The sequence below is a fragment of the Streptomyces enissocaesilis genome (assembly GCF_039533765.1).
Classification (GTDB): Bacteria; Actinomycetota; Actinomycetes; order Streptomycetales; family Streptomycetaceae; genus Streptomyces; species Streptomyces enissocaesilis.
Window position 1 is genome coordinate 1 of record NZ_BAAAUD010000035.1, and the last position, 115,343, is coordinate 115,343.

The 115,343-nt window shown below is 69.7% G+C and carries 101 protein-coding genes, 2 tRNA genes and 3 pseudogenes (1 of these 106 running past the window's edge); 45 read left to right on the forward strand and 61 right to left on the reverse strand.

Going from position 1 to position 115,343, the window contains the following annotated elements; all coding sequences use genetic code 11:
* Positions 1-302 precede the first annotated feature (302 nt).
* Complete coding sequence (locus ABD374_RS16535) at positions 303-1,469, forward strand: restriction endonuclease (protein ID WP_344495893.1); 1,167 nt, start codon at positions 303-305, stop codon at positions 1,467-1,469.
* Here the strand turns inward: ABD374_RS16535 and ABD374_RS16540 are convergent.
* The 5 genes from ABD374_RS16540 to ABD374_RS16560 form a co-directional block, all read right to left on the reverse strand.
* Positions 1,376-2,116, reverse strand: a complete 741-nt coding sequence (locus ABD374_RS16540; RefSeq protein ID WP_344495894.1) for a class E sortase — start codon at positions 2,114-2,116, stop codon at positions 1,376-1,378. The two genes, ABD374_RS16535 and ABD374_RS16540, sit on opposite strands and share 94 nt — an antisense overlap.
* Before the next feature lie 48 nt (positions 2,117-2,164).
* On the reverse strand, positions 2,165-3,571 hold the full coding sequence (locus tag ABD374_RS16545; protein WP_344495895.1) for a class E sortase: 1,407 nt from the start codon (positions 3,569-3,571) through the stop codon (positions 2,165-2,167).
* On the reverse strand, positions 3,568-4,206 hold the full coding sequence (locus ABD374_RS16550) for an aminodeoxychorismate/anthranilate synthase component II (protein ID WP_344495897.1): 639 nt from the start codon (positions 4,204-4,206) through the stop codon (positions 3,568-3,570). Before ABD374_RS16550 ends, ABD374_RS16545 begins: the two co-directional genes overlap by 4 nt.
* Positions 4,203-4,373, reverse strand: coding sequence for a hypothetical protein (locus ABD374_RS16555; protein WP_344495899.1), 171 nt, complete (start codon positions 4,371-4,373; stop codon positions 4,203-4,205). The genes ABD374_RS16550 and ABD374_RS16555 overlap by 4 nt, the downstream gene beginning before the upstream one ends.
* 101 nt (positions 4,374-4,474) lie before the next feature.
* Complete coding sequence (locus ABD374_RS16560) at positions 4,475-5,242, reverse strand: DUF881 domain-containing protein (protein WP_344495901.1); 768 nt, start codon at positions 5,240-5,242, stop codon at positions 4,475-4,477.
* Positions 5,243-5,383: 141 nt separating this feature from the next.
* Here ABD374_RS16560 and crgA point away from each other — a divergent pair, with 141 nt between their 5' ends.
* The gene (gene crgA / locus ABD374_RS16565) at positions 5,384-5,644 is read left to right on the forward strand and encodes a cell division protein CrgA (protein WP_344495903.1); all 261 of its coding nucleotides are present in this window, start codon (positions 5,384-5,386) and stop codon (positions 5,642-5,644) included.
* Positions 5,645-5,907: 263 nt separating this feature from the next.
* Here the strand turns inward: crgA and ABD374_RS16570 are convergent, their stop codons facing one another.
* A complete protein-coding gene (locus ABD374_RS16570; protein WP_344495905.1) occupies positions 5,908-6,753 on the reverse strand; it encodes a rhomboid family intramembrane serine protease in 846 nt (281 codons plus the stop codon).
* Positions 6,754-6,958: 205 nt separating this feature from the next.
* Complete coding sequence (locus tag ABD374_RS16575; protein ID WP_344496132.1) at positions 6,959-7,486, reverse strand: peptidylprolyl isomerase; 528 nt, start codon at positions 7,484-7,486, stop codon at positions 6,959-6,961.
* A 269-nt stretch (positions 7,487-7,755) separates the two neighbouring features.
* On the opposite strand from ABD374_RS16575, the gene ABD374_RS16580 reads away from it, so the two are divergent.
* Positions 7,756-8,466, forward strand: coding sequence for a DUF5324 family protein (locus ABD374_RS16580; RefSeq protein ID WP_344495907.1), 711 nt, complete (start codon positions 7,756-7,758; stop codon positions 8,464-8,466).
* Positions 8,467-8,630: 164 nt separating this feature from the next.
* On the opposite strand, the gene ABD374_RS16585 is transcribed toward ABD374_RS16580, so the two are convergent.
* Positions 8,631-8,703: transfer RNA gene (locus ABD374_RS16585), tRNA-Ala, on the reverse strand.
* A 161-nt stretch (positions 8,704-8,864) separates the two neighbouring features.
* Between ABD374_RS16585 and ABD374_RS16590 the strand changes: the two genes are divergently transcribed.
* Positions 8,865-9,413 carry a helix-turn-helix domain-containing protein gene (locus ABD374_RS16590; RefSeq protein WP_093800034.1) on the forward strand — a complete coding sequence of 183 codons (549 nt, stop codon included), beginning with the start codon at positions 8,865-8,867 and terminating at the stop codon, positions 9,411-9,413.
* 31 nt (positions 9,414-9,444) lie between these two features.
* The gene (locus ABD374_RS16595) at positions 9,445-10,848 is read left to right on the forward strand and encodes a serine/threonine-protein kinase (protein WP_344495910.1); all 1,404 of its coding nucleotides are present in this window, start codon (positions 9,445-9,447) and stop codon (positions 10,846-10,848) included.
* A gap of 5 nt (positions 10,849-10,853) precedes the next feature.
* Here ABD374_RS16595 and ABD374_RS16600 read toward each other — a convergent pair whose 3' ends face one another.
* From ABD374_RS16600 to dnaA, 11 genes are all read right to left on the reverse strand, one after another.
* Complete coding sequence (locus ABD374_RS16600) at positions 10,854-12,260, reverse strand: hypothetical protein (RefSeq protein WP_344495912.1); 1,407 nt, start codon at positions 12,258-12,260, stop codon at positions 10,854-10,856.
* 288 nt (positions 12,261-12,548) lie between these two features.
* Positions 12,549-12,683 (reverse strand): DLW-39 family protein, encoded by a 135-nt coding sequence (locus ABD374_RS16605; protein WP_003958712.1) that lies wholly within the window; start codon positions 12,681-12,683, stop codon positions 12,549-12,551.
* Between the two features lie 231 nt (positions 12,684-12,914).
* A tRNA-Ile gene (locus ABD374_RS16610) sits at positions 12,915-12,988 on the reverse strand.
* A gap of 61 nt (positions 12,989-13,049) precedes the next feature.
* Positions 13,050-13,634, reverse strand: a complete 585-nt coding sequence (locus tag ABD374_RS16615) for a DUF3566 domain-containing protein (RefSeq protein ID WP_344495914.1) — start codon at positions 13,632-13,634, stop codon at positions 13,050-13,052.
* Positions 13,635-13,727: 93 nt separating this feature from the next.
* Positions 13,728-16,397 carry a DNA gyrase subunit A gene (gene gyrA, locus ABD374_RS16620; protein WP_344495916.1) on the reverse strand — a complete coding sequence of 890 codons (2,670 nt, stop codon included), beginning with the start codon at positions 16,395-16,397 and terminating at the stop codon, positions 13,728-13,730.
* Positions 16,398-16,446: 49 nt separating this feature from the next.
* A complete protein-coding gene (gyrB, locus tag ABD374_RS16625; RefSeq protein WP_344495918.1) occupies positions 16,447-18,513 on the reverse strand; it encodes a DNA topoisomerase (ATP-hydrolyzing) subunit B in 2,067 nt (688 codons plus the stop codon).
* A 270-nt stretch (positions 18,514-18,783) separates the two neighbouring features.
* Positions 18,784-19,329, reverse strand: coding sequence for a DciA family protein (locus tag ABD374_RS16630; protein WP_344495920.1), 546 nt, complete (start codon positions 19,327-19,329; stop codon positions 18,784-18,786).
* On the reverse strand, positions 19,326-20,456 hold the full coding sequence (gene recF / locus ABD374_RS16635; protein WP_344495922.1) for a DNA replication/repair protein RecF: 1,131 nt from the start codon (positions 20,454-20,456) through the stop codon (positions 19,326-19,328). The genes ABD374_RS16630 and recF overlap by 4 nt, the downstream gene beginning before the upstream one ends.
* Positions 20,457-20,486: 30 nt before the next feature.
* Positions 20,487-21,365, reverse strand: coding sequence for a phosphogluconate dehydrogenase (NAD(+)-dependent, decarboxylating) (gene gnd / locus ABD374_RS16640; protein ID WP_344495924.1), 879 nt, complete (start codon positions 21,363-21,365; stop codon positions 20,487-20,489).
* Between the two features lie 67 nt (positions 21,366-21,432).
* Entirely contained in the window at positions 21,433-22,563 is a 1,131-nt protein-coding gene (gene dnaN, locus ABD374_RS16645; protein ID WP_344495925.1) for a DNA polymerase III subunit beta, read from the reverse strand.
* A gap of 829 nt (positions 22,564-23,392) precedes the next feature.
* Positions 23,393-25,156, reverse strand: coding sequence for a chromosomal replication initiator protein DnaA (dnaA, locus tag ABD374_RS16650; protein ID WP_344495926.1), 1,764 nt, complete (start codon positions 25,154-25,156; stop codon positions 23,393-23,395).
* A 356-nt stretch (positions 25,157-25,512) separates the two neighbouring features.
* Here dnaA and rpmH point away from each other — a divergent pair, with 356 nt between their 5' ends.
* The 9 genes from rpmH to ABD374_RS16695 all read left to right on the forward strand — a co-directional run bounded on the left by rpmH (position 25,513) and on the right by ABD374_RS16695 (position 32,337).
* Complete coding sequence (gene rpmH, locus ABD374_RS16655) at positions 25,513-25,650, forward strand: 50S ribosomal protein L34 (RefSeq protein WP_019707372.1); 138 nt, start codon at positions 25,513-25,515, stop codon at positions 25,648-25,650.
* Positions 25,651-25,668: 18 nt separating this feature from the next.
* Complete coding sequence (gene rnpA, locus ABD374_RS16660) at positions 25,669-26,043, forward strand: ribonuclease P protein component (protein WP_344495927.1); 375 nt, start codon at positions 25,669-25,671, stop codon at positions 26,041-26,043.
* Positions 26,040-26,381 (forward strand): membrane protein insertion efficiency factor YidD, encoded by a 342-nt coding sequence (gene yidD / locus ABD374_RS16665; protein ID WP_344495928.1) that lies wholly within the window; start codon positions 26,040-26,042, stop codon positions 26,379-26,381. The genes rnpA and yidD overlap by 4 nt, the downstream gene beginning before the upstream one ends.
* 3 nt (positions 26,382-26,384) lie before the next feature.
* Positions 26,385-27,626 carry a membrane protein insertase YidC gene (gene yidC / locus ABD374_RS16670; protein ID WP_344495929.1) on the forward strand — a complete coding sequence of 414 codons (1,242 nt, stop codon included), beginning with the start codon at positions 26,385-26,387 and terminating at the stop codon, positions 27,624-27,626.
* A gap of 19 nt (positions 27,627-27,645) precedes the next feature.
* Entirely contained in the window at positions 27,646-28,158 is a 513-nt protein-coding gene (locus ABD374_RS16675) for a Jag family protein (protein ID WP_344495930.1), read from the forward strand.
* A 113-nt stretch (positions 28,159-28,271) separates the two neighbouring features.
* Complete coding sequence (gene rsmG, locus ABD374_RS16680; RefSeq protein WP_344495931.1) at positions 28,272-28,988, forward strand: 16S rRNA (guanine(527)-N(7))-methyltransferase RsmG; 717 nt, start codon at positions 28,272-28,274, stop codon at positions 28,986-28,988.
* 253 nt (positions 28,989-29,241) lie between these two features.
* Positions 29,242-30,318, forward strand: a complete 1,077-nt coding sequence (locus tag ABD374_RS16685) for a ParA family protein (protein WP_344496134.1) — start codon at positions 29,242-29,244, stop codon at positions 30,316-30,318.
* Positions 30,315-31,412, forward strand: a complete 1,098-nt coding sequence (locus ABD374_RS16690) for a ParB/RepB/Spo0J family partition protein (RefSeq protein ID WP_344495932.1) — start codon at positions 30,315-30,317, stop codon at positions 31,410-31,412. Before ABD374_RS16685 ends, ABD374_RS16690 begins: the two co-directional genes overlap by 4 nt.
* A 307-nt stretch (positions 31,413-31,719) precedes the next feature.
* The gene (locus ABD374_RS16695; RefSeq protein WP_344495933.1) at positions 31,720-32,337 is read left to right on the forward strand and encodes a GNAT family N-acetyltransferase; all 618 of its coding nucleotides are present in this window, start codon (positions 31,720-31,722) and stop codon (positions 32,335-32,337) included.
* Between the two features lie 76 nt (positions 32,338-32,413).
* Here ABD374_RS16695 and trxA read toward each other — a convergent pair whose 3' ends face one another.
* The 7 genes from trxA to ABD374_RS16730 all read right to left on the reverse strand — a co-directional run bounded on the left by trxA (position 32,414) and on the right by ABD374_RS16730 (position 42,045).
* Positions 32,414-32,761: a thioredoxin gene (trxA, locus tag ABD374_RS16700; RefSeq protein ID WP_344495934.1), complete on the reverse strand. Its 348-nt coding sequence runs from the start codon at positions 32,759-32,761 to the stop codon at positions 32,414-32,416.
* 46 nt (positions 32,762-32,807) lie between these two features.
* The gene (gene trxB, locus ABD374_RS16705) at positions 32,808-33,782 is read right to left on the reverse strand and encodes a thioredoxin-disulfide reductase (RefSeq protein WP_344495935.1); all 975 of its coding nucleotides are present in this window, start codon (positions 33,780-33,782) and stop codon (positions 32,808-32,810) included.
* A 123-nt stretch (positions 33,783-33,905) separates the two neighbouring features.
* Positions 33,906-34,805 carry an anti-sigma factor gene (locus ABD374_RS16710; RefSeq protein ID WP_344495936.1) on the reverse strand — a complete coding sequence of 300 codons (900 nt, stop codon included), beginning with the start codon at positions 34,803-34,805 and terminating at the stop codon, positions 33,906-33,908.
* Entirely contained in the window at positions 34,802-35,506 is a 705-nt protein-coding gene (gene sigM / locus ABD374_RS16715) for an RNA polymerase sigma factor SigM (RefSeq protein WP_344495937.1), read from the reverse strand. The genes ABD374_RS16710 and sigM overlap by 4 nt, the downstream gene beginning before the upstream one ends.
* A 28-nt stretch (positions 35,507-35,534) precedes the next feature.
* Positions 35,535-37,253 carry a protein kinase family protein gene (locus ABD374_RS16720; protein WP_344495939.1) on the reverse strand — a complete coding sequence of 573 codons (1,719 nt, stop codon included), beginning with the start codon at positions 37,251-37,253 and terminating at the stop codon, positions 35,535-35,537.
* A gap of 120 nt (positions 37,254-37,373) precedes the next feature.
* Positions 37,374-39,584, reverse strand: a complete 2,211-nt coding sequence (gene murJ / locus ABD374_RS16725; protein ID WP_344495941.1) for a murein biosynthesis integral membrane protein MurJ — start codon at positions 39,582-39,584, stop codon at positions 37,374-37,376.
* A 157-nt stretch (positions 39,585-39,741) separates the two neighbouring features.
* A complete protein-coding gene (locus ABD374_RS16730) occupies positions 39,742-42,045 on the reverse strand; it encodes a DUF6049 family protein (RefSeq protein WP_344495943.1) in 2,304 nt (767 codons plus the stop codon).
* Between the two features lie 182 nt (positions 42,046-42,227).
* Between ABD374_RS16730 and ABD374_RS16735 the strand changes: the two genes are divergently transcribed.
* Complete coding sequence (locus tag ABD374_RS16735) at positions 42,228-43,670, forward strand: CCA tRNA nucleotidyltransferase (RefSeq protein ID WP_344495945.1); 1,443 nt, start codon at positions 42,228-42,230, stop codon at positions 43,668-43,670.
* A gap of 92 nt (positions 43,671-43,762) precedes the next feature.
* Here ABD374_RS16735 and ABD374_RS16740 read toward each other — a convergent pair whose 3' ends face one another.
* The 3 genes from ABD374_RS16740 to ABD374_RS16750 form a co-directional block, all read right to left on the reverse strand.
* Complete coding sequence (locus ABD374_RS16740) at positions 43,763-45,040, reverse strand: MFS transporter (RefSeq protein ID WP_344495946.1); 1,278 nt, start codon at positions 45,038-45,040, stop codon at positions 43,763-43,765.
* A 100-nt stretch (positions 45,041-45,140) separates the two neighbouring features.
* On the reverse strand, positions 45,141-46,223 hold the full coding sequence (locus tag ABD374_RS16745; RefSeq protein ID WP_344495948.1) for an inositol-3-phosphate synthase: 1,083 nt from the start codon (positions 46,221-46,223) through the stop codon (positions 45,141-45,143).
* A 50-nt stretch (positions 46,224-46,273) separates the two neighbouring features.
* Positions 46,274-46,957, reverse strand: coding sequence for a PadR family transcriptional regulator (locus ABD374_RS16750; RefSeq protein ID WP_344495949.1), 684 nt, complete (start codon positions 46,955-46,957; stop codon positions 46,274-46,276).
* A gap of 366 nt (positions 46,958-47,323) precedes the next feature.
* On the opposite strand from ABD374_RS16750, the gene ABD374_RS16755 reads away from it, so the two are divergent.
* Together ABD374_RS16755 and ABD374_RS16760 are read left to right on the forward strand one after the other, a co-directional pair.
* Positions 47,324-50,017 carry a transglycosylase domain-containing protein gene (locus ABD374_RS16755; RefSeq protein ID WP_344495951.1) on the forward strand — a complete coding sequence of 898 codons (2,694 nt, stop codon included), beginning with the start codon at positions 47,324-47,326 and terminating at the stop codon, positions 50,015-50,017.
* Between the two features lie 64 nt (positions 50,018-50,081).
* Positions 50,082-51,590 (forward strand): glycosyltransferase family 87 protein, encoded by a 1,509-nt coding sequence (locus ABD374_RS16760; RefSeq protein WP_425577257.1) that lies wholly within the window; start codon positions 50,082-50,084, stop codon positions 51,588-51,590.
* 12 nt (positions 51,591-51,602) lie between these two features.
* Here the strand turns inward: ABD374_RS16760 and ABD374_RS16765 are convergent, their stop codons facing one another.
* From ABD374_RS16765 to ABD374_RS16775, 3 genes are all read right to left on the reverse strand, one after another.
* Positions 51,603-52,634 carry an alanine racemase gene (locus ABD374_RS16765; RefSeq protein ID WP_344495955.1) on the reverse strand — a complete coding sequence of 344 codons (1,032 nt, stop codon included), beginning with the start codon at positions 52,632-52,634 and terminating at the stop codon, positions 51,603-51,605.
* Positions 52,635-52,704: 70 nt separating this feature from the next.
* Entirely contained in the window at positions 52,705-53,823 is a 1,119-nt protein-coding gene (locus ABD374_RS16770; RefSeq protein WP_344495957.1) for a lipid II:glycine glycyltransferase FemX, read from the reverse strand.
* A gap of 111 nt (positions 53,824-53,934) precedes the next feature.
* Positions 53,935-54,249, reverse strand: coding sequence for a hypothetical protein (locus ABD374_RS16775; RefSeq protein ID WP_344495959.1), 315 nt, complete (start codon positions 54,247-54,249; stop codon positions 53,935-53,937).
* Positions 54,250-54,517: 268 nt separating this feature from the next.
* Between ABD374_RS16775 and rpsF the strand changes: the two genes are divergently transcribed.
* From rpsF to rplI, 4 genes are all read left to right on the forward strand, one after another.
* Positions 54,518-54,808 (forward strand): 30S ribosomal protein S6, encoded by a 291-nt coding sequence (gene rpsF, locus ABD374_RS16780; RefSeq protein WP_006604399.1) that lies wholly within the window; start codon positions 54,518-54,520, stop codon positions 54,806-54,808.
* Positions 54,809-54,883: 75 nt separating this feature from the next.
* The gene (locus ABD374_RS16785) at positions 54,884-55,471 is read left to right on the forward strand and encodes a single-stranded DNA-binding protein (RefSeq protein WP_344495960.1); all 588 of its coding nucleotides are present in this window, start codon (positions 54,884-54,886) and stop codon (positions 55,469-55,471) included.
* Between the two features lie 43 nt (positions 55,472-55,514).
* Entirely contained in the window at positions 55,515-55,751 is a 237-nt protein-coding gene (rpsR, locus tag ABD374_RS16790) for a 30S ribosomal protein S18 (RefSeq protein WP_003949403.1), read from the forward strand.
* 18 nt (positions 55,752-55,769) lie between these two features.
* Positions 55,770-56,216, forward strand: coding sequence for a 50S ribosomal protein L9 (gene rplI / locus ABD374_RS16795; protein WP_344495961.1), 447 nt, complete (start codon positions 55,770-55,772; stop codon positions 56,214-56,216).
* A 113-nt stretch (positions 56,217-56,329) separates the two neighbouring features.
* Here rplI and ABD374_RS16800 read toward each other — a convergent pair whose 3' ends face one another.
* Positions 56,330-57,667 (reverse strand): MATE family efflux transporter, encoded by a 1,338-nt coding sequence (locus ABD374_RS16800; protein WP_344495963.1) that lies wholly within the window; start codon positions 57,665-57,667, stop codon positions 56,330-56,332.
* A gap of 476 nt (positions 57,668-58,143) precedes the next feature.
* On the opposite strand from ABD374_RS16800, the gene dnaB reads away from it, so the two are divergent.
* Positions 58,144-59,601 carry a replicative DNA helicase gene (gene dnaB, locus ABD374_RS16805; RefSeq protein ID WP_344496136.1) on the forward strand — a complete coding sequence of 486 codons (1,458 nt, stop codon included), beginning with the start codon at positions 58,144-58,146 and terminating at the stop codon, positions 59,599-59,601.
* A 408-nt stretch (positions 59,602-60,009) separates the two neighbouring features.
* On the opposite strand, the pseudogene ABD374_RS16810 reads toward dnaB, so the two are convergent.
* Positions 60,010-60,096, reverse strand: a pseudogene (locus ABD374_RS16810) (RidA family protein); the annotation flags it as partial.
* A 212-nt stretch (positions 60,097-60,308) separates the two neighbouring features.
* On the opposite strand from ABD374_RS16810, the gene ABD374_RS16815 reads away from it, so the two are divergent.
* Positions 60,309-61,685 (forward strand): serine hydrolase domain-containing protein, encoded by a 1,377-nt coding sequence (locus tag ABD374_RS16815; protein ID WP_344495965.1) that lies wholly within the window; start codon positions 60,309-60,311, stop codon positions 61,683-61,685.
* A 118-nt stretch (positions 61,686-61,803) separates the two neighbouring features.
* Here the strand turns inward: ABD374_RS16815 and ABD374_RS16820 are convergent, their stop codons facing one another.
* Genes ABD374_RS16820 through ABD374_RS16835 form a run of 4 tightly spaced genes read right to left on the reverse strand, consistent with a single transcriptional unit; the run spans position 61,804 to position 63,892 of the window.
* Positions 61,804-62,304 (reverse strand): restriction endonuclease, encoded by a 501-nt coding sequence (locus tag ABD374_RS16820; RefSeq protein ID WP_344495966.1) that lies wholly within the window; start codon positions 62,302-62,304, stop codon positions 61,804-61,806.
* The gene (locus ABD374_RS16825; RefSeq protein WP_344495968.1) at positions 62,267-62,908 is read right to left on the reverse strand and encodes a restriction endonuclease; all 642 of its coding nucleotides are present in this window, start codon (positions 62,906-62,908) and stop codon (positions 62,267-62,269) included. The genes ABD374_RS16820 and ABD374_RS16825 overlap by 38 nt, the downstream gene beginning before the upstream one ends.
* 53 nt (positions 62,909-62,961) lie before the next feature.
* Entirely contained in the window at positions 62,962-63,414 is a 453-nt protein-coding gene (locus tag ABD374_RS16830) for a GNAT family N-acetyltransferase (protein WP_344495970.1), read from the reverse strand.
* A gap of 10 nt (positions 63,415-63,424) precedes the next feature.
* Positions 63,425-63,892, reverse strand: a complete 468-nt coding sequence (locus ABD374_RS16835; protein WP_344495971.1) for a MarR family winged helix-turn-helix transcriptional regulator — start codon at positions 63,890-63,892, stop codon at positions 63,425-63,427.
* Between the two features lie 144 nt (positions 63,893-64,036).
* On the opposite strand from ABD374_RS16835, the gene ABD374_RS16840 reads away from it, so the two are divergent.
* Positions 64,037-65,263: an MFS transporter gene (locus ABD374_RS16840; RefSeq protein WP_344495973.1), complete on the forward strand. Its 1,227-nt coding sequence runs from the start codon at positions 64,037-64,039 to the stop codon at positions 65,261-65,263.
* Between the two features lie 60 nt (positions 65,264-65,323).
* Complete coding sequence (locus ABD374_RS16845) at positions 65,324-65,791, forward strand: GlcG/HbpS family heme-binding protein (protein WP_344495974.1); 468 nt, start codon at positions 65,324-65,326, stop codon at positions 65,789-65,791.
* A gap of 49 nt (positions 65,792-65,840) precedes the next feature.
* Here the strand turns inward: ABD374_RS16845 and ABD374_RS16850 are convergent, their stop codons facing one another.
* A complete protein-coding gene (locus tag ABD374_RS16850; protein ID WP_344495975.1) occupies positions 65,841-66,695 on the reverse strand; it encodes a GNAT family N-acetyltransferase in 855 nt (284 codons plus the stop codon).
* Positions 66,696-66,902: 207 nt separating this feature from the next.
* Between ABD374_RS16850 and ABD374_RS16855 the strand changes: the two genes are divergently transcribed.
* Both ABD374_RS16855 and ABD374_RS16860 read left to right on the forward strand, forming a co-directional pair.
* Positions 66,903-67,553, forward strand: coding sequence for an HAD family hydrolase (locus ABD374_RS16855; RefSeq protein ID WP_344495976.1), 651 nt, complete (start codon positions 66,903-66,905; stop codon positions 67,551-67,553).
* Between the two features lie 399 nt (positions 67,554-67,952).
* Positions 67,953-69,443: a globin domain-containing protein gene (locus tag ABD374_RS16860; protein ID WP_344495977.1), complete on the forward strand. Its 1,491-nt coding sequence runs from the start codon at positions 67,953-67,955 to the stop codon at positions 69,441-69,443.
* Between the two features lie 100 nt (positions 69,444-69,543).
* Here ABD374_RS16860 and ABD374_RS16865 read toward each other — a convergent pair whose 3' ends face one another.
* From ABD374_RS16865 to ABD374_RS16880, 4 genes are all read right to left on the reverse strand, one after another.
* A complete protein-coding gene (locus tag ABD374_RS16865; RefSeq protein ID WP_344495979.1) occupies positions 69,544-70,059 on the reverse strand; it encodes an NUDIX domain-containing protein in 516 nt (171 codons plus the stop codon).
* A 70-nt stretch (positions 70,060-70,129) separates the two neighbouring features.
* Positions 70,130-71,026 carry a LysR family transcriptional regulator gene (locus ABD374_RS16870; RefSeq protein WP_344496138.1) on the reverse strand — a complete coding sequence of 299 codons (897 nt, stop codon included), beginning with the start codon at positions 71,024-71,026 and terminating at the stop codon, positions 70,130-70,132.
* A gap of 235 nt (positions 71,027-71,261) precedes the next feature.
* Positions 71,262-72,407, reverse strand: a complete 1,146-nt coding sequence (locus tag ABD374_RS16875) for a cystathionine gamma-lyase (RefSeq protein WP_344495981.1) — start codon at positions 72,405-72,407, stop codon at positions 71,262-71,264.
* A 3-nt stretch (positions 72,408-72,410) separates the two neighbouring features.
* Positions 72,411-72,788 (reverse strand): phage holin family protein, encoded by a 378-nt coding sequence (locus tag ABD374_RS16880; RefSeq protein ID WP_344495983.1) that lies wholly within the window; start codon positions 72,786-72,788, stop codon positions 72,411-72,413.
* 69 nt (positions 72,789-72,857) lie between these two features.
* Here ABD374_RS16880 and ABD374_RS16885 point away from each other — a divergent pair, with 69 nt between their 5' ends.
* The 4 genes from ABD374_RS16885 to ABD374_RS16900 all read left to right on the forward strand — a co-directional run bounded on the left by ABD374_RS16885 (position 72,858) and on the right by ABD374_RS16900 (position 75,141).
* Positions 72,858-73,175 (forward strand): cupin domain-containing protein, encoded by a 318-nt coding sequence (locus ABD374_RS16885; RefSeq protein WP_344495985.1) that lies wholly within the window; start codon positions 72,858-72,860, stop codon positions 73,173-73,175.
* A 133-nt stretch (positions 73,176-73,308) separates the two neighbouring features.
* The gene (locus ABD374_RS16890; RefSeq protein ID WP_344495987.1) at positions 73,309-73,506 is read left to right on the forward strand and encodes a DUF5326 family protein; all 198 of its coding nucleotides are present in this window, start codon (positions 73,309-73,311) and stop codon (positions 73,504-73,506) included.
* A 327-nt stretch (positions 73,507-73,833) separates the two neighbouring features.
* On the forward strand, positions 73,834-74,604 hold the full coding sequence (locus ABD374_RS16895) for an IclR family transcriptional regulator (RefSeq protein WP_344495989.1): 771 nt from the start codon (positions 73,834-73,836) through the stop codon (positions 74,602-74,604).
* 99 nt (positions 74,605-74,703) lie between these two features.
* On the forward strand, positions 74,704-75,141 hold the full coding sequence (locus ABD374_RS16900; protein ID WP_344495991.1) for an SsgA family sporulation/cell division regulator: 438 nt from the start codon (positions 74,704-74,706) through the stop codon (positions 75,139-75,141).
* A 57-nt stretch (positions 75,142-75,198) separates the two neighbouring features.
* Here ABD374_RS16900 and ABD374_RS16905 read toward each other — a convergent pair whose 3' ends face one another.
* A complete protein-coding gene (locus tag ABD374_RS16905) occupies positions 75,199-76,536 on the reverse strand; it encodes a YibE/F family protein (protein ID WP_344495993.1) in 1,338 nt (445 codons plus the stop codon).
* A gap of 201 nt (positions 76,537-76,737) precedes the next feature.
* On the opposite strand from ABD374_RS16905, the gene thiC reads away from it, so the two are divergent.
* The gene (thiC, locus tag ABD374_RS16910) at positions 76,738-78,513 is read left to right on the forward strand and encodes a phosphomethylpyrimidine synthase ThiC (RefSeq protein ID WP_344495995.1); all 1,776 of its coding nucleotides are present in this window, start codon (positions 76,738-76,740) and stop codon (positions 78,511-78,513) included.
* Between the two features lie 316 nt (positions 78,514-78,829).
* On the opposite strand, the gene ABD374_RS16915 is transcribed toward thiC, so the two are convergent.
* The 3 genes from ABD374_RS16915 to ABD374_RS16925 form a co-directional block, all read right to left on the reverse strand.
* Positions 78,830-79,669 carry a hypothetical protein gene (locus ABD374_RS16915; protein ID WP_344495997.1) on the reverse strand — a complete coding sequence of 280 codons (840 nt, stop codon included), beginning with the start codon at positions 79,667-79,669 and terminating at the stop codon, positions 78,830-78,832.
* 183 nt (positions 79,670-79,852) lie between these two features.
* Positions 79,853-80,944, reverse strand: a complete 1,092-nt coding sequence (locus tag ABD374_RS16920) for a metallophosphoesterase (RefSeq protein WP_344495999.1) — start codon at positions 80,942-80,944, stop codon at positions 79,853-79,855.
* A 176-nt stretch (positions 80,945-81,120) separates the two neighbouring features.
* Positions 81,121-82,233 (reverse strand): LacI family DNA-binding transcriptional regulator, encoded by a 1,113-nt coding sequence (locus ABD374_RS16925; protein WP_344496001.1) that lies wholly within the window; start codon positions 82,231-82,233, stop codon positions 81,121-81,123.
* Positions 82,234-82,583: 350 nt separating this feature from the next.
* On the opposite strand from ABD374_RS16925, the gene hisC reads away from it, so the two are divergent.
* The 6 genes from hisC (at position 82,584) to ABD374_RS16955 (ending at position 93,111) form a co-directional block, all read left to right on the forward strand.
* Positions 82,584-83,663, forward strand: a complete 1,080-nt coding sequence (hisC, locus tag ABD374_RS16930) for a histidinol-phosphate transaminase (protein WP_344496003.1) — start codon at positions 82,584-82,586, stop codon at positions 83,661-83,663.
* Positions 83,664-83,891: 228 nt separating this feature from the next.
* Positions 83,892-85,397, forward strand: a complete 1,506-nt coding sequence (locus tag ABD374_RS16935; protein WP_344496005.1) for a cytochrome ubiquinol oxidase subunit I — start codon at positions 83,892-83,894, stop codon at positions 85,395-85,397.
* A gap of 20 nt (positions 85,398-85,417) precedes the next feature.
* Positions 85,418-86,419: a cytochrome d ubiquinol oxidase subunit II gene (gene cydB, locus ABD374_RS16940; protein WP_344496007.1), complete on the forward strand. Its 1,002-nt coding sequence runs from the start codon at positions 85,418-85,420 to the stop codon at positions 86,417-86,419.
* Positions 86,420-86,434: 15 nt separating this feature from the next.
* Positions 86,435-90,058 carry a thiol reductant ABC exporter subunit CydD gene (gene cydD / locus ABD374_RS16945; RefSeq protein WP_344496009.1) on the forward strand — a complete coding sequence of 1,208 codons (3,624 nt, stop codon included), beginning with the start codon at positions 86,435-86,437 and terminating at the stop codon, positions 90,056-90,058.
* A gap of 91 nt (positions 90,059-90,149) precedes the next feature.
* A complete protein-coding gene (locus ABD374_RS16950) occupies positions 90,150-91,964 on the forward strand; it encodes a sensor histidine kinase (RefSeq protein WP_344496011.1) in 1,815 nt (604 codons plus the stop codon).
* 49 nt (positions 91,965-92,013) lie between these two features.
* Positions 92,014-93,111, forward strand: a complete 1,098-nt coding sequence (locus ABD374_RS16955) for a M23 family metallopeptidase (RefSeq protein WP_344496013.1) — start codon at positions 92,014-92,016, stop codon at positions 93,109-93,111.
* Positions 93,112-93,136: 25 nt separating this feature from the next.
* Here ABD374_RS16955 and ABD374_RS16960 read toward each other — a convergent pair whose 3' ends face one another.
* Positions 93,137-94,003 (reverse strand): HAD family hydrolase, encoded by an 867-nt coding sequence (locus tag ABD374_RS16960; RefSeq protein ID WP_344496015.1) that lies wholly within the window; start codon positions 94,001-94,003, stop codon positions 93,137-93,139.
* A 283-nt stretch (positions 94,004-94,286) separates the two neighbouring features.
* Between ABD374_RS16960 and ABD374_RS16965 the strand changes: the two genes are divergently transcribed.
* Positions 94,287-95,186 (forward strand): LLM class flavin-dependent oxidoreductase, encoded by a 900-nt coding sequence (locus ABD374_RS16965; RefSeq protein WP_344496017.1) that lies wholly within the window; start codon positions 94,287-94,289, stop codon positions 95,184-95,186.
* 141 nt (positions 95,187-95,327) lie between these two features.
* Entirely contained in the window at positions 95,328-96,026 is a 699-nt protein-coding gene (locus ABD374_RS16970; protein WP_344496019.1) for a maleylpyruvate isomerase N-terminal domain-containing protein, read from the forward strand.
* Between the two features lie 20 nt (positions 96,027-96,046).
* Here the strand turns inward: ABD374_RS16970 and ABD374_RS16975 are convergent, their stop codons facing one another.
* The 3 genes from ABD374_RS16975 to ABD374_RS16985 form a co-directional block, all read right to left on the reverse strand.
* A complete protein-coding gene (locus tag ABD374_RS16975) occupies positions 96,047-96,589 on the reverse strand; it encodes an RNA 2'-phosphotransferase (protein WP_344496021.1) in 543 nt (180 codons plus the stop codon).
* A 123-nt stretch (positions 96,590-96,712) separates the two neighbouring features.
* Entirely contained in the window at positions 96,713-97,807 is a 1,095-nt protein-coding gene (locus ABD374_RS16980; protein WP_344496023.1) for a MerR family transcriptional regulator, read from the reverse strand.
* The gene (locus ABD374_RS16985; RefSeq protein ID WP_344496025.1) at positions 97,804-99,588 is read right to left on the reverse strand and encodes an SDR family oxidoreductase; all 1,785 of its coding nucleotides are present in this window, start codon (positions 99,586-99,588) and stop codon (positions 97,804-97,806) included. The genes ABD374_RS16980 and ABD374_RS16985 overlap by 4 nt, the downstream gene beginning before the upstream one ends.
* A 273-nt stretch (positions 99,589-99,861) precedes the next feature.
* On the opposite strand from ABD374_RS16985, the gene ABD374_RS16990 reads away from it, so the two are divergent.
* From ABD374_RS16990 to ABD374_RS17010, 5 genes and pseudogenes are all read left to right on the forward strand, one after another.
* Positions 99,862-100,953, forward strand: a complete 1,092-nt coding sequence (locus ABD374_RS16990; protein WP_344496027.1) for an ABC transporter ATP-binding protein — start codon at positions 99,862-99,864, stop codon at positions 100,951-100,953.
* A pseudogene (locus tag ABD374_RS16995) lies at positions 100,847-101,851 on the forward strand (ABC transporter permease); the annotation flags it as partial. The gene ABD374_RS16990 and the pseudogene ABD374_RS16995, both read left to right, overlap by 107 nt.
* A complete protein-coding gene (locus ABD374_RS17000; RefSeq protein WP_344496029.1) occupies positions 101,848-102,759 on the forward strand; it encodes an ABC transporter ATP-binding protein in 912 nt (303 codons plus the stop codon). The pseudogene ABD374_RS16995 and the gene ABD374_RS17000, both read left to right, overlap by 4 nt.
* Before the next feature lie 18 nt (positions 102,760-102,777).
* A complete protein-coding gene (locus tag ABD374_RS17005) occupies positions 102,778-103,497 on the forward strand; it encodes an ABC transporter permease (protein ID WP_344496140.1) in 720 nt (239 codons plus the stop codon).
* A 267-nt stretch (positions 103,498-103,764) separates the two neighbouring features.
* Positions 103,765-104,488: pseudogene (locus tag ABD374_RS17010) on the forward strand (hypothetical protein).
* A gap of 210 nt (positions 104,489-104,698) precedes the next feature.
* Here ABD374_RS17010 and ABD374_RS17015 read toward each other — a convergent pair.
* The 10 genes from ABD374_RS17015 to ABD374_RS17060 all read right to left on the reverse strand — a co-directional run.
* Positions 104,699-105,970 carry a CynX/NimT family MFS transporter gene (locus tag ABD374_RS17015; RefSeq protein ID WP_344496031.1) on the reverse strand — a complete coding sequence of 424 codons (1,272 nt, stop codon included), beginning with the start codon at positions 105,968-105,970 and terminating at the stop codon, positions 104,699-104,701.
* A gap of 74 nt (positions 105,971-106,044) precedes the next feature.
* Positions 106,045-106,719: a FadR/GntR family transcriptional regulator gene (locus tag ABD374_RS17020; protein ID WP_344496142.1), complete on the reverse strand. Its 675-nt coding sequence runs from the start codon at positions 106,717-106,719 to the stop codon at positions 106,045-106,047.
* Positions 106,720-106,916: 197 nt separating this feature from the next.
* The gene (locus tag ABD374_RS17025) at positions 106,917-107,735 is read right to left on the reverse strand and encodes an HAD family hydrolase (protein WP_344496033.1); all 819 of its coding nucleotides are present in this window, start codon (positions 107,733-107,735) and stop codon (positions 106,917-106,919) included.
* Entirely contained in the window at positions 107,732-109,009 is a 1,278-nt protein-coding gene (gene serS / locus ABD374_RS17030; protein WP_344496035.1) for a serine--tRNA ligase, read from the reverse strand. The genes ABD374_RS17025 and serS overlap by 4 nt, the downstream gene beginning before the upstream one ends.
* Before the next feature lie 568 nt (positions 109,010-109,577).
* Positions 109,578-110,513 (reverse strand): prephenate dehydratase, encoded by a 936-nt coding sequence (gene pheA / locus ABD374_RS17035; RefSeq protein WP_344496037.1) that lies wholly within the window; start codon positions 110,511-110,513, stop codon positions 109,578-109,580.
* A gap of 41 nt (positions 110,514-110,554) precedes the next feature.
* Positions 110,555-111,823 carry an iron uptake transporter deferrochelatase/peroxidase subunit gene (gene efeB / locus ABD374_RS17040; protein ID WP_344496039.1) on the reverse strand — a complete coding sequence of 423 codons (1,269 nt, stop codon included), beginning with the start codon at positions 111,821-111,823 and terminating at the stop codon, positions 110,555-110,557.
* 5 nt (positions 111,824-111,828) lie between these two features.
* The gene (locus ABD374_RS17045; protein ID WP_344496041.1) at positions 111,829-113,778 is read right to left on the reverse strand and encodes a copper resistance CopC/CopD family protein; all 1,950 of its coding nucleotides are present in this window, start codon (positions 113,776-113,778) and stop codon (positions 111,829-111,831) included.
* A 14-nt stretch (positions 113,779-113,792) separates the two neighbouring features.
* Positions 113,793-114,251 carry a copper chaperone PCu(A)C gene (locus ABD374_RS17050; protein WP_344496043.1) on the reverse strand — a complete coding sequence of 153 codons (459 nt, stop codon included), beginning with the start codon at positions 114,249-114,251 and terminating at the stop codon, positions 113,793-113,795.
* Positions 114,248-114,907, reverse strand: a complete 660-nt coding sequence (locus tag ABD374_RS17055) for an SCO family protein (RefSeq protein ID WP_344496045.1) — start codon at positions 114,905-114,907, stop codon at positions 114,248-114,250. Before ABD374_RS17055 ends, ABD374_RS17050 begins: the two co-directional genes overlap by 4 nt.
* 50 nt (positions 114,908-114,957) lie before the next feature.
* Positions 114,958-115,343: the 3' portion of a YcnI family copper-binding membrane protein gene (locus tag ABD374_RS17060; protein ID WP_344496047.1), read on the reverse strand. The gene runs 376 nt beyond the window's last position; 386 of the gene's 762 nt are visible here — the last part of the coding sequence; its start codon lies beyond the right edge, outside the window; the stop codon is at positions 114,958-114,960.

Genomic DNA, 115,343 nt, shown 5'->3' on the forward strand with positions numbered 1-115,343 from the left:
CCCATTGAGCATTCGTCAGTTCATGCCGACGCACCATGACGGACTCCTGCCCGGAACGGCAACAGATCCACCGCCCCGGACAAGAGCCATCAGACACTGCCTAGCCCCGGGCACAGCACGCAAGAAGGGCCGTGGACCTCGAGAAAGGTCCACGGCCCTTCTTGCGTGCCCGGAGGGCGAACAGCAACGCACATAGCTGCGAAACCCGATCGTGTCTTCATATGTACAGATTCGTTGGACAGCTCACCACCGAGGCCCTCCGGGGACCTCAGTCAGAACGCGTCGGGCAGAGGAGCAAGAACGTGTTCAACGAGACCGCCCTGCTGGAGTCGAAGTCACTGCGCGCCAGCGTGGCCTCCCGGACGGAAGTGCTCGACAAAGTCAAAGCACTCTCCCTGCTGCCGGACGGCATGCACGTCACCACAGCGATGGTGGCCAGTTACTTCCAAGTTGGTATCAAGGCCATCGAATCCCTGGTATTGGACAACAGGGAGGAACTGGAGGCCAACGGTTACCGAGTTTTGTCAGGTACAAAACTGACCTCCTTCAAGGAGGTCAGTGGGATCCAGTCACGGTCACGAGCCCTCGCCCTTTACCCCCGGCGCACCGTCCTCAACATCGCCATGCTGCTCCGCGACAGCGAAGTCGCACGTCAGGTGCGTACGTACCTCCTCGACGCCGAGCACATCGCCCGTACCCACCCTGTGGACAACTCCGTCCCCACAGCCCCTGAGCCCCTCGACGACCGCATCGACCGACGTATCACCCACATCCTCGGCACCTCGGTCGTCCCGATGTTCAACGCCCTCATCGAGACCTCGGGCGAGCAGCGGAAGGAGCTCATCTCCCTCCGGGAGGACGTGCAGCGGGTCGAACGGAAACTCGTCCAGCACGACGTACGGCTCCTGCGCCTGGAACGGGCGCAGGAACGGCAGCCGCCGGCCGGGGTCATGGCCGCCATGGACGCCATGAACTGGCGCGAGTTCGAGCAGCACGTGGCGGGGCTGCTCCGCCGGGACGGATGCACCGATGTCGTCGTCCACGGCGGGCACGGCGACCGGGGCGCCGACATCACCGCGTACACCTCCGACGGGCGCAGTGTCGTCGTGCAGTGCAAGAACTTCGCGCCCTACCGCTCCGTGTGGAGCGGTGAGATGCAGAAGTTCCTCGGAGCCGCCAAGGTCCAGCACCGGGCCGAGGTCGCCCTCTACGTAGCCACCTGCCCGTTCTCGCGTGAAGCCCACGCCCTCGCGGTGGAGTACGGCGTCACAGCCGTGCACCGCGGACTGCTGGAGGCATGGAGCGCCGGCGCGGTGCTGCAAGTGCTGCGCCGACGCTCCGGGAGTGACGAAGTGCCGATCCGCCGGGAAGCCGGTCAGCGCAGTTCGGCCGGCGGCGTCCGCCTCGCGTCGACCTTCTCCGTACGCTCCAGCTCGCCCCACACGATGTACCGGTGCTCCGACGTGTAGACCGGCGTGCACGTCGTCAGCGTGATGTAGCGGCCCGGCTTCTTCCTGCCCGACTCCTTCGGGACCGGCTTCAGTACGTCCACGTTGTACTTCGAGGTCTCGGGCAGCTTCGCGTACACCTTGTAGACGTACCAGGTGTCCTTCGTCTCGAAGACGATCGTGTCGCCGTCCTTGAGCCTGTCGATGTTGTGGAACTTCGCGCCGTGTCCGTCACGGTGCGCCGCCAGCGAGAAGTTGCCCTGCCGGTCCGACGGCAGCGCCGACTCGATCGGGTCCGTGTAGTAGCCGGCCACGCCGCGGTTGAGGCTCTTGGAGTCGGTGCCCTTCTTGACCAGCACCTCGCCGTTCTTCATCGCGGGTACGTGCAGGAAGCCGATGCCGTCCTTGGTGTCGAGGGCGCCGGGGCCGCTCGCCCAGTGGTCGCGCACCTGGCTGCCCTGCTTGTCCGCGTCGCGGTCGGCGAGCACGTTCGTCCACCACAGCGAGTAGACGACGAAGAGGCCGAGGACCAGGCCCGCCGTGATCAGCAGCTCACCGAAGACACTGACCGCTCCCGCGACGCGTCCGCGCCCGCGCCGCGCCGGCGCGGGTGCCTGCGCGGGCACGGGCGTGCCGGTCTGCTCGTCCTGCTCGGTCCTGGCTGCCACCGCACTCGTCCCCGTCCCTCAGTACTCTTACGTCCGGCCGGCCCCGTCTCAGCCGACGAGTGCGTCGGGCTGCCCCTCACCGCGCGGCCGTTCGTCGACCATCTTGCCCCACACGATCATTCGGTACGTACTCGTGAATTCCGGTGTGCAGGTCGTCAGGGTGATGTACCGGCCGGGCTCGGTGAAGCCCGACCCCGGCGGCACCGGCCCGATCACGCCCACGTTCGAGGGCGGGGTCTGCGGCAGGATGCTCGCCATCTCGTACGTGTAGTACGTGTCCTGCGTCTCGACGACGATCGGATCGCCCGGCTTCAGCCGGTTGATGTACCGGAACGGCTCGCCGTGGGTGTTGCGGTGCCCCGCGACCGCGAAGTTTCCCTGCTCGTCCGACGGCATCGCCGTCTTGAGCTTGCCCTCCGCGTAGTGGCCGACCATGCCGTTGTCGAGGACCTTCTCCTTGTCGATGCCCTCGGCGATCGGTACGACGACGTCCAGCTTGGGGATGTGCATGATGGCGAAGCCCTGGCCCGGCTCGAACGCCCCGGCGGGCTTGCGGCCCTTCGCCCAGCCGTCCTGGATCTTGTCCGTCTCGTTGCCGGCGAACAGATCGGCCCGGACGTTCGTCCACCACAGTTGGTACGTGACGAACAGCAGCATCAGCACGCCGAGCGAGATGAAGACCTCGCCGAAGAAACGGCTGGCGACGACGCCGGGGCTGTCCTTGGCGGCGCGGGCGGCGCGCCTGGCCTCGACGCGGGAGCGCGGCGCCCCGCCGCTTCCCGCCGGAGTGTCCTTCGCCGGGGCGCCCCCCGCCGGGGCCCGGCCGCGGCTTCCCTGCCCCTTGGCGGCCCTGCGGCGCTCCGCGCGGCCACCGGTGGCCGCGGCCGGCGGGGCGGGCCGTGCGACGGGGTCCGGTTCGGCCCCGGTCCCGTCCCCGGCTATTCGCCGGGTGTCGTCCGTCCGCAGGGCCACGGTCTCGTCGTCGTACACGGGCGCGGCGACGGCGGTGGGGACCGGCGCGGGCTCGGGGGCCGGTACGGGCCGCTGACCGCCGTACCAGCCCTGTGGGTGCTCCGCTCGGGCGTACCACTCCTGAGGCTGCTGGAGGGCCTGCTGAGGCTGTTGCACGGGCTGCTGGTACGGCTCGTACTGCTGCTGGGGGTACTGCGCCTGCTCGTACTGCGGATGCGGAGCCTGGGCCTGGGGCTGGGGCTGGGGCTGCTCCACCATCGCCGACCGGAACCACGGCGAGGTCGGTCCCGGGGCCGGACCCGGGATCTGGGCCGGACCCGGACCCGGTCCCGGGGCCTGCGGCTTCGGCTGCCCCGGCAGCGGATCGTTCAGCGGATCCGCGAGCTGCTCCACCGCCGCCTCGAACGCGCCTGCCGCCTCGTACGCACCTTGCTCGTACGAGGCTCCCTGCTCGGCGTCGTGTCCGGGGCGGAGCGTTGTCACGCGGCGGCCTTGCCCACCACCGGCGCGAGCCCGGCCGACCGCTCCACCGCTCCCGGATCGCCGCACCGGGCGAGCCAGTTGGCCAGCATCAGGTGCCCGTGCTCGGTCAGCACCGACTCGGGATGGAACTGCACGCCCTCGACCGGCAGGTCCCGGTGGCGCAGCCCCATGATGATCCCGTCGGCCGTCCGCGCGGTGACCTCCAGCTCGGCGGGCAGCGCCGTCGGCTCGGCGGACAGCGAGTGGTAGCGCGTCGCCGTGAAGGGCGAGGGCAGGCCGGCGAAGACGCCGGAGCCCTCGTGCGTCACCAAGGACGTCTTGCCGTGCAGCAGCTCGGGGGCCCGGCCCACCACACCGCCGTACGCCACCGCCATCGACTGCATGCCCAGGCAGACACCGAAGACTGGCACGCCCGTCGCGGCGCAGTGACGCACCATGTCGACGCACACGCCCGCCTGTTCGGGGGCTCCCGGGCCCGGCGAGAGCAGCACGCCGTCGAAGCCGTCCTGGGCGTGGCTCAGCTCGACCTCGTCGTTGCGCAGCACCTCGCACTCGGCCCCGAGCTGGTACAGGTACTGGACCAGGTTGAAGACGAAGCTGTCGTAGTTGTCGACGACCAGAATCCGCGCGCTCACCGGCCCGTCCCTCCGTCGACCGTCACGTCGTTGAACGGGAGCAGTGGCTCCGCCCACGGGAAGACGTACTGGAACAGTGCGTAGACGACCGCCAGGCTCAGTACGAGCGAGATCGTGGCCCGTACCCATGCGTTGCCCGGCAGATGCCGCCAGATCCAGCCGTACATGCTGTCCCTTCCGTTCGGTCGAAACCCAGAGTAAAGGGCGACGGCGGGGACGTGTGGGTCAGCTGCGCAATGCGCGCGGCTACTCGCCGGCCACTCGGCGGCTATCCGACCGGCTTGGCGTAGTGGAGATCCACCGTGCCCGAGTAACCGGGGAGAGTCGCGGCCTCGTGCTCGTCGACCTTCCAGCCGAGGCCGTACGCCTTCACGTAGAGCTGGTAGTTCTGGAGCGCCGTGGAGGCCGTGAGCGCGCGCTGGAGCTTGTCCCGGTCGCCGATCGCCGTGACCTTGTACGGCGGCGAGTAGACGCGCCCCTGGAGGATCAGGGTGTTGCCGACGCAGCGCACCGCGCTGGTGGAGATCAGCCGCTGGTCCATGACCCTGATGCCCTTGGCGCCTCCCTGCCAGAGGGCGTTGACGACCGCCTGGAGGTCCTGCTGGTGGATGACCAGGTCGTTGGGCTGGGGCTCGGGGTAGCCGGGGTTGGCCGTGGCGTTCGGCGGGGCGTCGTCGAGGGTGACGGTGAGGCCGGCGCCGGTGAGCTTCTTGGTGCCCGCGGACCGCTCCAGCGCGTCGAGCTTCGCGTCCTCGGCCCGCGTACTGCTGTCGCCGCGCTGCGCGAGGGCGTCGACCTGGGCGCGTACGGACGCTGTCGACTCGTCCAGTTCCTTGTTCTTGTGGCTGCGCTGGTCAATGAGGTCGGAGAGCTTCAACAACGAGGCATCCGTACGGATATTGGTGCCTTTGGCAGTATTGAAGCTGGTGACGAAAATGAGCCCGGCGAGCGCGAAGACGCCGGCCGTCAGCAGCCTGACCGGCCGCAGGGCGGGACGCCGGGCGGGCTCGGTGGAGGAGTCGGCAGAATTGCTCAACGTACCCTTATCTCCTTCGACGCCTCGGAAGCACTACGCTAACGGACGCCCGGGGGAGGCAGCGTTGCCCGTCGCTCCCGCCCCAAGCGCCAGCCACAGTCCCCTGCGCGGTAACGCAGCGCATCGACAGGAGAGTCCCTCGTGCCGAAGTCACGTATCCGCAAGAAGTCCGACTTCACGCCGCCCCCGCCCGCCGCGAAGCAGGCGACGAGCATCAAGCTGACGAACCGCAGCTGGGTGGCTCCGGTGATGTTGGCGCTCTTCCTCATCGGACTCGCCTGGATCGTGGTCTTCTACGTGACCGAGGGCGGCCTGCCGGTCGAGAGCCTCGAGAACTGGAACATCGTGGTCGGGTTCGGCTTCATCGCCGCCGGCTTCGGGGTCTCGACCCAGTGGAAGTAGGACCGCGCAAGCCTTGACCAGAGGTTATCCACAGCGTTGTCCACACGGTGGGGAAAGGTCAGACGATCTGTGGATAACTCACGGAGTCGCTGATGACGGCGTGACCGCCCGAGCCTTCCGACGGCATGCCGCCTACCTCCTGTCGCCCCTTGTCCTGCCTGGAAAAACCCAGTTCAGCGACGAGGGGCACAGTTGTTCCCAAGATCTTCCGCACGAGTGCACAAGCTTCATCACCCACTGTGGACAACCGACACCACTGACGCTCAGGTGAGCATCGCCGTTCTCGCCACCACCAGGCCGACGGTCACGAGCAGGACCAGCCCGCAGGCGCCGTACTGCACCAGCGCCCGGCGCTCGCGCGGAGCGTGCACCAGGGCGATCGCGATGAGGGTGCCGGCGACGAGGCCGCCGAGGTGCGCCTGCCAGGCGATGTCCGGCCAGGTGAAGGTGAAGAACAGGTTCAGCGCGAGGAGCACGAGAACCGGCTTCATGTCGTAGTTCATGCGGCGCATGAGGACGGCGGTCGCGCCGAGCAGTCCGAAGATGGCGCCTGAGGCGCCGAGGGAGCCTTCCCAGGGGTCGGCGATCAGGTACGTGAGCGCACTGCCCGCCAGACCGGAGATCAGGTAGAGCGCCAGGTAGCGGACGCGGCCGAGCGCCGCCTCCAGCGGGCCGCCGAGCCACCACAGGCCCAACATGTTGAACCCGATGTGCCAGACCTCTTGGTGCGCGAACATCGACGTGAGGAGCCGGTAGTACTCACCGCTCGCAACGCCTTCGAAGGGGATGTACGTCTCGGGCGGCCACGCACCGAGCAGCGCGAGGTCGGCGGCGAGCCCCTCGCGCAAACTCACGGCGACGAACAGCACCACGTTGATGGCCAGCAGGACCTTGGTGACCAGCCGCGGATCGGCGGCGACGGTGCCCCCCGCCAGCGTGCGCGGCCGGCTCGCGTCCGGGGCGTGGCCCGTACCCGATCCTTCGCGGACACAGTCGGGGCACTGGAAACCGACCGACGCGCTGATCATGCACTCCGGGCAGACCGGTCGCTCGCAGCGCGTGCAGCGGATGCCCGTCTCACGGTCCGGGTGCCGGTAGCAGTGGTCCATCGGTCCGTCCCCAGTTCCCTAGGCGTGGCTCTTGGCAGTGCGGCTCCGCCCAGCGCGCCACCCCGCCTATCCAGTACGGACGGGCGGGGCGGTTTGGTTCCCGGCCACCGGGTCTCAGCCGTCTCTGAGGTCTCTGTGGCCACAGCAGCCTCTGAGGTCTCTGTGGCCACAGCAGCCTCTGCGGCCACAGCGGCCTCTGGCGGCCTCAGCGGGTCTCGACGACGACCGACTCGATGACGACATCCCTGACCGGGCGGTGGGTGCGCGCGTTGGTCTCCGTGGTCGCGATGTCGTCCACGACCTTCCGGCTCGCGGGGTCGGTGACCTCGCCGAAGATGGTGTGCTTGCGCGTCAGCCACATCGTCGGCGACACGGTGATGAAGAACTGCGAGCCGTTGGTGCCCGGCCCCGCGTTGGCCATCGCCAGCAGGTAGGGCCGGTCGAAGGCGAGATCGGGGTGGAACTCGTCCGCGAACTCGTAACCGGGACCGCCCGTGCCGTTGCCCAGCGGGTCGCCGCCCTGGATCATGAAGTCACTGATCACTCGGTGGAAGACGGTGCCGTCGTACAGCCGGTCCGTGGTCTTGCGGCCGGTCTCCGGGTTGGTCCACTCCCGCTCGCCCCGGGCGAGTCCGACGAAGTTCTTGACCGTCTTCGGCGCGTGGTTCGGCAGAAGCCGGATCTGAATGTCGCCCCGGTTGGTCTTCAGGGTGGCGTAGAGCTGCTCGGCCACGTTCTGCCTTCCATAAGTCTTCACTGACGGCTCCCGATCCTCCCACGGACCGGTTTGCGACGAGTAACCGCCGAACCGGCACGCAGGACGCCGAAGCGTGGCATTGTCGTGCGAAGGTTCCCCTTGCACAGCATTGCCCTGGGATCGCCCCGAGTCGTCACCCATGACCCGGATGCCCGCCCGTACGTGCCGTGATGACCCTCCAGAGGCATGATTTCGGCATGTGTGGATAGGCGATATAGCGAAACGCCACCAAGGAGGAGGATCCAGTGACCCGCATCGACAGCGTGCGCGCCGCATCCGAATCGGCGAAGGAAAGCGTGCTGCACGCCGCGGAAGTGGTGGCGCCCTACGCCGGTACGGCCAAGGAACAGGCCACGCAATACGCACACGACGCCCGCGTACGGCTGGCGCCCAAGGTGTCCCAGGCGGCCCGCCAGGCCCGGACCCAGTACGGCGTGCATGTGGCGCCGCGCGTGGAACAGGCCCGTGCCCACGTCCCGCCGAAGGTCGACGTGGCCGCGCACCGGGCCGCCGTACGCACCCGCCAGGCGGCCCGGCAGGCCGCCGACTACACCGTGCCGCGCGTGGAGCACGCGATGGCGGCGGCGCAGCCCGTCCGCGAGCAGGCGGCCGCGCGCAGTGCGGCCGCCGTGGCCGCACTGCGCGGACAGATCACGCAGAAGGAACTCCGCAAGCTCGTCAAGAAGCATGAGCGGCGGGCCCGGGCCGGCCGGATGGTCAAGGGCCTCGCGGTCCTCGGCATGGTGGCGGGCGGCGCTTTCGCGGCCTGGAAGTGGTGGGACAAGCAGGCCAACCCGGACTGGCTGGTCGAGCCCCCTGCCGCCACCGAGGTCTCGGACCGCGCGCCGCTGACGTCGGTCGACGGCAGTGGCGAGGCGGCGCTGGACCCGGAGGTCGAGGCCAAGCAGGCCGAGGCCGAAGCCGGGACGGCGGAGCGCGACAAGAAGGACAACTGACGTCCGGCCCCACGGGCCGGACGTACACACGCAGCGCACGGGTGCCGGGCGGTCTTCGGAGCGCCCGGCACCCGTGCGCTGCGACCGGCTCCGGCCGAAGATGGTTCACGTAACAAAAATGCCCCTCTGACCTGCGGAAACAGGCCAGAGGGGCATCTGCGGTGTGGAGCCTAGGAGATTCGAACTCCTGACATCTGCCTTGCAAAGGCAGCGCTCTACCAACTGAGCTAAGGCCCCGGGACGGGTGGACGTGACCGGTCGAACCGCACCGTGGCCACCGCCGCAGAACAGAGTACCGGGTCTCCCCCCGGATCCTGCAAAAAAATATGGGACTCCCCGTCCGCGACCACGCTCCGTAAGATGCTCGGCGAGGTTCGCAGCAGCGAAGGGGAGACGCAATGGATACAGCGCAGCAAGAGGCGACGGCCAGAGCCAGAGAGCTTCAACGCAGTTGGTACGGGGAGCCGTTGGGGGCGCTCTTCCGTCGGCTGATCGACGACCTGGGCCTGAATCAGGCCAGGCTCGCCGCGGTGCTCGGGCTGTCCGCGCCCATGCTGTCCCAGCTGATGAGCGGCCAGCGCGCCAAGATCGGAAATCCGGCCGTGGTGCAGCGTGTCCAGGCTCTGCAGGACCTGGCCGGCCAGGTCGCCGACGGCAGCGTCAGCGCCGCCGAGGCCACCGGCCGGATGGAAGAGATCAAGAAGTCCCAGGGCGGCTCCGTGCTCAACAACACCAGCCAGACCACAGCGAGTTCCGGAGCGCCGACCGTGCGCCGCGTGGTACGCGAGATCCAGTCGCTGCTGCGCTCGGTGGCAGCGGCCGGCGACATCATAGATGCGGCGGACACCCTCGCGCCGACCCACCCGGAGCTGGCAGAGTTCCTCCGGGTGTACGGCGCCGGACGCACCGCTGACGCGGTCGCCCACTACGAGGCGCACCAGAGCTGATCCGAGCGGAACGGGGAGCGGGCGCGACACAATGGGTGAGGTCTTCGCCGGTCGGTACGAGCTGATCGACCCGATCGGACGCGGTGGGGCAGGAGCCGTCTGGCGGTCGTGGGACCACAGGCGCCGCCGGTACGTGGCGGCCAAGGTACTTCAGCAGAGCGACGCGCACGCCCTGTTGCGCTTCGTGCGCGAGCAGGCACTGCGGATCGACCACCCCCATGTCCTCGCCCCGGCCAGCTGGGCCGCGGACGACGACAAGGTGCTGTTCACCATGGATCTGGTGAGCGGCGGCTCGCTGGCCCATGTGATCGGGGACTACGGCCCGCTGCCGCCCCACTTCGTCTGCACCCTTCTCGATCAGCTCCTCTCCGGTCTCGCCGCGGTGCACGCGGAAGGCGTCGTGCACCGTGACATCAAGCCGGCCAACATCCTGCTGGAGGCCACCGGCACCGGGCGGCCGCACCTGCGGCTGTCCGACTTCGGCATCTCGATGCGCAAGGGCGAGCCCCGCCTCACCGAGACCGACTATGTGGTGGGAACGCCCGGCTACTTCGCGCCCGAGCAGATGACGGGCGCGGAGCCGGACTTCCCGGCCGACCTGTTCGCGGTCGGCCTGGTCGCCCTCTACCTGGTGCAGGGCCGGAAACCCGACTCCCGGGCCCTGGTGGAGCACTTCGCCACGCACGGCACACCGGGCGCCCCGCAGGGCGTCCCGGAGTCGCTGTGGCAGGTCGTCGCCGGGATGCTGCAGCCCGACCCGCAGGCCAGGTTCCGTACGGCGACGGGTGCGCGCAAGGCGCTGGCCGCCGCCGTCGAGATGCTCCCCGAACCGGCCCCCGATCAGGAGCCGGTGGAGGTCTTCGACCAGATCGGACCGCTCCCGCCCGGCTTCGGCCCGCAAGGGCCTTCGGCGCCCGCTCCCGGCCCCCAGGATTCCGTACAGGACGGCCGCCGCCAGGACCGCCGGCAAGACCACCAGCAGGCGCAGCCCGTACAGCGGCAGCCGTCCTCCCTGTCGGAGACGGGCAGCTTCCACCTCGCGCCTCCGCCGCAGCGGCAGCCCGCACTGCCGTCCCCGGCGGCGCAGCCGTCGGCTCCCCCCGCGCCGGCCCCCCTGCCGGCACCCGCGGCGGCGCCCCCGTCCGCCCTCGCGTCCGCGCATGCGGCCTCCTCCCTCCCCGGCGCGGCGCAGGACCCCTCCCAGGCCCCCATGGGCGCGGCGCGGTACGGACAAGCCCTTACTCGTCCATACACCGCTCACGGCCCGGAGGTTCCCCCTCCGGTTCCCCGTGCCTCGCCGGCCCCGCAAGACGTCCGCACCCCCGGCCAGGCCCCGCGCAGGCGGCCGGGACCGCCCCCGCAGGTGACGGTCCCGGTGCTGCTGCTGGCGCTGGTCTGTTTCGCGGTGGGCATCTGGGCCCTGACACAGAGCTGACCGGCTCAGGGCCGGGTCGCCTGTCGGGCGGCGGGCGGCCCGTACCGCGCAGGCGCCTCGCTGTCGTGGGCCGGGTCGGCACCCGGCCCGCCGCCCGGCCCCGCGCCGAGGCCCCCACCGGGCCCCGCAGGCCGCGGCCCTGCCGCCGCGCGCCGCCTGGCGACGAGTGTCCACACCCCGAGCCCGAGCACCAGCACGGTGCCCGCCCCGATCCCGGACGCCCCGACGAGCCGCATCGTGGCGCTCCTCGCCGCCGCGGAGGTGCTCTGCCCGCTCTCCGCCGCGCTCAGGTCCTCGTCTGTGACCTGGAATTCACCGGCAGGCCCCACATAGGCGGGGGCGCCCTTCCCCTTGCCGTCCTCGATGTTCAGCCGCAGGGAGAGCCCGAGGGCTCGCGGCCCGAACTCCTTCTCGACCTGCGGGCTCAGACTGACCCTCAGGTAGTACCAGCCCGGGAACCGCATCCCGTTGACGGAATCCGACGAGTCGAAGCGGTTCTCGTACGCCACGGGCGGCAGCGGATCCAGTACGGACGACTTCTGCCTGCCGTCGTACGACACGTCGGTCGCACTGTCGACGAGTCCCCGCGCCGGGTTGTACAGCGCCATGGTGAGCGCGTTGGACACATACCCCTCGCCGGCCGCGCTGCCGAGGTCCGCACTGGCGAAGAGCTGCTGTCCCCAGTCGACCGGCACCTTGTAGAACAGCGTCTCGCCGGGCTTGATCCTGTCCTGCCACTCGCCCTGCCCGAGCCCGGGCGCGCTGAAGAAACTCGTCCCGCCCCTGCGCTCCCGGGGCCCGCCACCGGGCGGCGCGGGTGAGCTGCTGGGCCAGTTCTCGGGCGCCGCCGTCGCCCCGCCCGCCTTCACCCGGGGCTCCGTCAGGTGACGGATCTCCAGCTCCCACGGCTCGCTCGACGAGGTGTCCGCGCCGGTCCGCTCGACGAGGACGAAGTACGTGTCGGCCGCCTGGCAGGAGGCGTCCTCCTCGACGGTCCGGTGGGCGTACGTCCCGATCGGCCGCGCGAACTCCGCGGAGCCGAACCGCGCGGTGTTGTAGTTGCACGAGTTGCCGTCGCGGTCCTGCAGCGTCACCTTGAGCTCGTCGGCGTACGCGACCTTCGTGCCCGGCACCGGCACGGCCGTCGCCGACACATAGGCGTTGGACTTCGCGTCGAGTTCCAGCCGGTAGAAGAGCTTGTCACCCGGCTCGATCGAGTCCCGGTACGTCCCGCCCGACTCCAGCCGCTCGGCGTCGGTACTGATCACCGCTCCCTCGACCGGCTTCGCCGTCGGTTCGTAGGCGTACGGGCCGGGCTCACCCGCCGCCCGGGCCTGCGCCGGCAGCGCCACCACCGCACACAGCGCCGCCACCGCGCCGAGCGCCACCCTGCCCATGCTGCGCCGCCTCATCACGCGCCACCCCTCGTCGTCCGCAGTGCCCGACCATCCTGCCCCGCCGGCCCCGGTGCTGTCTGCGTGAGCCACCGGTCGCACCGCGTACGCCCCACCCCGGACTTTTCACTTCCGCAACCAATGGATTCACTGAGGCGAATCCAGGGGGCCCAAGGGGAGTCGGGGTCCCGGGGGCAGATGCGTGACAGCTCCGCGACGACTCAGCGCGACCCGTTCAGCCGTCTCCCGGACAGCACAGGGCCCCGGCCGCTCAGCGACCGGGGCCCGTGTTGGGACTGCTGGGTCTCACACACCCGAACCTGCGGGCACGGAGTCAGTCGCCTCCGTCCACAGATCCTGCTCGGCGCGATCCGCCTGGATCTGGCGGTACACGAGGAGCCCGCCGATGGCGGCCAGTGCGACCAGGAGAAGCTTCTTCACCGCGCGACCTCGTCTTTCCTTGACGTAGGGGACTTCTGGCGCCCGACTATACACACCGACCGATATCGATCGGTGACCTAGTTCCCACCCCACTGAGGCGTGGCACACAGCAGTCCATCCACCCCCGCACCACCCCGACGCGTACACGTCATTACGACTCGGTCGGGTGGAACGCAGAAGGCCCGGCGGATCTCTCGATCCGCCGGGCCTTCGACCTTTTCAGGTCCGCGGTGGGGCTAACAGGATTTGAACCTGTGGCCTCATCCTTATCAGGGATGCGCTCTAACCAACTGAGCTATAGCCCCGCGCTGCCCCTGAAGATTAGCGCACCTCGGGGGCAGTACCAAAATCGGTTCCGCCGCCCGCCTACTCGTCCTCGGCGAGCGTCAGCTCGACGCCGCCGACGAAGCCCGCCGACAGGTTGTAGATGAACGCACCCAGCGTCGCGAGCGCCGTGGCGAGCACCACGTCGATCATCGCGATGACCGACGTGAAGATCAGCACGCGCGGCAGCGAAAGGAAGGACTGCAGGTCGAAGCCGTTGCTCTCGTTGGAGCCCGTCGCCTCGCTGATCGTCCCGCCCACCGTGGAGAAGACGCCCATCGCGTCCATGACCATCCACAGCACCGCGGCGGCCACCACCGTGCAGATGCCCAACGCGATGGACAGCAGGAAGCTCACCTTCATCACCGACCACGGGTCGGCCTTGGCCACTCGCAGCCTCGCCTTGCGCGTACGCGGCGTCGTACGCGCCCCGGTCCGCGGCAGACGCACCGCGGCGACACCCGGCTGCTGCCCGGCGCGCTGCGCGGCGCCGCCCTCGGGCGACGGATACGCCTGCGGCGGGTGATACGGCTGCGCCGCCCGGCCCTGCGGCTCACGCTCACCGGGCAACGGCCCGCTCGCGCGCCCGTCGTACCCCTGAGGCTGAGGCCCCCGCGTATCAGTCACAGTCCCCCCCTCGGAGTCCGTGGCAGAGCCACGGTCACCGGGTGCCCCAGATTCGGAAGCGGCCGCTCCGGCGCCCGTGGCTCCACTCACGCTTTACTCCTCGTGCTGCCCGGCCGAAGGCGCAGCGCCCTCGGCGGATGAGGGCACAGCGCCCTCGACGGATTCGGCAACCCCGGCCGCGACGCCTTCGGCCCCGTCGACATCGGCCGCATCGACATCGGCCCCTTCGGGACCCTCGACCTCTTCAGCCTCACGACCGGCCTCGGCGTTGCGCGCGATACCGACGACGGCATCGCGCTTGCCCAGGTTGATCAGTTGGACGCCCATGGTGTCACGGCCCGTCTCCCTGACTTCGTTGACTCGCGTACGAATCACACCACCGCCGAGCGTGATGGCGAGGATCTCGTCCGTCTCCTCGACCACCAGCGCGCCGACCAGCGAGCCCCGGTCCTCCACGATCTTGGCGGCCTTGATACCCAGGCCGCCACGACCCTGAACTCGGTACTCGTCGACGGGGGTCCGCTTCGCGTACCCGCCATCGGTGGCAGTGAAGACGAACGTACCGGCCCGCACCACATTCATCGAGAGCAGTTCGTCCCCTTCGCGGAAACTCATGCCCTTCACCCCGGAAGTCGCACGCCCCATCGGCCGCAACGCCTCGTCGGTCGCCGTGAACCGGATCGACTGCGCCTTCTTGCTGACCAGCAGGAGATCGTCCTCGGCCGACACCAGCTCCGCGCCGATCAGCTCGTCGTCACCGCCGTCCGCGGTCTCCCGCAGATTGATCGCGATGACACCGCCCGAACGCGGCGAGTCGTAGTCCTTCAGCGGCGTCTTCTTCACCAGGCCGCCCTTGGTGGCCAGGATCAGATACGGCGCCGCGTCGTAGTCACGGATCGCCAGGATCTGCGCGATCTGCTCGTCCGGCTGGAAAGCGAGCAGGTTCGCGACATGCTGACCGCGCGCGTCCCGGCCGGCGTCGGGCAGCTCGTACGCCTTCGCCCGGTACACCCGGCCCTTGTTCGTGAAGAACAGCAGCCAGTGGTGCGTCGTCGACACGAAGAAGTGGTCGACGATGTCGTCCTCCTTCAGCTTCGCACCGCGCACGCCCTTGCCGCCGCGCTTCTGCGACCGGTAGTCGTCCGTCTTCGTACGCTTCACATAGCCGCCACGCGTGATCGTGACGACGATGTCCTCCTCGGCGATCAGGTCCTCGATGGACATGTCACCGTCGAAGGGCACCAGCTTGGAACGCCGGTCGTCACCGAACTTGTCGACGATCGCCGCCAGTTCCTCACTGATGATCTGCCGCTGACGCTCCGGCGAGGAGAGGATCGCGTTGTACTCGTTGATCTTCGCCTGGAGCTCGTCGTGCTCCGCGACGATCTTCTGACGCTCCAGCGCCGCCAGCCGGCGCAGCTGCATCTCCAGGATCGCGTTCGCCTGGATCTCGTCGATCGACAGCAGGCCCATCAGGCCCTCGCGCGCCACATCCACGGTCTGGCTGCGCCGGATCAGCGCGATGACCTCGTCGATCGAGTCCAGCGCCTTGAGCAGACCGCGCAGGATGTGCGCCCGCTCCTCCGCCTTGCGCAGACGGAAGCGCGTACGCCGGACGATGACCTCGATCTGGTGCGTCACCCAGTGCCGGATGAACGCGTCCAGCGACAGCGTGCGCGGCACGCCGTCGACGAGCGCCAGCATGTTCGCGCCGAAGTTCGTCTGGAGGTCGGTGTGCTTGTACAGGTTGTTCAGGACGACCTTCGCGACCGCGTCCCGCTTCAGCACGATGACCAGGCGCTGACCCGTACGCGACGAGGTCTCGTCACGGACGTCCGCGATGCCGCCGACCTTGCCGTCCTTCACCAGGTCGGCGATCTTCTGCGCCAGGTTGTCCGGGTTGGTCTGGTACGGAAGCTCCGTCACCACCAGGCACTGGCGGTTCTGGATCTCCTCGACCGCCACCACCGCGCGCATCGTGATCGAGCCGCGGCCCGTCCGGTACGCCTCCTCGATGCCCTTGCGGCCCACCACCAGCGCACCGGTCGGGAAGTCGGGGCCCTTGATGCGCTCCATCAGCGCGTCCAGGAGCTCCTCGTGGCCCGCCTCCGGGTTCTCCAGGAACCACTGCGCACCGGCCGCCACCTCCCGCAGGTTGTGCGGCGGGATGTTGGTGGCCATACCGACCGCGATACCCGCCGAACCGTTGATCAGCAGGTTCGGGAAGCGCGCCGGCAGGACCGTCGGCTCCTGGTTGCGGCCGTCGTAGTTGTCCTGGAAGTCGACGGTCTCCTCGTCGATGTCGCGGACCATCTCCATGGCCAGCGGCATCATCTTGCACTCGGTGTACCGCATCGCCGCGGCCGGGTCGTTGCCCGGAGAACCGAAGTTGCCGTTGGAGTCCACCAGCGGCATGCGCATCGACCAGTGCTGCGCCAGGCGCACCAGGGCGTCGTAGATCGAGGAGTCGCCGTGCGGGTGGTACGTACCCATGACGTCACCGACGACACGGGCGCATTTGTAGAAGCCCTTCTCGGGCCGGTAACCGCCGTCGTACATCGCGTACAGCACACGGCGGTGCACGGGCTTGAGACCGTCCCGCACGTCGGGCAGCGCACGCGACACGATGACGGACATCGCGTAGTCGAGGTACGAACGCTGCATCTCCGTCTCGAGCCCCACGGGCTCGACACGCATGCCCACGCCCTCGACGGGCGGCACCTCTTCGGGCGTCACGGGGGCGGGGGTGTTCTCGTCGGCCATTGCTGGTCAAAGTCCTTTCGAGCTGCGGCTGGTGGCTTGCACGGCCGACTCAGATGTCGAGGAAGCGGACGTCCTTGGCGTTGCGCTGGATGAACGAGCGCCGCGCCTCGACGTCCTCACCCATCAGCACCGAGAACAGGTCGTCGGCCTGCGCCGCGTCGTCCAGGGTCACCTGGCCGAGAACCCGGTGGTCCACGTCCATCGTGGTGATGCGCAGCTCCTCGGCGTTCATCTCGCCGAGACCCTTGAAGCGCTGGATCGAGTCGTCCCGCACCCGCTTGCCGTTCTGCTTGCCGAGCTCGACGAGCGCGTCGCGCTCACGGTCCGAGTACGCGTACTCGAAGTCGTCCCGACCCCACTTGATCTTGAACAGCGGCGGGCGCGACAGGTACACGTGCCCCGCCTCGACCAGCGGCCGCATGAAGCGGAACAGGAACGTCAGCAGCAGCGTGTTGATGTGCTGACCGTCGACGTCGGCGTCCGCCATCAGAATGATCTTGTGATAGCGGAGCTTCTCGATGTCGAAGTCCTCGTGCACACCCGTGCCGAACGCCGAGATCAGCGCCTGCACCTCGGTGTTCTGAAGAATCTTGTCGATCCGCGCCTTCTCGACGTTCAGGATCTTGCCGCGGATCGGCAGGATGGCCTGGTACATCGGGTTACGGCCCGACTTCGCCGAACCACCGGCCGAGTCACCCTCGACGATGAAGATCTCGCACTTCGTCGGGTCGTTCGACTGGCAGTCACTGAGCTTGCCCGGCAGCGACGCCGACTCCAGCAGGCCCTTGCGACGCGTCAGATCGCGCGCCTTGCGGGCCGCGACCCGCGCCGTGGCCGCCTGGATCGCCTTGCGGATGATGTCCGCGGCCTCGTTCGGGTTGCGGTCGAACCAGTCGTTGAGGTGCTCGTGCACGACCTTCTGCACGAAGGTCTTCGCCTCCGTGTTGCCCAGCTTGGTCTTCGTCTGCCCCTCGAACTGCGGCTCGCCCAGCTTCACCGAGATGATCGCCGTCAGACCCTCGCGGATGTCCTCACCGGCGAGGTTGTCGTCCTTCTCGCGCAGGAACTTCTTCTCGCGCGCGTAACGGTTCACCAGACCCGTCATCGCCGCACGGAAGCCCTCCTCGTGCGTACCGCCCTCATGGGTGTGGATCGTGTTCGCGAAGGAGTACACACCCTCCGTGTACTGCGAGTTCCACTGCATCGCGATCTCGACCGAGAGCATGCGCTCCTTGTCCTCGGCCTCGACGTCGATGACGGTCGGGTGGATCAGCTCACCCTTGCGCGAATTCAGGTACTTCACGAAGTCGACGATGCCGTCCTCGTAGTGGTACATGACCGAAAGCGCCTGGTCGTCGTCCGTACCGTCGGCCGTGTCCGCCCCGGACACCGCCTTCGCGGACTCCCGCTCGTCGGTGAGCTTCAGCGTCAGGCCCTTGTTGAGGAACGCCATCTCCTGGAAGCGCCGCGACAGCGTCTCGAAGGAGTAGTCCGTCGTCTCAAAAATGTCCGGATCGGCCCAGAAAGTGACTGTAGTGCCGGTCTCCTCCGTGGCCTCGTTCCGGGCCAGCGGCGCCGTCGGCACACCGAGCTTGTAGTCCTGCGTCCAGCGGTAGCCGTCACGCCTGACCTCGACGGCCACCCTCGTCGACAGCGCGTTCACGACAGAAACGCCGACACCGTGCAGACCGCCGGAGACGGCATAGCCGCCACCGCCGAACTTGCCGCCCGCGTGCAGGACGGTCAGCACGACCTCGACGGCCGGCTTGTTCTCGGACGGCACGATGTCCACCGGGATACCACGGCCGTTGTCGATCACACGCACCCCGCCGTCCGGCAGGATCGTGACGTCGATCATGTCCGCATGCCCGGCCAGAGCCTCGTCGACCGAGTTGTCGACGACCTCCTGCACAAGGTGATGAAGACCACGCTCACCGGTCGAGCCGATGTACATACCGGGCCGCTTGCGGACCGCGTCCAGGCCCTCGAGCACGGTAATCGCGCTGGCGTCGTAGGCCGCCGAGACGGCATCCTCGCCGCCCGCGACAGCAGTGGACGGAATGTTCTCGTTGGGGTCGCCGGAATCGGCCACGAAGCGCCCTTTCTGGCACAGCACGAGCCGAAACCGCGACAAACGGGACCGGCTGCGTCGTTCTGTATAAGTCGACGTGTCCCGCACGCGGGCGGGATTCTTTACCAGTCTACCGGTAGCGCAGACACTCATGGGGGTTTGCCGGTACCTGAGTCCCCATGTGCCGACCTGAACCGGCGCCGTCCGACTCCCCATATCCGGGAAGGGGCTCCAAGAGGCTCACACGGGCATTCAGCGCTTCCAGCTGTCAAGCACCTCCCACCGTGAGCGACACCTCACGCGTACACCCACTTCTCAGCCGTACGTGTCCCCCGGACCCGTACTCCCCGGAGCCCGCAGAGCACCGAAACGACGCGGCGGACCACCCGGCCCCCAGATCTTGATCATCCGCACCGTGTCCCGGCCCAGATCCTTGTTCAGCCGCGTCAGCAACTCCCGCTGCATGAGCCGCAACTGCGTCGCCCACGCCGTCGAATCGCACTGCACCGTGAGAACCCGCTCGTCCTCGTCATAACGCTGCGGCACACAGTGATTCGCCAGATCCCCGCCCACGATCTCCGGCCACCGCCCCATCACCCCGCCGACCGCCATCGGCATCTCCCAGCCGCGCTCCGTCTTCAACCGGTCCAGCGCCGCACCCAACGCCAACGGATCACGGCCGTCCGCCCCCGACCCCGACCGCAACCCACCACCACGCCTGGCCTGCGTCCTCTGCTGCGCCGCCGCACCCCGGGCCCGCGCCTGCTCCTTCGCCGCCCGCAACGCCACCCGCGCCAGATCCACCCCGGACGGCTCGGGCACCTTCGGCTGCCGCGGAAACTCCCCACCCGCACCCGTCATACCCGCACCACCTCGCCACCGGCCACCACACACCGCGCGCCCGCCAGCACCCCCGGCACATCGTCGTCCACCGCGGCCGTCACCAGCACCTGCTCACCCGGCGCAACCAGCTCCGCCAGCCGCTCCCGGCGCCGCGCGTCCAGCTCCGCGAAAACATCGTCGAGCACCAGCACCGGCTCATTGCCCTCGGACCGCAACAAGTCGTACGAAGCGAGCCGCAACGACAACGCGTACGACCACGACTCGCCATGACTCGCATAACCCTTCGCCGGCAGCTGCCCCAGCTTCAGCACCAGATCGTCCCGATGCGGACCCACCAACGTCACACCCCGCTCGATCTCCTGCTTCCGCGCACCCGCCAGCGCCTCGATCAGCTGCCCGTACAGCTCCTCACGCGACCGCGCCGCCCCGACACCCTCACCGACCGAACTCCGGTACTCCAACAGCACCGGCCCCCCGCCCGGCGCCAGCTGCTCGTACGCCTTGTCCGCCAGCGGCTGCAGCGTCGCGATCAGATCCAGCCGCTGCGCCAGCAGCTCCGCACCGACCTGACCCAGATGCTGGTCCCACACATCCAGCGTCGACATGTCCATCGAACGCCCGCCGTGCCTGCGCGCCATCGCCGCCGACTTCAAGAGCGTGTTCCGCTGCTTCAGCACCCGCTCGTAGTCCGACCGCACCCCCGCCATCCGCGGCGAACGCGCAGTGATCAGCTCGTCGAGGAACCGCCGACGCTCACCCGGATCCCCCTTCACCAGGGCCAGATCCTCCGGCGCGAACAGCACCGTCCGTACGATCCCCAGCACATCACGCGGCCTGACCTGCGAAGACCTGTTGACACGCGCACGATTCGCCCGGCCCGGATTCAGCTCCAGCTCCACCAGCTGCTGCCGCTCGCCCTGCGTCACCGCGGCCCGGATGACAGCCCGCTCCGCACCCGTCCGCACCAGCGGCGCGTCCGAGGACACCCGGTGACTGCCGAGCGTCGCGAGATAACCGACCGCCTCGACCAGGTTCGTCTTGCCCTGCCCGTTCGCCCCCACAAAAACAGTGACGCCCGGATCGAGAGGAACTTCGACCCGGGCGTACGAGCGGAAGTCGGCCAGCGACAGATGCGTGACATGCATGGTGTACGCCGACCTTCTCCCCGCTCTGAACTACTTCTTCGACTCGACCGCGTGACCACCGAACTGGTTGCGCAGGGCAGCGATCATCTTCATCTGCGGAGAGTCGTCCTGACGCGACGCGAACCGCGCGAACAGCGACGCGGTGATCGCCGGCAGCGGCACGGCGTTGTCGATCGCGGCCTCGACCGTCCAGCGGCCCTCACCCGAGTCCGCGGCGAACCCGCGGAGCTTCTCCAGGTGCTCGTCGTCGTCCAGCGCGTTGACCGCCAGGTCCAGCAGCCAGGAACGGATGACCGTGCCCTCCTGCCAGGACCGGAAGACCTCGCGCACGTCCGTGACGGAGTCGACCTTCTCCAGCAGCTCCCAGCCCTCGGCGTACGCCTGCATCATGGCGTACTCGATGCCGTTGTGAACCATCTTCGCGAAGTGGCCGGCGCCGACCTTGCCCGCGTGCACCGAACCGAAGTCGCCCTCCGGCTTCAGCGCGTCGAAGATCGGCTGCACCTTCGCCACGTTCTCGGCGTCGCCGCCGTACATCAGCGCGTAGCCGTTCTCCAGACCCCAGACACCACCGGAGACGCCGCAGTCGACGAACCCGATGCCCTTGAGACCCAGCTCCGCCGCGTGCTTCTCGTCGTCCGTCCAGCGCGAGTTCCCGCCGTCCACGACCACGTCGCCGGGCTCCAGCAGCTCGGCCAGCTCGTCCACGGTGGACTGGGTCGCGGCACCGGCCGGAACCATCACCCACACGACCCGCGGACCCTTGAGCTTGGCCACAAGCTCCTCGAGGCTGTGCACATCGGCGACGTCCGGATTGCGGTCGTAACCGATGACGGTGTGGCCTGCGCGGCGGATGCGCTCCCGCATGTTGCCGCCCATTTTGCCGAGGCCGACGAGACCGAGCTCCATCAGAGATTCCTTAAGCGTCGTGGCGATACTTACCCGGGAACGAGCCTACGCCCGGCCCGTGAAGACCTCAGCCCGAGAGCCGCACCGGCATGATCAGGTACTTGTACGCCTCGTTCGCCTCGGCATCCACCGCGGGCCGGCCACTGAGCAGCGCCGGCTTGGTGGACGTCGTGAAGGAGAGCTGGGCGACCGGCGAATCGATCGCGCTCAGGCCGTCCAGCAGGAAGGTCGGGTTGAAGGCGATCGAGATGTCGTCGCCGTCGAGGTTCGCGTCGACCCTCTCCACAGCCTGTGCGTCGTCGCTCGATCCCGCTTCGAGGATCAGCACGCCCTGCTCGAAGCTGAGCCGGACCGGGGTGTTGCGCTCGGCGACCAGCGCCACACGCTTGACGGCCTCGACGAACGGGGCGGTCTCGATGACGGCGATCGAGTTGAACTCGGTCGGGAAGAGCGTCCGGTACTTCGGCAGGTCGCCTTCGAGCAGCCGCGTCGTCGTCCGACGGCCCGCACCCTCGAAGCCGATCAGGCCCTCACCGGCACCCGAGCTGGAGAGCGCGATGGTCACCGTGTCACCACTGGTCAGCGACTTGGCGGTGTCCAGCAGGGTCTTGGCGGGCACCAGGGCGACGGCGGACGCCTCCGGGTCCTCGGGCTTCCACAGGAACTCGCGGACCGCGAAGCGGTAGCGGTCGGTGGAGGCCAGGGTGACCGTGTCGCCCTCGATCTCGATGCGCACGCCGGTGAGGACGGGCAGCGTGTCGTCACGGCCGGCGGCGATGGCCACCTGGGCTGCGGCGGAGGCGAAGACCTCACCGGGAACGGTGCCGGTCGCGGTCGGCATCTGCGGCAGCGCCGGGTACTCCTCCACAGGCAGTGTGTGCAGTGTGAACCGCGAGGAGCCGCAGACCACCGTCGCCCGTACACCGTCTGTGGAAATCTCCACCGGCCGGTTCGGCAGGGCGCGGCAGATGTCGGCGAGGAGCCGGCCGGAGACGAGAACGGTGCCGTCCTCCTCCACGTCCGCCTCGACCGAGACCCGCGCCGAGACCTCGTAGTCGAAGCCGGAGAGGCTCAGCGCGCCTTCCTCCGCCTTCAGAAGAAGGCCCGCGAGAACGGGCACCGGCGGACGGGCCGGGAGGCTGCGAGCCGTCCAGGCCACCGCCTCCGCGAGTACATCGCGCTCAACCCGGATCTTCACCGGAACCGCCTCCTGCTTGTTGCTGGCTCGCCCTGCTGGCCGTCGTGGTCTGGGGTCGTCTGGCTGTGTTGCCGGGAACCAGTCTGACGCACGGCACCGACAGTCGGTGCGGCTCGGGGTCAAGTCGTGGCGAGAGGCGTCGCCGGCTCCGAGCCCGAGTTGTGCACAGGCCCTTCTTCCAAGCGATTTCCGAGCTAACTCTAAGTGGGAGTAGTAGTAGGGCCTGTGGAAACGGTGGATAACCCTGTTTCCACAGGTCAGGCCCACTTTTTTGTCCACCGGCCCTGTGGGCGGGCCCCGTGGAAAACCAAGGGGTTCTGTGGACACGCGAAAGTTCTGCACACCCCATGCACAGGCGGGGGTCACTTCTCCCCAGTGCTGTCCCCAGCTTTACCCGCGTTCCCCACAGCCCAACCCAGCCCCTTGGTGTGACCGCTTTCACTCGACACGGTGAGAGCGTGTGTTTCGTTGCCGAACAGTGGACAGCGGTGTGGATTAGCTGTGCACAACATGGTCCTGCCTGTGGGTTGCCGGTGGACAACCAAGAGTGGTCCCTGTGGACAGTTTCTCTGTCCACAGCCTGTGGATGAAGGTTGGCCACAAATCCACAACCACCTGACCTGGAGTGATGAACCTCCAGGGATCGCGCCTGTGGACCCGATCTGGACAACTCGGAAGTCCCCAGGGTGTGGACAGCGCATCCTGCTCTCTTCTGTGGAGAACCGAGCCGGGTGGCTACGCGTTCGAACACCGTGGAGTCGCGGAACCCCGAAGGGCGCCCCGGGAGTACGTCCCGGGGCGCCCTTCGGGCGGTGTTTCCGGTGCCGGGTCAGCCGTTCTTGATGCGGTTCGTGAGCTCGGTGACCTGGTTGTAGATGGAGCGTCGCTCCGCCATCAGCGCGCGGATCTTGCGGTCGGCGTGCATCACGGTCGTGTGGTCGCGGCCGCCGAACTGTGCGCCGATCTTGGGCAGTGAGAGGTCTGTCAGCTCCCGGCACAGGTACATCGCGATCTGCCGGGCCGTCACCAGCACGCGACTGCGGGACGACCCGCAGAGGTCCTCCACGGTCAGCCCGAAGTAGTCCGCGGTGGACGCCATGATGGCGCCCGCCGTGATCTCGGGAGACGCGTCCTCGCCGCCGGGGATCAGGTCCTTGAGCACGATCTCGGTGAGGCCGAGGTCCACGGGCTGCCGGTTGAGCGACGCGAAGGCCGTCACACGGATCAGCGCGCCCTCCAGCTCGCGGATGTTGCGCGAGATGCGGGACGCGATGAACTCAAGCACCTCGGGCGGTGCGTTGAGCTGCTCCTGCACCGCCTTCTTGCGGAGGATCGCGATGCGCGTCTCCAGCTCGGGCGGCTGTACGTCGGTGGTCAGGCCCCATTCGAAGCGGTTGCGCAGCCGGTCCTCCAGGGTCACCAGCTGCTTGGGCGGCCGGTCCGAGGACAGCACGATCTGCTTGTTGGCGTTGTGGAGCGTGTTGAAGGTGTGGAAGAACTCCTCCTGTGTCGACTCCTTGCTCGCGAGGAACTGGATGTCGTCGACGAGCAGGATGTCCACGTCGCGGTAGCGCTTGCGGAAGGCGTCGCCCTTGCCGTCGCGGATGGAGTTGATGAACTCGTTGGTGAACTCCTCGGAGCTCACGTAGCGCACGCGCGTGCCGGGGTAGAGGCTCCGTGCGTAGTGCCCGATCGCGTGCAGCAGGTGCGTCTTGCCGAGTCCTGACTCTCCGTAGATGAAGAGCGGGTTGTACGCCTTCGCCGGCGCCTCGGCGACGGCCACGGCGGCCGCGTGCGCGAAGCGGTTGGACGAGCCGATGACGAAGGTGTCGAAGAGGTACTTCGGGTTGAGGCGGGCGTGCGGTTCGCCGGGGCCCGGCGTCGAGGGCTGCGCGGCCAGGGGGCCGGGGGCGCCGCTGCCGGCGGACATCATCGAGGAGCCGGGGCCGCCGCGGTGCGGGGCGGGCTGGTCCTGGTGGTCGCGGCGTTCGGGGCGCTCTGCACGCTCGTGGCGCTCGTGGCGCTCGTGACGCGGGGACTGGTCGTAGTGCGGCTGCTCGTACTGCTGGTGCTCGGGCGGCTGCTGCCGGTAGTCGTGCTGCGGGGGGCGCGAGGCGTACGGGTCGCGTTCCTGGAATCCGCCGAGCCGGGGCTGCTGCCAGCCGTGGTCCTCCTGCGGGCGGGGCCAGGCGCCCTGCTCGTGGCGGGGCTGCCGGTAGTCGGGATAGGCGGGCCTGGCGGTCGGCAGGTCGTCGGCCTGGGGCCGGTGTCCGTAGTTGTCGTACGACTCGTGCGGGGGCTGCTGCGGGGCGGGCTCTCCCGCGGAGTCGTCGACGGTGATCGCGATCCGGATCGGACGGCCGCACTCGCGGCTCAGGGTCTCGCTGATGAGGGGGGCGAGCCGGCCTTCGAGGACGCGCTTGCCCCATTCATTGGGGACGGCGAGCAGTGCGGTGTCGGCGACCAGCGCGAGCGGCTGGCAGCGTTCGATCCACTGTTTGTCCTTGGGTTCGATGCCCTGCTGGCCCTCTTTGAGGAGGTGCTCCAGCACTCGCGGCCACACTGCGGCAAGATCGGCAGGTACGTCAGCCACAGGGCACGCTCTCTCACAGGTCCCACGAATGTGTGGTTCTAGGGACGGGATGGAAGGACAGGCAGGAAAGGAATCCAAGTTCAGTCACGGTAGTCGTGGCGCATCGCACGGTTCAAGTTGTTGTCCACAGGCTGTGCACAGTCGCCCGGCAACAAGGTGTCGGTTTGACCGGATGGCGTAGCCGCGCGTACCGTGACCAGGTCGAGTTGTCGATGGCTGCTGCCGCCTGCCTCCGATGGGCAAAGATCACGGTCTGTGATCGTGAAGCGGTGCACACGGGCGTTGCGAGCTTCCTCGTGGGCGCACGGTGACAGCCAGGCGATGCCCCGCCACCACACCACTTCTGGAGCCCCCGAGTGAGCAAGCGCACCTTCCAGCCGAACAACCGTCGTCGCGCCAAGACCCACGGTTTCCGTCTTCGCATGCGGACGCGTGCCGGTCGCGCCATCCTGGCGACTCGCCGTGCCAAGGGCCGCACGCGCCTTTCCGCCTGATCACCTACAGGTCATGACGTGCTGCCTACCGAGAATCGGCTGAGGCGGCGCGAGGACTTCGCGACCGCGGTACGCCGAGGACGCCGGGCCGGACGCCCGCTCCTCGTCGTCCACCTACGCAGTAGCGGTGCAACGGACCCGCACGCGCCTGGGGAGAGCGTTCCCCAGCCGCGTGCGGGTTTCGTCGTCAGCAAAGCCGTTGGCAATGCTGTGGTGCGCAACGTGGTGAAGCGGAGGCTTCGCCACCTTGTCCGGGACCGTCTGTCGGAGCTGCCCCCCGGTAGCCTGGTTGTCGTACGGGCATTGCCCGGAGCAGGCGATGCCGACCATGCACAGCTGGCCCGAGACCTGGATGCCGCGCTTCAGCGGCTGCTGGGAGGGGGCACGCGATGAAGTACCCGCTGCTGGCTCTGATCAAGCTGTACCAGTGGACGATCAGTCCGTTGCTCGGACCTGTCTGCCGGTACTACCCGTCGTGCTCCCACTACGGGTTTACGGCCATCGACCGGCACGGCGCGGTCAAGGGCACGGCCCTGACCGCCTGGCGCATCCTGCGGTGCAACCCGTGGTCGCCGGGCGGTGTGGACCATGTCCCGCCGCGCAGACGACCGCGTTGGCACGAAGCGCTGCGCAATGCGTGGAGCGGCAACCGCGGCAGCAAGGGCGGGCAGCACTCCGCCGCTGAGATCAACCCGGCCGCAGAGACCTCGCCCAATGCTCAAGGAGCCTGATTAGTGGACACGATTGCCAGTCTCTTCAGTTTTATCACCACCCCGGTTTCCTGGGTCATCGTCCAGTTCCACACGATGTACGGGGCGCTTTTCGGGCCTGACACGGGCTGGGCCTGGGGTCTGTCCATCGTGTCCCTGGTGGTGCTGATCCGGATCTGTCTGATCCCGCTGTTCGTCAAGCAGATCAAGTCGACGCGTGGCATGCAGGCGCTCCAGCCTGAGATGAAGAAGATCCAGGAGCGCTACAAGAACGACAAGCAGCGTCAGTCCGAAGAGATGATGAAGCTGTACAAGGAGACGGGTACCAACCCGTTGTCCTCGTGCCTTCCCATCCTGGCGCAGTCGCCGTTCTTCTTCGCCCTGTACCACGTGCTCTCCAGCATCGCCTCGGGCAAGACCGTCGGCGTTATCAACGACTCGCTGCTGGCGAGCGCGCGTGAGGCGCACATCTTCGGTGCTCCGCTGGCTGCGAAGTTCACGGACAGCGCGGCGGACATGGTGAAGTTCGACGCCTCTCTGCTCGATGTCCGCATCATCACCGCGATCATGATCGTCCTGATGTCGGCGTCGCAGTTCTACACGCAGCGCCAGCTGATGACGAAGAACGTCGACCTGACGGTGAAGACGCCGTTCATGCAGCAGCAGAAGATGCTGATGTACATCTTCCCGGTCATGTTCGCCGTCATGGGCATCAACTTCCCCGTCGGTGTCCTCGTCTACTGGCTGACCACCAACGTGTGGACCATGGGCCAGCAGATGTACGTGATCCACGGCAACCCGACTCCGGGCAGCAAGGCGCAGGCCCAGCTGCTGGAGCGGATGCAGAAGTCGATCGTCAAGCACGGCAAGGTGCGCAGCCGGCGCGAGCGCAACGTGGTCAAGCAGATCGCCGCCAAGGGCCGTGAGCGCAATGAGGCCGAGCGTAAGTTCGTCAGGGGTCTCGGCATGGCGCGTCTGACCGTGCAGCCTGACGGCACCGTGGCGAAGGGCGAACCCGAGGTCGAGGCCGAGGGCGGCGCTACGGCCGACTCCGGCCCGAAGCGGCAGCAGCCCAAGCGTCTGACCAAGGCGCAGCGTCAGTCCGGCATCGAGCCTGTGGCGACGAAGACCTCGCTGCAGAAGGAAGAGCCCGAGCAGGCCGACAAGCCCAAGACGGCCGGCAAGCCTGCTTCCGGTTCCGCACGCCAAGCCAAGTCCGGGCAGCGCAAGGGCCAGCAGCGGCCCAAGCACCCGTCCAAGAAGTAATTAATAAGGAGTCCATCCCGTGACGGAAGGCACCACCTCCGTGGCCGCTGAGGGTGTCGACACCCTGACCCGCCTCGAGCAGGAAGGGGAGATCGCGGCCGACTACCTTGAGGGTCTGCTCGACATCACCGACCTCGACGGTGACATCGACATGGATGTCGAGGCCGATCGGGCTTCGGTCTCGATCATCAGTGACGCGGGTAGCCGTGATCTTCAGAAGCTCGTGGGTCGCGACGGTGAGGTGCTGGAGGCGCTTCAGGAGCTGACGCGTCTCGCCGTGCACCGTGAGACCGGGGACCGCAGCCGGTTGATGCTGGACATCGCGGGCTTCCGGGCCAAGAAGCGCGAAGAGCTCGCAGAGCTCGGCGCCAAGGCCGCGAATGATGTGAAGAGCACGGGCGAGCCGGTGAAGCTGGACCCGATGACGCCCTTCGAGCGCAAGGTCGTGCACGACGCGATCGCAGCGGCGGGTCTGCGCAGTGAGTCCGAGGGCGAGGAGCCGCAGCGCTTCGTCGTTGTGCTCCCGGCCTGACCGGTCCCTCGCCTGTCGGCCCCGTCTGTTCGCAGGCGGGGCCGATCTTTGTCAGCCTGATAGTCAGCCACCAGTGCGGTAGCGCGGTAGCGCGGTACGGAAGGACGGTCCCCGTGACGGAGGAAGCAGCGCTTCCCCAGGCGCCTGAAGAGGCGCGGGCGGTATTCGGTGAGTGCTTTCCAGAGGCCGTCCGGTACGCGGAACTGCTCGCGGACGCCGGAGTCGAGCGAGGTCTGATCGGCCCGCGTGAGGTGCCGCGGTTGTGGGAGCGGCACTTGCTGAACTGTGCGGTGCTCTCCGAGGTCGTTCCCGAAGGGGTCACGGTCTGCGATGTGGGGTCGGGCGCCGGGCTTCCGGGCATCCCGCTGGCGCTGGTGCGCCCGGACCTGAAGATCACCCTGTTGGAGCCTCTTCTGCGGCGCACGAACTTCCTTCAGGAAGTGGTCGAGCTGCTGGGCCTGGAGCATGTGACGGTGGTGCGTGGCCGTGCGGAGGAAGTCCTCGGGAAGCTGCCGCCGGTTCATGTGGTGACGGCGCGGGCTGTGGCACCGCTGGACCGGCTGGCCGGCTGGGGGGTTCCCCTGCTGCGTCCGTACGGGGAGATGCTGGCGCTCAAGGGTGACACCGCCGAGGAGGAGCTCAAGAGCACCCGTTCCGCGCTGAGTAAGCTCGGTGTGGTGGAGACGGAGGTGCTGCACGTCGGTGAGGGCGTGGTGGATCCGTTGTCCACGGTGGTGCGTGTGAAGGTCGGGGAGAGCCCCGGCGGGGTGCGGTTCGCGGCCAAGCGGGCCAAGGCTGCGCGAACGGGGCGTACACGTCGGCGCCGGTAATCTGCGCTGTCTGTCCATGATGCTGCACACGATCTGCCATATGTACGTATTTCGGAGTGTCGTGAAGGCGTAGCTGTGGAGCCGGTGCATCGTGTTTCACGTGAAACACCGCTCTCTGCTGCATGGAATCATCAGCCGCACTCGTGAGGCTGCCGCGCCGCGCGACCGCAGGCCCGTGAGGGCTACGGAGTTGTTCACAGAGGTGGATTCCTCCACAGAAGAACGGACCTCGCTGGTTCATGACCCCGAAAGCATGGCAGGCTCTGTGCATTGCGAGCCTGAAGTCGAGGAGAGTGAATCCTTGCGGTCCGACGCCAACATCGCGGGACCGATGACCGACCCGGTCCCCGGTCCCCGAACCGAATCGGAGGGGGAGGATGTTTCACGTGAAACGCCGCCCCCGATGGACGACACCCCCATTGGTCGTGCTGCTCAACTGGCGGTAGAGGCTTTTGGCCGCGCCGGTGAGGGCATGCCCCGGCCTGAGCAGACCCGCATCATGGTGGTGGCCAACCAAAAGGGCGGCGTCGGGAAGACCACGTCGACGGTCAACCTTGCCGCTTCGCTCGCGCTGCACGGCGCACGCGTCCTGGTGATCGACCTCGACCCGCAGGGCAATGCTTCCACGGCGCTGGGGATCGACCATCACGCCGAAGTCCCTTCGATCTATGACGTCCTGGTCGACAGCAGGCCGCTCTCCGAAGTGGTTCAGCCGGTCCCGGACGTCGAAGGCCTCTTCTGCGCCCCGGCCACTATTGATCTCGCCGGTGCAGAGATCGAACTGGTCTCGCTGGTGGCGAGGGAGAGCCGCTTGCAGCGGGCCATCCAGGCGTACGAGCAGCCGCTGGATTACATCCTCATCGACTGCCCGCCTTCGCTGGGCCTGCTGACGGTCAATGCGATGGTCGCCGGGGCGGAGGTGCTGATCCCCATCCAGTGCGAGTACTACGCGCTCGAAGGCCTGGGGCAGCTCCTTCGGAACGTCGATCTGGTGCGGGGGCATCTCAACCCCGACCTGCATGTGTCAACGATTCTGCTGACCATGTATGACGGAAGGACGCGGCTGGCCTCTCAGGTTGCTGACGAAGTGCGTACCCACTTCGGCAAGGAGGTGCTCAGGACGAGCATCCCGCGGTCCGTGCGTATCTCCGAAGCACCGAGTTATGGGCAGACCGTGCTCACCTATGACCCGGGGTCCAGTGGGTCACTGTCGTACCTCGAAGCGGCCCGTGAGATCGCGCTGCGGGGTGTCGGGGTGCATTACGACCCGCAGCATGCCCACTCGGGCAGCCAGAACAGTCAGCAGAGCATGCCGGAGGGGATCCAGTGAGTGACCGACGTAGAGGATTGGGGCGCGGGCTCGCCGCGTTGATCCCGCCCGCTTCATCGGAGAATCCGGGCGTGCCCGTAGGGCTGGCTTCGACGTCTCCCGGAGCGGTGCCGGTGCTGACCACGGAGCGCGGAGTGGCCGCCGCGAAGGTGACTTCGCTTCCTGCGGCTTCTGTTTCACGTGAAACAGAAGCTCCCGTGCGGGAGTGGGAGTCGGCAGAGCTCGATGAAGTCGCCGGAGTTCACTTCGCTGAGCTGCTGCTGGACTCCATCAAGCCGAATTCGAAGCAGCCCCGTAAGGAGTTCGACGAGGAAGCCCTCGCGGAACTGGTCACCTCCATCAAGGAGGTGGGTCTCCTCCAGCCTGTCGTCGTACGGCAGCTGGGACATGAGCGCTACGAGCTCATCATGGGTGAGCGCCGCTGGCGGGCCTGCAAGAAAGCAGGGCTGGAGAGGATCCCCGCGATCGTCCGGGCCACGGAGGACGAGAAGCTGCTCCTCGACGCACTGCTGGAGAACTTGCACAGGGCTCAGCTCAACCCGCTGGAAGAGGCAGCGGCGTACGACCAGCTGCTCAAGGACTTCAATTGCACCCACGACCAGTTGGCCGACCGGATCGGGCGCTCGCGCCCGCAGGTCTCCAACACGCTGCGTCTGCTGAAGCTGTCGCCTTCGGTGCAGAGCAAGGTCGCGGCGGGTGTGATCTCCGCCGGTCATGCGCGGGCCCTGCTCGGCGTGGAGGATTCGGAGGAACAGGACCGTCTGGCGCACCGCATCGTGGCCGAGGGACTGTCAGTGCGTTCGGTCGAGGAAATCGTCACTCTGATGGACTCACGTCCACAGAGCTCTCCCAAGGCGAAGAGCCCGCGGGCGGGTGCCCGGGTGTCGCCTGCCCTGACTGGTCTCGCTTCCCGGCTTTCGGACCGGTTCGAGACCCGGGTGAAGGTCGACCTGGGACAGAAGAAGGGAAAGATCGTCGTCGAGTTTGCCTCGATGGACGATCTGGAGCGGATTCTCGGGACGCTTGCCCCCGGCGAGGGGCGGGTCCTGCAGAAGGGACTCACCGAAGAGAACGCGGAGGACGGCGAGAGCTGAACTCTCGGTCGAGCCGTCGCAGGGCGGGTCGTGTTCCGGAGTGAACCGGAACACGACCCGCCCTTTGTTTTCCCACGGTGTCCGTCCGATCGCATGGTGGATACGATGCCTTCTGGTATGGCACATCCACCTTGGTTCACTTGAGAGGGAGGTTGGGGGTCATGCGATCGGTGAGCCGCAGCCGGCTGGTGACAGCAGGGCTGAGTGTCGGGGCAGTCGGCGGGTTCGTCGGCAGTCTGCTCCGGGAACGGGGCGTTCTGGCAGCCGCCCGCGATGCGGCAGGCGAAGGAAGCGAGGAACATCCTTCATGGGGCGTCGGCTCGTACCGCTCACGCTGGACAATCTTCCGGACCTTCCCGAGCGCTGCCGGTCCTGCGTCTTCTGGGAGCTTGATCCGGTCAGTGGAGAAGCAGCCTTAAAGGCGGGCACTCCCGAGCTGGAGAAAGAAGCCTGGATCTCAGCTGTTCTGCTGGAGTGGGGGTCCTGCGGGCGGGTGGTCTACGTCGACGAGGTCCCGGTGGGCTTCGTTCTGTACGCGCCACCGGCGTATGTACCGCGGTCGACGGCGTTCCCCACCAGTCCGGTGTCCCCGGACGCTGTGCAGCTGATGACGGCCTGGATCATGCCCAGCTATCAGGGGCAGGGGCTGGGGCGGGTGATGGTGCAGACCGTTGCCAAGGACGTGCTGCGACGGGGATTCAAGGCCATCGAGGCGTTCGGCAACGCCCGCTGGACGGAGCCCGCGTGTCTGTTGCCCGCCGAGCACCTGCTGTCCGTCGGCTTCAAGACCGTACGTCCGCATCCGTTGCATCCCCGGTTGCGGCTGGAGCTGCGGACGACCCTGTCCTGGAAGGAAGACGTCGAGCTTGCTCTCGACAGGCTGCTGGGGGCGGTCCAGAAGGAACCGGTGCTGCGTCCGCTGTGAGAGTGGGAAAACGTGTGTGGGCTCATCCCTTCCAGGGATGAGCCCACACACGTTTCACGTGAAACAGGAGAGGCTGTCAGGCCGTGGTGACCTCGTCGCCGATGAAGTCACCGAGGTCGCGGACGATCGCGGCCTTCGGCTTGGCGCCGACGATGGTCTTGACGACCTCGCCGTTCTGATACACGTTCAGCGTCGGGATGGACATCACGCCGTACTTGGCGGCGGTGTCCGGGTTCTCGTCGATGTTGAGCTTGACGACCTCGATCTGGTCGCCGTGCTCGGCCGCGATGGCCTCGAGCGACGGGGCGATCTGACGGCACGGACCGCACCACGCGGCCCAGAAGTCGACCAGTACGGGCTTGTCGCTCTTGAGGACGTCCTGTTCGAAGGATGCGTCAGTCACGTTCTTCAAGGTGCCGGCCACGGCAGCCTCCTTAACTTCGGGTGGGGTGTGAGGTGGGGAGGGAAGATCAGACGGTGGCGGTCTTTTCGGGCTCGGCCACCTTCTCGGTGTCGGCGAGAGAGGCCAGGAAGCGCTCGGCGTCGAGTGCGGCCGAGCAGCCGGTGCCCGCAGCCGTGATGGCCTGCCGGTAGGTGTGGTCGACGACGTCACCGGCGGCGAAGACACCGGTGAGGTTCGTGCGCGTCGACGGCGCGTCGACCTTCACGTAACCCTCGTCGTCCAACTCCAGCTGACCCTTGAACAGCTCGGTGCGCGGGTCGTGGCCCACGGCGATGAACAGTCCGGTGACGGGCAGCGGCGTGGTCTCACCGGTCTTGGTGTCCCGCAGCGTCACACCCGCGAGCTTCTGGTCGCCCTGGAGTTCGGCAACCGCGCTGTCCCAGGCGAACTTGATCTTCGAGTCGGCGAAGGCGCGGTCCTGCATCGCCTTGGAGGCGCGCAGGGTGTCCCGGCGGTGGACGATGGTGACGGACTTCGCGAAGCGGGAGAGGAAGGTCGCCTCCTCCATCGCGGTGTCGCCACCGCCGACCACGGCGATGTCCTGGTCCTTGAAGAAGAATCCGTCGCAGGTGGCGCACCAGGAGACACCGCGTCCGGAGAGCGCGTCCTCCTTGGGCAGGCCGAGCTTGCGGTGCTGGGAACCCGTCGAGACGATGACCGCCTTGGCGCGGTGGACCGTGCCGGCGGTGTCGGTGACGGTCTTGATGTCACCGGTGAGGTCGACGGACACGACGTCGTCCGGGACCAGCTCGGCGCCGAAGCGCTCGGCCTGGGCACGCATGTTGTCCATCAGGTCGGGGCCCATGATGCCGTCGCGGAACCCGGGGAAGTTCTCCACGTCGGTGGTGTTCATCAGAGCACCGCCTGCGGTCACCGCACCTTCGAACACCAGCGGCTTCAACGACGCACGCGCTGTGTACAGCGCGGCGGTGTAGCCGGCGGGCCCGGAGCCGATGATGATCACGTTTCGGACGTCGCTCACGGGTTTTTTCCTCGTCTCTGCGGACTGCCTGCTGCCTACTGGGGCCTGTCTGGACTCTCACCCCACCCAACGGATCCTACGGGGCATGCATTCCCGAGGTGTCCGGTCCATTCCGCCGTGATGTCAGCGGCGGGAGTAGGCGTGTGTCAGCAGAATCTCACCCTTGGCAGGGGGAGCCGCCTCGACACAGGCGGCATCGACGACATAGGCCTGTACCCGGCTGGTGTCGGTGGTGTGCGGCAGTACGACGAGGAAGGCGCTCTTGCCGTTGTACGTCCCCTTCTCCGCGGCGAGCGGCACGGTGTTGCGTCCGGTGCCGTCCTGGACGCACTGGGGCACGATCGTGTCGGTCCCCCGCTTGGGAGAGTGGGACTCGACGCCCAGGGAAGAGCCGTCCTCGGCCGTCTTGCTCCGGGACATCGGCTGCTTGGCGATCAGGTCCCGCACCCGGTCCTCGAGAGCGGTGTCGGAGAACTTGTCCTCCGATTTCTTCGTGGCGGAGACGCCGCCGTCGGCGGAGGCGTCCTTGTTGGTCTGAGAAGTCGGTGACTGGAACGGCTGCAGCAGGAGTACGCCCACGCCGAGTGCGGCCGTGCCGAGTACCGCGCCGATGACGGCATTGCGCCGACGGCGCTTTGCCCGGCGGTCCCGTCCGGGACCGGTTGTCGCGTGGGGACGGCCGGCGGGGCGGTCCGCGACGGTGGTCTCGGTGACACGCGGTGCGGGCGCTGTTTCACGTGAAACATGCGCGCTCTCTTCGGGCGCCGTGGAGTCCAGAAGCGCTTCGGCTGCCAGAGCGGCGTCGATGCGGCCTGCGATATCGGCAGGCATGCGCAGCGGGCCGGGCAGGGTGCCGAGCTGCCCGCGGATCTCGTCCAGGGAAGCCTGTACGTCGGCGCACAGCGCGCACGCGTCCAGATGGCGGCGTACCTCTTCCGTGCGGGAAGGGGGCAGGAGGCCCTCGGTGAGATCGGAGATCTCCGAGACGTCCGGGTGCTGAGTCGTGCCGGCCGTCGATGTCATGCGCGCTCACCTCCGCCCTTCACAGCAGCAGGATCACTTGGCCCTGCGTCCTTTGGCCCCGATGCCGGTGGGACGGATGCCCCGGGCGTCCGGTTCCTTCCCCCACCGAGGTGATTGCTGTCCCCGCTGCCGGTGCGCAGATGGGTGAGCAGCGGCAACAGCCGGGCGCGGCCGCGCGCACAGCGGCTCTTCACCGTCCCTGTCGGTACCCCGAGGACGTCGGCGGCCTCCGCCACCGGGTAGCCCTGCATGTCCACGAGTACCAGGGCGGCCCGCTGCTCGGGGGGCAGGGTGGCCAGTGCCGCAATGAGTTCTCGGTGGAGGTCCTGGCGCTCCGCAGGGGCCTCGGCGGATTCGTGGGGCTCCAGCAGCTGGTCGAGGCGGTCGGCGTCGTCGACCGGCGCGGTCTTGCGGGAGGCCGCCTTGCGGGCCCGGTCGAGGCAGGCATTGACGGTGATGCGGTGCAGCCAAGTGGTGACGGCCGACTGGCCACGGAAGGTGTGGGCGGCGCGGTAGGCGGACACCAGGGCGTCCTGGACCGCGTCGGCGGCCTCCTCGCGGTCGCCCAGCGTGCGCAGGGCCACGGCCCACAGCCGGTCGCGGTGACGTCGTACGAGCTCACCGAAGGCGTTCGGGTCGCCTTTGACATGGGCGGCCAGGAGGTCCTGGTCGCTTGTGGCGCTGAGCGTGACGTCGTCCAACGGTGAGCCCCCTCCCCTGGTGTGCAGGTCAGCCGTTGATCCTGATCTCCGAGATTCCGCCGCGGAAGGCGCTGGGTGATCCGTCGGTCGGCAGTTCTGTGATGTGGATCAGGATGTACCGGGTGCGGACCGGCTTGTCGAGCGTGGTTTCCAGCTTGTCTGTCACCGGCTCGAGTGCGGTCATCTCCTGTGAGAAATCGGAGACGGCGGACGGGGCCGAGGCGTCTTCTTCTGCGGCGAGCACTTCGACGGTCTGGCCGCTGCGGTACATGTCGATGTCGATGCCGGACACGTCCTTGACGCTGCCGAGATCGACGATGATCCCGCTGCCGTCCTTGCGTTGCGGGAGGTTGCCGAAGTTGGCGAAACCCCGGTACTGCCCGGTGATCCAGGCGGTGCCGGTCTCACCGTCGATGGCGTTCGGTACATCCTCCGGTTCTATGCCGGAGCCGTTCGGGGCGAACACCGTGGCGTCGGAGATCTGGAGCGGCTTCGGGTCCAGCTTCTTCTTGGGGGCCTCGTCGCCGTTCGGCTGCGAGGTCCTGGAGCCACCGGAGTCCTTGGTGCGGTCCAGGAGCGTGTCGGCGAGCTGCCAGCTGCCGAGGCCGAGCGCGGTGATGAGCAGCGCGGCCACGCTCCACTTGAGGGCTTTGCCGGTGCGGCTCTGGAGCGGTCGGGGCGGGACGGCGGCGATGGGCTGGGTGACGGGCGTGCCCGGGTGCGGGCCCGGCCTGCCGTAGGTTCCCTGCTGGTAGGTGGTGCGCTGGTACTCGGGGGGCGCCGTGAAGGCGGGCTCCGGCGGGCGGATGCGGGGCATCGCGGCGACGGCCTTGGCCAGCTCGTCGGGGGTCGTGCAGGGCGGTTCCTGGCGTGAGGCGGTGGCGCCGTCGTTGACCAGGGCCCGCATGGCGAGCTCCGAAAGGCCCCGGTGGATGCCGGCCCGTACCTGGTCGGGGGGGATCAGTCCGACGCCCTTGGGCAGCCCGGAGAGGCCGTAGGCGTCCTTCTCGTACGGCCAGCGCTGTGTCAGGGCGGCGTACAGCAGCGCACCGATCGCCTCGGTGTCGGTGCGCTGCGGGCGGTCGGAGGTGATGCCGCGCAGAGCGGCGTTCACCGCGAGTCCGCGGATGCGGTACTGGCCCGAGGAGGTCCGCAGGATGGCGCCCGGGGTGAGCCTGAGGTGGGCGAGGCCCTCGCGGTGGGCGGCGGCCATGGCCTGGGAGATCTGGCTGACGAGCTGGTACGCCTCGTGGGCCTCCAGCGGACCCGCTGCGAGGAGCGCCGTCAGTTCGGTGGCGTCGGGCAGCCATTCGTGGACGACATAGACGAGATCGTTCTCCTCCACGGCGTCCAGGACCTGCACGAACCGGGGATCGCCGAGCAGTGCCGAGGAGCGGGCCGCGGCGAGCACGGATCTGGCTCGCGGGTGGTCCGCGGGCAGCAGGTGCACGCCCACGGCCCGGCGCAGCTTCTCGTCGACTGCGCGCCAACTGCTGAAACCGTCCAGGCGGGTGACGCATTCTTCGAGCCGGTAGCGTCTGGCGAGCTTGTGCCCGCTGTGCAGCTCAGGCGTGGCGATGGGGGGTTCGGCGCCTTGGCGCTCGCCGTCCGCGCCGCTCTTGCTCTCGTCCGCTGGCTCCTGGGCTTTTGCCACCCCGTCGGCCGTGGCCTTGTCCGCCTTGGCGGCCAGCGGTTCATCGCCGCTGTTGTCGGCCACGTCGACGGCAGCCGTGCTACGTTCCGCCACCGTCGTTCCTGCCTCCCCATCCGTTGCGCGCTGTTGAACAGCCATGCCAATTGTGCCCACAGTCCGGTGCTATGCACGACACGCGGCGGCCGACGAAGGTTGTGCGGGGCCGCCCGGCCGTCAGCGCCCGAGCCGTCCGCGCACCATGCCGACCATGGCGTTGAGTTCCACGATCCGCATCCTCTTCGCGGCGAGGAAGAAGACGCCGAGGAGCACGATGCCGCCCACGACCAGCGCCGCGAGCGACCCGAGGGCGTCGCTGCCCAGGACCCGCATGATGCCGAAGGCCGCCGCGCCGCCGAGGATCGCCGCCGGTACTGAGGCACCGGCGAGCCTGGCGTACGTACGCAGGACGTGTGTGCCGTCCAGGTCGCCCCCCAGCCGGTTGCGCAGGCGCCGCCAGGCCACACCGACACCGATGGCGTAGGCCAGCCCGTAGGAGGCGGCCATGCCGACCACGGCCCACTGGGGGGGCAGGACGAAGTAGCAGACGGCGGAGGCCGCGGCGTTGACCGCGGCGACGATGACGGTGTTGTAGAAGGGGGTGCGGGTGTCCTCGTACGCGTAGAAGCCGCGCAGGACGACGTACTGCACGGAGTACGGGATGAGGCCGAGTCCGAAGGCCATCAGAGTGAAGCCCATGGCTTGGGCGCCCTCGTGGCCGGTGGAGGCGAACAGCAGGGTGCACATGGGGACGCCGAGCGCCAGGAACGCGAAGGCGACCGGGACGATCGCGACGGCCGAGTTGCGCAGTCCCTGGGAGATGTCGTCGCGGACGGCGCCCGGATCGTTGTCATGTGCGGCGCGGGAGATGCGGGGCAGCAGGGCGGCCATGACGGAGACCGTGATGATGGCCTGCGGCATGCCCCAGATCAGCTGGGCGTTGGAGTAGGCGAGGATGCCCGCGCCGTCCTTGCCGGAAGCCTTGCCCGCGGCGGTCGCGAGCTGCGTGACGACGAGGACGCCGGCCTGGTTGGCGAGGACGAACAGGACGGTCCACTTGGCGAGCTTGACGGTCTTGCCGAGACCGTGGCCCTTCCAGTCGAAGCGGGGGCGGTAGCGGAACCCGGTCTCGCGCAGGTACGGGATCATCGCCAGGGCCTGGACGGCGAGGCCGAGCAGGGTGCCGATGCCCAGGAGCTGGACGCCTTCGTCGGGGATGGTCGTCACGCCCATCCGGGATTCGGCGGAGGTGCCGTACACCCAGATGAACAGGCCGAACGTGGCGATCATGACGATGTTGTTGAGGACCGGGGTCCACATCATCGCGCCGAACTTCCCGCGGGCGTTGAGGATCTGCCCCATGACGACGTGCACGCCCATGAAGAAGATCGTGGGCAGGCAGTAGCGGGCGAAGGTGACGGCGACGCTGTTGGCCGCCTCGTTTTCGGCGATCGACAGGGACATCAGGCGGATCAGCAGTGGCGCCGCGAAGACCGCGAGGGCCACGATGATGCCGAGCGCGACCATGACGAGGGTCAGGAGGCGGTTGGCGAAGGCCTCGCCGCCGTCCTCGTCGTTCTTCATCGCGCGCACCAGCTGGGGCACGAAGACCGAGTTGAGACCGCCGCCGACCGTGAGGATGTAGATCATCGTCGGCAGGGTGTACGCCACGGTGAAGGTGTCGCCGAGCAGTGCCGCGCCCAGAGCCGCGGTGATCACCAGGGAACGTACGAAACCGGTGAGGCGGGAGACCAGCGTGCCCGCGGCCATCAACGCGCTCGACTTCAGCACGCTCGCCGCGCGGCCGGCGGGCTTCTTCGGCGGGGCGGGGGCCGCCTCGGGGGCGGCCGCGGGGGCGGGCTGCCCCGGTGCCTGCTGGTCGCGGTAGAGATGGGCGAACGCGTCCTGCTCGGCGGGTTCCTCGCCCGCCTTGGTGATCAGGTCGTCCACGCCCACGAACTCGGTGGTCGCGGCATCGTCCCCGTACGGCAGGCGGCGCGAGAAGCCTTCCGGTTCGGGCGGCGGGGTCTGCGCCCACACGTGCGGATCCGGTGTGTACTGCGGCGCGGACGGCTGCTGGTACAGCGGCTGCGGCTCCTGATAGGTGCCGGGCGGCGGCGGAGGGTGCGAGGCGCGGTCGTAGAGCGCCTCCGTCACCGGGTCCTGCGCGGTGAGGTCCTGGGAGCGGTACGGGTCGTAGCTGTAGGCGTCCTGGACGTACGGGTCCGGGACGGCATAGGGCTCCTGGTCGGACTCGGGATGCCGGTCGGACCCGGGATGCTGCGGCGACGGCACATGGCCTGCTGCCGAGGGCTCCGGGGGCGCCCCCCGGAAGGGCACGGTGCCGCCCGCGCCCTGTCCACGGTCACCGTCGTACGGCGCGTTCACTGGTGCTCCCCTCGAGCTTCCTGTTCCGGCGAGCTGTGCCCCGCTGGCCGACCATGCTGATCGTGTGGACCGGCCGGAGATCCGGGGACTCTCTCCCGGGAAGACGCTGCATTGCAACCCCACCTCATCGTCCCCGGCCGCCCGGTCACGGTGTTGCTCAACGGTCCACTTTCTCACCCGTGCCCGAAGGGTTGCTGCTTTCGGGACCGGTGTCCGGTGTCGGGTCACTCGGCTGCTCGGAGTCGCCGCCCTCGCCGTCGGCCCCGTCGGCGGCCTCATGGGCGGCCGCGCGCTTGCGCTGGGCGTACATCCTGACGCCGGCGAGAACCAGCAGCAGCACACCGCCGGCGATGACAAGCATCACGGTCGGAGTGAACTCGTTGACGTCGACCGTGAACACCATCCGGCGGCCGTACGGTGTGCCGTCCTCGGTGTAGAGCTGGGCGATCACCGGGACCGGGCCGTTGGCGTTGGCGGTGGCGGTGAACTTCACCGACTGGCTGTGACCGCCCGCGACCTTCACCCGCTGCTCGGCGACGGTCTGTCCGCCGCCCATGTTGAGCCGGGTGGGCTTGGTCGACTCGAGTCGCAGCACCAGGTGCTCGACCCCCTGCACCAGCTTGTTCTGAACGGTCACCGGCACCGTCGCGCTGCGCCCCGACAGGGTGGCGTCGGACTTCTGGATGAGCTGCACCTCGTCGGTGAGGCTCATCAGGTAGCTCTGCACCCCGTTGCGGTACGTCTGGGCCTTCGGCCCGTTCCCGCGCCAGGACGTCGACATCGCGCGGTTGATCGCGTTGCCGAAGGGGGTGACCACCCGGTCGGGTGCGGTGAGGATCACCTTGAAGTTGTCGAGCTTGGCCTGCGTGGTCTTGATGTCCTGGAACGCCTTGGCCGCGAGCTCCTGCCTGCTCAGCGACCGGGGGTACGAGGACGGCCCCGGCACGTCGGTCGTGGCACGGGCGTCGGGCTTGGCCTTCGCCGCAGCCACCAGGTCCAGCGGCTCGGACCAGCGCTGGGCGTCGAGGCTGTGCAGGGCGCGCGCCATCGACTGGGCCTGGCTCGCGGACGGCAGCCGCTGCGGGGCGACCACGATGCTGCGTTGCTTCTCCTCGTCCTGGAGCGTCACCGCCAGGGTCTGGGCGAGGAACTTCTGTATGGCGAGGGTGGAGTCGCCGGCCTTCGACATGTCGCCCTCGAAGGCGGTGGAGAGCCGGGCGTCGGCGACCACCGCGGTGGTGCCGCCGCCGATCGGACGGGCCGCGGTGGGCGTGTACGGCAGGCCCCTCGTCTCCTGGAGACTGTCGCTGCGGGCGATCACGTTGTGTGCGCCGGCCGAAGTGGCGACATCGACGACCGACGGGTCGACGGCGCCGTTCACCGGCCAGGAGAAGTCGGTGGAAGGTTCCGTGTGGAGGATCGACTTCACGGTGGTGGCGGCGACATCGGTCGCCCGCCGCAGATGGCTGAGAGAGCCGGGCACGTCCTTGCCACGGTGCGCCAGCGAGGCCAGATCGGGGTCGGCGAACGGCAGGGCGACGACCTTTTTGCCTTCCACTGCCTTCTGGAGATCGCTCAGCCACCGGTTGGCGACGGCCTGGTTCTTGCCGGCGACGGTTGTTTCACCGTCCTCGGACTTGACGTCGTAGCTCTCGGTCATCGCGTTGACCGTGGCGAGCAGGTCCGGGTCGACGACCCAGGTCACCGGCAGTTCCTTGCCGAGCGAGACGAGCTGTTCCAGCCGTCCGCCCGGGGCGAGCTCCGCGCCGAGGTCGTCGTTCTCGAAGACCGGGGTCTGCTGCTCGTCCGAACCCGTCTCGGCGGTGAGATGCGTCGAGGAGATCAGCGGCCACAGGTAGGTGAGCCGGGTCTTCTTCTCGGTGGCTTCGGGCTGCCAGGGCAGGAAGGTCCGCTGGACGCCCAGAGTCTGCTCGTACGGCCGGCTCGGGGTCTGCCCCGACAGGGACACGCCGAGCCGGTAGACACCCTGGTCGTCGAGGTCCAGTTTGTCGACCGGCACCGTGATGCTGAAGTTCTCGCTGATGCCGGCGGGGAGGGTCGCGAATCTCTTGGTGAACTTCCCGCCGAGCTCCGCGCGGTCACGGACGTTCGCGTCCCGGCTGTGCCGGGCCGTTGCATCGATCGCCGTTCTGCCGGACAGGCGCGGCCCCACGCTCAGTCCGACATGCGCGTCGGTGACGGCTTCCTTGCCCCTGTTGGTGACCGTGCCGGAAATGGTGATCTCGTCACCCTCCACCGGAGCGCCGGGAGACAGTGCGTCGAGGGACACATCGACCGTGTGCGAGCCGGGGGCCTTGTCGGCTGCCCGCGCGGGCGCGGCGGCCGGGAGGTACAGAAGGCCCGCGACCAGCGGGGCGCCGGCGAGCAGTCCTGCCGTGCGCCGCAGCCACCGGCGGGCAGGTGAGGGAGTCATCCCCTGAAAGTCTGCCGCCTCGGCCACGCTCTCGCCCGTCCCTCGTCATCGTCTGCTGCCGGTGTTGGTTGTCGGTTCCTGCGTCCACGCATGGTAACGAGGTGTGCTGTGGCAAAGTGCTGCCGAGTGCTCCACGTGATCGGAAGGCTCCTCGGGGCGGCGGTAAACGGGGACGCCCCGGCGGACCGGGGCACGTACTCTTTTCTGTTGTGCCGAATGCCAACGAAGACAATCCCAGTGCCCTGAGTCAGGTGCAGCGCCGCGCGGTCAGCGAACTGCTGCGGGTCTCTCCTGTCGCCGACGATCTCGCGCGCCGTTTCCAGGAGGCGGGCTTCGCTCTCGCGCTCGTCGGCGGATCGGTCAGGGACGCGCTGCTCGGCCGCCTCGGCAATGATCTGGACTTCACGACCGATGCCCGCCCCGAGGACGTACTGAAGATCGTCCGCCCCTGGGCGGACTCGGTGTGGGAGGTCGGGATCGCCTTCGGCACGGTGGGGTGCCAGAAGGCGGGCTACCAGATCGAAGTCACGACGTACCGCTCCGAGGCGTACGACAGGACCTCCCGCAAGCCGGAGGTGTCCTACGGCGACTCCATCGAGCAGGACCTCGTACGCCGGGACTTCACCGTGAACGCGATGGCCGTCGCGCTTCCGGAGAAGGAGTTCATCGACCCCCACGGCGGCCTCGACGACCTCGCGGCCCGTGTGCTGCGCACTCCCGGGACCCCTGAGGAGTCGTTCTCCGACGATCCGCTGCGCATGATGCGCGCCGCGCGGTTCGCCGCTCAGCTCGATTTCGAGGTGGCCCCCGAGGTCGTCGCGGCGATGAAGTCGATGTCCGAGCGCATTGAGATCGTCTCGGCGGAGCGGGTCCGGGACGAGCTCAACAAGCTGATTCTCTCCGTGAACCCGCGCAAGGGCCTGAGGCTGCTCGTCGACAGCGGTCTCGCCGGACACGTACTGCCCGAGCTGCCGGCACTGCGTCTGGAGAGTGATGAGCATCACAGGCACAAGGATGTCTATGAGCATTCGCTGACCGTTCTGGAGCAGGCCGTGGACCTGGAACGGGACGGGCCGGACCTGGTGCTGCGGCTCGCTGCGCTGCTGCACGACATCGGGAAGCCGCGGACGCGGCGCTTCGAGCAGGACGGCCGGGTCTCCTTCCACCACCACGAGGTGGTGGGCGCGAAGATGACCAAGAAGCGCATGACCGCCCTGAAGTACTCCAACGACATGATCAAGGACGTCTCGACGCTGGTGGAGCTGCACCTGCGCTTCCACGGGTACGGCACCGGTGAGTGGACCGACTCCGCGGTGCGCCGGTACGTACGCGATGCGGGTCCTCAGCTGGAGCGGCTGCACAAGCTGACCCGCTCGGACTGCACCACGCGCAACAAGCGCAAGGCGAGCGCGCTGTCGCGGGCGTACGACGGGCTCGAGGAGCGCATCGCACAGCTTCAGGAGCAGGAAGAGCTGGACTCCATCCGGCCGGACCTGGACGGCAACCAGATCATGAAGGTGCTTGGCACCGGTCCAGGCCCGGAGATCGGCAAGGCGTACAAGTTCCTGCTGGAGCTGCGGCTGGAGAACGGGCCGATGGGCTACGACGCGGCGGTCGCGGCGCTCAAGGAGTGGTGGGCGACGCAGAGCTGAGGTCATGTTTCACGTGAAACATGACGATGGGCGGACACGCGAGGGGCGGTGTTTCACGTGAAACACCGCCCCTCGCGTGTCCGCTGCCCGCGCTACAGGGCGCTCTCGGCCCGGTTCCAGCGGAACATGGTCGCGGCAACCGCCGCATAGAGGAGAGCGACCGCGACCACCAGCGCGGCCGAGCGGCCGTCAGCAGGCAGCACCATCGCGGCTGTGGCCGCGGCGCCTACGAACGCGACGTTGAACAGCACGTCGTAGACCGAGAAGATCCGCCCGCGAAAGGCGTCGTCGACCGACGACTGCACCACCGTGTCCGTGGTGATCTTCACGCCCTGCGTCGTGAGGCCGAGCACGAAGGCAGCGATCATCATCGGGATGGGTGTGAAAGGCAGGGCGAGAGCCGGTTCCAGCACGGCGGCCGCCCCCGCGCACAGGACCGTCCACCCGTACGGTCCGAGCCGCCCCGCCCCCCATGGCGTCAGTACCGCGGCCGTGAAGAACCCCGCTCCCGAGATCCCGACGGCGATACCGAGCAGCGCCAGTCCCTCGGAACCGTCTCCCGGCCCGTCGGTCCAGGCGTACCGGCACAGCATCAGCACCATGACCGTCAGTGCGCCGTAGCAGAAGCGCATCAGCGTCATCGCGGCCAGCGCGCGTGCCGCGGCCCGGCGTTCCGCCAGGTGCCGCAGGCCGTCGGCGAGGCCCCGCACGGTGGAAGCCAGCGCGGCGCCCAGCCGCGGTTGCACCCGCTCGGGGTCGGGGCCGAGCAGCTCGCGGCTCATGCGCAGTGACGACAGGGCGGCACAGAGATAGAGAGCCGCTCCCAGGAGCACCACCGCCGTATCGGAGTCCGAGGCCACCAGCCGTACGGCGAACGCGAGGCCGCCGCCCGCGGTGGCGGCGAGCGTCCCGGCGGTCGGAGAGAGCGAGTTGGCCACGACGAGCCGGTCGGTGTCCACGACGCGCGGCAGGGCGGCCGAGAGCCCGGACAGGACGAAGCGGTTGACGGCGGTGACGGAGAGGGCCGAGGCGTAGAAGAGCCAGTCGGGCACGGACGCGAGGATCAGCACCGCGGTGCCGCAGGCGAGCGCGGCCCGCAGCAGGTTCCCGTACAGGAAGACCTGGCGGCGCTGCCAGCGGTCGAGCAGTACGCCAGCGAAGGGCCCGACCACCGAGTAGGGGAGCAGCAGGACGGCCATCGCCGAGGCGATCGCGCCGGGCGAGGTCTGCTTCTCCGGGGAGAAGACGACGTACGTGGCGAGCGCGACCTGGTACACGCCGTCCGCGCACTGGGAGAGCAGCCGGACCGCCAGCAGGCGGCGGAAGTCGGTCAGGCGCAGGAGTACGCGCAGATCACGTACGACGGGCATGCGAGCAAGGGTCACACACGTCGAGGGTCCCCGGGCGGAATGGCCCGGGGACCCTCGACGATCGGCCCGTTGTGGAGCTTCAGGCGGGGCAGGCGGAGCTTTAGCGCTCGACCTCGCCCTTGATGAAGCTCTCGACGGCGCGGTGGGCCTCGTCGTCGAAGTACTGAACCGGCGGGGACTTCATGAAGTACGAGGACGCGGAGAGGATCGGGCCGCCGATACCGCGGTCCTTGGCGATCTTCGCGGCGCGCACGGCGTCGATGATGACACCCGCGGAGTTCGGGGAGTCCCAGACCTCGAGCTTGTACTCCAGGTTCAGCGGAACGTCACCGAAGGCACGGCCCTCGAGGCGTACGTAGGCCCACTTGCGGTCGTCCAGCCAGGCCACGTAGTCGGACGGACCGATGTGGACGTTGTCCGCACCGAGGTCGCGGTCGGGGATCTGCGAGGTGACGGCCTGCGTCTTCGAGATCTTCTTGGACTCCAGGCGCTCACGCTCGAGCATGTTCTTGAAGTCCATGTTGCCGCCGACGTTCAGCTGCATCGTGCGGTCCAGGACGACGCCCCGGTCCTCGAACAGCTTCGCCATCACGCGGTGCGTGATGGTGGCGCCGACCTGCGACTTGATGTCGTCGCCGATGATCGGGACGCCCGCCTCGGTGAACTTGTCCGCCCACTCCTTGGTGCCGGCGATGAAGACCGGGAGAGCGTTGACGAAGGCGACCTTGGCGTCGATGGCGCACTGCGCGTAGAACTTCGCAGCGTCCTCGGAACCGACGGGCAGGTAGCAGACGAGGACGTCGACCTGGCGGTCCTTGAGGACCTCGACGATGTCGACCGGCGCCTCGGCGGACTCCTCGATGGTCTGGCGGTAGTACTTGCCCAGGCCGTCGAGGGTGTGACCGCGCTGCACGGTGATGCCGGAGTTCGGCACGTCGCAGATCTTGATGGTGTTGTTCTCGCTGGCGCCGATGGCGTCCGCGAGGTCGAGGCCGACCTTCTTCGCGTCGACGTCGAAGGCGGCGACGAACTCGATGTCCTTCACGTGGTAGTCGCCGAACTGCACGTGCATGAGACCCGGCACCTTGCCCGCCGGGTCGGCGTCCTTGTAGTACTCGACGCCCTGCACCAGCGAGGCGGCGCAGTTGCCCACGCCGACGATGGCTACGCGAACCGAACCCATTGGCGGTTGCTCCCTGTGTTCTCGACGAAGCCCTGCGGATGTGCAGGGCTTCACTTTGCGATGTCGTCGGACGGATCCGGCCCGGTGTCGTCCCGGTGCCGGAGCAGGCCGTCCGTCTCTTCAGATGTGGTGTCGTGACGAGCCGGGCTCTCGGGGTCGGACCGTCGCTGATCCCTCCCCGCCCGCTCGCTCTCGATGAGCTCGTTCAGCCAGCGCACTTCGCGCTCCACGGACTCCATGCCGTGACGCTGCAGCTCAAGCGTGTAGTCGTCGAGCCGCTCCCGGGTACGGGCCAGGGAGGCGCGCATCTTCTCGAGACGCTCCTCCAGCCGGCTCCTGCGGCCCTCGAGGACCCGCATCCGCACCTCGCGCTCCGTCTGCCCGAAAAAGGCGAAACGGGCGGCGAAGTGCTCGTCCTCCCAGGTATCGGGGCCGGTGTGGGAGAGCAGCTCCTCGAAGTGCTCCTTACCTTCGGCCGTCAACCGGTAGACGATCTTGGCTCGGCGTCCCGCGAGCGAAGCGGCGAGCGCCTCCTCCGCAGCAATGCCTGTCTCTTCGATCAACCAGCCGTTTGCCACGAGCGTCTTGAGGCAGGGGTAGAGCGTCCCGTAGCTGAAAGCGCGGAAGATCCCCAGCGAGGTGTTGAGGCGCTTGCGCAGCTCGTAACCGTGCATCGGGGACTCGCGCAGCAGACCGAGCACGGCGAATTCGAGGATGCCTGAGCGCCTGCTCATCCTTCGCCTCCTCAGTCGCCGTCGGTCCCTATGCCGAGCTGATGTATCGACTCGATACATCCAGACGATAGAACGGCAGCTCCGATGCGACAAGGGGGGGCATGGTGAACGGCGTCACATCACCATTTCGATGCGCGTAACTTGCCTGATTTGAGGCGAACCTCGGCGCTGGGCGGGTTTTGACGGTGCGTAGTCTGTGCGGCATGCAGACCACCGGGAACCAAGTGACGCCAGGGAGCGTCCTCGTCCTGGATGTACATGAGGCCGTACGGACGGGCCCCGACCAGGGCTGGTCCGTACTTCGGGGGGACCGGAACTCACCTGCCGCTTCCAGGCGCTCTCGCCTGCCCGAGGAGTAGTCGTTCGATGAGCGAGCACCGTCGCAAACCGTCGCAGCCGCAGGACGGCGGACGCGCCGCGGCCCGGCGAGCCGCCCAGCAGCCATCAGGCCGCCGCGCGGCACCCGTGCGGGACACCCACACCAGTACCACCGAGTCGTACTCCGGTTCGTACGGGGACGAGCGCCCGCCGGGCGGCAGGGCCGAAGCCCGCCGCGCCGCCCAGCGCGGCGCGGCCGGCGGAGCACGCCGGGGCGGTCCCGCGCGGGGGCGCGGAGGACCGCCGGCCAAGAAGCGGTTCATCGACTACCCGCGCTCGGACAAGTACGGGTGGCGACGGTTCGTGCCGTCCTGGAAGCTGATCGGCGGCACCTGCCTCGGCTTCTTCGCGCTCCTGGTCGTGGGGACGGGAGCGGCCTTCGCCTGGGTCGATACGCCCGACGCGCAGAAGATGGCCCAGGCGCAGAGCAACGTCTTCTACTGGGACAACAAGACGCAGCTCGCCACGACCGACGGCGAGCGCAACCGTCAGAACGTCCCCCTCGAGAAGATCTCGAAGTCCATGCAGGACGCGGTGATCGCGGCCGAGAACGCCTCCTTCTACGACGACTGGGGCGTCGACCCCAAGGGCATCGGCCGGGCCGTGTTCAACATGGCCACGGGCGGGGAGACCCAGGGCGGCTCGACCATCACCCAGCAGTACGTGAAGAACAACTACCTGGACCAGGAACAGACGCTGAAGCGCAAGTTCACCGAGCTGATCATCTCGCTCAAGGTCGGTACGCAGGAAGACAAGAGGGAGACCCTCGCCGGCTACCTGAACACCGCCTACTACGGCCGTAGCGCCTACGGAATCCAGGCCGCGTCCCAGGCGTACTTCGGCACGGACAGCAAGGACCTGAAGCCCGAGCAGAGCGCGTTCCTCGCCCAGGTCCTCAAGGGACCGAACCTCTACAACCCCGACGGCGGCATCGGCACCAACGCCACCCCCGAGGCGAACACCGAGCGGGCCAAGGAGCGCTGGGCGTGGATCCTCGACCGTCAGGTGGAGGTGGGTCTGATGGAGAAGGAAGAGCGGGCGAAATACACGACGTTCCCCGAGCTCAAGGACTCCGAGGAGGCCACCGGCCTCACCGGACAGAAGGGCTACCTGGTCGAGACCGCCAAGAAGTACGTGATGAAGCAGGCCGGCCTCACGGTCGAGGACCTGGCGCGCGGCGGCTACCGCATCTACACGACCTTCAACAAGGAGAAGGTCGAGGCGATGGAGGAGGCGGTCAACAAGACCCGCAAGGACTTCCTGGACCTCAAGAAGCGCCCGGAGAAGGACAGGTTCGTCCAGTTCGGCTCCGCCTCGGTGGACGTGAAGACCGGCGCGATCGTCGCCCTCTACGGCGGCGAGGGCTGGGACAAGAAGCACTTCACCAACAACGCCGACACCTCCGGCGTCCCCGTCGGTTCGACGTGGAAGCCCTATGTTCTCGCCGCGGCGATGCAGTACGGCACCCAGAACACCGCCGAAGGCCAAGGACTCTCGCCGGACAGCAAGTACAACGGCAACGACCTCACCGTCATCAGGAACCGCGACGGCGACCCCCTGATGAACAACAAGGGAAAGCCGTTCCGGCAGAAGAACGAGAGCCCCACGCCGTACGGCTACGTCACGCTCACCGAGGCGATGGAGAAGTCCATCAACACGCCCTTCGCCCAGCTCGGCATCGACGTCGGCCTGAACAATGTGCGCCAGGTCGCGGAGGACACCGGCATCCTCAGGGACTCCATGGACCCCAACAACAACGCCTCGTTCTCCCTGGGTACGTCCACCCCGAGCGCCATCCGCATGGCCGACTCGTACGCGACGTTCGCCGCCTCGGGCAAGCACCACGAGCCCTACTCCGTCGTGGAGGTCGTCCGCGACGGCCGGAAACTGCCCGGCTTCGTGGCGCCCAAGGGAAAGCAGAACCTGACCAACGACGTCGCGGACAACGTCACCAAGGTCCTCGAGAACGTCGTCGAGAACGGCACCGGCACCAAGGCCAAGAAGCTGGGCCGCCCGGCCGCGGGCAAGACCGGTACCACCGACAAGAACAAGTCGGCCTGGTTCGTCGGCTACACCCCGCAGCTGTCGACCTCGGTCACCATGTTCCGTACGGATCCCGAATCCCGCGAACTGCTCTCCATGAACGACACCGGTGGCGTTTCCTCCATCCACGGTGGTGACATCCCCGCCGAGGTGTGGACGGACTACATGAAGGAAGCGCTCAAGAACGACCCCGTAAAGGACTTCCCCGAGGCCAACCCGATCGGTGAGAAGGCCGACTCGGTCGGCGCGCCGAGCCCGACGCCGACCCCCACCCCGTCCGAGACGCCCTCCGAGACGCCCTCCGAGACGCCCTCCGCGACACCGTCCCCGACCCCCTCGGAAACGGAGACGGCCAAGCCGTCCGAGTCCGCCACTCCCTCCAGTGACGAGACCTGCTCGCCGCTCGACTGGGCCTGCGACGACGGTGACAACAAGGGCGGCGACAACAACGGCGGTACGGACGCGGGCGGCACCGACACCGGCGGTACGGACGCGGGCGGCACCGACACGGGTGGAGCCGCCGACGGCGGCACCGAGGGCGGCACGACCGACGGCGCCACCACCGACGGCGGCACCGACGGCAAGCCGGGCAACGGCAACAGCAGCAACGGCGGCCTGTTCGGAGGGGGCGACGGCTGACGCCACGCCCCACCCCCGCCCCCCTGACGAGGGCCGTCGCACCCGGTGCGGCGGCCCTCGCCGCATGCCCAGCCCCGTACGGCAGGATGACCCCATGACGAGCGTGCACGAGGACCGGCCCGTAGTACGGCCCACGCAGCAGGACGAAGTCGCCGCGGCGGGCAGCGAGCTGATCGGCGGACCCGCCGGCCGGTGGGCCAGGCCCGGCGCCGGCCGCCTCACGCCGGTCCGCGTCGTCGCCCTGGTCGCGATCGGCATGTTCGCGCTCGGCATGGTGCAGAAGATCCCCTGCTACGAGTGGGCCTGGTTCCGCGGCACCAGTTCGCAGTACACGCACGCCTGCTACTCCGACATCCCCCACCTGTACCTGGGGCGGGGCTTCGCCGACGGCCTCGTACCGTACTTCGACCGCTTGCCCGGCGACATGCAGTTCCTCGAGTACCCCGTCCTGACGGGGCTCTTCATGCAGGTCGCGGCCTGGTTGACCCTGCCCTTCGACGGCTCCGTGCAGGAACGCGAACAGGCCTACTGGATGGTCAACGCGGGCATGCTGATGATCTGCGCCTCGGTCATCGCCGTCTGCGTCGCCCGTACGCACCGACGACGCCCCTGGGACGCGCTGCTCGTCGCTCTCGCACCGGCCCTCGCGCTGACCGCCACCATCAACTGGGACCTGCTCGCCGTCGCCCTCACCGCCGCCGCGATGCTCATGTGGTCCCGGGGACGTTCACTGGCCTTCGGCATCCTCATCGGGCTCGCCACCGCCGCGAAGCTCTATCCCGTACTCCTCCTCGGACCGCTCCTCGTACTGTGCTGGAGGGCGGGCAAGTACCGCGAGTACGGGGCCGCGCTGCTCGGCGCGGCAGGGGCCTGGCTCCTGGTGAACCTGCCCGTCATGCTCTTCGCCCCCGAAGGGTGGAAGAAGTTCTACACCTTCAGCCAGGAACGGTCCGTCGACTTCGGGTCCTTCTGGCTGATCATCACGCAGCGCACCGGGAAGCCGCTCGACGTCGAAGCCGTCAACACGTACGCGACGCTGCTGATGCTCCTGCTGTGCGCGGGCATCGCGGCCCTGACCCTGACGGCGCCCCGCCGGCCGCGCTTCGCCCAGCTCGCCTTCCTGGTGGTCGCCGCGTTCATCCTCACCAACAAGGTCTACTCGCCGCAGTACGTCCTGTGGCTCATCCCCCTCGCCGCCCTGGCCCGGCCGCGCTGGCGCGACTTCCTGATCTGGCAGGCCGGCGAGGTCATGTACTACCTCGGGATCTGGATGTACCTCGCGTACACCACCAGCGGCGACAAGCAGCGCGGGCTGCCCCCCGAGGGCTACCAGCTCGCCATCGCGCTGCACCTGCTGGCCACGCTCTACCTGTGCGCCGTCGTCGTACGCGACATCCTCATGCCCGACCGGGACACCGTACGGCGCGACGGGACGGACGACCCCTCGGGGGGCGTCCTCGACGGGGCCCAGGACACGTTCGTCCTGGGCAGGGCGGCACACCCGCCGCGGCATGCCGCGCACCACGTGGAGGGGCCCCGGGTGAGATGGGGCACCACCACGTCCGGCGGCTGACGCCGCGGGCTGTCAGCGGTCGACGAGACGGTCGAACTGCGTTGTCGTGTGCCGCAGATGGGCCACCAGCTCGTCGCCCACCTTCAGCTCCTGGGCGTCCGCGGGGACGAACAGGATCGACACCTGCATGTGCGGCGGCTCGGCGAACCAGCGCTGCTTGCCCGCCCACACGAACGGCGCGAGATTGCGGTTCACCGTGGCGAGCCCGGCCCGCGCCACCCCCTTCGCACGCGGCATCACACCGTGCAGCGCCTTCGGCGCCTCCAGACCGACACCGTGCGACGTACCACCGGCCACCACCACCAGCCAGCCGTCCGAGGCCACCTTCTGCTGGCGGTAACCGAACCGGTCGCCCTTGGACACCCGGGTCACGTCCAGCACCGCTCCCCGGTACTGCGTCGCCTCGTGGTCGCCCAGCCACAGCCGGGTACCGATGCGCGCACGGAAACGGGTCTGCGGGAACTGCTGCTGCAGCCGCGCCAGCTCCTCGGCCTTCAAGTGGCTGACGAACATCGTGTGCAGCGGAAGCCGGGCCGCCCGCAGCCGGTCCATCCAGCCGATGACCTCCTCGACCGCGTCCGAACCGTCCATGCGGTCCAGCGGGAGGTGCAGGGCGAAGCCCTCCAGCCGTACGTCCTCGATGGCCGCGTGGAGCTGCCCGAGCTCCTCCTCCTTCACCCCGTGGCGCTTCATCGAGCTCATGCACTCGATGACGACACGGGCGCCGACCAGGGCGTGCACCCCGTCCACCGACGACACCGAACGGATCACCCGGTCCGGCAGCGGAACCGGCTCCTCACCACGCCGGAACGGCGTCAGGACGAGCAGGTCACCACCGAACCAGTCCTTGATGCGCGCCGCTTCGTAGGTGGTGCCGACGGCGAGGATGTCCGAGCCGAAACGGGTCACCTCGTCCGCGAGCCGTTCATGGCCGAAGCCGTAACCGTTGCCCTTGCAGACCGGCACGATTCCCGGGAACTGATCGAGCACGGACTTCTGGTGCGCCCGCCAGCGCGCGGTGTCGACATAGAGGGTGAGCGCCATGGCCGGTCCGGAACCTTTCTCGGGGCTGCGGTGTATCGGAGATATGAAGGGATGCGGAGTCGAGCGGGGATCAGCGGCGCGACATGTAGATGTCGAGCGCCTTGTGCAGGAGCTTGTTGAGCGGGAAGTCCCACTCACCGAGGTACTCGGCGGCCTGCCCGCCCGTACCCACCTTGAACTGGATCAGGCCGAAGAGGTGATCCGTCTCGTCCAGCGAGTCACTGATGCCCCGCAGGTCGTAGACCGTCGCACCCATGGCGTACGCGTCGCGCAGCATCCGCCACTGCATCGCGTTCGAGGGCCGGACCTCACGCTTGTGGTTCGCCGACGCGCCGTAGGAGTACCAGACGTGACCACCGACGATGAGCATCGTCGCGGCCGCCACGTTCTCACCCTCGTGACGCGCGAAGTACAGCCGCATCCGGTTGGGGTCCTCGGAGTTGAGGGCCGTCCACATGCGCTCGAAGTACGAGAGGGGACGCGGCCGGAAGTGGTCGCGCTCCGCGGTGATCTCGTACAGCCGCTGCCACTCGGCCAGGTCTTCGTAGCCGCCCTGGACGACCTCGACGCCGGCCTTCTCGGCCTTCTTGATGTTGCGCCGCCACAGCTGGTTGAAGCCCTTGTGGACGTCCTCCAGCGAGCGGTTCGCCAGCGGCACCTGGAAGACGTAACGGGGCTGTACGTCACCGAAGCCGGCGCCCCCGTCCTCACCCTGCTGCCAGCCCATCTTCCGCAGCCGGTCCGCGACTTCGAAGGCGCGCGGCTCGATGTGCGTCGCCTCGATGTCGCGCAGGCGCTTCACGTCCGGGTCCTGGATGCCCGACTTGATCGCCGTCGCGTCCCAGCGCCGGATCACGACGGGCGGCCCCATCTTCACGGAGAACGCGCCCTGCTGCTTCAGGTGCGCCAGCATCGGCCGCATCCACTCGTCCAGGTTCGGCGCGAACCAGTTGATGACCGGGCCCTCGGGCAGGTACGCGAGGTAACGCTTGATCTTCGGCAACTGGCGGTAGAGCACCAGGCCCACGCCCACCAGCTGGTCGCTGCCGTCGAACCAGCCCAGGCTCTCCGAACGCCACTCCGCCTTCACATCGGCCCATGCCGGGACCTGCATGTGGCTCGCCGCGGGCAGGCTCTGGATGTACGCCAGATGCTGCTCTCGGCTGATGGTCCTCAGGGTCAGGCTCATGCGGGGCGCTCCTCGGCAGGTCTGTCCCCATGGGATCAGGGGCTCCGGCTCTCGCGCCGAAGCCTACTGCGCCAGGGGAGCGCCCCGACTGGCCCTCCGGCCGAGCCGGGCCTATCCGAGCACCCCGCCGAACAGTCCGCCGTGCGCCATACCGAGGTAGAAGCCGATCGCGGAGGCTCCCAGGCCGAGGATCAGCAGGGTCCGTTCACGTGTCGTGACCGAGACGAACTGGCCGTACGCACCCGTGAGGATCCCCACCAGCCCCGCCCACGAACTGAGCAGGTGCAGGCCGTGGAACATCGCCGAGACAAAGGCGATCGCGCCCAGCACCAGCGTCACCGCGAGCAGCGTGTCCTGGAGCGGATGGGACTTGCCGTCCGTCTCGAAGAGGGAGGACGGGGAGCGACGTCGCATTGCATGTGCCATAAGGCACCTCCTGCTCGAAGGCGGCGAACCGTGATGCCGCACACACCCGATGTGTACAGATTGTGGCCCTTCCCAGCCGGATTTCAACCGGAAGGCGGTGAGCAGGTAGTCTGTACGGTCTGCACCGGTGTCTGCCCACGCCAGGAAACAAGCCTCTTCCCTCGAAGAAGCCGGCTTGTCAGTGGCGGCCGATACCGTTGCTTACGCATCACGACCCTCCTGCCACGGAACGACCGTGGCCGCTGAGTCCAAAGGAGGTGGGTTCCACATGCGTCACTACGAAGTGATGGTCATCCTCGACCCCGATCTCGAGGAGCGCGCTGTCTCCCCGCTGATCGAGAACTTCCTCTCCGTCGTCCGTGAGGGCAACGGAAAGGTCGAGAAGGTCGACACCTGGGGCCGTCGTCGTCTGTCCTACGAGATCAAGAAGAAGCCCGAGGGCATCTACTCGGTCATCGACCTCCAGGCCGAGCCTGCGGTCGTCAAGGAGCTCGACCGACAGATGAACCTGAACGAGTCGGTCCTCCGGACCAAGGTCCTCCGCCCCGAAACCCACTGAGCTCAGTAGCTCAGCGGTAATCGGGTCCGAGTAGCAACAAGCAGCCAGCAGCAATCCCCGCCGAGAGGTTCACCCATGGCAGGCGAGACCGTCATCACGGTCGTCGGCAATCTCGTCGACGACCCCGAGCTGCGCTTCACCCCGTCCGGTGCGGCGGTCGCGAAGTTCCGTGTCGCGTCCACTCCCCGCATCTTCGACAAGCAGACCAATGAGTGGAAGGACGGCGAAGGCCTGTTCCTCACCTGCTCGGTCTGGCGTCAGGCGGCGGAGAACGTCGCGGAGTCGCTTACGCGAGGCATGCGCGTCGTCGTTCAGGGCCGGCTCAAGCAGCGGTCCTACGAAGACCGCGAGGGCGTCAAGCGCACGGTCTACGAGCTGGACGTCGAGGAAGTCGGCCCCAGCCTCAAGAACGCCACGGCCAAGGTCACCAAGACCACCGGCCGAGGCGGGCAGGGCGGATACGGCGGCGGCAGCCAGCAGCAGGGCGGTGGCAACTGGGGCGGAGCCCCCGGTGGCCAGCAGCAGGGCGGCGGCGCTCCCGCCGACGACCCCTGGGCCAGCGGTGCACCGGCCGGCGGCGGTCAGCAGCAGGGCGGCGGCAGCTGGGGCGGAAGCTCCGGCGGTTCCGCCGGCGGCGGCTACTCGGACGAGCCCCCCTTCTAGGGCGGGCCCGTACCCCACTTCTTGATCACACAGGAGAAACACCATGGCGAAGCCGCCTGTGCGCAAGCCTAAGAAGAAGGTCTGCGCGTTCTGCAAGGACAAGGTCACGTACGTGGACTACAAGGACACGAACATGCTGCGGAAGTTCATTTCCGACCGCGGCAAGATCCGTGCCCGCCGCGTGACCGGCAACTGCACGCAGCACCAGCGTGACGTCGCCACGGCAGTCAAGAACAGCCGTGAGATGGCGCTGCTGCCCTACACGTCCACCGCGCGATAAGGGAAGGGTGACCGAAAAATGAAGATCATCCTCACCCACGAGGTCACTGGCCTCGGCACTGCCGGCGACGTCGTTGACGTCAAGGACGGCTACGCTCGCAACTACCTGGTCCCGCGCGGTTTCGCGATCCGCTGGACCAAGGGTGGCGAGAAGGACGTGGCGCAGATCCGCCGCGCCCGCAAGATCCACGAGATCGCGACCATCGAGCAGGCCAACGAGATCAAGGCCAAGCTCGAAGGCGTGAAGGTGCGCATGCCCGTTCGCTCCGGCGACGCAGGCCGCCTCTTCGGCTCCGTCACCCCGGCCGACGTCGCTTCGGCGATCAAGGACGCCGGTGGCCCCGAGGTCGACAAGCGCCGCGTTGAGCTGGGCGCCCCGATCAAGACCCTTGGTTCGCACCAGGTCTCCGTGCGCCTGCACGCCGAGGTCGCCGCGAAGCTGGACGTCGAGGTCGTCGCCGCCTAAGCGCTGCGCATCGCAGAGCAGTCAGAAGGGCCGCACCCCACGGGGTGCGGCCCTTCCGCCGTTTCACGTGAAACGCAGCTCTCAGCGGGCAGCGGGCTCTCAGCACCCAGATCTCAGCGTGCGGCGCCCGTGACGACCCACCGGCCCGAGCGGGTGCGCAGCAGGAGCGTCACCATCCGGACCGCCATCATCAGCGTCATCGCCCACCACAGAGCGGTCAGCCCGCCGCCGACCACCGGGACCAGAAGAGCGATCGGCGTGAAGACCGCCAGCGTCACCAGCATGGCCCACGCCAGATACGGCCCGTCGCCCGCGCCCATCAGCACACCGTCCAGCACGAAGACGATGCCCGAGACCGGCTGGGACACGGCCACCACCAGCAGTGCGGGCAGGAGCACGTCCCGTACCACCGGATCCCCCGTGAACAGAGGGATGAACAGCGGCCGCGACACCGCGACCAGTACCCCGAGCACCACCCCGGAGACGATGCCCCACTGCACCATCCGCCGGCAGGCCTCCTGCGCACCCTTGGCGTCGTTGGCGCCCAGATAACGCCCGATGATCGCCTGGCCCGCGATGGCGATCGCATCGAGGGCGAAGGCCAGCAGGCTCCACAGGGCCAGGATGATCTGGTGGGCCGCGACCTCCCCGTCACCGAGCCGGGCGGCCACCGCGGTGGCGATCATCAGGACGGCGCGCAGCGAGAGCGTACGGACCAGCAAGGGTGCGCCGGCCTGTGCGCAGGCCCGTATGCCGGCGGCGTCGGGGCGCAGGGACGCACCGTGGGCTCTCGCGCCCCGTACCACCACCGTGAGGTAGGCGGCGGCCATCCCGCACTGGGCGATCACGGTGCCCCACGCGGAACCGGCGATGCCGAGCCCGGCACCGTACACCAGACCCACATTGAGGGCCGCGTTGGCGGCGAAGCCGCCGATGGCGACGTAGAGCGGGGTCCTGGTGTCCTGGAGACCGCGCAGGACGCCTGTGGCCGCAAGTACGACCAGCATCGCGGGGATGCCGAGGCTGGAGATCCGCAGATAGGTGATGGCGTACGGCGCCGCCGTGTCGGAGGCGCCGAAGACACCGACGAGCCAGGGGGCGGAAGGCAGGACGACCGCGATCACTGCGGCACCGAGGAGCAGTGCGAGCCAGATGCCGTCCATGCCCTGACGGATGGCGGACGCGAGGTCGCCCGCCCCGACCCGGCGGGCGACCGCGGCGGTGGTGGCGTAGGCGAGGAAGACGAAGACACTCACGGCGGTCATCAGGAGCGTGGCGGCGATGCCGAGGCCGGCGAGCTGCGGGGTGCCGAGGTGGCCGATGACGGCGCTGTCGACCATCACGAAGAGGGGCTCGGCGACCAGGGCGCCGAAGGCCGGGAGGGCGAGTGCGATGATCTCGCGGTCGTGTCGGCGCCGGCTGGTCTTCGCCGCCGTGGATGCCTGAGTCATGGGTTCAATCTAATCTTCCACAGGTAAGAGATGCAATGGCACTTCGATCCTTACGGGATGCCGCTTTTCGGCTCCGGGTGTGTGCCGTTTGTTCTGATCTTGAACCGGGCGGCGAAGTTTTTCTTCCCCACAGCCGGTGGATGGAGAAAGGCCAGGTCAGGGCGGTGGAGGCGGGGGTGTTATGAGTTTGTCCACAGTGCTGTCCCCCGGTCCGTGCACAGGTTCTGGTGAGTTCTCCACAGCAACTGGTCTTTCTTCCACAGGACCTGTGGATAACCAGATTGGCTGAGGCTGCCCGCGGGCCTACCGTGGTGCGGCGCCCGCCTTCTGTTCCGGCCCTGGAAGCGCGTCGAACGTGATGCGCCGGAACCGGAGTCGGGCATCTTATTTGTCAGAGCCGTGCCGTAAGAAAGAGTGGCACAGCGAGGTCCGCGAAGCGGACGGGAGGAGGTGGCCCGGTGAGCATTTCCGAGCCGTTGGACGACCCCTGGGCCGACAGCGGTCCCGGTGACCGTCTGCCTCCCCGTCGGCGCCGTGGCGAAGGCCGGGGCCGCGACGAGCAGCACGACCGCGGCGGTGAGGGCGGCGGCTGGGAGGGAGGCTCCCCCGCTTTCGAGCGGGTTCCCCCACAGGACCTCGATGCGGAGCAGTCCGTTCTCGGCGGCATGCTGCTCTCGAAGGACGCCATCGCCGACGTGGTGGAGATCCTCAAGGGCAATGACTTCTACCGCCCGGCCCACGAGACTGTCTACACGGCGATTCTCGACCTCTACGCCAAGGGCGAGCCGGCCGACCCCATCACGGTGGGCGCCGAGCTGACCAGGCGCGGCGAGATCACCAAGGTGGGTGGCGCCTCGTATCTCCACACCCTGGTGCAGACGGTGCCGACCGCGGCCAACGCGGAGTACTACGCCGAGATCGTCCATGAGCGGGCGGTGCTGCGCCGGCTGGTCGAGGCGGGCACGAAGATCACGCAGATGGGATACGCCGCCGACGGCGATGTCGACGACATCGTCAACTCCGCCCAGGCCGAGATCTACGCCGTCACCGAGCAGCGCACGAGCGAGGACTACCTGCCGCTCGGCGACATCATGGAGGGCGCGCTCGACGAGATCGAGGCGATCGGGTCCCGCACCGGCGAGATGACCGGTGTGCCGACCGGTTTCACGGACTTCGACTCGCTGACCAACGGTCTGCACCCGGGGCAGATGATCGTCATCGCGGCCCGCCCCGCCATGGGCAAGTCGACGCTGGCGCTGGACTTCGCACGGGCCTGTTCGATCAAGAACAACCTGCCCAGCGTGATCTTCTCCCTCGAAATGGGACGCAACGAAATCGCGATGCGTCTGCTGTCGGCCGAGGCCCGGGTGGCGCTCCACCACATGCGTTCGGGCACGCTGACGGACGAGGACTGGACGCGGCTGGCACGGCGTATGCCGGACGTCTCACAGGCGCCGCTCTACATCGACGATTCGCCGAACCTGTCGATGATGGAGATCCGGGCCAAGTGCCGGCGGCTGAAGCAGCGCAATGATCTGAAGCTGGTGATCATCGACTATCTGCAGCTGATGCAGTCCGGTGGTTCGAAGCGGGCGGAGAGCCGTCAGCAGGAGGTCTCGGACATGTCCCGAAACCTCAAGCTGCTGGCGAAGGAGCTGGAGCTCCCGGTGATCGCGCTGTCGCAGCTGAACCGTGGTCCCGAACAGCGGACCGACAAGAAGCCGATGGTCTCCGACCTGCGTGAATCAGGTTCCATCGAGCAGGATGCCGACATGGTCATCCTGTTGCACCGTGAGGACGCGTACGAGAAGGAGTCGCCGCGCGCCGGTGAGGCGGATCTGATGGTGGCCAAGCACCGTAACGGTCCGACGGCGACGATCACGGTGGCGTTCCAGGGCCATTACTCGCGCTTCGTGGACATGGCGCAGACGTGATGTCCTGATGCAGGGGGCCGATTCAGTTCAGCAGTCGAGTCCGTATCCCAGCAGTGCGTCAGCAGCGTCGGGCAGTTCAGCTGTGGGTGATCGTCCTCGGTGTACCGGAGCCGGCGCAGCTCGGTGGTCGGGGCCGTTCGAGTCGGTGCCCGTAGGCGATCCGGACATGGGCGGAGGCCGCCTGCGGCCGGAGTGAGTTCGCCCAGGCGTACTCGGGTCCACGGACATCGCGGCGCTGACGTACGTCGGGCAGCAGGCGGGCGTCTGCGTGTCGGAGTCGTTGCGGGAAGGATGCGCCGTCGAGCCCATGGACACCGATCGCCACCATTCTGAGCACCGGAAGTCACCCGTCTGCCTGCTGCTCGTGCCGTTTCGACCGGCGCGAGCAGCAGGGGTGGAGAGGGCGCATTACGCGACGGCGGTTCCCTCGAGCTCGACCATCTGGCCGGGGATCGCCAGTCGTGTCACCCCGAGCATCGTGGTGGTCGGCGCCACCCCGCGTCGCGGGCCGGTGGTGAAGGGGCGTTACCTGCGGATCCGGCCCTGGTACGAGGCGGATGCCCAGGGTGCTCCGGGGAAGCGGGAGGCGTAGCAGGCGTGCTGCCGGGCGTGAGGGAGCCCGCCCTGCGACAGCGAAAGGGAGAGCCCGCAGCTGGACCTTTTGAAAAGAAGTCGACGGGGTGAGGCCGGGCCGGTAGCTCTTGACCATGACTTCCCCGCTCGAAGAGCTGCTCCCCTGTACACAACGTGCCCTTCTGCACCGCATCGCCACCGCACAGGCCGAAGGCAGGGCGCCCTCGTTCGTCGCTGCGGTGACCCGTGACGGGCAGACCGTCTGGACGGGCTCTCGTACCTCGGTCGACGGGCACGGGCCGGATGCCGGTACGCAGTACCGGATCGGTTCGATCACCAAGACGTTCACCGCCGTGCTGGTGATGCGGCTGCGTGACGAAGGCCTGCTCGACCTCGGTGACCCCCTGGAGGAGCACCTTCCGGGTACGGGGGTGGGGGAGGTGACCGTCGCCCAACTGCTCAGTCATACCGCCGGGTTGGCTGCGGAGACTCCTGGGCCGTGGTGGGAGCGGACCCCGGGTGCCCTGCGTCCCGGGCTCGGTGATGTGCTGGGTGAGCAGCCGCGTATGCATCCCGTGGGGCGTGTTCACCATTACTCCAACCCCGGCTACACGTTGCTCGGCCGGCTCGTCGAGGCCGTACGGGGGGATTCCTGGGCGGATGTGCTGCGGCGCGAGGTCCTGGAACCGCTGGGCATGCGCCGTACGAGTGTGCGGCCCGAGGCTCCGCACGCCGGTGGCTGGGCCGTGCATCCGTGGGCGGATGTGATGCTGCCCGAACCGGCCGTGGACCTCGGGGTGATGGCTCCGGCCGGTCAGCTCTGGTCGACGACCGCCGACCTCTGCCGCTTCGCCGTGTTCCTCGCGGCGGGTGACGAGAAGGTGCTGAGTGCCGAGTCCGTACGGGAGATGCGCACGCCCGCCGCTCCGGCGGGTCCTGGAGAGACGGCCGGTGGTTACGGACTGGGGATGCAGATCGTCCACAGCGGTGGGCGGACGCTGGTGGGGCACACGGGTTCGCTGCCGGGCTTTGTCGCGGGCCTGTGGGTGAGTGTGGAGGACGGGGTGGCCGCGGTCGCGCTCACCAACGCCACGTCGGGGGCGTCCGCGCCGGCGGTGGCGGCCGATCTGGTCCGTATCGTCGTCGAGGCCGAGCCGCGCATCCCGCAACCCTGGCGGCCGTCGGCCGAAGTCGACCAGGAACTGCTGGCGCTGACGGGCCCATGGTTCTGGGGTACGTCGTCGTACGCCCTCTCGCTCGGTGCCGGCCGCGCCCTGGAGCTTCAGCCGTTGCGGGGCAACGGCCGGGGGTCGCGCTTCGCGGCCCGGCCGGACGGGACCTGGGCCGGTCTCGACGGTTACTACCTGGGGGAGACGCTCCGGGTGGTACGGCGGGAGGACGGCTCGGTGAGCCATCTCGATCTGGGGTCGTTCGTCTTCACACGTGAGCCGTACGAGCCGGGGGATGCGGTTCCCGGAGGTGTGGACGAAGGCGGCTGGCGCGCTCTGTGAGGTTTCACGTGGAACCGTGCATGGGGAGGGGATGCCGGTAGAGTGCGGGCGGGCCCGAAGTCGCAAGCTCGAATTGCGACTTCGGGCCCCTCTGTGGCCCGACTCCGGCAGAGGCGCTTCAAGCGTTGCTGTGGAGGACTTGCAGGGCGGCTCCGTTGTTCCATGCTTCCAGCAGGCCGCGGTGGACTGCGGTCACATCGTGGCGGATGGCCAGCAGCAGTGCGTCCCGGGTGAACGGGCAGGTGGCGACGAGCAGGGCGATGTCGGCGTTGTAGTCGAGCTTGGCCATGCCGATGAACTGCTGGACGTCGCCGCTGGTGATGGTCGCCGCCGGGGTCCGGGACGTGCGCTGGACGACGATGCGCCGGCCGTCGGGGGTGTAGGCGCCGGTGTCGCCGTGGCCTCCGGTGACCGTGACGCGGTCGCAGCCGTCGCGTCGGCAGAGCCAGGCGATGTGCTGCTCGAACTGGCGGGGGTTCATGGCGTCGAGCGCGCCCATCGAACCCGCTGCCTCACGTTCACGCAGTACGCGCCGGAGGTGGGTCACTTCGTCCTCGAGGGCCTGGATGCGGCCCCGGTGTTCACCGTCGTTCTGGACCGCGGCGTTGAGAAGCGGCATGACGGGGCAGCCGATTGTGGTGCGGCAGACCTCCTCCGCGGTGTCGGCGACCTTTCCGTCGGTGTGTGGCCAGGCGCTGGTCGAGGACTTCGGTGATGTGCTCGTCGAGCAGTGAGGCAAGCCTGTGGGCAAAGTTGCCCACAGGTTCCGAGGGCTGGATTTCTTCGATGTCGAGCAGGTGAGTACGCACCTGACGTGCGACGATGCTGTCGCGCAACAGCATGGCGACGTTGAGCACGGTCCTTCTCGTGAACAGCGCGACCTTGCTGGTGAAGCGGTCCACGGAGGCTCCTGCCTTGAAGGCAGTAACCTCCTCGCTGGTCGCAAGGCGGTAACCGTTCGACTCACGTTCCTCACGGTGATCGCTCACCATGCTGGTAATGGCTGTCTCGAGCACCTCGAAGTAGTGGGCGACCATCTGGGTCGTCACATGTGTACCGTCCGGGAGCAGGAAGAGCGCCTTGACTTTGTCGAGCGCTTCCGTGCGCTCGGCGACGCTGTCACGCAGCGTCCTGGATTCCAGCAGAGTGACTTCGTCGACCGGCTGGCTCGTCTCCTCCTGTGGCCTCGGGGCCCGTTCGAGTGGGGGGCGGGGTCCGGACATACGGCCGCCCCTCTTGCCGGGGCAACGAGCCAAATCGGATGAAGGAACGGTTTTCAGATACTCATCTTGAATCCGATGTGGGAGGCCTCGAAGCCGAGCCGTTCGTAGAAGCGGTGGGCGTCGGTGCGGGTGGCGTCGGAGGTGAGCTGGACCAACTGGCAGTTCTGGCGGCGGGATTCGTCGATCGCCCACTCGATCAGCTGTGTTCCGAGGCCGCTGCCGCGCTCGTCGGTGTGGACGCGTACGCCTTCGACGAGCGAGCGGGTGGAGCCGCGTCGGGACAGCCCGGGGATGACGGTGAGCTGCAGTGTGCCGACGACCCGGCCTTCGCGTACGGCGACGACCACGTGCTGGTTCGGGTCGTCGGCGAGCCGGGTGAGGGCGGCGGTGTACGGGGTGAGGTCGTCGGGGGACTCGCGCCGGGCGCCCAGCGGGTCGTCGGCGAGCATGGCCACGATCGACGGGAGGTCGGCGGGGGCTGCGGGGCGTATCTCAAGATCGCTCATGGAGCGCAGATTACTCAGTGGGCGCGGGGAGGCGCAGTTCTTCGACGGCCTTGACCAGGGGGGCCAGCTCGGAGTTTTTCGCGGCCTCGTCGAGGGCCTCGCGCAGTGCGGCGTCGTTGGTGGGCCGGGCCTCGGCGAGCAGGGCCTGGCCGGCTTCGGTGACGTCGGTGTAGATGCCGCGCCGGTCGGTGTCGCAGAGATAGCGGGTCAGCAGGCCGCGGTTTTCCAGGCGGGAGACCAGGCGGGTGGTGGCGCTCTGGCTCAGTACGACGGCGTCGGCGACCTGCTGCATCCGCAGGTGTCCGCCGGGGCCGTTGTGCTGGCGGCTGAGGACGTCGAGGAGTGAGTATTCGCGCACGCTCAGGTCGTGGCCGCTCTGGAGGGCCTTCTCGATGTGGGTGTCGATCCTGCTGTGCAGCAGGGAGAGGGCGCACCAGCCTTGGGAGAGCGCGGTCAGGGCGGGGTCTGTCGCTGTCATGGATCTCTCCTTGTCCGGAGCGGCTTGAGCCCAGGAGCCAGGATAGACGACAACCGCAATAGCCCGCGCTTGCAATTAGTCTGCGTCTGCAATTATTGTTTGCGCCCGTAAGGTGCATGCGCAATCTATTCGGAAGGTCTGGCCATGCCACTCGCACTCCTCGCCCTCGCCATCGGGGCGTTCGGGATCGGCACCACAGAGTTCGTGATCATGGGCCTGCTGCCCGAGGTCGCCACCGACTTCGGTGTCTCGATCCCCACCGCCGGCTACCTGGTCAGTGGCTACGCCCTCGGTGTCGTACTGGGCGCTCCGCTGATGTCGGTCCTCGGTACCCGGATCTCCCGCAAGCGCATGCTGATGCTGCTGATGGGACTGTTCGTCGCGGGCAACCTGCTCTCGGCGCTCGCTCCCTCGTTCGGTGCGATGCTCACCGGCCGGGTGGTCGCGTCCCTCGCGCACGGCGCGTTCTTCGGCATCGGGTCGATCGTCGCGGCCGACCTGGTCGCCCCGGAGAAGAAGGCCGGCGCCATCGCCATGATGTTCACCGGCCTCACCGTCGCCAACGTCGTGGGCGTCCCGCTCGGTACGTTCATCGGGCAGAGCCACGGCTGGCGGCTCACCTTCGCCGCGGTGGCGGCGCTCGGGGTGCTCGGGCTCGCGGGCGTCGCCCGGCTCGTACCGGAGACGCCGAAGCCCGAGGGCGTACGGCTGCGCCACGAGCTGGCCGCCTTCCGCAACGTGCAGGTGCTGCTCGCCATGGCGATGACCGTGCTCGGCTTCGGCGGCGTCTTCGCCGCGGTCACCTACCTCGCACCGATGATGACCGGCGTCGCCGGCTACTCCGCCGGGTCCGTCACCTGGCTGCTGGTCCTCTTCGGACTCGGCATGGTCGGCGGCAACCTGATCGGCGGCAAGTTCGCGGATCGTGCGCTGATGCCGCTGCTGTACGTGTCCCTGGGCGCCCTCGCCGTGGCCCTGGCCCTCTTCACGGTCACCGCGCACCACCGGATCGCGGCGGCGGTCACGATCGTGCTGATCGGCGCACTGGGCTTCGCGACCGTTCCGCCGCTCCAGAAGCGCGTACTGGACCAGGCCGCGGGCGCTCCCACTCTCGCCTCCGCCGTCAACATCGGCGCGTTCAACCTCGGCAATGCGCTCGCCGCCTGGCTCGGTGGCCTCGTCATCGCGGCGGGTCTCGGCTACACCGCGCCCAACTGGGTCGGTGCGGGGCTCGCCGCCTCGGCCCTCGGTCTCGCGTTCCTGTCCGGCGCCCTGGAGCGCCGCACGGATGCCCGCAGCCGGATCGTCGCGGGATCAGCCCCCGGGCCGGCCGTCACCACCGCCCCCACCACCGCTGACGTCCTTCGCTGAACCAGTCGGCCGGACCAGCCACCGGCCGGTCCCACCCCCTGAACAACCAAGGAGTCCCCCATGGGCACCACGACCGCCGCGACCCTTACGACCGCCACCGCCACCGCCACCGCCACCGCCATCGTCCCGCTGACCGTCCAGGACGCCGAAGTACTCGTCGATGCGGCCCGGCGGGCGGCAGAAGAGGCCGGGGTGACGGTCGCTGTCACCGTTCTCGACGCGGGCGGTCACCTGCTGGCCTTCCGGCGCGACGACCGGGCCGTACTGATCGCCGGTGAGACCAGCACGCGCAAGGCGTACACCGCGCTCCAGCTGAACGCCCCGACCGCCGAGCTGGTCGACGCGGTCCAGCCGGGTGGGCTCTTCCACACCTTGCCGACCGCGCTGGAGCGCCCCCTCCTGTTCATCGCCGGAGGGGTGCCGGTCCACCGTGGCGGCCGCCTGATCGGCGCGGTCGGCGTGGGCGGCGGAGCGCCCGACCAGGACCACGGCTTCGCGACCGCCGCTGTCGCAGCCCTCGGCCGGTAGCCGAGCCGGTGCCCGGTGGCCGGTGAGCGGGCCGGGCACGGACCCGCCGTCAGCCCGCCGCGAGTGTCAGGGGGGCGAAGCGGCGGGTCCAGTCGCCGGGGAGGGAGGGGATCTTGCAGGTCATCACGTCGTTGAAGGCGACCGGCTCCAGGCCGCAGGCCTTCACCCAGGCCAGCAGTTCCTCGTGGCGTACGTCGATGTCGGTGCGCAGGGGGCGGTCCGTGCCGGCGGCCAGGGAGGCGATCAGTGCCTTGGCGGTCTGCGTGTCCCTGGCGATCAGCGGACCCACGACATGGGTGTGCGTGTCGGGCCAGGCGGCGGCGTACCCGGTGATGCCGTTCTTGTCCTCGGCGACCCGGATCTGGTCGGCGAAGGCGGGCAGCCGTGTGAGCACAAGGGTGCGGTCCAGGCCGAAGACCTCGGTGTCCAGGCGCAGGATCGCAGGCAGGTCGTCGGCGGTGGCGGGGCGGGTCGGTACTTCGGCCGGGGGGCCGGCCGGACGGAAGTGGCCGCGCACCATTTCGGCCCTGCCGGTCACGGTGAAGCCGAGCTCCTCGTAGAGCGGGCGGCCGTCGGGGGTGGCGTGCAGGGTGAGGGGGATGTCTCCGGCTTCCGCGACGAGGTGGCGCATCATGCGGCGGCCGACGCCCTGGCGTGAATGACGTTTCGCGACGAGCATCATGCCGATCGCGGCGAGTTCAGGGCCGTACGAGGTGAGGACGCTCGCGGCGGCGAGACCTTTTCCTTCCGGTGCGTCGATGCCGTAACCGGTGCCGGAAGCGAGCAGCAGGCCCCATTTGTGCTCCTCGCGTGGCCATCCCCGGTCTTCCGAGAGGTCGGCGCAGGCGGTGAGATCGCGCAGGGTCAGGCGTCGGACAGGCAGATCGGCGAGGGAAGTCGGCATTGGATCAGGCTGGCTGACGCACCGATCGCACGTCCACCGCTTTACGTGAAGAGGAGGCGGCGGCTCGGAGACGCCGGTCGTGGCGGGTGGGTCCCCAGGGCTGTCCGTCGGGGCGTGGGAGTGGTTTCACGTGAAACACGGTGCCGGGCGACGGGCCGGTCCGGCGCCCGAGAGAGGGGCTGACCGCGCGTACTAGCCTCGGCTTGCATGACGCGACTTCACCTCTTCGATCTCGACGGAACGCTGATGCGAGGTTCGGCGGCGGCTGTCGAGATCTCCCGTCAGCTGGGTGTGAGCGCCGAGATCGCCGAGCTGGAACGGGATTTTCTGCTGCACGGTCTGGCGCCCGACGAGTTCGCCGTACGGGCCAGAGCGCTGTGGTCGCAGCTCACTCAGGCGCAGGTGACGGCGGCCTTCGAGGGTGCGCCCTGGCTGTCGGGCATCGAGGAGGTGTGGGCGGACATCCGCTCGCGTGGTGAGTACTGCGCCGTCATCTCCCTTTCACCGGACTTCTACGTGGAGCGGCTGCTGGCCTGGGGCGCGCATGCCGCCCACGGTTCGCGCTGGCCGGCGGTGCCTTTTCTGGAGCCGGTGGAACGGGCGGGGATCCTGAACGCGTCTGCGAAGGTGAGGATCGCAGACCGGCTCTGTGAAGAATTCGGCCTGGGGCGGCGTGACTGCGTTGCCTACGGGGATTCGATGTCGGACGCGGAGATCTTCGCGGCGGTTCCGCTTTCCGTGGCCGTCAACGCGGACCACCATGTTTCGGATCTTGCTGTGCTCGCCTACCGGGGTGGCGACCTGCGAGAGGCGTACGCGCTGGTAACCAATGAGGTCCTGCCGGTAATTCCGGAATGACCGCGGGGAAAGCGTGAATTAGGGGGTAGGAGCAGCGGGGGCAGGGGACTTGTGTGGCGGGCTACCGCCGGTAGGGTCGACTCCGGTCGGCTCCCGGTGCCTTGGTGTCATCAGGCATGGGACGAAGCAGCCTAACCGGAAAACGGGCTCGGATGCCCGGACTTCCTCGTCTTTGTCCGATGCGAGAGCGATGCCTGCGATGCTGAGACAACAAGAACTGCGGTCAATGTCACAGTTTTGTCCGGCTCACCCCAAATGGAGGCAGCGGCGTGATTAATGTGTCCTGTCGACATCGGCAGAACTGAGGTACCGACCAGCAGCAGAGCGGGGAATTGCGAGCACGTTCCGGTTCCGGAAGTGCAGAGACCGACCGAGAGATGTTCGAGGCGAGGCACATTCATGGACGCTCCGACCACCACGTCGGCCGACAGCGGCACCTCCAGTGAGGACGGCGGCTGGTTCAAGCCGCGCAAGAAGCCGGAGGCGGGGCTTCGGCAGCCGCCCGGCCAGGACTCCGAGACCGGCCAGGACCGGATACCGGGCCCCAGCCGCCCGGTGTCCGCGATACGCCCGGTGGGCACCGGCGCGTCGCGCCCCCGGCCCGGCCATGTCTCCGCACCGGCCCCTGCCGCCACGCGCGCCCCGGCCCCCGACGTCCCGCCCGCGGCGTCGGCAGCCCCTGCGGCGCCGGCGGTCTCCGAAGTGCCGGAAGCGCCGACGGTCCCCGAAGCGCCCACCGCGGCCCCTGCGCCCTCCGCACCCGCGGCGCCCGCCGCCCCCGTCTCTCCCGACGCGGCCCTCGTCCGCCGCACCCTCGCCGACATCGGCCCCGACGCCGGCAAGGTCACCTCGTACTTCTACGCGTTGCTCTTCACCCGTCACCCCGACCTGCGCGCGCTCTTCCCCGCCGCCATGGACACCCAGCGCGACCGCCTGCTCAAGGCGCTGCTCACCGCCGCCGAGCACATCGACAACAAGCCCGTGCTCACCGAGTACCTCAGCAACCTGGGACGCGGCCACCGCAAGTACGGCACCCAGGCCGCGCACTACCCGGCGGTCGGTGAGGCCCTCCTCGGCGCGCTGGCCCGTTACGCGACGACCACCTGGGACGAGGAGACCGAGGCCGCGTGGATCCGTGCGTACACCGCGATCTCCCAGATCATGATCGACGCGGCCGCGGAGAACGAGCTCCGGGCGCCCGCCTGGTGGCAGGCCGAAGTCGTCTCGCATGATCTGCGCACCCCCGACATAGCGGTCATCACCCTGCGCCCCGACCAGCCCTACCCGTTCCTGGCCGGCCAGTACACGAGCCTGGAGACCCCCTGGTGGCCGCGGATCTGGCGGCACTACTCCTTCGCCGCCGCCCCCCGCCCCGACGGCCTGCTGTCCTTCCACGTCAAGGCGGTCCCGGCCGGCTGGGTCTCCAACGCCCTGGTCCACCGCGCCCGCCCCGGCGACACCGTGCGCCTCGGCCCCCCGGCCGGTTCGATGACCGTCGACCACACCACCGACAACGGTCTGCTCTGCCTCGGCGGAGGCACCGGCATCGCGCCCATCAAGGCGCTCGTCGAGGACGTGGCCGAGCACGGCGCGCGCCGTCCCGTCGACGTCTTCTACGGTGCGCGCAGCGACGACGACCTGTACGACATCGACACCATGCTGCGTCTCCAGCAGTCGCACCCGTGGCTGTCCGTGCGCCCGGTGGTCGACGGCAGGACGCAGTTCCCGGACGCGGTGATGGAACACGGCCCGTGGAACTCCTACGACGCGTACCTCTCCGGTCCGCCCGGCATGATCCGCAGCGGCATCGATGCCCTCAGGAACCTCGGGATCCCGGGCGACCGCATCCGTCACGACTCCCTCGAAGAGCTGGTGGCGGCGGGCGACTGACCTGGCCCCGGGCCCCCTGGCCCCGGGCCCCCTGGCCCCGGGCCCCCTGGCCCCGGGCCCCCTGGCCCCGGGCCCGTCAGGCTTTCGAGCCCCGGGCCCGTCACCCCAGGTCGTGGGCGTGCATCGCCCGTACGCCCTCGATGTTGCCGTCCAGGTAGTGCCGCAGCGACAGCGGCACGAGGTGCACCGCCGCGATCCCGACCCGGCTGAAGGGCACCCGCACGATCTCGTACTCTCCGTGCGGTTCGTCGACTTCGGGCCCGTGTCTGCGCGCGGGGTCCATGGACTCCAGCCGGCAGACGAAGAAGTGCTGCACTTTCACGCCCGTCACCCCGCCGTCCGCGATGTGCTCGACGGTGTCGACGAAGCAGGGCACCACGTCGGAGACCTTCGCGCCGAGCTCCTCGTCGACCTCGCGGTGCAGGGCGTCGACGACGGTGGCGTCCTCCGGTTCGACGCCGCCGCCCGGCGTGAGCCAGTACGGGTCGACGCCGGGCTTGGTGCGCTTGATGAGGATCAGGTCGTCGCCGTCGAGCAGGATGGCGCGTGCGGTGCGCTTGACCACGGGCCTCGGCGGCGCGGGGGTGGTTCCCTCGGGAAAAGAGGTGCCGGTCATGGCAGTACAGTGGCCCGCTCCGCCCGTTCTGAAACGCACGCACCGCTGTTGTCCGCCGGGTACGGCCGGCTCAGCACCAGTCGGTGGCGGCGCGCAGCAGCCACTCGTGCGCCCGCGCGATGTGCGCAAGGGTGAGCGTGCCGGTGCGTACGGCCAGGAAGTAGGTTCGCAGCGGCGGCACCGGCGGGTCGAAGAGCGCCACCACTTCTCCCCGCTCCAGTGCCTCCTCGCACAGGTACCTCGGCAGTACGGCGAGCCCGGCGCCCGCGGCCGTGGCGTGCAGCACCGCCCGCAGGTCGGGCGCTATGACGGTGCCGGCCGCGGCCGGCCGGGTGTCGAAGACGGTGGTCCAGTAGCGGGTGACCAGCGGCAGCGACTCGTGGACCTCCACCACCGGGAGCTGCTCCAGTACCTGTGGCCCCTTGCGGCGCAGCAGTCCGGGACCGATCCTTCCGGCCCAGCGCGGAGCGGCCACCAGGACGTGTTCCTCGTCGCAGAGCGGGCTTCCGGTGAGGAGGGTGCCGCGCGGCCGGTCCGTCGAGACGGCCAGGTCGTGGTGTCCGGCGGCGAGGCCCTCCAGGGTCTCCTGGGCGTTGCCGAAGGAGATGCGCAGCGCGAGGCCCTGCGCGATGAGCGGGGAGAGCGCGGGCAGGACGCGTACGGATGTGAACTCCGGCGGCCCCGCGAGGTGCAGGGTCCGTACGCCGGAGTCCTCGTCGAGTCCCGCCTCGGTGATCTCGACGAGCGCGTCCAGATGCGGCGCCGCCCGGTGCGCCAGCTCGTCGCCGACGGTCGTGGGGGTGACGCCGCGGGCCTGGCGCAGGAACAGCGGGCGCCCCAACTGGCGCTCCAGGGTGCGTATCTGACTGGTCACCGCGGGCTGCGACAGTCCGAGGAGGGCGGCGGCGCGGGTGAAGGAACCGGCCCGGTGCACCGTGACGAACGTGCGGAGCAGAGCCAGGTCCACGGCGTGCCCTCCCGTCCCGGCGAAGTCGCCGACGGTCACAACTATAAATATGTCGATAGGTCCCTGTCGCTACAGTGATTGGACACTGACGCAGAGTCAACTAGCCTTGCTTGCGCGGTTCTTCATCCAGGGAACCGGGACGGTCCGAGTCATGAGGGGGGAGACTCGGACCGTCCGCCGTACGCGGAGGACGCGTCGGGACACGTCGGGACGCACCAGGGGGTGTCCGGACGCGTCAGGGGGTGGCCGCGTCGAGCGCGCGCAGTACGTCCGCCACCAGGTCCTCGGGGTCTTCGGCCCCGACGGAGAAGCGGATGAAACCCTCCGGTACGGCGTCACCGCCCCACCGCGCGCGCCGCTCGGCGGTGGACCGCACCCCGCCGAAGCTGGTCGCGTCCTCGGCCAGCCGCAGCCCGTCCAGGAAGCGCTCCGCGTACCCGCGGTCGGGCAGGGTGAAGGACACGACGGAGCCGAAGCGGCGCATCTGGCGCGAGGCGAGGGGGTACGACGGGTCGCCGGGCAGCCCGGGGTGGCGCAGGCCGCTCACGGCCGGGTGCTCGCGCAGCGCCTCGGCGAGGGCCAGCGCGTTCGCGCCCTGCTTGTCGGCGCGCAGCTGGAGGGTGGCCAGGGACCGGTGCGCCAGCCAGGCCTCCATCGGCCCGGGGATCGCCCCGACGACCTTGCGCCAGCGCCTTACCCGCGCCGCGAGTTCCGCGTCGCGGCAGGTCACGTAGCCGAGCAGGACATCGCCGTGGCCGGTGAGGCCCTTAGTGCCGCTGGCCACGGAGAAGTCCGCGCCGAGCTCCAGGGGGCGCTGGCCGAGCGGGGTGGCGAGGGTGTTGTCGACGGCGACCAGCGCCCCGGCGGCGTGCGCCGCGTCCGCGAGCCTGCGGATGTCGCACACGTCGAGCCCCGGGTTGGACGGTGTCTCGATCCACAGCAGCCGGGCCCCGCCGAGTACGCCGAGCTGCGCGTCGCCACCGGTCGGCGCGGTGCGCACCCGTACGTCGTACGCCTCCAGCTGTTCGCGTACGAGCGCGAGCGCCTGGTAGCCGTCGGAGGGCAGGACCACCGTGTCGCCGGCCCGCGCCTGCGAGAGGAGGACCGCGGAGACGGCGGCCATGCCGGAGGCGAAGACGACCGTCTCGACGCCTGTCTCCTCCGGTGCCTCCAGCTCGCCGATGGCCCGTTCCAGGTGTGTCCAGGTGGGGTTCTCGTCGCGTCCGTAGGTGTACGGTCCGGTCGGCTCGCCGGGCAGGTGGTAGTGCGCGGCGAAGACCGGTCCCGGGAGGGTCGGTTCGTACGCGACGGGGTCGGGCAGTCCGGCCCGTACCGCCCGGGTGCCGTCGCCGGTGCCGGTGCCGCTGTTCGTGATGCTCATGGCTCAGTCCTTGTCGGGCAGGATGACGTTCATCGCCCACGAGGCGATGCTGATGACGAGGGCGCCGAGGACGGCCGTCCAGAACCCCTCGACGTGGAAGCCGAGATCGAACGTGTCGGCCAGCCAGGAGGTCAGCAGCAGCATCAGCGCGTTGACCACCAGCGTGACCAGTCCGAGCGTGAGGATGAAGAGCGGCAGCGTCAGCAGCTTCACGAGGGGCTTGACGAGGAAGTTCACCAGGCCGAAGAGGAGCGCGACGACGATCAGCGTCAGCGCCTTGCCGCCGGTGCTGTCGCCGGTCAGCGTGATGTCCTGGAAGAGCCAGATGGCTACCGCCAGGGCCGCCGCGTTGGCGATCGTCTTGACTACGAAATTCATCATGTGTCTGATCGTGGCAGACATGATCGGCGCCGGGCACCGGCGTCCGACGGGCCGAGGGGCGGACGGACGATGAAGGCATTCCGGCTGGACGAACTGGAGGCGGAGCGCGCCGCCAACGAGGGCGCGTATCTGCAGTTCCTGAGGGAAAGGAACATGTCGGTCGGGCTGTACGCCCTGGACGCGGGCGAGAGCGACCCGCAGCAGCCGCACGGTGAGGACGAGGTCTACTTCGTCGTCAGCGGGCGTGCGTCGATCACCGTCGGCATGGAGACGACACAGGTGGGGCGGGGCAGCGTGGTGTACGTACCGGCCGGGGTGCCGCACAAGTTCCACCACATCAGCGAGGACCTGCGGGTGATGGTCGTCTTCTCCCCGCCCGAGAGCTGACCCGGACGTCGGGGTTCCCTAGGGGGACGGTCAGGGGTCTTCAAGGGCTCCGCGGTCTCCGTGGGCCCCCCTTTCGCCCCTAGCATCGAGGTCAGGAAGAAGGCTTCGAGGGAGAAGAGGCAAGACGATGGCCGTGCGGGAGATATTCGCGGGGACGCCGTGGTGGGTGAAGTGGGTCGCGGTGCCCGTCATCGCTCTGGCGGTGTTCGGCGGCGTCCTCCTGAGCGCGATCGGTCTGCTGATCGGTCTCCTCTTCAAGGTGCTGGTCTTCGTCGCCCTGGTCGGCGGCCTGATCTACGCCGTACGGAAGTTCATGGCGTCGTCCTCGTAGCCGGGCGGTGCGACCGGTGGACCGGACGCGCCCCGGACGCGCCCCGGACGCCCCGTACGTACGCCTCCCGGGCGCCCCGCGTACGTCGTTCGGGCGCCCTCCGCAGGGCCGTTAGCCCACTCGGGGGACCCGGGCGGCAAACATCCCGCGCGCCCGGGGCGGCCGGTTAGGGTAACGATTCTCCGCCGCCCCTGGGACGCATGGCCCGGCAACCGGCGCCGGCCGAGGGCGATCCCCACCCCCATCGGCCCAGGCCCGCGGCGAGCCCGCGGGGGCGGCCCCCGCAGGCGGGCGCGCAGCCCGCCACCATGCCTGGGGGTGAGTCCTGTGGCCACGGCACACACCGCCGCTGCCCCGACCCTGATCGGTTCGGTGCAGCGCGCCCTTCGTCTGCTGGAGGCGGCGGGCGCCCATGCCGACGGGGCCCCGGCCAAGCAGCTCGCCAGGGAGGCCGGCCTTCCCCTGCCGACCGCCTATCACCTGCTGCGTACCCTGGCGCACGAGGGCTATCTGCGCCGCCAGCAGGGAGTGTTCGTCCTCGGCGAGGCGGTCGGGCGGCTGACGGGTTCGAGCGCGCGGCAGGATCGCCGCGGGATGATCACGGACTCGCTGGAGTACTGGCGGGACGCGATCGGCGTGGCCGTCTACTTCGCCCTCTACCGCGAAGGCGAGATCGAACTCGTCGCGGTCGCGGAGGGCCCGTCGTCACCCGCCGTGGAGGAGTGGGCCGACTTCCGTGCCACCTGCCACGCCCACGCGCTGGGCCAGTGTCTGCTGAGCCAGCTCGACGAGAGGTCCCGCCGGGACCACCTGGCCCGTCATCCGGTCGAGCCGCTCACGCCGCATTCGGTACGCGACCGGGAGGCCCTGCTGGACCGCCTGGCAGCGACGGAACGGATGCGTCCGGTCGTGGAACGCCAGGAGTACGCGGTCGGATCCGTCTGCGCGGCCATTCCGATCACCGTCGGTTCCACTGCCGCGACGATGGCCATTTCCCTCCCCGCCGACCAGGAGGAGCGGTTGCTCCCCGCGATCACCGAACTGCGCAGCGCGGTCGAGGCGTTACTCGGCTCGTTCACATTCTCTATCAGTATCTGAAATATCACTCCTTGTGATCTGTTACTCCTTCGAGCACCATGGCGTCAAGAGGGCCAGGGGGACGATTCCTGGCCAGTCTCACTAGTGCGGGGTTTGAGCATGCGCGAGTCGGTCCAGGCAGACGTCATGATGAGCTTCCTTGTCTCGGAGGAGCTCTCCTTCCGCATCCCGGTGGAGCTCCGGTACGCGACCAGGGATCCGTACGCGGTGCGGATGACGTTCCACCTGCCCGGCGATGCCCCCGTCACCTGGGCGTTCGGCCGGGAGCTGCTTCTCGACGGTCTCAACATGCCGTGCGGCGAAGGCGATGTGCACATCGAGCCGGCCGGCCCGGACGGGCTCATGGACGTGCACATCCGGCTTCAGGTCGCCGGGGACCGCGCGCTGTTCCGGGCGAGCGCGGCCCCGCTGGTGGCGTTCCTCGACCGTACGGACCGGTTGGTGCCCCTGGGGCAGGAGTGCACCCGCGGGGACTTCGACGGGGACCTGGAGGACGCGCTCGACCGGATCCTCGCCGAGGAGCAGAGCGCCGGCTGAAGGCGCCGGTTGAAGGCGTCGGCCGGAGGTTCCGGCTGGAGGTTGCCCGGTGCCGCTTCAGCGCTTGCGGCGCCGGCCCTTGCCGCCTCCGCCGCCCCGTACGGGAAGAGCCGCGGCGGCCCCGCCGGACGCCGGCCGGTCGGCCGAGACGACCAGCGCCGCGAGCGCGGTGGTCACCGGCACCGACGCGACCAGACCGATCGAGCCGACCAGTGTCCGTACGATCTCCTCCGCGACCAGCTCGCTGTTGGCGACCGTACCGACACTGCTCTGCGCGATCGAGAAGAGCAGCAGCAGGGGCAGCGCGGCGCCCGCGTACGCCAGGACGAGCGTGTTGACGACGGACGCGATGTGGTCGCGGCCGATGCGGATGCCGGCCCGGTACAGCGCGCGCGGGCCCATCGACGGGTCCGCCTGGTGGAGTTCCCAGACCGCCGAGGTCTGGGTGACCGTCACGTCGTCGAGCACGCCGAGCGAACCGATGATGACGCCGGCCAGCAGCAGGCCGCTCATGTCGATGTCCGGGTAGAGGCCGTGGATGAGCCCGGTGTTGTCGTCCGTGTTGCCGCTCAGGAACGCCCACCCGATGAAGAGCGAGCCGAGCAGGCCGATCAGCAGCAGTGAGACGAGCGTGCCGACGACGGCGACGGACGTACGGGCCGTCAGGCCGTGGCAGGCGTAGAGCGCGATGAGCATGATGGCGCTCGCCCCGACCACCGCGACGATCAGCGGGTTCGAGCCCTGGAGGATCGCGGGCAGGATGAACAGGGTCAGGATCGCGAAGGACACGGCGAGCGCGATCAGTGCCATCAGGCCCTTCATCCGGCCGACGGCGATCACCGCGAGCGCGAAGATCCCGGCCAGCAGGGCCATCGGAATCCCGCGGTCCACATCAGTCACCGAGTACTGGAGGTCGCGGGGCGCGTCGGGCGCGTACGCCACCACCACGCCCTGGTCCTCGTCCAGCTGTCTCGGCGCGTCGGGCTGGACGATCTCGGTGAAGGTGCGGCCCTTGTCCTTGCCGGACGTGACCTCGATCGTCGCCTTCTCGCAGGTGCCCTGCTGGGCCTGCTGGGCCTCGCGGCCGGACGGTGTGGACGTGTCGCCGGTGGGGGGCACCTGGGCGGCGTTCACGTCCTTGCAGTCGACCTGCTGCACGTCCGTCACCCTGCCCGACACGGTCTGCCGGTCGAAACCGACACCCGTGCGCTCGTGCTCGGGCGCGCCACCCGGCCAGAGCACGACGAGGCCGACGAAAACGGCCGTGGCGAAGGGGATCAGCACGGCCGCGATGACCTTGCGCAGGTGCTGGGAGACGGGCGCGGCGGGCCCGTGGCTGTGGGCGTGGCCGTGGGCGTGGGCGTGGTTCTCGGGCGTTGGCTGGGGGGACGTCACCGACCGATCATCGCAAGAACGGAGGGGGCCCTCTGGTCAGCGCGCCAGAGATGACGCTAGCGTGGGGGCACCTTTGCACACGCGGGAGCTCGGAGCACCGGGCTGAGAGGGCGCTGACCGCCGTACGGACCTCCGTACGGAAGCCGCTGCGTCGACCGCCGAACCTGTTACCGGGTAATGCCGGCGTAGGGAGTAGGTCTCATGACCACAGCGGATGCACACACGCCTGCCACCAGCCAGGACGGCCGCAAGCCGGGCTGGCACAAGGGATACGTCACGGGCCCCGAGGGCTCGCGCACGGATCTCCGCGTGCCGGTTCGTCAGGTGCACCTCACCAACGGGAAGGACGTGACGCTGTACGACACGTCCGGCCCGTACACCGACCCGGCCGTCGAGACGGACGTCCGCCGGGGTCTCGCGCCGCTGCGCGAGAACTGGATCATCGGCCGCGGCGACACCGAGGAGTACGCGGGCCGTCCGGTCCGCCCCGAGGACGACGGGATCAAGCACACCTCTCCGCGCGGGGGCCTCAGGAACCTCGACGCGGTCTTCCCGGGCCGTCCGCGCCAGCCGCGCCGGGGCCGTGACGGCCAGGCCGTCACGCAGCTCGCGTACGCCCGGCGCGGGGACATCACGCCCGAGATGGAGTTCGTGGCGATCCGCGAGAACGTGGCGCCCGAGGTCGTGCGGGAGGAGATCGCGGCGGGCCGCGCGGTGCTGCCGGCGAACGTCAACCACCCGGAGATCGAGCCGATGATCATCGGCAAGCGGTTCCTGGTGAAGGTCAACGCCAACATCGGCAACTCGGCGGTCACCTCCTCCATCGAGGAGGAGGTGGACAAGATGACCTGGGCGACCAAGTGGGGCGCCGACACGGTCATGGACCTGTCCACCGGCCGCAACATCCACACCACCCGCGAGTGGGTGCTGCGCAACTCCCCCGTCCCGATCGGCACCGTGCCCCTCTACCAGGCCCTCGAAAAGGTCGACGGCCGCGCGGAGGAGCTGACCTGGGAGATCTACAAGGACACGGTCATCGAGCAGGCCGAGCAGGGCGTCGACTACATGACGGTCCACGCCGGCGTGCGCCTGCCGTACGTCCCGCTGACGGCCCGTCGCAAGACCGGCATCGTCTCGCGCGGCGGTTCGATCATGGCCGCGTGGTGCCTGGCGCACCACAAGGAGTCGTTCCTGTACGAGAACTTCGAGGAGCTCTGCGACATCCTCGCGGCGTACGACGTGACGTACTCGCTCGGCGACGGCCTGCGGCCCGGTTCGATCGCGGACGCCAACGACGAGGCGCAGTTCGCCGAGTTGCGGACCCTCGGGGAACTCAACACGATCGCCAAGCGCCACCACGTGCAGACGATGATCGAGGGCCCGGGGCACGTCCCGATGCACAAGATCAAGGAGAACATCGACCTCCAGCAGGAGATCTGCGAGGAGGCGCCGTTCTACACGCTCGGCCCGCTGACCACGGACGTGGCCCCGGCGTACGACCACATCACGTCCGGCATCGGCGCGGCGATGATCGCGTGGTGGGGCACGGCGATGCTCTGCTACGTCACGCCCAAGGAGCACCTGGGCCTGCCCAACCGCGACGACGTGAAGACCGGCGTCATCACGTACAAGATCGCGGCCCATGCGGCGGACCTCGCCAAGGGGCACCCGGGGGCGCAGGAGTGGGACGACGCGCTGTCGGACGCCCGCTTCGAGTTCCGCTGGGAGGACCAGTTCAACCTGGCGCTGGACCCGGACACGGCGCGCTCGTTCCACGACGAGACGCTGCCCGCCGAGCCGGCGAAGACCGCGCACTTCTGTTCCATGTGCGGGCCGAAGTTCTGCTCGATGAAGATCAGCCAGGACATCCGGCGTGAGCACGGCGGCACGCAGGACGAGATCGAGGCGGGCATGGCGGAGAAGTCCAAGGAGTTCGCCGCCGCCGGCAACCGGGTGTACCTGCCGATCGCCGACTGAGCGCCCGGCGGGCCCCTGTCGGGGGCGGGGCCCGTCGGCCGGGCGGTGACAGAACGGGCAGGACCACCTCAAGACCCCGACCTGCGAGGGCCTCCGGGCGCGCAGGAGCAGGGGCGTCGCCGACCGGTGGGAACACCGGACGACGGAGTTCGTTCCCTTCCGCCCGGCGGACGTGTCCAGGTACCTCCTGCGGGCGGACCGGATGCACCGGTGGGCCCCGCCGGCCCCGGCGCTGTTCCACCTGGCGCTGATCCCCGCCCACGGCCGCGCGTCGGTGGAGCGCGCGGCGGCGCAGGCGGTGCCCCGGCTGCAGGGGTCACTCGGGTGTGTGGTCCGGGCCGCCGAAGTCGGGGCTGGAGAAGTCCGGGCTGGAGAAGCTCGGGCGCGGCCCCGGCGTGGTGCCGCCGTCCGGGCCCGGACTGCTGTAGTCGGGCCGTGAGTACCCCAGGCCGGGCATACGGCCGGCGGGCCGGTGCGGCGCCGGGCCGGGCGGGTCCGGCGGGTCCGTGCCCGGCCCGGCCAGGGCCTCGCGCAGGAACGGCAGGACGCCCCGCTCCAGCAGGGCGTGGCGCCATGCTTCCCTGGCCCGGGCGACCTCCTCCGGCAGCTCGTTCCCCCGGTCCGCGAAGAACGCCGTCGAGCCGTTGCGCAGAGCCGCCAGCAGCAGCCCGGCCGCGGCGACCAGGATGCCCGCCGCCGTGAGCGCCCCGAAGAGCCAGCCCACCGTCAGCAGGGTCCGGGCGAAGGCGGGTTCGGGCGTGAGCAGCGTGAGCAGGGAGCCGACGATCAGGAAGACGGCCGCGGCGGTTCCCGCGAGCAGCGGCGTCAGGACGGCGGCGACGGCGACGGCGCCCGCGCCCGTCGTCTCGGCGCCCTCCCCCAGGGGGAGGGCGCGGCCGGCGCGGCCGGCCGCCGCGGGAGGTGTGCGTACTCCCTGGCGGACCTTGACGTAGTGGTCGTACTCGGCGGCCGCGGCGGCGGCGATGAGCGCGCTGGCGTCCATCGCCATGGTGCGCAGCTGTGCGGTGGTGAGCCGCTGCCCGGCAGCGGCCGGATCCGGACGGTGACGAGCGGTGCGCAGTGCCTCGTCGAGGACGCCTTCGAATTCCGGGCGGTCCTCGGCCAGCAGGTGCGGAGCGCTGCTGTTCATGTGCATCCCCCGATGCTCCGTAGGGCCGTACAGCCCGCTCCGGGCGGGCGGTTGGGCGGAAACGGAGGAGAGCCTGCTACGGATAAGCCGATGGTAGAGCGCTCATGGCAGGGGGTGACAGGGGGTTTCCGGAAATAGGGACCAGTGGTAAGTGCGGCGTGGATATGGCCGCGTCCTCCCCGGCCCGGGTCAGCCGTGCAGGGGGAGCCGGACCACCAGCAGCTTTCCGGCCATGGTCACGCCGCCGTCCATGGCGATGGCGAGCCCGTCGGCGTACACGTGAGGCCCTTCGACGACCGGCCCCGCGTTCTCGCCGCCGTTGTCCGCGCTCTCGTTGCCCACCTCTCCCAGCAGGTAGGGGATGGGGCTGTGACCGTGGACGATGCGTTCGCCGCCGTACGCGCCGAGCAGCTCGCGCACCGCCTGGGCGCCGCCCTCGTCACGGAAGGCGAAGCGCTTGGTGAACTTGCGGAAGACGTCCCAGCACTCGTCGGCGTCGTTGCGCGTGAGGATGTCGTGGACGGTGTCGTTCACGTCCTCGATGGTGTGGCCGTAGTCGAGGTAGGCCGTCGTGTCGGAGTGCGTCAGCAGGTGCGCGTCCTCCAGTGCCACCGCGTCGAGGCGGGACATCCACTGGAGGTGTACGTCCTGGAGGCGGTCCATGTCGGACTTCTGGCCGCCGTTGAGCAGCCAGGCGGCCTGGAAGGTAGCCGTTCCCGCACCGGAGTTGACGGGGGTGTCGCCGAACCGTTTGGCGCCGATGAGCAGCAGCTCGTGGTTGCCCATCAGGGCCTTGCAGTAGCCGCCTGCGGCCGCGGCCTCGGCGGACAGCCGCATCACGAGGTCGATGACGCCGATGCCGTCGGGCCCGCGGTCGGTGAAGTCGCCGAGGAACCAGAGCCGGGCGTTGCCGGCGGCCCAGCGGCCCTCGGCGTCGACGAGTCCCTGCTCCGCGAGGGCGGCGAGCAGTTCGGTGAGGTAGCCGTGCACGTCGCCCACGACGAAGAGCGGCCCGAGCCCTTCGCCGGCGGCGGGCCGCGGCTCGGGTCCGGTCTGCGCGGTCATCCGGACCGTGTCGCCCGGGCCGCCGCGGCTGATCACCGGCAGGTCGCGCTGCGTGGGGGTGTACCCCTCCGGCTCCTCGTCGGGGGCGTAGGCGCTCCCGACGGCGTGCGGGTGCGGCGCGTGCGCGGGAATGGGGGGCTGTGCGTACGGCGGTACGCGGAAGTCCCGCAATGTAGCCGTCCGCACTGCGGGTCCCTGACCGGCCCCCTGTGTCATCGACCCCTCCACCACCGTCGCGCGCCGCCGTACACCTTCCGGCCCCACCTGGTCGTGGTGGGTCCGCGGTGTCGTGCGCCCATCATAGGAATGCGGCTCGTCCTCTGTGACGCACCAGGGGTGGTGAATCCGGATGCGCACGTGGTTCTCTGCTGGTTTCGCCCGAATTGGGGAGTTCAGTCCCCGGAAGGTGAGCGCGGTGGGCTCACCTTGGTGCGGGGCGGCCGGCGCTGCGAGGAGGTCCGGACGATGAGTTCGGTCGGTATGACCTGCTCGACGGGACCGTCGGGGTTGACGCCCTCGATGGCGTCGATGAGGAGCTGGACGACGGCCGTGCCGATCCTGCGCGGCTTCAGCGAGAGCGTGGTGACGGGCGGTTCGGTGGCGGCGTACACGGTGGATTCGCTGCAGCAGACGAGCAGCAGGTCCTCGGGGACGCGCAGTCCGTAGCGGCGGGCGGCGGCGAGCAGGTCGGTGCCGTTGGGGTCGAAGAGGCCGTAGACGGCGTCGGGCCGGTCCGGGCGGGCCAGCAGCCGGTCGGCGGCGACGGCGCCCGCGCACGGGTCGTGGGCCGGGTAGGACTCGTACACCGGGTCCTGGCCGACGCGCTCGCACCAGCACAGGTACGCGTCGGTGGACAGGCGGGTGTAGGTGTCGGTGGTGTTGCCGGTGAGCAGTCCGATGCGGCGGGCTCCGGCGTCGGCGAGGTGGTCGAGCAGGCCGAGGACGGCTGCTTCGTGGTCGTTGTCGACCCAGGCGGTCACGGGCAGGGTGCCGGCGGGCCGGCCGTCGGAGACGACGGGAAGGCCCTGGCGTACGAGCTCGGTGACGACCGCGTCCTGGTCGGACGGGTCGATGACGACGGTGCCGTCGAGGGCGACGTTCGACCAGACGTCGTGCCGGGAGGTGGCGGGGAGGATGACGAGGGCGTATCCGCGGGCGAGCGCGGCGGACGTGGCGGCTCTGGCCATCTCGGCGAAGTAGGGGAACTCCGTGAAGGTGAAAGGTTCATCCCCGTAGGTGGTCACGGTCAGGCCGATGAGGCCCGACTTGCCGGTACGGAGGGTGCGGGCCGCCGCGGAGGGGCGGTAGCCCAGTCTCTCGGCGACCTCGCGGACATGGCTGCGGGTGGCGTCCGGGAGCCGGCCCTTGCCGTTGAGCGCGTCCGAGACCGTCGTGATGGAGACACCGGCTGCGGCGGCGACGTCCCGAATGCCCGCTCGTCCCGACCGGGTGCTCCGCCGGTGGGTTTCCGTCCGGCTCACCTGATGCTTCCCTGCTGCTGTCATGGCGAGCCGATAGTAGGGCTCGGGCAGGTGGTTAGGGCGGGTGCATATGCAGGCGTTGACAGGTACGTTTCTGCAAGGCTCCGTCCCGTTAATAACCTTGGATTACAAGGGAGTTGGCGAGAAACGCGAACCATTGGCACGTGTCGATCGGCACGTGCCTGCCCAGTGGCCCATGTCTCGAAGAGGTCTCAACTCACCTTCACGAGGGACGCGCGCCACGGAGTGGGCCAGGGGCGCGCGCCAGGGCGGCGAGCGCTCCCCCCTGTTCTGTGCGCCTGCCATTCGCAGGAGGCCGCAATCCTCATAAGGTGAGCAGCATTGGCGGTACGTACGGTCGAGGAGGACCCGAAGTGAGCGAGACGAACCCCAAGCTGCGCGCGGTGCTGGACGGCATCCCCACTTACAAGCCGGGGAAGCCTGCCGCCGCCGGGGGACCGGTGGCGTACAAGCTGTCCTCCAACGAGAACCCGTATCCGCCGCTGCCCGGTGTGCTGGACGACGTGATCGCCGCGGCCGGGAGCCTCAACCGCTACCCGGACATGGCCTGCACCGGCCTGATGAACGAACTGGCGAACCGGTTCGGGGTGCCCGTGTCGCACCTGGCGACCGGCACCGGGTCGGTCGGGGTCGCGCAGTCGCTGCTCCAGGCGACCTCGGGCCCCGGCGACGAGGTGATCTACGCCTGGCGGTCCTTCGAGGCGTACCCGATCATCACGCGGATCAGCGGCGCCACGGCGGTGGAGGTGCCGCTGACCGACGGTGACGTGCACGACCTGGACGCCATGGCCGACGCGGTCACCGGGCGGACCCGGCTGATCTTCGTCTGCAACCCGAACAACCCGACCGGCACGGCGGTGCGCGGGGCCGAGCTGGAGCGGTTCCTGGACCGGGTGCCCTCGGACGTGCTGGTGGTGCTGGACGAGGCGTACCGGGAGTTCGTCCGGGACGAGGAGGTGCCCGACGGCATCGAGCTCTACCGCGACCGCCCCAACGTGGCGGTGCTGCGCACCTTCTCCAAGGCGTACGGGCTGGCCGGACTGCGGGTCGGCTTCGCCGTCGCGCACGAGCCGGTGGCGGCCGCGCTGCGCAAGACGGCGGTGCCCTTCGGTGTGAGCCAGCTGGCGCAGGACGCGGCGGTCGCCTCGCTGCGGGCCGAGGACGAGCTGCTCGGGCGGGTCGGCTCGCTGGTCTGCGAGCGCACGCGGGTGTACGAGGCGCTGGTCAAGCAGGGCTGGACCGTGCCGGACACACAGGCGAACTTCGTCTGGCTGCGACTGGGGGAGCGTACGGCCGACTTCGCGGCGGCCTGCGAGAAGGCCGGCGTCGTCGTCAGGCCCTTCGCGGGCGAGGGGCTGCGGATCACGATCGGCGAGGCGGAGGCCAACGACATCCTGCTGCACACCGCGGAGGCGTTCCGCAGGGAGCTGTAAGTCACACGCTCCGCCCCGTCCGAGGGCCTTGCCTTGGTTGTTGTGGCTGAATCGCCCTTTACTCCTTGCTTTCCTGTGCCCTCGTGTGCCTTTTCGGAGGTGTTCGGGGGCACAGTTGTACCCCCCGGCTGGATGCCGCGCAGTGCGTGTGCGCCATACTGTTGCTTGTGAATGTGAACGCGTTCACAAGCTCCACAAGCTCCGAGGCGATACGAAGGAGAAGGCGACGTGGACCTAGCTCTGGCGCCGGAGACTCTCGCGCGATGGCAGTTCGGCATCACCACCGTCTACCACTTCCTTTTTGTCCCCCTGACGATCTCGCTGGCCGCGCTCACCGCGGGGCTGGAGACGGCCTGGGTGCGTACGCAGAAGGAGAAGTACCTCAGGGCCACGAAGTTCTGGGGCAAGCTCTTCCTGATCAACATCGCGATGGGTGTCGTCACCGGCATCGTCCAGGAGTTCCAGTTCGGCATGAACTGGTCCGACTACTCGCGCTTCGTCGGTGACGTCTTCGGGGCGCCGCTGGCCTTCGAGGCGCTGATCGCCTTCTTCTTCGAGTCCACCTTCATCGGACTGTGGATCTTCGGCTGGGACAAGCTGCCCAAGAAGCTCCACGCGGCCTGCATGTGGATGGTCTCGATCGGCACCCTGCTGTCGGCGTACTTCATCCTGGCGGCCAACTCCTGGATGCAGCACCCCGTCGGCTATCGGATCAACGAGGAGAAGGGCCGCGCCGAGCTCACCGACTTCTGGCTGGTCCTGACCCAGAACACCGCCCTCAACCAGGTCTTCCACAGCTTCTCGGCGGCCTTCCTGACGGGTGGCGCCTTCATGGTGGGCATCGCCGCCTTCCACCTGATGCGCAAGAAGCACGTCCCGGTGATGCGGACGTCGCTGCGGCTCGGCCTGGTCACCCTGACGGTCGGCGGTCTGCTCACCGCGGTCAGCGGCGACACCCTCGGCAAGGTCATGTACGAGCAGCAGCCGATGAAGATGGCCGCCGCCGAGGCGCTGTGGGACGGCGAGAGCCCGGCGCCCTTCTCCGTCTTCGCGTACGGGGACGTCGACAAGGGGCACAACAAGGTCGCCCTGGAGATACCCGGCCTGCTGTCCTTCCTGGCCCACAGCGACTTCGAGTCCTACGTGCCCGGCATCAACGACACCAATGAGGCCCTGCAGGAGAAGTTCGGCCCCGGTGACTACAAGCCCATCGTCCCCGTCGCCTACTGGGGCTTCCGCTGGATGATCGGCTTCGGCATGGCGTCCTTCTCCCTCGGACTGCTGGGGCTGTGGCTCACGCGGAAGAAGTTCCTGCTGCCGGCCGCCCTGCTGACCGGGGAGGAGGAGGTGCCGCACCTGGTGCTGCTGAGGCAGCCGCTCGGGCCGAGGCTCACCCGGCTGTACTGGCTCCTGGCCCTGTGGACGATGGCGTTCCCGCTGATCGCCAACTCGTGGGGCTGGATCTTCACCGAGATGGGGCGGCAGCCCTGGGTCGTCTACGGCGTGATGCAGACCCGCGACGCGGTCTCCCCCGGTGTGTCCCAGGCGGAGATCATCACCTCGATGGTCGCCTTCACCCTGCTGTACGCCGTCCTGGCCGTCATCGAGGTCAAGCTGCTCGTCAAGTACGTCAAGGCCGGACCGCCCGAGCTCAGCACGGCCGACCTGAACCCGCCCACGAAGATCGGCGGCGACGTGCGTGACGCCGACAAGCCGATGGCCTTCTCGTACTAGGCCGAGGGAGCTGCACAGTCATGGAACTGCACGACGTCTGGTTCGTCCTGATCGCCGTCCTGTGGACCGGCTACTTCTTCCTGGAGGGCTTCGACTTCGGGATCGGCGTTCTCACCAAGCTGCTGGCCCGCGACCGGACCGAGAAGCGGGTACTGATCAACACGATCGGCCCCGTCTGGGACGGCAACGAGGTGTGGCTGCTGAGCGCGGGCGGCGCGACCTTCGCCGCCTTTCCCGAGTGGTACGCCACGCTCTTCTCCGGGTTCTACCTGCCGCTGCTGCTGATCCTGCTCTGCCTGATCGTGCGCGGCGTCGCGTTCGAGTACCGGGTCAAGCGCAGCGAGGAGCGCTGGCAGGCCAACTGGGAGCACGCGATCTTCTGGACCTCGTTGCTGCCCGCGTTCCTGTGGGGCGTCGCCTTCGGCAACATCGTGCGCGGCGTGAAGATCGACGCCGAGATGGAGTACGTCGGCACCCTGGGCGACCTGCTCAACCCGTACGCGCTGCTGGGCGGGCTCGTCACGCTGAGCCTCTTCACCTTCCATGGCGCGGTCTTCGCGGGGCTCAAGACGCTCGGTGACATCCGGGAGCGGGCGCGCAAGCTCGCGCTCGGGCTCGGGGCCGTCACCGGGGTGCTGGCGCTCGCCTTCCTGGGCTGGACGCAGGCGGACGACGGCGGCGCGGCGAGCCTGGTCGCGATGGCCGTGGCGGTGCTGGCCCTGGTCGCGGCGGTCGGGTTCACGGCGGCGGGGCGCGAAGGCTGGGCGTTCGGGCTCTCGGGGGTGACCGTCGTGGCCGCGGTCGCGATGCTGTTCCTGACGCTGTTCCCGAACGTCATGCCTTCCTCGCTGAACGACGCGTGGAGCCTCACGGTCACCAACGCCTCGTCCACGCCGTACACCTTGAAGATCATGACCTGGTGCGCCGGGATCGCGATGCCGGTGGTGCTGCTGTACCAGGGCTGGACGTACTGGGTGTTCCGTAAGCGGATCGGCACGCAGCACATCGCCGATGCGCACTAGTGGGAGATGTTTCACGTGAAACCGATCGACCCGCGTCTGCTCCGGTACGCCCGCGCCACGCGCCTCTTCCTGGGAGCCGTGGTGGTCCTCGGCCTTGCCGGGGCGGGCCTGGTCATCGCCCAGGCGATGCTCGTCGCCGAGGTGGTGGTGGGCGCGTTCCAGCGGGGGCTCGACGGCCCGGAGCTGCGTACACCGCTGATGCTTCTGGCGGCGGTCGCGGTGGGACGGGCCCTGGTGGCGTGGCTGACGGAACTCGCCGCGCACCGGGCGAGCGCGGCGGTCAAGTCCGAGCTGCGGGGGCGGCTGCTGGAGCGGGCCGTCGCGCTGGGGCCCGGCTGGCTGACGGGAGACGGGGTCTCCCCTGCTCGAGCGGAGCCGAGAGCCCGGGGAAGGGCGGGGTCGCTGGCGGCGCTGGCGACGCGGGGCGTCGACGCGCTGGACGACTACTTCTCGCGGTACCTGCCGCAGCTCGGGCTCGCGGTCGTCGTACCCGTGGCGGTGCTCGCGCGGATCGTCACCGAGGACTGGATCTCGGCGGCGGTGATCGTGGTGACGCTGCCGCTCATTCCGCTCTTCATGATCCTGATCGGGTGGGCCACCCAGGCGCGGACGGACCGGCAGTGGCGGCTGCTCTCGCGGCTGTCCGGGCACTTCCTGGACGTGGTGGCCGGGCTGCCGACGCTCAAGGTCTTCGGGCGGGCGAAGGCGCAGGCCGAGTCGATCCGGTCGATCACGGCCGAGTACCGGCAGGCCACCATGCGGACGCTGCGTATCGCCTTCCTGTCGTCGTTCGCACTGGAGCTGCTGGCGACGCTGTCGGTGGCGCTGGTCGCGGTGGGCATCGGTATGCGGCTGGTGCACGGGGACCTGGATCTGTACACGGGTCTGGTGATCCTGGTGCTGGCGCCCGAGGCGTACCTGCCGCTGCGGCAGGTGGGGGCGCAGTACCACGCGGCGGCGGAGGGGCTGGCCGCCGCGGAGGAGATCTTCGAGGTTCTGGAGACGCAGCCGCGAGGGCCGGCGGGTGACGCGGACGCTCCCGCGGGGCCGCTGCGGGTCGAGGGGGTGACGGTCCGGCACGCGGGGCGGACCGAGGCGTCGCTGGACTCGGCGTCGCTGGTCGTGGGGGAGGGCGAGACGGTCGCCGTCGTCGGGCCGAGCGGGGTCGGCAAGAGCACGCTGCTGAACGTGCTGCTGGGGTTTGCCCCGGTGGACGAGGGGCGTGTGGTCGTCGGCGAAGGGCCGGGCGCGGTGGACCTGGCGGACGTGTCGATGGAGCGGTGGCGCGAGCGGATCGCGTGGGTGCCGCAGCGGCCGCACCTCTTCGCGGGAACGGTCGCCGAGAACGTACGGCTGGCGCGGCCGGAGGCGGACGACGCGGCGGTGGAGACGGCGTTGCGGGACGCGGGGGCGTACGACTTCGTGGCCGCGCTCCCCCAGGGCGCCGAGACGCGGCTCGGGGAGGACGGCGCCGGTCTCTCGGCCGGACAGTGCCAACGGCTCGCCCTCGCCCGGGCGTTCCTCGCGGACCGGCCGCTGCTGCTGCTCGACGAGCCGACGGCGAACCTGGACGGCGAGACGGAAGCGGGGATCGTCGAGGCGGTACGGAGGCTGGCGGCGGGGCGGACCGTGGTGCTGGTCGTGCACCGGCCGGCGCTGCTGGCCGTGGCGGACCGGGTGGTGGAACTGACCCGGCCGTGCGAGGCGGACGCGGGTGTGCGGGACGCGCTTTCCCTCGGGGCGGAAGGGTCTCTGGCCCTCCCGCCCGTCGGCGGGGCGACGGCGGGTGCTCCGGTGGGGCCGGTGGCTTCCGTGGCGTCGGTGGAGCCGGTGGTGTCGGTGGAGCCGGTGGGTGTGGGTGGTGGCCCCGTGGCGGCAGCGGGCGCGGCCGGTTCCGGTGGGCGTGGGGTGCTGGGGAGGGTCCGGGAAGCCGCCGGGGAGCTGCGGGGGCGGCTGGGGCTCGCGCTGGGGCTCGGAAGCCTCGCGCTCGGATCGGCCGTCGGGCTCATGGCCGTGTCCGGGTGGCTGATCTCGCGCGCTTCCGAGCAGCCCCCGGTGCTCTATCTGATGATGGCGGTCACCGCGACCCGGGCCTTCGGCATCGGGCGGGCCGTCTTCCGTTACGCCGAGCGGCTCGTGTCGCACGACGCCGTGCTGCGGATGCTCGCCGAGATGCGCGTCGCCGTGTACCGGCGGCTGGAGCGGATCGCACCCGCCGGGCTGCGCGAGACCCGGCGCGGTGATCTGCTGTCCAGGCTGGTCGCGGACGTGGACGCGCTCCAGGACTACTGGCTGCGGTGGCTGCTGCCCGTCGGGACGGCGGTCGTCGTGAGCGCGGGGGCTGTCGGGTTCACCGCGTGGCTGCTGCCCGAGGCCGGTGCGGTGCTGGCCGCCGGGCTGCTCGTCGCCGGGGTGGGCGTGCCGTGGCTGAGCGGGGCGTGTGCCCGGCGGGCCGAACGGCAGTTGGCGCCCGCGCGCGGAGCGCTGGCGACGCGCGTCGTCGACCTGCTCGGCGCAGCGGCCGAGCTGACCGTCGCGGGCGCGCTGAAGCGGCGTGTCCAGGGCGTCCGGGAAGCGGACGGGGCACTGACGCGGATCGCCTCGCGGAGTGCGACCGCCACCGCCCTCGGCGGCGGGCTCTCCTCGCTGGCCTGCGGGCTGACCGTCGTGTTCGCCGCGCTCACCGGGGTGCAGGCGGTACAGGAGGGGCGGCTGTCGGGGGTGACGCTGGCGGTGGTCGTGCTGACTCCGCTGGCCGCCTTCGAGGCCGTCACCGGACTTCCGCTCGCCGTGCAGTACCGCCGGCGCGTCAAGCACAGTGCGGAGCGCGTGTACGAGGTGCTGGACGCGCCGGTGCCGGTGCACGAGCCGCACACCCCCGCCGTCCGGCCCGCGTCGCCGTTCCCGCTGGAGGTGCGCGGGCTGAGCGCCCGGTACGCCGGGCAGGAGCGGGACGCGCTGTCCGGCCTCGACCTCACGCTGGAAGCGGGCAGGCGCATCGCCGTGGTCGGCGCTTCCGGCGCGGGGAAGACGACGCTCGCGCAGGTGCTGCTGCGCTTCCTGGACGCGCGGGCGGGGACGTACACGCTCGGCGGGACGGACGCCGCCGAGCTGGACGGCGACGACGTGCGCGGGCTCGTCGGCCTGTGCGCGCAGGACGCGCACATCTTCGACAGCTCGGTACGCGAGAACCTCAGGCTGGCCCGGACCGACGCGACCGAGGAGCAGCTGAGGGGCGCCCTCGCTGCCGCCCGGCTGCTGACCTGGGTGGACGGCCTGCCCGACGGCCTCGACACGATGACCGGCGAACACGGCGCCCGCCTCTCGGGCGGCCAGCGCCAGCGTCTCGCGCTGGCCCGCGCCCTCCTCGCCGACTTCCCCGTACTCGTGCTCGACGAGCCCGCCGAGCACCTCGACCTGGCGACGGCGGACGCGCTGACGGTCGACCTGCTCAGGGCCACCGAGGGGCGTACGACGCTGATCATCACGCACCGGCTCCGGGGACTGGAGGCCGTGGACGAGGTGATCGTGCTGGACGACGGGCGCGTCGTGCAGCGGGGTGGGTACGCGGCGCTGGTGGAGGCCGAGGGGCCGCTGCGGCGGATGCTGGAGCGTGAACGGGAGGCCGAACCGGTCTGACCGGTCGACCGGTCGTATCGGCCTGACCGGATGAACCGCTGTACACCCGGCTTTTCGCCCGAAACGGTACTTCCTTACTAGGCTCGGGGGCATGCCAGTGCACGACGTGCCGGAACCGGAAGACCACCGCGAAGCCGCCGCGAAGGCGACCCGCGGCCTGCTGGGCCTCTCCACCGAACTCACCGCGCGCGTGCCCCAGCTGCTGGAGGCCATGCGGTCCGTCGGTACGGGGCTCGAACTGCACTCCACCCTCGACCGGATCTGCGAGACCGCCGCGGAACTCGCCGACGCCCGGTACGCGGCGATCGGCGTCGTCGACCAGGAGCGCGACGGGCTGTCCGACTTCGTGACGTACGGCGTGACCCAGGCGCAGGCCCAGCGGATCGGGCGGCTGCCGGACGGTCACCAGGGGCTGCTGGGCGCCCTGGTCCAGCACCCCGAACCGGTGCTGCTCGGCGACCTGACGACCGACCCGCGCTTCGCCGGATTTCCGGCGCACCACCCGGTGATGCGGACCTTCCTGGGCGTCCCCATCCGCGTACAGGGCGAGATCTTCGGCAACCTCTACCTCGCCGGGAAGCACGGCGGAGCCGAGTTCGACGACTACGACCTGCACATGGTCCGGGTGCTGGCCACGGAGGCCGGGATCGCCATCGGCAACGCCCGGCTGTACGAGGCGGCCCGGCAGCGCGAGCGCTGGATCGACGGGTCCGTCGCCGTCACCACCGCGCTCCTGTCGGGCGGCGACGCCGACGACGCGCTCACCGTCGTCGCGGAACAGGCCCGCCACCTCGCCGACTCGGCCGCCGCGATGGTGCTGCTGCCCGCCGAGGAGGGCGGCCTGGAGATCGTCGCGGTCTCGGCCGACGAACCGTCCGAGTCGCTCGGCGTGGTTCTCCCGCCGGAGAGCCCGGTCGTCGCGCGGCTTCTCGACGGCGAGGCGGTGTTCATCGGCGCCCCGGCCGGTGACTCGGCCGGCGGCCCGGCGGGTGACCTGACCGGTGGTCCGGCCGGTGACCCCCTCATGATCACGAGGATGGCGCAGCGGTACGGACCGTGCATGCTGCTGCCGCTGCGCAGCGGCAGCCGGGTGCTGGGCGCCCTCGCCACCCCGCGCGCGCGGGGCGGGAAGCCGTTCACGGAGTCGGAGCGGACGCTGGCCACGCAGTTCGCCTCGCAGGCCGCGCTCGCGCTGATGATGGCGGAGACGCAGCGGGACCGGGAGCGGCTCGCGGTGTACGAGGACCGCGACCGGATCGCCCGCGATCTGCACGACCTGGTCGTCCAGCGGCTGTTCGCCACGGGACTGATGCTGGAGAGCGCGCAGCGCAGGTCCGTCGTGCCCGAGGTGCGGGCCGGGGTGGGCAAGGCGGTGGACGAGCTGGACGTGACCATCCAGGAGATCCGTACGGCCATCTTCGCGCTCCAGCAGGGTCCGGCCGAGGCGCCCGTGGGGCTGCGCACGCGCGTACTGCGGGAGATCAATATGGCGGCCGTGCCGCTGGGCTTCAGGCCCGCGCACCGCTTCGTCGGCCCGGTCGACGCGCTGGTCGGCGAGCTCACCGGCAAGAATCTCGTCGCGGCGCTGCGCGAGGCGCTGTCCAACGTCTTCCGGCACGCGCGGGCGTCCCGTGTCGAAGTCGTCGTCGACGCCACCGCCGAGCTGGCGGACGGCAGCCGGGGGGTGCGGCTCTCGGTCGCGGACGACGGTGTCGGCATCCCGGAGGGCGGCCGGCGCAGCGGACTGCGCAACCTCAAGCGGCGCGCCGAGTCCCTGGGCGGTACGAGCCGGTGCGGGTCGGGGCTCCGGGAGGGCGGCGGGGGCACGACGGTGGTGTGGGAAGCACCGCTGCAGCGCCCCCGCAGCGCCCCGGGTACGCCGGATGGCGGGACGACACCCCGGTGACGTGGCCCTGGTACCCGCGATCGCGGGGTGGCCGGGACACGATCCGTGAATGCACCTCGGACCCTGCCAGCGGCTGCTCGTGCCGGTGCTGTGCGTGCTTCTGTGGTTTCCCGCGCCCGCTGCTGTCGCCGCCGCTCCTCTCACCCGTGCCTCCGCCGTGCCGGGTTCTGCTCCGGCCGGTGACGACTCCCCCTCCGACGGGCCCGCCATCGGCGCCGAGGTGGCGCGGCTGTACGAAGAGGCCGCCCGGGCCGTCGAGGCGTACGAGCGCGGCAGGCGCGAGGCCCGGAGCCAGCGGGCGAAGGCGCTGCGCCTGGAGCGGCTGATCGAGAAGGAGCGGCGCGAGATGGAGGGACTGCGCGGGGACGTGGGCCGGATCGCGCGTGCCCGGTACCGGGCCGGCGGCGGAGGCATCGTGTACGCGGCGAAACTGCTGCTCGCCGACGATCCGCAGGAGGTGGTGGACAGCCACCGGCTCGCCCGGCAGGCCGGGCTGGCCGTGACCCGGACGCTGCACCGGGCCGAGCGGGCCGAGCGCAGGCTCCTCGAGGACGAGCGGCGGGCGACCGCTGCCTGGCGCGATCTCGACGTCCGTACGCTGCGGCTCGCGTCGGTCAAACGGGGCATCGCGGCGAAGCTGGAGGACGCCCGGTGGCAGCTCCAGGGCGAGGCGGACCGCAGTGTCGCGGCGGGGCGCTGCGCCGGCGCCGTACGGCGGGAGGAGGGGGAACCACCCGCCACGCCCACGTGGGTGACCCCCGTGAAGGAGTACGAGCTGTCCGCCGGGTTCGGCGGTACGGGGGCGCGCTGGAGGAGCCGGCACACCGGGCAGGACTTCGCCGTGGACATCGGCACACCGGTGCGGGCCGTCGGCGCGGGACGTGTCGTTTCCGTCTCCTGCGGCGGCGGTTTCGGGATCGAGGTGGTGCTCGGGCACCCGGACGGCTACTACACGCAGTACGCGCACCTGGCCGGGGTCATGGTCGACCAGGGGGAGCGGGTGCGTACCGGACAGTGGATCGGGCAGGCCGGCACCACCGGCAACTCCTCGGGGCCGCACCTGCACTTCGAGGTGCGGCTCACCCCCCACATGGGGTCGGCGATCGCCCCGGGACCGTGGATGCGTGAGCGCGGGGCGGGTTTCTGAGGGCCGGTCCGGGGGCCTCACCCGGCTACAGGCCGGCCAGGATCCGCTCGATGACCACCGCGACACCGTCGTCGTTGTTCGCGACGGTACGGCCGGACGCCGCGGCCACCACGGCCGGATGCGCGTTGCCCATCGCGTACGACGTGCCCGCCCAGGACAGCATCTCCACGTCGTTCGGCATGTCGCCGAAGGCCACGACCTCCGCGGGCGAGATGCCGCGCTCCGCGCAGCACTGGGCCAGGGTGCTGGCCTTGGAGACGCCGTAACCGCTGATCTCCAGGAGGGCGGTCGGGCTGGAGCGGGTGATGGACGCGCGCTCGTCCGCCGTGGCACGGGCCAGGGCGAGGAAGTCGTCGGGGGTCAGCTCGGCGTGGTGGGCGAGCAGTTTGATCACCGGGGCCCCGGAACCGGGGGCCGCCTCGTGGAGGAGCTCCTCGGCCACGGCCACGGTCGCGCCCGGGTCGAGGTGGAACGGCGGGTACTCGGGCTCGTAGTGGATGCCGGTGGAGAGCTCGACCGCGAAGGAGGTGCCGGGGGCGGCGGCCCGCAGCGCGAGCACGACGGCGAGGGCGTCCTCGCGGGCCAGCGGGCGGACCTGGACCAGCTCGCCGCCCGCGTGCAGGTCGACGACGGCGGCGCCGTTGGCGCAGATCGCCAGGCCGTGGCCGTGGACGTGATCGCTGACCACGTCCATCCAGCGGGCCGGGCGGCCGGTGACGAAGAAGACCTCGATGCCGGCCCGCTCGGCGGCGGCGAGCGCGGCGACCGTACGGTCCGACACGGACTTGTCGTCGTGCAGCAGCGTGCCGTCGAGGTCGGTCGCGATCAGCCGCGGGGTGATGGTGCCGGCCGGGGCCGGCCGGGCCTGCTGGGGGTCGGTAGCTGAGGTCACGGATCCATCTTCCCGTATGGGGTGCACGGGCGTGCGAGGGGACGCACATGTGAGAGCCTCCCCACAGAGCCGGCCGGCCGCCGGCCCGCCCCCGTCCGTCGCGCTGCGGGAGGGGGACCCCGCGATCACCCGCCTCCGCGGCCCGTGACCCTGCGCCCCGCGCCTCGCGTTCGCTCCGGCGGGCGCGGCTTCCGCCCTGGTTCCTGGCCCCTGGTCCCTGGTTTCTGGCACGGTTTCCGGAACGGCCCGGCGGTGGCCGGGGCGTGCGGCGTAGGGTCGGGGGATGCGTCTGAGTACCGTGATCCTTCCCATCCACCGTTGGTCAGAGGGCGGGCGTGACGCGTGGCAGCGGGCCGAGCGGCTCGGCTTCCACACCGCGTACACCTATGACCACCTGTCCTGGCGGACCTTCCGCGACGGCCCGTGGTTCGGCGCCGTGCCGACCCTGACCGCCGCGGCCGGCGCGACCTCGCGCATGCGGCTGGGCACCCTCGTCACCTCGCCGAACTTCCGCCACCCCGTGACGCTCGCCAAGGAGCTGATCACGCTGGACGACGTGTCCGGCGGACGCGTCACGCTCGGCATAGGTGCCGGCGGCAGCGGATTCGACGCCACCGCGCTCGGCCAGGAGCCGTGGACCCCGCGCGAGCGCGCCGACCGCTTCGGCGAGTTCGTACCGCTCCTGGACCGGTTGCTCACCGAGCCCGCCGTCACCCACACGGGCAAGCACTACTCCGCCGTCGAGGTCCGCAACATCCCCGGATGCGTCCAGGGCCCCAGGCTCCCCTTCGCCGTCGCCGCGACCGGCCCGCGCGGGCTGAAGCTCGCCGCCCGGTACGGCCAGGCCTGGGTGACCACGGGCGACCCGAAGCTCTTCGAGTCCGGTACGCCCGCCCAGTCGGAGGAGGCCGTCCGCGGCCAGATCGCCAAGCTGGGCACCGCCTGTGCCGAGACCGGCCGGGACGCCGGCGAACTCGACAAGATCCTGCTCACCGGCTTCACACCGGAACGAAACGGTCCGCTGAAGTCCCTCGACGCCTTCGTCGACTTCGCGGGCAGGTACTTCGCGCTCGGCTTCACCGAGATCGCGCTCCACGCACCGATCCCCGACGCGGACTTCGCGGCCGACGAGAAAGTCTTCGAACGGATCGCGACGGAGGCACTGTCCCAGCTCAGTTCCTGACCATCCGGCCGAGGCGCGGGCTGAGGCACGGGCCGAGGCACCGGCTGAGACATGGGCCGGGACACGGGTGGAGACATTCCCCGGTGGGAAAGCGCCGGTGTTCCGTGCCGGAGATCATGCGGTGTGCCTAGGCTGGCCCGTATGGACGGGGAGACGGTTCTGGCGGCCCTCGGGGCCGAATCGCAGCGCCTGTACGAGAGGGTCTGCGGGATCCCGGAAAGGGAGTGGGACCGGCCGAGTCCGTGCGGCCCCTGGACCGTGCGCGAGGTGGTCGCCCACCTGACGACCGCCGTCGGCCGGACCGGTGACATGCTGGCCGAGCCCGAGCCCGAGCCGTCCGGTGTCCTGGTGACGGCCGCCGGTTACTACGCGCCGGACGAGCGCTTCTCGCCGCGGAGCAACGACCTGCGGGTCCAGACCGCCCAGGAGTGCGCCGCCGCGTACGCCGACGGCCGGGCCCTCGCCGAGCACTTCGACGCCGTCTGGCGCTCCGTGACCACTGCCTGCGCCAAGGAGCCGCCGGAGCGCCAGGTCCGTACCCGGCACGGCGACCCGATGCTGCTGTCCGACTTCCTCGTCACGCGGGTCGTCGAGGTGTGCGTGCACGGTTTCGACGTCGCGGCGGGGCTCGGTCACCAGCCGTGGCCGACCGGGGAGGCGGCGGACGTGGTGGCGCGGCTGCTGCTGGACGGACGCCCGTACGACCGGCCGGTCACGGTGTCGGGGGCGGGCTGGGGCCGTACGAAGTTTCTGCGCAAGGCGACCGGCCGGCTGCCGATGTCCGCGACCGAACGCACCGCGGCCGAACGCCAGGGGCTGCGCCGGCTGACACTGGGCTGACGCCGGGCCGGGGCCCGGCGTCAGCGCGGAAAGCGCAGGAACTGCGGCGGTACGGACGAGGTGAGCCATACGCCGTTGTCGCTCACCCGGAACACATGGCCGGCGCGGTGCATGGCCCCGGCGTCGACGCTGATGACGACCGGGCGGCCGCGCCGGGCGCCGACGTGTGCGGCGGTCTCGCGGTCGGGCGAGAGGTGGACGTCGTGACGGGTCATGGCGCACAGGCCCTCGGCCCGGATCGCGTCGAGACTGCGGGCCACGGTGCCGTGGTAGAGGTACGCCGGAGGCTCGGCCTCCGGAAGCCTCAGGTCGACCTCCACCGTGTGCCCCTGGCAGGCACGGATCAGGGGGCCCTCGACCGCGAAGCGCTGTTTGTCGTTGACGGCGACGACATGGTCGAGCTCGGCCCGGGTGAAGGGGAAGCCGTGCTCGGCGGCGGCCCGGAGCAGGGCGTCGATCTCCACCCAGCCGTGCTCGTCGAGCACGATCCCGATCCGCCCGGGCCGGTGCCGAAGATGGGCCGAGAGGTACTTCGACACCTTGGTGGTGCGTCTTCCGTCCATCTCACCAGAGTGCACAGCGAGACGAGCATCACGCCACTTCATTGAACAAGCAGGTTTGCTCCACAGGTAAGTCGTGTTTTGCACAAGGGATGTGACGCTTCTGTGGATAACTGACAAGAGAATTCAGGGTGTTTCGCCGACATCGGCCCTCTGTGCACCGTCTGCGGCAAGTGCATCCAATGTCCTGGCCCGCACCTCCCGCTCGGTCGCTGCGGTGATGAATGCCGCCGCGCGGGCGGGACCGACCAGTGCGCGGACAGCGCGCACGGTCTCCTCCGGAAGCGTCACCGTGACGGACTCCGGCTCGGCGGCGGGCGAGGTGGCGGGCGGGGGTGAGGGCGGGGGTGTGGGCGGGGTGGCCGTGCCGAGGTGCTGCTGAAGGCGGCGGGTGGCGAACAACCGCATGGCCCGCGCCAGTTCCGCGTCGACCGTCTGCTGGGCGAGCGGCCGCAGGCGCCGCACCAGCGTCGCCGCGTCCGCCGCGTCCGCGTCCGTGGGCGGGCGGTGGCCGAGACAGCGGGCGAACACGTGCTCGGCGGTGAATTCCAGGAAACGTTCGGCGATGTGCTCCACCTGAACGCGAAGCTCTCTCAGGTGTCCGGAGATCGCAGGCAACGGCACCCCCGCCGCCTGCAACTCGGCCGCCACCGCGAGCTCTTGTGGCGACGGCACCAGGAACTCGTCGTCCCGCCCCGGTACGCGTTCCAGCACTCCCAGCTCCACCGCCTCGTCGATCGCCTTCTCCACCGCCTCGCCCGCCACCGCCTTGCCGACGGCCGCCCCGTCGACCACTTCCCCGTCGACCGCCTCACCGGCCGTCGCGGCCTCGGGCTTCCCGCCGAACCGCTCGGCCAGCTCGGACCGCGAGATCCTGCCCGCCTCCTCGTCCGTCCACGGCCCGCCGACCTCGGTGACGAGCCCGAGCACTCCGCCGAGCCCCTTGCCCGCGTCCCACGCCTCCAGCAGTTCCTTGATGCTCGCCAGGGTGTAGCCGCGTTCGAGAAGGCCGGTGATCTGGCGGAGCCTGGCCAGATGCGTGCCCCCGTACACATTGGACCGGCCGCGCCGTTCCGGTCTGGGCAGCAGCCCGCGGTCCTGGTAGGCGCGGATCGTACGGACCGTGGCACCGCTCAGGTGCGCGAGGTCCTCGATCCGGTACTCCAGGTGCTCCTGGTACTGCCGGCGTTCCGAGCGCTCTTTGTGCCCCTCGGTGCTCACAGCGGCGGATCGATCCGGGCGATCGCGCGCAGGGCCCTCGGCGAGAAGCGCGACAGGAAACGGAGACCGCGGGCCTCGGCCGTCACCGGCACGACCGCTTGATCGCGTACGACGGCCTCCAGCACCGCTTCCGCGACCTTCTCCGGCGGGTAGTTGCGCCGCCCGTACAGCCGCGCGGCCTTCCGCTGCCGGCGCTTCTGCTCCTCCGCCGAGGCTCCGGCGAACCGCGCGGTCGAGGCGATGCCGGTGTTCACGAACCCGGGACAGATCGCGCTGACCCCGATGTCCCGGCCCGCGAACTCGGCCCGCAGGCACTCGCTCAGCATCAGCACCGCCGCCTTCGACGTGCAGTACGCGGGCAGTGTCCTCGACGGCTGGTACGCCGCAGCGGAAGCGGTGTTGACGATGTGGCCGCCCTGGCCGCGCTCGGCCATCTGCCTGCCGAAGAGCCGGCAGCCGTGGATGACACCCCACAGGTTCACGTCGAGGACCTCCTTCCAGTCCTCGGAGGTGGTGTCCAGGAAGGAGCCGGCGAGGCCGATTCCGGCGTTGTTCACCAGGACGTCGACGACGCCGTACTCCGCGGCGACCTTCTCGGCCAGCTTCTCCATCGCCCGCTCGTCGCTGACGTCCACCGTCTCGGCCCACGCCTCGGGGGCGCCGACCAGCCGGGCCGTCTCCGCCGTACGGGCCGCGCCCTCCGCGTCCCGGTCGACGGCCACGATCCGCGCCCCCGCCTCGGCGAACGCGTGGGCGGTGGCCCGCCCGATGCCGCCGGCCGCGCCCGTCACCAGGACGAGTTGCCCGCCGAACCGTTCGGCGTACGGGCCGCTCGCCGGCGCGGACCCGGGCGCCGCCCCCGCCGCGGTCCCCCTGCTCACCGTGTCCTCGTTCGCCGTGACGAACTCGGCGATCCAGGACGCCAGCCGGTCGGGCCGGGTACGCGGCACCCAGTGCTTCGCGGGCAGCGTGCGCCGCACCAGACGCGGCGCCCACCGCTCCAGACCGTCGTACAGCCGCTCGGAGAGGAACATGTCACCGGTCGGTGTGATCAGCTGGACGGGTACGTGGGCGTACGCATCGGCGCGCGGCCGGTGCAGCCGGGCGCGGACGTTGTCCCGGTAGAGCCAGGCGCCGTGCGCCGCGTCCCGGGGCAGTGACGCCGTCGGGTAGTCACCGGCCGCCACCTTCTCCGTCCGCCGGAGGATCCCGGGCCACCGCTTGCCGAGCGGACCGCGCCAGGCCAGCTCCGGCAGGACGGGGGTGTGCAGCATGTACACGTACCAGGACTTGGCGCCCTGCCCGAGCAGCTGGGCCGCCGCGCGCGGGGTCGGCCGCGTCACCCGCTTCCGGATCCAGTGGCCGAAGTGGTCCAGGGACGGGCCGGAGATCGAGGTGAAGGAGGCGACCCTGCCCTCGGTACGCCCGACCGTCACGAACTCCCAGGCCTGCACGGACCCCCAGTCGTGCCCGACCAGGTGCACCGGCCGATCGGGGCTCACCGCGTCCGCGACCGCCAGGAAGTCGTCCGTCAGCTTCTCCAGCGTGAAACCGCCGCGCAGCGGCGCGGGCGCCGTCGACCTGCCGTGCCCTCGCACGTCGTACAGCACCACATGGAAGTGGTCGGCGAGCCGCGCGGCGACCTGCGCCCACACCTCCTTGCTGTCCGGATAGCCGTGCACCAGCACCACGGTCGGCCGCGCCGCGTCGCCCAGTTCGGCGACGCACAGCTCGACCCCGTCCGTGCGCACCCACCGCTCGGTGGCTCCCTCGATACTCACGCCGGCTTCTCCCCCGTCCAGCCCAGTGCCGCACGTGCGGCAGATCGTCGTCGAACCGGAAACCTGACACTGACGAATGTGACCATGCCCGGCGGCGAGGTCAAGGGGCCCGCCGCACCTGTGGAGAACCAAGGCGGAAAGAAGCCTCCGAACCGGCCTCCGAACCGGCCCCCGAACCGGCCTTCCCCTACGGGGCCGTACGCCTCGAGGCGGACACCGATCCAGCCTCCAGGTCTGACGCCTCCTGTGGTGTGCGCCACTACCTTCGAAGACGTGACTGTGATCGCGACCGAAAGCCTGAGCAAGCGGTTCCCGAGGGTGACCGCTCTTGACCGGCTCTCCCTGGACATCGGACCCGGCGTGACCGGTCTGGTGGGCGCCAACGGAGCCGGCAAGTCCACCTTGATCAAGATCCTGCTGGGTCTGTCCCCGGCCACGGAGGGCACGGCCGCCGTGCTCGGCCTCGACGTCGCCACCAGCGGCGGAGCCATCCGCGAGCAGGTCGGCTACATGCCCGAGCACGACGCGCTGCCACCCGACGTCTCGGCCACCGAGTTCGTCGTCCACATGGCACGCATGTCGGGGCTCCCGCCGACCGCCGCCCGTGAGCGCACCGCCGACACCCTGCGCCACGTCGGCCTGTACGAGGAGCGCTACCGACCCATCGGCGGCTACTCGACCGGCATGAAGCAGCGCGTGAAGCTGGCCCAGGCCCTGGTCCACGACCCGAAGCTGGTGCTCCTCGACGAGCCGACCAACGGCCTCGACCCGGTCGGCCGCGACGAGATGCTCGGCCTCATCCGCCGCGTCCACACCGACTTCGGCATCTCGGTGCTGGTGACCTCGCACCTCCTCGGCGAGCTGGAGCGCACCTGCGGCCACGTCGTCGTCATCGACGGCGGCAAGCTGCTCCGCTCCAGCTCCACCAGCGACTTCACGCAGACGACCACCACTCTCGCCGTCGAAGTGACCGACAGCGACACCCACCCGGACGGCACCCGCGCCCTGCGCGAGGCGCTGACCGCCGCGGGAGCGACGCTCCACGCGCGCGGGGAGGACGGTCTGCCGGGCGCGGGCCACATCCTGCTCGTCGAAGCGGCCGGCGAGGAGACGTACGACCTGGTGCGGGACACCGTCGCCGGCCTCGGGGTCGGGCTCGTACGGATGGAACAGCGCCGCCACCGCATCGCGGAGGTCTTCCGCACAGGCGCAGAAACAGACGCAGGAACAAGCACAGACGCAGGAACAAGCACAGACGCAGGAACAAGCACAGGCACAGGCGCTCACGCCGCATCGGACGCCGGGGCCGCCCACGAGCCCTTCGCCGCCGTACAGCAGAAGGGAGGCGGCCGCGATGGCGTCTGACCTCACCGCACCGCCGGGCACCGACCCGACCCGTATCCACAACATCGGCTACCGGTCGTACGACGGACCGCGCCTGGGCCGGGCGTACGCACGCCGTTCGCTCTTCTCGCAGTCCCTGCGCGGCGCGTACGGCCTGGGCCGCAGCGCCAAGTCCAAGGTGCTGCCGATGATCCTCTTCGCGGTGATGTGCCTGGTCGCGGCGATCATCGTCGCGGTCGCCGTCGCCACCCCCGGCATGACGGACCTGCCGCTGGAGTACACGCGGTACGCGATCGTCATGCAGGCCGTCATCGGCCTCTACCTGGCCTCCCAGGCCCCGCAGTCCGTCTCGCGCGACCTGCGCTTCAAAACCGTCCCGCTGTACTTCTCGCGCCCCATCGAGCGCGTCGACTACGTCCTCGCCAAGTACGCCGCGATGGCGTCGGCCCTCTTCATCCTCACGGCGACCCCCCTGGTGATCCTGTACGCCGGTGCGCTGCTCGCCGAATTCGACTTCGCGGACCAGACGAAGGCGTTCGCACAGGGGCTGGTCTCCGTGGCACTGCTCTCCGTCCTCTTCGCCGGCCTCGGCCTGGTGATGGCCGCCCTCACCCCGCGCCGCGGCTTCGGTGTGGCCGCCGTCATCGCCGTACTGACCATCTCGTACGGCGCGGTGTCCACGGTCCAGGTGATCGCCTGGGAGCAGGGTTCCACCGGGGCGGTCGAATGGCTCGGCCTCTTCTCGCCCCTCACGCTGATCGACGGCGTGCAGACCGCCTTCCTCGGCGCCGCTTCCGCCTTCCCCGGAGGGGAAGGCCCCTCGGCCGGCAGTGGCGTGGTCTACCTGCTGGCCGTCCTCGCGCTCGTCCTCGGCTCGTACGCCGTGCTGATGCGCCGCTACCGAAAGGTCGGGCTGTGACCACCATCGACATCGACCACACCTCGCGCTGGTTCGGCAACGTGGTGGCCGTCAACGACGTCACCATGCGCGTCGGCCCGGGTGTGACCGGACTGCTCGGCCCCAACGGCGCCGGCAAGTCCACCCTGATCAACATGATGGGCGGCTTCCTCGCCCCCTCGACCGGCACCGTCACCCTCGACGGGAAGCCGATCTGGCGCAACGAAGCCGTCTACCGGGAGATCGGCATCGTTCCCGAGCGGGAGGCGATGTACGACTTCCTCACGGGACGCGAATTCGTCGTCGCCAACGCCGAGCTGCACGGCCTCGACGCGCGGGCCGCGCAGAAGGCGCTCGCGACCGTCGAGATGGAGTACGCGCAGGACCGCAAGATCGCGACGTACAGCAAGGGCATGCGCCAGCGCGTGAAGATGGCCTCCGCCCTCGTCCACGACCCGTCGGTGCTGCTCCTGGACGAGCCGTTCAACGGCATGGACCCGCGCCAGCGCATGCAGCTGATGGACCTGCTGCGGCGGATGGGCGAGGAGGGCCGTACGGTCCTCTTCTCCTCCCACATCCTGGAGGAGGTCGAGCAGCTGGCCTCGCACATCGAGGTGGTCGTGGCCGGACGCCACGCCGCCTCCGGCGACTTCCGCAGGATCCGCCGCCTGATGACGGACCGCCCGCACCGCTATCTCGTACGGTCCAGCGACGACCGCGTCCTCGCCGCCGCGCTGATCGCGGACCCGTCGACGGCGGGCATCGAAGTGGACCTGGCGGAAGGGGCCCTGCGCATCCAGGCCGTCGACTTCGGCCGGTTCACGGCGCTGCTCCCGCAGGTCGCCCGCGCGCACGGCATCCGGCTGCTGACGGTCTCGCCCTCCGACGAGTCGCTCGAATCGGTCTTCTCCTACCTCGTAGCGGCCTGAAAGGAGCTTGCAGCGATGATCTACGAACCCACAGTCGCCCGGCTCACCTACCGGGCCCTCCTCGGCCGCCGCAGGGCCGCCGTCCTCTTCGTCCTGCCGGCCCTGCTGATCGCCATCGCGGTCGCGGTGCGGCTGCTCACGGGAGCGGACGACCAGATCGCCTCCGACGTCCTGGGCGGCTTCGCGATCGCCACGATGATCCCGCTGATCGGCGTGATCGCGGGCACCGGCGCGATCGGGCCGGAGATCGACGACGGCTCGATCGTCTACCTGCTCGCCAAGCCGGTGAAGCGGCCCACGATCATCTTCACCAAGCTCATCGTCGCGATCGCCGTGACGATGGCCTTCTCCGCGATCCCCACCTTCGTCGCGGGGATGATCCTCAACGGCAACGGCGGCCAGATCGCCATCGCCTACACGGTCGCGGCACTGGTCGCCTCGGTCGCGTACAGCGCGATCTTCCTGCTGCTCGGTACGGTCAGCCGCCACGCCGTGGTCTTCGGCCTCGTCTACGCGCTGGTGTGGGAGACCCTCTTCGGCAGCCTCGTCCCGGGCGCGCGCACGCTCAGCGTCCAGCAGTGGGCGCTGTCCCTGGCCGAACGGATCGGGGCGAACGGCGTGATCACCTCGGACGTCGCCCTGCCGACGGCGGTGGTGCTGCTGGCGGCGGTCACGGTGGCCGCGACCTGGTACGCGGGCCAGAAGCTCCGCACCCTCAAGCTCGCGGGCGAGGAGTAACCGGAACCGCTTCGTCCGTCAACCCCCGCCGCACCGGCGGGGGTTGACGCGTTTCCGCGTGACTGTGCGTTTGCCGGTTCGTTGTTCCCTGTGCGTGGAGGCAACTGGGATCCGAGGCGTCGAGCGTTCGTGAAGCGGGGCATTGCCGGTACCGGAACGGATCCGGGCCGGTCACCAGAGTGAGTAGCCACCTTGAGCGTCCTCCGCCCCTGAAAGCCCGGGGACAGGGCTGTCCGTCGCCGGCTTCCACGAACGGAAACCACGCTCATGCCATCAGAAGTCACCCTGCTCGAATCGCGCACGATGCGCGACGAGCACCTGGGGCGCGTCGACGTCCTCGACAAGGTCGAGGCGCTTGTCATGCTCCCGGACGGGATTCACCTGCGCACAGACGATGTGGCCCGGTACTTCGAGGTATCCACAGAGGTCCTCAAGAAGGTCGTCCAGCGGCATCGGGCCGAACTCAACGAGAACGGGTTGCAAGTACTGCGAGGCGATGACCTGCGAGTCTTCCAGAGGGACATCGTGTCCCTCTGGAACGACGAGCTGGGGACAAGTTATCCACAGGCAGCCACGAATCTCACCCTCCACACCCGCCGGACCGTCCTCAACGTAGCGATGCTTCTTCGCGACAGCGACATCGCCCGTTGCGTCCGTACGTACCTCCTCGACGCCGAGGAGAACGGCCGGCGCGCGGGCCACGCCTCGCTCGACCAGCGCGTCACCAAGGTCGAGACGCACCTCGACACGGTGGGTCGCGCTCCGGGAACTGGGCCCCGTCATCAACGGGATCTCGGTACGGCTCGACCGGCTCGACCGGCGGCTCGACGCCACCAACCAAGTGGTCGGTGCCATGAGCAACCGGCTCTGCGACCTCACCGACCACATGCGCCGCATGGAGGACCGCATCGACCGCCGGCTGGACGACGTCTCCCACCGGTTGAGCGCCCTGGAGCGCGGTCAGCGCAGCAAGCGGGGCAAGCGCCGCTGACCCATCGCCGCCGAGGACCTCAGGCCGGCAGCAGCCACCGCAGTACGGCGGCGCCGCTGTGCCCGGGGTCTCCTCGGCGGCGGTCAGCAGGGTGATGCGGCCCGCCCCCCCCGCGAGCGTACGTACGTCGTCGAGGGCAGTCGTCGGCCGACGGCGGTCCGCATCACCCTGCGCACTCTCACCCCGGGACGGGGCACGAGGACCGGCCTCCTACACCTTCCGGTCGCGCGCCGCGAACAGCCCCACCACCAGGGCCGCCGCGCACACCCCCAGCATCAGGGCGATCGGCAGCGTCCAGTTCCCCGTCGCCTCGTACACCGCGCCGGCCGCCAACGGGCCCACCGCGGCCAGCAGGTAGCCCACCGTCTGCGCCATCCCGGACAGCCGGGCCGCCGTCACCGCGTCCCCCGAACGCAGCACGATCAGCGTCAGCGCCAGACCGACCGCGCCGCCCTGGCCGACGCCGAGCACCGCGGACCAGAGCCAGGCACCCGACACCGGGGCGGCCAGCAGGCCGGTGTAACCGGCCGCGACCATGGTCGTGACCACGACGACCAGCGGGCGCTGACTGCGCATCCGGCCGGCCAGCAACGGTACGCCGAACGCGCCGGCGACCTGGATGAGGTTGTTGAAGGCGAAGACCACACCGGCCGTGGAGCGGCTCATCCCGTGGTCCGTGAAGATCGTCGGCAGCCAGGCGATCAGGACGTACGTCCAGAGCGACTGCAGCCCCATGAAGAGCGTCACCTGCCACGCGAGCGCCGACCGCCACACGCTGCGGGGGCGGGTGCGGCCGCTGCCCGCCGGTACGACCCGTACCTCATGACCCGTACGGCCACGGGCGATCAGTACCTGCGGCAGCCACGCCACGGCGGCGACCACGGCGAGCAGCGACCAGAACGCCAGCGACGCCTCCCAGCTGTCGCCGAACGCCTTCTCCAGCGGCACCGAGGCGGCCGCCGCGACCGTCGCGCCCGCGATCATCGCGCCGGTGTAGACCGACGTCATCGAGGCGGCTCTGCCCGGGAAGTCGCGCTTGATCAGGCCCGGCATCAGGACGTTGAGCAGGGCGATCGCCAGCCCGATCAGCAGACTGCCGCCGTACAGCGCCGGGATGCCGGGCATCACCCGGACCACGATGCCCACGCCCAGCAGCAACAGCGCGCACAGCAGCACCACTTCGGTGCCGAACCGCCGCCCCAGCCACGGCGCCGCCATCGCGCCCACGCCGAGGAAGAGCACCGGCACCGACGTCACCAGGCTGGTCGCCGTCGACGACAGCCCGAACGTCTCGCTGATCTCGCTCACCAGCGGTGACGCACTCGCCAGCGCCGCCCGCATGTTGACGGACGCGAGCACGATCCCGATCAGCAGCACCACCGGACGGGCGAGCAGAGCCCGTCTCGCGGCGGCCCCTTGGGGCGACGGCCGTACGTCGGCCTCGGCGTCCAGGAGGAGCTGATCAGAATCCGGGCGTGACAAAACAAGCACCTTTCACAGAAGGAGGACCCGTACGGGGCCCACAGCGGGGAGGCCCCCCCAGGGGGAGGGCCGGGTCAGCGGGTGATCAGGGCCGTCACCACGTCGATCGGCACCTGGAGGACCGCCCGTGCGGCCCGTTCCGCCGCCGCCGGGTCGCCGCTCTCGATCGCGTCGATCAGCGCCGCGTGCGCGGCCAGGTCGATCGGCGGCATCTCCTGGTCGCCGAGCGAGGCGACCAGCGTCTCGTGCACCTGGGTGGAGAAGAACCGGTAGACCTCGGTGAACGCGGCGTTGTGCGTCGCCTCGACGATGCCGAGGTGGAGGGCGAGGTCGGCGTCGGCGGCTCGGTCGCCCTGTTCGTGCAGCTCGGCGAGGGCGTGGCGCAGCGTCCGCAGATCCGCCTCGTCGCGCCGTACGGCCGCCAGCCTCGCCGCCTCGGCCTCCAGCGCGACCCGCAGCTCCAGTACGTCCAGTACGCCCGCGTGCCGCATGCCGCGCAGTACCGCTGCCGGGTCCGCGGCCGAGCGTACGAAGGTGCCGTTGCCCTGCCGCGATGCGAGGAGCCCGGCGTGCACCAGCACGCGCACCGCCTCGCGCACCGTGTTGCGGCCGACGCCGAGCTGTTCGGCGAGCTCGTGCTCGGTCGGGATCCGGTCGCCGACGGCCCACTCGCCCTCCGCCAGCTGGGCCCGCAACTGTTCCACGACGGTGTCCACCAGGGACTGCCGTCCTGCCGCCCGCAGCGCCATGTCCGCCTCCGATTCGCCGACCGCTCGCTGATCACCGAACAATTCGCCCGGTTGCCCAGTCATCCTATAAGTCCGCATACGGGTGGCGCCGCCCGGCGCTCCCGGGCACAGGGATGACGTACACCTCACGGGGGAAGGGTGGGGCCGGTGACGTACCGACCCGGCCCACACTCGCCATGCGCCACTCGCCACCGGCCTCAGCCGGACAGCAGCTGCTCCAGCACCACCGCGATGCCGTCGTGGTCGTTCGACGCCGTGATCTCGTGCGCCACGGCCTTGAGCTCGTCGTGCGCGTTGGCCATCGCCACGCCGTGCGCCGCCCAGCCGAACATCGGGATGTCGTTCGGCATGTCGCCGAAGGCGATCGTGTCCGCGGCCCTGAGCTTCAGCCGCCGCGCCGCCAGCGACAGGCCCGTCGCCTTGCTCAGGCCCAGCGGAAGGATCTCGACCACGCCGCGGCCCGCCATGACCACGTCGACCAGGCTGCCGACGGTCTGGCGCGCGACCCGGGCCAGCTCGTCGTCGTCCAGGTCCGGGTGCTGGATGTAGATCTTGTTCAACGGGGCCGACCACAGCTCGGACGGGTCCTCGAAGGCGACGTACGGAAGCGGGCCTTCCTGCACCCGGTAACCCGTCCCGACCAGCACTTCGCCGTCCAGGCCGTCACGGCTCGCGGCGATCGCCAGGGGGCCGGTCTCCGCCTCGATCTTGGCGAGCGCCAGCCCGGCCAGCTGCCGGTCCAGCGTCACCGAGGTCAGCAGCCGGTGTTCGCCGGCGTGGTAGACCTGCGCGCCCTGGCCGCAGACCGCGAGACCCTCGTAGCCCAGATCGTCCAGGATGTGCCGGGTCCACGGGACCGCGCGCCCGGTGACGACGATGTGGGCCGCGCCCGCCGCCGTGGCGGCGGCGAGCGCTTCGCGCGTACGGGCCGAGACGGTGTCGTCGGAGCGCAGCAGCGTCCCGTCGAGGTCGGTCGCGACGAGCTTGTACGGGAACGGCCGGGAAGCGGTGCTCACTTGGAGAGGGGCTCCAGGATCTCTCGTCCCCCGAGGTACGGCCGCAGGGCTTCAGGGACCCGCACCGAGCCGTCGGCCTGCTGGTGGTTCTCCAGGATCGCCACGATCGTGCGCGGTACGGCGCACAGCGTGCCGTTCAGCGTCGCGAGCGGCTGCACCTTCTTGCCCTCGCGCATCCGGATCGACAGCCGGCGCGACTGGAACTCCAGGCAGTTCGACGCGGACGTCAGCTCGCGGTACTTGCCCTGTGTCGGGATCCAGGCCTCGCAGTCGTACTTGCGGGAGGCCGAGGCGCCCAGGTCGCCACTGGCCACGTCGATCACCTGGAACGGCAGCTCCAGCGACGACAGCCACTGCTTCTCCCACGCCAGCAGCCGCTCCAGCTCCGCCTCGGCCTCGTCCGGGGCGACGTACGAGAACATCTCGACCTTGTCGAACTGGTGCACCCGGAAGATGCCCCGGGTGTCCTTCCCGTACGTACCGGCCTCGCGGCGGAAGCACGGCGAGAAGCCGGCGTACCGCAGCGGCAGCTTGTCGGCGTCGATGATCTCGTCCATGTGGTACGCCGCGAGGGGGACCTCGGAGGTGCCGACCAGGTAGTAGTCGTCCTTCTCCAGGTGGTACACGTTCTCGGCGGCCTGGCCGAGGAAGCCCGTGCCCTCCATGGCGCGGGGCCGGACCAGCGCGGGCGTCAGCATCGGGACCAGGCCGGCCTCGGTGGCCTGCGCGATCGCCGCGTTGACGAGGGCGAGTTCGAGGAGCGCGCCGATGCCGGTGAGGTAGTAGAAGCGCGAACCGGACACCTTGGCGCCGCGCTCGACGTCGATCGCGCCGAGCGCCTCGCCGAGCTCCAGGTGGTCCCTGGGCTCGAATCCCTCGGCCGCGAAGTCGCGCGGGGCCCCGACGGTCTCCCGTACGACGAAGTCCTCCTCGCCGCCCACGGGGACGTCGGGGTGGACGATGTTGCCGAGCTGGAGCAGCAGCCGCTTGGACTCCTCGGCCGCCTCGTCCTGCTCGGCGTCGGCGGCCTTGACGGCGGCGGAGAGCTCGCCGGCCTTCTTCAGCAGCTCGGCCTTCTCGTCGCCGGAGGCCTTGGGGATGAGTTTGCCGAGCGACTTCTGCTCGGAGCGGAGTTCGTCGAAGCGGACGCCGGACGACCTGCGCCGCTCGTCGGCGGAGAGGAGAGCGTCGACGAGGGCGACGTCTTCTCCACGGGCGCGCTGGGAGGCGCGAACACGGTCGGGGTCCTCACGGAGCAGGCGAAGGTCAATCACCCCACCAGGCTACCCGCGACCGCTTCCGCCGATCGACTTGCTCTCGCATTGCACGACACTTTGACCGTATTGCCCAAATATGGACAGCGATGGCGGGAGCGCTTCGGTCGCCTGTCGACACACGTCAATAAAACATGTCCTATTCCCCGAAACAGGGCACTTCCCTCCGGTCGCCTTGACGCTTCTCCCTTGTGCGGGGCGGGAGTTGGCGAATGAGTTGTCCACAGGGATGTGCGCCCCCCGTGACTTATCCACAGGCTGTGCGAAAGATCTGTGGATGCCGGAAGGGGGTGTTCCGAAAGGCGGGGAGGGCGGAGGATTCCTTGTCCAAACCCACTTCACACACTCATTCGGGTGGTAATTACTCCCTCTAAAGCGTTGATCAACGGAATTGAGCTGACACAACCCTGTCCACCCCCACTGAAGCACTGTGGAAGGAAGCAGGCCGTCCGAGCCGCTTTGTCGACGATGTCGGTTTGCGTTGTCGACTTGTCCCCAGGGTGAGAAGCGGCCCTGTGGATAACTTCTGTGGGCAACACGGGCGTCGCCGAGAAGGCCGCCCGGCCGGTCAGACCCGTCCGTCCTGGCTCCGCGCCAGCCAGTCCGAGGCCGCCACGAACTCCGCGTCCGAGGTCCCCGGCCGCAGCGCCCGTACGTCCTCGGCCGTCACACCGGCCCGCGGGTACGACCCGAGGAACCGCACCTTCGGGCAGATCCGCTTGAGCCCCATCAGCGCCTCGCCCACCCGCCGGTCCGAGATGTGGCCCTCGGCGTCCACCGCGAAGCAGTAATTGCCGATCCCCGCGCCCGTCGGCCGCGACTGGATCAGCATCAGGTTGACCCCGCGCACCGCGAATTCCTGGAGCAGTTCGAGCAGCGCGCCCGGGTGGTCGTCGCCCAGCCACAGGGCCACCGACGTCTTGTCCGCCCCGGTCGGCGCCGCCGGCCGCGCGGGCCGCCCCACCAGCACGAAGCGCGTCTGCGCGTTCACCGCGTCGTGGATCTCGGTGACGAGCGGTACGAGGCCGTACGTCGCCGCGGCGAACTCCCCCGCGAAGGCCGCGTCGTACCGGCCCTCCTGCACCAGCCGGGCCCCGTCCGCGTTCGACGCCGCGGACTCCCACAGCGCGTCGGGGAGGTTCGCCGCCATCCAGTTGCGCACCTGCGGCTGGGCGGCGGGGTGCGCGGTGACCGTCTTGACGTCGCCGAGCTCCGTACCCGGACGGACCAGCAGCGCGAAGGTGATCGACAGCAGCACCTCGCGGTAGATCATCAGCGGTTCGCCGGACGTCAGCTCGTCGAGGGTGGCGCTGATCCCGCCCTCGACGGAGTTCTCGATCGGTACGAGCGCCGCCGCCGCCTCCCCGCCCCGCACCGCGTCGAGGGCGGCCGGTACGGACACCATCGGGACGAGTTCCCGGGTGGCGGCTTCCGGGAGCGTACGGAGGGCGACCTCGGTGAAGGTGCCTTCGGGACCGAGATAGGCATAGCGCGTGGCCGACATACGGTCACCCTAATGCGCCGTACGGGAGGCGTGCCGCGCCCTCATGACTCCAGCAGCCGCTGTCCCACGTACTCCCCGTCCCGCGCACCGCCCGGCACCGCGAACAGCCCGCTCGCCTCGTGCCGGACGAACGGCGACAGCGCGTCCCCCCGGTCGAGCTTGCGCTGCACCGGGACGAAGCCGCGCAGCGGGTCCGCCTGCCAGCAGATGAAGAGCAGTCCCGCGTCCGGCGTGCCGTCGGCGGCGATCCCGTCGTGGTAGGAGAACGGCCGTCGCAGCATCGCCGCGCCGCCGTTCTGTTCGGGGGCGGAGATACGGGCGTGCGCGTCGGCGGCGATGACGGGCCTGCCGTCGGGGCCGGCCTTCTCCAGGTCGGGGTCGGTGGTCTCGCTCCCGCCCGTCAGCGGCGCTCCGTCGCTCTTCCTGCGCCCGATGACCTTCTCCTGGTCGCCGCGCGTCAGCTTCTCCCAGTCGTCGAGGAGCATCCGGATGCGGCGTACGACGGCGTACGAGCCGCCCGCCATCCACCCGGGCCCCTCGCCGCTCCCGTCCGCCGGTACGAAGATCCGCCGGTCGAAGTCGGCCTCGGACGGTTTCGGGTTGTTCGTACCGTCGACCTGCCCCATCAGGTTGCGGGTGGTCATCGGCTGCGCGGTCGCGCCCGGGGAACGGTTGAAACCGTCCATCTGCCACCGCACCCGGGCGGCTTCCCCCGCCTCCTTCCGGATCGCGCGCAGCGCGTGGAAGGCGACCAGCGCGTCGTCGGCGCCGATCTGCACCCACAGGTCGCCGTTGCTGCGCCGCGCGTCCAGGTGGTCGGAGGAGAAGTCGGGCAGCGGGTCGAGCGCGGCGGGGCGCTGCTTCTCCAGGCCCGTACGGCCGAAGAAGGTGCGGCCGAAGCCGAAGGTGACGGTCAGCGAGGAGGGCCCCGCGTCCAGCGCCACCCCGGTGTCGGCGTCCCCGAGCGGTTCGCCCGCCGTCATCTTCCGCGCCGCCGCCGACCAGCGCCGCAGCAGGGCCGCGGCCTCCTTGCGCCCGGCGCCCGGCGCCAGGTCGAAGGCGACGAGGTGGCCGCGGGCCTGGAGGGGCGTGGTGATGCCGGCCTGGTGCTCGCCGTGGAAGGGGACGGCGGTGGAGCCGACGGACGCCAGCGCCTTCGCGTCCCCGTGGCCCCCGCCGGAGCCCGAGGCCGCGGCGTATCCGGCCGCTCCGCCTCCGGCGCCGAGCACGAGGCCCGCGGCGCCTGCCGCGCCCGCCGCCCCGAGCAGCCGTCTCCTCGGGATGCCGTTGTCGATGTCGCTGTCACTCACGCCGGTCAGCCGATCTTCACGTTCTTCTTCACGGTCACTTGGTCGATGTCGGAGGTGCGTACGGTCACTTCGAGCTCCCAGGTCCCCGGCATGGGGATCTGCACTCCGTCGGCACTCCAGTGTCCGGTGGCGATGCGGTCGGGGACGACGGGCAGCGGCCCGATCTCCTCGGCGTTGTTCGTGAACGCGACCTTCAGCTCGGGTGCGTCCATCACCCGTCCGTTGGGCCGCTCCAGCCACACGTGCAGGGCGTTGCTCCCCGAGCGCCCCGGGTCGAGCTCGACCCGGGCGGTGCCCTTGCCGTCCTCGCCGCCCGTGTCGAAGGGGAGGCGGACGTCGACCGGGCGGTCGGGGACGGCGGCGGCGGCGGTTCCGCTCCGGCCCGCCTCCTTCTCCTCGGTACGTCCGGGCTCGGTGCTCGTCAGTACGGTCGTCACGGCCAGGACCACCACGGCGACGGCGGCCTCCGCCAGTACGGAGCGCCGCAGACCGAGCCGTCCGGGGTCGGCGTCGCGGACCCGCTTGACGCGCGCGGTGGTCATCGCGGCCTTCTGCCGGGCGAGCTGCGCGGCCCGCTGGGGGTCCGCGGGCACGGTGACCGGCTCGGCCTGCGCCTCCTGCGCCCCCTGCGGCTCCCGCTCCTCAGTCTCCTCGGTCTGCTCCTCCTTGGCGGTCGCGGCGGCTTCCGCCTCCGGCGCGAGCCGCTCTGGGAGTCGCTCTCCGAGCCGCCCCGTCCAGCGCCGCGAGAACCACGCGGTCCCGACGAGGACGGTGATCAGCCCGATCTTGACGAGCAGGAGCCGCCCGTACGCCGTCCCGGTCAGCGCCGACCAGGAACCGACCTGCCGCCAGGACTGGTAGAGCCCGGTCGAGGCCAGCACGGTGACGCCCGCGAAGGCCACGCGGGAGAAGTTCCGTACGGCGCCGCGTTCGATGTCCGGCACCCGGTAGAGCGCGACCAGCAGCGCGGCCAGACCGCCCAGCCAGGTCGCGACGGCCAGCAGGTGCAGTACGTCGACCGGCATCGCGATGCCGGTCTGGATGCCGGTCGACGCGTGTTCGGAGAGCGCCCAGGTCGCCGCGATCCCGGCGGCCAGTACGCCGCCGCCCAGGGCGAGCCCGAAGGTGAGGTCCTTCTTCTCCCCGGGGTCCTCCCTCTTCGCGTACGCCCCGAACAGCACGGCGACGAAGAGCGCGGCCGCGCCGAGCAGCAGCAGCCGCGAGACGAGCGAGGCGCCGGTCTTGGTCTCCAGTACGGCCTTGAGCCCGCTGAGGTCGAAGGCGTCGGCGAGTTTCCCGGAGCCGGTGTAGGGCGCGCGGAGCACCAGCATGACCAGCGTCGAGGCGGTCAGCGTGATCCAGCCCCGCACGACGAGGCGCTGCAGCGGCCGCTCGCCCGCGCCGCGCTGCCAGCAGGCCAGGACGAAGGCGGCGCCGCCGACGAGGAGGACGAAGCCGGCGTACGCGGTGTAGCGGGCGATGCCGTAGAGCGCGCCGACGAGGCCGCCGCCCGCGCTCTGTTCGGGCAGGGCGACGGTGGTCTCGGAGGGGGCGCCGACGGAGAAGGTGAAGGCGCCGGAGATGGGGTGGCTGTCGGCGGAGACGGCCTGCCAGGCGACGGTGTACGTGCCGTCCGGCAGCCCGGCGTGCAGGGGGACGCGGTACTTGACGACGCCTCCGGCGCTCATGTCGCGCACTTCGCCGGTGTCGGAACGTTTGCCGCTCGGTTCCAGTACGCGGATCGAGTCGTTCCCGAGAGCGATCTTCTCGGAGAAGGTGAGGGTGACGTGCTGGGGCGCGGTGGCGACCACCGCCCCGTCCTTCGGGTCGCTCCCGGTCAGTGCGGCGTGCGCGGACGCGGGAGCGGCTCCTGCGAGGAGTGTGCCGAGGAGCGCCGTGGTGACGAGCAGCAGTCTGATCACTGCGGCTCCGAAGGGCGGGGCGGATGGGGGCATGGCGTGTCAGTCCCTCACTGCTTGTCCGGGTTGTGGGTGGTCTCCTTCACGGGAAGCTCGGCCCTGATCGGGCCGGCCTTCTCGAAGTGCAGTTCCACGGACACCGTGTCGCCCTGTTCGGGCTTCTTCCTGAGCTCCATGAACATCAGGTGGTTGCCGCCGCGTTCGAGGTTCAGCTCACCGTCCGCAGGGACGTCGAAGGACTCGGCCTCCCGCATCTTCTGGCCCGTGGTCCGGTGGATCGTGACCTCGCCCGCGATGTCACTGGTGACGGAGGTGAGCCGGTCCGCCGTGCCGCTGTCGTTCTTCACGGTCAGGAAACCGGCGGCCATGTCGTCCGTGACCGGCTCCGGCATGAAGGCCCCCTCGACCTTCAGCGCGGGTCCGCCGCTTCCGGATCCGGTGGAGCAGCCCGCCAGTACGAGGCCCGCGGTGAGGGCCGCGGCCGTGGCGAGGATGGTGCGGCGGTTCACGGGTTCTTCCCCTCGACCAGCTCGGGGAGGTCCTCGATGTAGTCGTCGGCGGTGGTGTCGTCGCTGTAGAGCACGTATCCGGCGTCGGTCTTCGGGGAGAACGCGATGACCTGTGCGCCGTGCATGGAGACGACCGAACCGTCCTTCTCCTTCTTCGGCGGGTCGATGCCGATCCCCATCCGGCGGGCCCCGGCCTGGATGGCCGGGAAGTCGCCGGTGAGTCCGGTGAAGGAGGGGTCGCCCGCGCCCTTGAGCCACTTGCCGAGCGCCTCGGGGGTGTCCCGTTCGGGGTCGGTGGTGACGAAGACGACCTGGAGCTTGTCCCGGTCCGCCTGGGGGAGCTTCTTGTAGGCGATGGCGATGTTGCTCATCGTCAGCGGGCAGACGTCGGGGCAGTTGGTGTAGCCGAAGTAGACGAGCGTCGGCTTGCCCTTGGTGCGTTCCCGCAGGTCGTACTTCTTGCCGTGGGTGTCGGTGAGGACGAGGTCCGGCTTCTCGAAGGGCCGGTCGAGTACGGTCGCGGCCTTCTCGTCCGTACCGGCGGAGACGTCGGAGACGGGGCTGGAGCCGCTGTCGGCCGTGTCGCCGGCGCAGGAGGACAGGGTGAGCGCGGCCGTGGCGACGAGCGCCACGGCCAGCGCGTTCTTCTTGAGCATGGAGGGGGATCCCGGTGTTTCAGTGAGGGTGCGGGGGGCGTCGGGAGACGTCAGGAGGTGCGGCGGCGCCCGGCGAGAACGCCGAAGGCCACACCCGCGACACCCACGATGATGCCGATGACGCCGAGGACGCGGGCGGTCGTGTCGTTGCCGGAGGTGTCGGCGGTGTCGTCGGCGGCGGCCGTCCCGCTCTCGTGACCGTCGTCGGCCTCGGCCGCTTCCCCGTCCTCGCTCTTGGCGTTCTTGGCCGCGTCGTCGGAGCCGCCGTGGTGGTCGTCACCGGCGGGCTCGCTCAGCTCGAGGACGGGCGCGGGGGACTGCGGCTCCTCCTCGCCCTCCTTGGGCTCCTCGATCCAGCGGACGACTTCCTTGTTGTCGTACGTCTGGACGGCCTTGAGGACCAGCTGGTCGGCGTCTTCCGGCAGCTGGCCGAGGG

What these genes read in the sequence shown, in the direction of transcription:
- rpsF (WP_006604399.1), top strand. Translation starts at nt 54,518, where the DNA reads ATGCGTCACTACGAAGTGATGGTCATCCTCGACCCCGATCTCGAGGAG.
- ABD374_RS16820 (WP_344495966.1), bottom strand. Translation starts at nt 62,304, where the DNA reads ATGCCGCTTCTCAACGCCGCGGTCCAGAACGACGGTGAACACCGGGGC.
- ABD374_RS16840 (WP_344495973.1), top strand. Translation starts at nt 64,037, where the DNA reads ATGCCACTCGCACTCCTCGCCCTCGCCATCGGGGCGTTCGGGATCGGC.
- ABD374_RS16785 (WP_344495960.1), top strand. Translation starts at nt 54,884, where the DNA reads ATGGCAGGCGAGACCGTCATCACGGTCGTCGGCAATCTCGTCGACGAC.
- gyrA (WP_344495916.1), bottom strand. Translation starts at nt 16,397, where the DNA reads ATGGCCGACGAGAACACCCCCGCCCCCGTGACGCCCGAAGAGGTGCCG.
- rpsR (WP_003949403.1), top strand. Translation starts at nt 55,515, where the DNA reads ATGGCGAAGCCGCCTGTGCGCAAGCCTAAGAAGAAGGTCTGCGCGTTC.
- ABD374_RS17055 (WP_344496045.1), bottom strand. Translation starts at nt 114,907, where the DNA reads ATGCTCAAGAAGAACGCGCTGGCCGTGGCGCTCGTCGCCACGGCCGCG.
- ABD374_RS16595 (WP_344495910.1), top strand. Translation starts at nt 9,445, where the DNA reads ATGGGTGAGGTCTTCGCCGGTCGGTACGAGCTGATCGACCCGATCGGA.
- ABD374_RS16970 (WP_344496019.1), top strand. Translation starts at nt 95,328, where the DNA reads ATGGACGGGGAGACGGTTCTGGCGGCCCTCGGGGCCGAATCGCAGCGC.
- ABD374_RS16850 (WP_344495975.1), bottom strand. Translation starts at nt 66,695, where the DNA reads ATGCCGACTTCCCTCGCCGATCTGCCTGTCCGACGCCTGACCCTGCGC.
- gnd (WP_344495924.1), bottom strand. Translation starts at nt 21,365, where the DNA reads ATGGAGCTCGGTCTCGTCGGCCTCGGCAAAATGGGCGGCAACATGCGG.
- ABD374_RS16685 (WP_344496134.1), top strand. Translation starts at nt 29,242, where the DNA reads ATGGCAGGCTCTGTGCATTGCGAGCCTGAAGTCGAGGAGAGTGAATCC.
- ABD374_RS16555 (WP_344495899.1), bottom strand. Translation starts at nt 4,373, where the DNA reads ATGTACGGCTGGATCTGGCGGCATCTGCCGGGCAACGCATGGGTACGG.
- ABD374_RS16800 (WP_344495963.1), bottom strand. Translation starts at nt 57,667, where the DNA reads ATGACTCAGGCATCCACGGCGGCGAAGACCAGCCGGCGCCGACACGAC.
- ABD374_RS16880 (WP_344495983.1), bottom strand. Translation starts at nt 72,788, where the DNA reads ATGATGAATTTCGTAGTCAAGACGATCGCCAACGCGGCGGCCCTGGCG.
- recF (WP_344495922.1), bottom strand. Translation starts at nt 20,456, where the DNA reads ATGCATGTCACGCATCTGTCGCTGGCCGACTTCCGCTCGTACGCCCGG.
- ABD374_RS16765 (WP_344495955.1), bottom strand. Translation starts at nt 52,634, where the DNA reads ATGGCGCTCACCCTCTATGTCGACACCGCGCGCTGGCGGGCGCACCAG.
- ABD374_RS16825 (WP_344495968.1), bottom strand. Translation starts at nt 62,908, where the DNA reads ATGTCCGGACCCCGCCCCCCACTCGAACGGGCCCCGAGGCCACAGGAG.
- ABD374_RS16750 (WP_344495949.1), bottom strand. Translation starts at nt 46,957, where the DNA reads ATGAGCAGGCGCTCAGGCATCCTCGAATTCGCCGTGCTCGGTCTGCTG.
- ABD374_RS16885 (WP_344495985.1), top strand. Translation starts at nt 72,858, where the DNA reads ATGAAGGCATTCCGGCTGGACGAACTGGAGGCGGAGCGCGCCGCCAAC.
- ABD374_RS16925 (WP_344496001.1), bottom strand. Translation starts at nt 82,233, where the DNA reads ATGACAGCAGCAGGGAAGCATCAGGTGAGCCGGACGGAAACCCACCGG.
- ABD374_RS16570 (WP_344495905.1), bottom strand. Translation starts at nt 6,753, where the DNA reads ATGGACCACTGCTACCGGCACCCGGACCGTGAGACGGGCATCCGCTGC.
- pheA (WP_344496037.1), bottom strand. Translation starts at nt 110,513, where the DNA reads ATGTCGGCCACGCGCTATGCCTATCTCGGTCCCGAAGGCACCTTCACC.
- ABD374_RS16975 (WP_344496021.1), bottom strand. Translation starts at nt 96,589, where the DNA reads ATGGACGGAAGACGCACCACCAAGGTGTCGAAGTACCTCTCGGCCCAT.
- ABD374_RS16770 (WP_344495957.1), bottom strand. Translation starts at nt 53,823, where the DNA reads ATGAGCCTGACCCTGAGGACCATCAGCCGAGAGCAGCATCTGGCGTAC.
- ABD374_RS16875 (WP_344495981.1), bottom strand. Translation starts at nt 72,407, where the DNA reads ATGAGCATCACGAACAGCGGCACCGGCACCGGCGACGGCACCCGGGCG.
- ABD374_RS16775 (WP_344495959.1), bottom strand. Translation starts at nt 54,249, where the DNA reads ATGGCACATGCAATGCGACGTCGCTCCCCGTCCTCCCTCTTCGAGACG.
- ABD374_RS16855 (WP_344495976.1), top strand. Translation starts at nt 66,903, where the DNA reads ATGACGCGACTTCACCTCTTCGATCTCGACGGAACGCTGATGCGAGGT.
- yidD (WP_344495928.1), top strand. Translation starts at nt 26,040, where the DNA reads ATGAAGTACCCGCTGCTGGCTCTGATCAAGCTGTACCAGTGGACGATC.
- ABD374_RS16950 (WP_344496011.1), top strand. Translation starts at nt 90,150, where the DNA reads ATGCCAGTGCACGACGTGCCGGAACCGGAAGACCACCGCGAAGCCGCC.
- ABD374_RS16695 (WP_344495933.1), top strand. Translation starts at nt 31,720, where the DNA reads ATGGGGCGTCGGCTCGTACCGCTCACGCTGGACAATCTTCCGGACCTT.
- cydB (WP_344496007.1), top strand. Translation starts at nt 85,418, where the DNA reads ATGGAACTGCACGACGTCTGGTTCGTCCTGATCGCCGTCCTGTGGACC.
- ABD374_RS16830 (WP_344495970.1), bottom strand. Translation starts at nt 63,414, where the DNA reads ATGAGCGATCTTGAGATACGCCCCGCAGCCCCCGCCGACCTCCCGTCG.
- ABD374_RS16755 (WP_344495951.1), top strand. Translation starts at nt 47,324, where the DNA reads ATGAGCGAGCACCGTCGCAAACCGTCGCAGCCGCAGGACGGCGGACGC.
- ABD374_RS17020 (WP_344496142.1), bottom strand. Translation starts at nt 106,719, where the DNA reads ATGGCGCTGCGGGCGGCAGGACGGCAGTCCCTGGTGGACACCGTCGTG.
- ABD374_RS16860 (WP_344495977.1), top strand. Translation starts at nt 67,953, where the DNA reads ATGGACGCTCCGACCACCACGTCGGCCGACAGCGGCACCTCCAGTGAG.
- ABD374_RS16745 (WP_344495948.1), bottom strand. Translation starts at nt 46,223, where the DNA reads ATGGGTTCGGTTCGCGTAGCCATCGTCGGCGTGGGCAACTGCGCCGCC.
- ABD374_RS16915 (WP_344495997.1), bottom strand. Translation starts at nt 79,669, where the DNA reads ATGCACATGAACAGCAGCGCTCCGCACCTGCTGGCCGAGGACCGCCCG.
- ABD374_RS16900 (WP_344495991.1), top strand. Translation starts at nt 74,704, where the DNA reads ATGCGCGAGTCGGTCCAGGCAGACGTCATGATGAGCTTCCTTGTCTCG.
- thiC (WP_344495995.1), top strand. Translation starts at nt 76,738, where the DNA reads ATGACCACAGCGGATGCACACACGCCTGCCACCAGCCAGGACGGCCGC.
- ABD374_RS16590 (WP_093800034.1), top strand. Translation starts at nt 8,865, where the DNA reads ATGGATACAGCGCAGCAAGAGGCGACGGCCAGAGCCAGAGAGCTTCAA.
- ABD374_RS16865 (WP_344495979.1), bottom strand. Translation starts at nt 70,059, where the DNA reads ATGACCGGCACCTCTTTTCCCGAGGGAACCACCCCCGCGCCGCCGAGG.
- ABD374_RS17045 (WP_344496041.1), bottom strand. Translation starts at nt 113,778, where the DNA reads ATGCCCCCATCCGCCCCGCCCTTCGGAGCCGCAGTGATCAGACTGCTG.
- rplI (WP_344495961.1), top strand. Translation starts at nt 55,770, where the DNA reads ATGAAGATCATCCTCACCCACGAGGTCACTGGCCTCGGCACTGCCGGC.
- ABD374_RS16965 (WP_344496017.1), top strand. Translation starts at nt 94,287, where the DNA reads ATGCGTCTGAGTACCGTGATCCTTCCCATCCACCGTTGGTCAGAGGGC.
- ABD374_RS16845 (WP_344495974.1), top strand. Translation starts at nt 65,324, where the DNA reads ATGGGCACCACGACCGCCGCGACCCTTACGACCGCCACCGCCACCGCC.
- ABD374_RS16710 (WP_344495936.1), bottom strand. Translation starts at nt 34,805, where the DNA reads ATGACATCGACGGCCGGCACGACTCAGCACCCGGACGTCTCGGAGATC.
- ABD374_RS16920 (WP_344495999.1), bottom strand. Translation starts at nt 80,944, where the DNA reads ATGACACAGGGGGCCGGTCAGGGACCCGCAGTGCGGACGGCTACATTG.
- ABD374_RS16600 (WP_344495912.1), bottom strand. Translation starts at nt 12,260, where the DNA reads ATGAGGCGGCGCAGCATGGGCAGGGTGGCGCTCGGCGCGGTGGCGGCG.
- ABD374_RS16835 (WP_344495971.1), bottom strand. Translation starts at nt 63,892, where the DNA reads ATGACAGCGACAGACCCCGCCCTGACCGCGCTCTCCCAAGGCTGGTGC.
- ABD374_RS16630 (WP_344495920.1), bottom strand. Translation starts at nt 19,329, where the DNA reads ATGACGGGTGCGGGTGGGGAGTTTCCGCGGCAGCCGAAGGTGCCCGAG.
- ABD374_RS16955 (WP_344496013.1), top strand. Translation starts at nt 92,014, where the DNA reads ATGCACCTCGGACCCTGCCAGCGGCTGCTCGTGCCGGTGCTGTGCGTG.
- ABD374_RS16815 (WP_344495965.1), top strand. Translation starts at nt 60,309, where the DNA reads ATGACTTCCCCGCTCGAAGAGCTGCTCCCCTGTACACAACGTGCCCTT.
- ABD374_RS16760 (WP_425577257.1), top strand. Translation starts at nt 50,082, where the DNA reads ATGCCCAGCCCCGTACGGCAGGATGACCCCATGACGAGCGTGCACGAG.
- ABD374_RS16740 (WP_344495946.1), bottom strand. Translation starts at nt 45,040, where the DNA reads ATGCCCGTCGTACGTGATCTGCGCGTACTCCTGCGCCTGACCGACTTC.